At 49.4% G+C, this 111477-nt stretch carries 129 protein-coding genes, 4 tRNA genes, 11 pseudogenes and 1 riboswitch (2 of these 145 cut by a window edge); of the genes and pseudogenes, 55 read left to right on the forward strand and 89 right to left on the reverse strand.

The genetic code is table 11. The features are described from left to right. The 39 genes and pseudogenes from N7E69_RS22665 to N7E69_RS22860 all read right to left on the reverse strand — a co-directional run. On the reverse strand, positions 1–831 hold the 5' portion of the coding sequence (locus N7E69_RS22665) for a baseplate J/gp47 family protein (protein ID WP_000785580.1). It extends 249 nt beyond the left edge of the window; 831 of the gene's 1080 nt are visible here — the first part of the coding sequence; it begins with the start codon at positions 829–831; its stop codon lies beyond the left edge, outside the window. Beyond that, positions 824–1237 carry a phage GP46 family protein gene (locus tag N7E69_RS22670; protein WP_000605050.1) on the reverse strand — a complete coding sequence of 138 codons (414 nt, stop codon included), beginning with the start codon at positions 1235–1237 and terminating at the stop codon, positions 824–826. The genes N7E69_RS22665 and N7E69_RS22670 overlap by 8 nt, the downstream gene beginning before the upstream one ends. A 4-nt stretch (positions 1238–1241) precedes the next feature. Then, the gene (locus N7E69_RS22675; RefSeq protein WP_001273649.1) at positions 1242–1775 is read right to left on the reverse strand and encodes a phage baseplate assembly protein V; all 534 of its coding nucleotides are present in this window, start codon (positions 1773–1775) and stop codon (positions 1242–1244) included. Continuing rightward, positions 1775–2832, reverse strand: a pseudogene (locus N7E69_RS22680) (phage baseplate assembly protein). Before N7E69_RS22680 ends, N7E69_RS22675 begins: the two are co-directional and overlap by 1 nt. Then, positions 2829–4169, reverse strand: coding sequence for a DNA circularization protein (locus N7E69_RS22685; RefSeq protein ID WP_000863818.1), 1341 nt, complete (start codon positions 4167–4169; stop codon positions 2829–2831). Before N7E69_RS22685 ends, N7E69_RS22680 begins: the two are co-directional and overlap by 4 nt. A 33-nt stretch (positions 4170–4202) precedes the next feature. Next, positions 4203–6131, reverse strand: a complete 1929-nt coding sequence (locus tag N7E69_RS22690; protein ID WP_000785386.1) for a phage tail tape measure protein — start codon at positions 6129–6131, stop codon at positions 4203–4205. Positions 6132–6215: 84 nt separating this feature from the next. Then, positions 6216–6542 (reverse strand): phage tail assembly protein, encoded by a 327-nt coding sequence (locus tag N7E69_RS22695; RefSeq protein ID WP_000588852.1) that lies wholly within the window; start codon positions 6540–6542, stop codon positions 6216–6218. After that, positions 6539–6895 carry a phage tail tube protein gene (locus N7E69_RS22700; RefSeq protein ID WP_000515952.1) on the reverse strand — a complete coding sequence of 119 codons (357 nt, stop codon included), beginning with the start codon at positions 6893–6895 and terminating at the stop codon, positions 6539–6541. The genes N7E69_RS22695 and N7E69_RS22700 overlap by 4 nt, the downstream gene beginning before the upstream one ends. Beyond that, a complete protein-coding gene (locus N7E69_RS22705; RefSeq protein ID WP_001007995.1) occupies positions 6895–8391 on the reverse strand; it encodes a phage tail sheath subtilisin-like domain-containing protein in 1497 nt (498 codons plus the stop codon). Before N7E69_RS22705 ends, N7E69_RS22700 begins: the two co-directional genes overlap by 1 nt. Then, positions 8381–8545, reverse strand: coding sequence for a DUF2635 domain-containing protein (locus tag N7E69_RS22710; RefSeq protein WP_000497739.1), 165 nt, complete (start codon positions 8543–8545; stop codon positions 8381–8383). Before N7E69_RS22710 ends, N7E69_RS22705 begins: the two co-directional genes overlap by 11 nt. Positions 8546–8548: 3 nt before the next feature. Next, positions 8549–9109, reverse strand: coding sequence for a hypothetical protein (locus tag N7E69_RS22715; protein WP_000779217.1), 561 nt, complete (start codon positions 9107–9109; stop codon positions 8549–8551). Next, positions 9106–9618, reverse strand: coding sequence for a hypothetical protein (locus N7E69_RS22720; RefSeq protein ID WP_001135697.1), 513 nt, complete (start codon positions 9616–9618; stop codon positions 9106–9108). Before N7E69_RS22720 ends, N7E69_RS22715 begins: the two co-directional genes overlap by 4 nt. After that, positions 9590–9994 (reverse strand): phage head closure protein, encoded by a 405-nt coding sequence (locus N7E69_RS22725; protein WP_000702409.1) that lies wholly within the window; start codon positions 9992–9994, stop codon positions 9590–9592. The genes N7E69_RS22720 and N7E69_RS22725 overlap by 29 nt, the downstream gene beginning before the upstream one ends. Further along, complete coding sequence (locus N7E69_RS22730; RefSeq protein ID WP_000927378.1) at positions 9991–10314, reverse strand: head-tail connector protein; 324 nt, start codon at positions 10312–10314, stop codon at positions 9991–9993. Before N7E69_RS22730 ends, N7E69_RS22725 begins: the two co-directional genes overlap by 4 nt. Before the next feature lie 2 nt (positions 10315–10316). Then, a complete protein-coding gene (locus tag N7E69_RS22735; protein ID WP_000601353.1) occupies positions 10317–10517 on the reverse strand; it encodes a hypothetical protein in 201 nt (66 codons plus the stop codon). A 50-nt stretch (positions 10518–10567) separates the two neighbouring features. Continuing rightward, entirely contained in the window at positions 10568–11773 is a 1206-nt protein-coding gene (locus N7E69_RS22740; protein WP_000257528.1) for a phage major capsid protein, read from the reverse strand. A gap of 14 nt (positions 11774–11787) precedes the next feature. Continuing rightward, a pseudogene (locus N7E69_RS22745) lies at positions 11788–12438 on the reverse strand (HK97 family phage prohead protease). After that, positions 12416–13657 (reverse strand): phage portal protein, encoded by a 1242-nt coding sequence (locus N7E69_RS22750; RefSeq protein ID WP_000466260.1) that lies wholly within the window; start codon positions 13655–13657, stop codon positions 12416–12418. The pseudogene N7E69_RS22745 and the gene N7E69_RS22750 overlap by 23 nt, the downstream one beginning before the upstream one ends. Next, positions 13657–13839: a protein YmfR gene (gene ymfR / locus N7E69_RS22755; protein WP_000605609.1), complete on the reverse strand. Its 183-nt coding sequence runs from the start codon at positions 13837–13839 to the stop codon at positions 13657–13659. Before ymfR ends, N7E69_RS22750 begins: the two co-directional genes overlap by 1 nt. Before the next feature lie 11 nt (positions 13840–13850). Further along, on the reverse strand, positions 13851–15584 hold the full coding sequence (locus N7E69_RS22760) for a terminase large subunit (RefSeq protein WP_000088185.1): 1734 nt from the start codon (positions 15582–15584) through the stop codon (positions 13851–13853). Further along, the gene (locus N7E69_RS22765) at positions 15581–16075 is read right to left on the reverse strand and encodes a phage terminase small subunit P27 family (RefSeq protein ID WP_000929191.1); all 495 of its coding nucleotides are present in this window, start codon (positions 16073–16075) and stop codon (positions 15581–15583) included. The genes N7E69_RS22760 and N7E69_RS22765 overlap by 4 nt, the downstream gene beginning before the upstream one ends. 126 nt (positions 16076–16201) lie before the next feature. Then, a complete protein-coding gene (locus tag N7E69_RS22770) occupies positions 16202–16552 on the reverse strand; it encodes an HNH endonuclease (RefSeq protein ID WP_001135209.1) in 351 nt (116 codons plus the stop codon). Between the two features lie 127 nt (positions 16553–16679). After that, positions 16680–17114 carry a hypothetical protein gene (locus N7E69_RS22775; protein ID WP_033868734.1) on the reverse strand — a complete coding sequence of 145 codons (435 nt, stop codon included), beginning with the start codon at positions 17112–17114 and terminating at the stop codon, positions 16680–16682. A gap of 525 nt (positions 17115–17639) precedes the next feature. After that, positions 17640–18032 (reverse strand): DUF2570 domain-containing protein, encoded by a 393-nt coding sequence (locus tag N7E69_RS22785; RefSeq protein WP_001574547.1) that lies wholly within the window; start codon positions 18030–18032, stop codon positions 17640–17642. Next, on the reverse strand, positions 18016–18492 hold the full coding sequence (locus tag N7E69_RS22790) for a glycoside hydrolase family 104 protein (RefSeq protein WP_001148532.1): 477 nt from the start codon (positions 18490–18492) through the stop codon (positions 18016–18018). Before N7E69_RS22790 ends, N7E69_RS22785 begins: the two co-directional genes overlap by 17 nt. A 3-nt stretch (positions 18493–18495) precedes the next feature. After that, positions 18496–18843, reverse strand: a complete 348-nt coding sequence (locus N7E69_RS22795) for a phage holin, lambda family (protein WP_162273053.1) — start codon at positions 18841–18843, stop codon at positions 18496–18498. Positions 18844–18980: 137 nt separating this feature from the next. Continuing rightward, entirely contained in the window at positions 18981–19223 is a 243-nt protein-coding gene (locus N7E69_RS22800; protein ID WP_024132393.1) for a hypothetical protein, read from the reverse strand. Between the two features lie 288 nt (positions 19224–19511). Next, positions 19512–20264 carry an antitermination protein gene (locus N7E69_RS22805; protein ID WP_001047086.1) on the reverse strand — a complete coding sequence of 251 codons (753 nt, stop codon included), beginning with the start codon at positions 20262–20264 and terminating at the stop codon, positions 19512–19514. Between the two features lie 13 nt (positions 20265–20277). Further along, positions 20278–21267: a DUF968 domain-containing protein gene (locus tag N7E69_RS22810; RefSeq protein ID WP_024132394.1), complete on the reverse strand. Its 990-nt coding sequence runs from the start codon at positions 21265–21267 to the stop codon at positions 20278–20280. 7 nt (positions 21268–21274) lie between these two features. Further along, positions 21275–22135, reverse strand: a complete 861-nt coding sequence (locus N7E69_RS22815) for a KilA-N domain-containing protein (RefSeq protein ID WP_001061462.1) — start codon at positions 22133–22135, stop codon at positions 21275–21277. Positions 22136–22151: 16 nt separating this feature from the next. Next, positions 22152–22541 (reverse strand): RusA family crossover junction endodeoxyribonuclease, encoded by a 390-nt coding sequence (locus tag N7E69_RS22820; RefSeq protein WP_000779148.1) that lies wholly within the window; start codon positions 22539–22541, stop codon positions 22152–22154. A gap of 8 nt (positions 22542–22549) precedes the next feature. Beyond that, a complete protein-coding gene (locus N7E69_RS22825) occupies positions 22550–23431 on the reverse strand; it encodes a DNA adenine methylase (protein ID WP_000200163.1) in 882 nt (293 codons plus the stop codon). Continuing rightward, positions 23428–23901 (reverse strand): PerC family transcriptional regulator, encoded by a 474-nt coding sequence (locus tag N7E69_RS22830; RefSeq protein ID WP_000054229.1) that lies wholly within the window; start codon positions 23899–23901, stop codon positions 23428–23430. The genes N7E69_RS22825 and N7E69_RS22830 overlap by 4 nt, the downstream gene beginning before the upstream one ends. Further along, positions 23898–24872 (reverse strand): conserved phage C-terminal domain-containing protein, encoded by a 975-nt coding sequence (locus N7E69_RS22835; protein ID WP_000096530.1) that lies wholly within the window; start codon positions 24870–24872, stop codon positions 23898–23900. The genes N7E69_RS22830 and N7E69_RS22835 overlap by 4 nt, the downstream gene beginning before the upstream one ends. Continuing rightward, entirely contained in the window at positions 24869–25093 is a 225-nt protein-coding gene (locus N7E69_RS22840) for a hypothetical protein (RefSeq protein ID WP_000620702.1), read from the reverse strand. The genes N7E69_RS22835 and N7E69_RS22840 overlap by 4 nt, the downstream gene beginning before the upstream one ends. Then, positions 25090–26040 (reverse strand): Rha family phage regulatory protein, encoded by a 951-nt coding sequence (locus tag N7E69_RS22845; RefSeq protein ID WP_323178673.1) that lies wholly within the window; start codon positions 26038–26040, stop codon positions 25090–25092. The genes N7E69_RS22840 and N7E69_RS22845 overlap by 4 nt, the downstream gene beginning before the upstream one ends. Next, positions 25994–26089 (reverse strand): annotated as a pseudogene (locus N7E69_RS22850) (DUF4222 domain-containing protein); the annotation flags it as partial. The gene N7E69_RS22845 and the pseudogene N7E69_RS22850, both read right to left, overlap by 47 nt. A gap of 139 nt (positions 26090–26228) precedes the next feature. Continuing rightward, entirely contained in the window at positions 26229–26783 is a 555-nt protein-coding gene (locus tag N7E69_RS22855; RefSeq protein WP_000509727.1) for a YmfL family putative regulatory protein, read from the reverse strand. 28 nt (positions 26784–26811) lie between these two features. Then, on the reverse strand, positions 26812–27036 hold the full coding sequence (locus N7E69_RS22860; protein ID WP_001191666.1) for a helix-turn-helix domain-containing protein: 225 nt from the start codon (positions 27034–27036) through the stop codon (positions 26812–26814). Positions 27037–27133: 97 nt separating this feature from the next. Here N7E69_RS22860 and N7E69_RS22865 point away from each other — a divergent pair, with 97 nt between their 5' ends. The 13 genes from N7E69_RS22865 (at position 27134) to N7E69_RS22925 (ending at position 35165) form a co-directional block, all read left to right on the forward strand. Beyond that, positions 27134–27829, forward strand: coding sequence for an XRE family transcriptional regulator (locus N7E69_RS22865; RefSeq protein ID WP_001020640.1), 696 nt, complete (start codon positions 27134–27136; stop codon positions 27827–27829). A 204-nt stretch (positions 27830–28033) separates the two neighbouring features. Then, entirely contained in the window at positions 28034–28219 is a 186-nt protein-coding gene (locus N7E69_RS22870; protein ID WP_024132396.1) for a ClpX C4-type zinc finger protein, read from the forward strand. Then, positions 28147–28398 (forward strand): hypothetical protein, encoded by a 252-nt coding sequence (locus tag N7E69_RS22875; RefSeq protein ID WP_001574551.1) that lies wholly within the window; start codon positions 28147–28149, stop codon positions 28396–28398. Before N7E69_RS22870 ends, N7E69_RS22875 begins: the two co-directional genes overlap by 73 nt. Before the next feature lies 1 nt (position 28399). Further along, on the forward strand, positions 28400–28675 hold the full coding sequence (locus N7E69_RS22880) for a hypothetical protein (protein WP_001514782.1): 276 nt from the start codon (positions 28400–28402) through the stop codon (positions 28673–28675). Positions 28676–29374: 699 nt separating this feature from the next. Further along, a complete protein-coding gene (locus N7E69_RS22885; RefSeq protein ID WP_000997190.1) occupies positions 29375–29746 on the forward strand; it encodes a hypothetical protein in 372 nt (123 codons plus the stop codon). Between the two features lie 57 nt (positions 29747–29803). Further along, the gene (locus tag N7E69_RS22890; RefSeq protein WP_000080407.1) at positions 29804–30631 is read left to right on the forward strand and encodes a YfdQ family protein; all 828 of its coding nucleotides are present in this window, start codon (positions 29804–29806) and stop codon (positions 30629–30631) included. Between the two features lie 136 nt (positions 30632–30767). Further along, entirely contained in the window at positions 30768–31307 is a 540-nt protein-coding gene (locus N7E69_RS22895; protein ID WP_000008351.1) for a hypothetical protein, read from the forward strand. 70 nt (positions 31308–31377) lie between these two features. Then, complete coding sequence (locus tag N7E69_RS22900; protein WP_001017850.1) at positions 31378–32115, forward strand: ead/Ea22-like family protein; 738 nt, start codon at positions 31378–31380, stop codon at positions 32113–32115. Further along, positions 32115–32588, forward strand: a complete 474-nt coding sequence (locus tag N7E69_RS22905) for a class I SAM-dependent methyltransferase (protein ID WP_000082797.1) — start codon at positions 32115–32117, stop codon at positions 32586–32588. The genes N7E69_RS22900 and N7E69_RS22905 overlap by 1 nt, the downstream gene beginning before the upstream one ends. Before the next feature lie 3 nt (positions 32589–32591). Next, positions 32592–33341 carry a hypothetical protein gene (locus tag N7E69_RS22910; RefSeq protein WP_000208093.1) on the forward strand — a complete coding sequence of 250 codons (750 nt, stop codon included), beginning with the start codon at positions 32592–32594 and terminating at the stop codon, positions 33339–33341. After that, complete coding sequence (locus N7E69_RS22915) at positions 33338–33907, forward strand: 3'-5' exonuclease (protein WP_001061369.1); 570 nt, start codon at positions 33338–33340, stop codon at positions 33905–33907. The genes N7E69_RS22910 and N7E69_RS22915 overlap by 4 nt, the downstream gene beginning before the upstream one ends. A gap of 39 nt (positions 33908–33946) precedes the next feature. Beyond that, on the forward strand, positions 33947–34174 hold the full coding sequence (locus N7E69_RS22920) for a DUF4224 domain-containing protein (RefSeq protein WP_031617346.1): 228 nt from the start codon (positions 33947–33949) through the stop codon (positions 34172–34174). Between the two features lies 1 nt (position 34175). Further along, positions 34176–35165 carry a tyrosine-type recombinase/integrase gene (locus N7E69_RS22925; RefSeq protein ID WP_000532847.1) on the forward strand — a complete coding sequence of 330 codons (990 nt, stop codon included), beginning with the start codon at positions 34176–34178 and terminating at the stop codon, positions 35163–35165. A gap of 113 nt (positions 35166–35278) precedes the next feature. Here the strand turns inward: N7E69_RS22925 and N7E69_RS22930 are convergent. Beyond that, positions 35279–35368: transfer RNA gene (locus N7E69_RS22930), tRNA-Ser, on the reverse strand. An 88-nt stretch (positions 35369–35456) separates the two neighbouring features. Here N7E69_RS22930 and mtfA point away from each other — a divergent pair. The 3 genes from mtfA (at position 35457) to N7E69_RS22945 (ending at position 37884) form a co-directional block, all read left to right on the forward strand. After that, positions 35457–36254, forward strand: coding sequence for a DgsA anti-repressor MtfA (gene mtfA / locus N7E69_RS22935; RefSeq protein ID WP_000598920.1), 798 nt, complete (start codon positions 35457–35459; stop codon positions 36252–36254). Positions 36255–36354: 100 nt separating this feature from the next. Beyond that, positions 36355–36430, forward strand: a tRNA-Asn gene (locus N7E69_RS22940). 179 nt (positions 36431–36609) lie between these two features. After that, a complete protein-coding gene (locus N7E69_RS22945; RefSeq protein ID WP_001675745.1) occupies positions 36610–37884 on the forward strand; it encodes a tyrosine-type recombinase/integrase in 1275 nt (424 codons plus the stop codon). A gap of 71 nt (positions 37885–37955) precedes the next feature. Here the strand turns inward: N7E69_RS22945 and N7E69_RS22950 are convergent, their stop codons facing one another. Further along, positions 37956–38207, reverse strand: coding sequence for a hypothetical protein (locus tag N7E69_RS22950; RefSeq protein ID WP_000042271.1), 252 nt, complete (start codon positions 38205–38207; stop codon positions 37956–37958). A 263-nt stretch (positions 38208–38470) separates the two neighbouring features. On the opposite strand from N7E69_RS22950, the pseudogene N7E69_RS24625 reads away from it, so the two are divergent. Next, positions 38471–38662: pseudogene (locus N7E69_RS24625) on the forward strand (hypothetical protein); the annotation flags it as partial. Positions 38663–38685: 23 nt separating this feature from the next. On the opposite strand, the gene N7E69_RS22955 reads toward N7E69_RS24625, so the two are convergent. Further along, positions 38686–39183 carry a hypothetical protein gene (locus tag N7E69_RS22955; protein WP_001084817.1) on the reverse strand — a complete coding sequence of 166 codons (498 nt, stop codon included), beginning with the start codon at positions 39181–39183 and terminating at the stop codon, positions 38686–38688. Between the two features lie 361 nt (positions 39184–39544). After that, positions 39545–40108 (reverse strand): hypothetical protein, encoded by a 564-nt coding sequence (locus tag N7E69_RS22960; RefSeq protein WP_000072672.1) that lies wholly within the window; start codon positions 40106–40108, stop codon positions 39545–39547. Between the two features lie 410 nt (positions 40109–40518). Here N7E69_RS22960 and N7E69_RS22965 point away from each other — a divergent pair, with 410 nt between their 5' ends. Further along, positions 40519–41400 carry a toll/interleukin-1 receptor domain-containing protein gene (locus tag N7E69_RS22965; protein ID WP_000028416.1) on the forward strand — a complete coding sequence of 294 codons (882 nt, stop codon included), beginning with the start codon at positions 40519–40521 and terminating at the stop codon, positions 41398–41400. Positions 41401–41627: 227 nt separating this feature from the next. On the opposite strand, the pseudogene N7E69_RS22970 reads toward N7E69_RS22965, so the two are convergent. The 4 genes and pseudogenes from N7E69_RS22970 to N7E69_RS22985 all read right to left on the reverse strand — a co-directional run. Further along, positions 41628–41972, reverse strand: a pseudogene (locus N7E69_RS22970) (pilus assembly protein PilV); the annotation flags it as partial. A 1-nt stretch (position 41973) separates the two neighbouring features. After that, the gene (locus tag N7E69_RS22975; RefSeq protein ID WP_001127942.1) at positions 41974–43812 is read right to left on the reverse strand and encodes a tail fiber protein; all 1839 of its coding nucleotides are present in this window, start codon (positions 43810–43812) and stop codon (positions 41974–41976) included. 15 nt (positions 43813–43827) lie between these two features. Continuing rightward, positions 43828–44385 carry a type IV pilus major subunit protein BfpA gene (gene bfpA, locus N7E69_RS22980; protein WP_000243507.1) on the reverse strand — a complete coding sequence of 186 codons (558 nt, stop codon included), beginning with the start codon at positions 44383–44385 and terminating at the stop codon, positions 43828–43830. A 407-nt stretch (positions 44386–44792) separates the two neighbouring features. Next, on the reverse strand, positions 44793–45098 hold the full coding sequence (locus N7E69_RS22985; protein WP_000368357.1) for a conjugal transfer protein TraD: 306 nt from the start codon (positions 45096–45098) through the stop codon (positions 44793–44795). 636 nt (positions 45099–45734) lie between these two features. Here N7E69_RS22985 and mobQ point away from each other — a divergent pair. Further along, entirely contained in the window at positions 45735–47255 is a 1521-nt protein-coding gene (mobQ, locus tag N7E69_RS22990; protein ID WP_000964102.1) for a MobQ family relaxase, read from the forward strand. A 23-nt stretch (positions 47256–47278) separates the two neighbouring features. On the opposite strand, the gene N7E69_RS22995 is transcribed toward mobQ, so the two are convergent. The 3 genes from N7E69_RS22995 to N7E69_RS23005 all read right to left on the reverse strand — a co-directional run bounded on the left by N7E69_RS22995 (position 47279) and on the right by N7E69_RS23005 (position 49159). Next, entirely contained in the window at positions 47279–48169 is an 891-nt protein-coding gene (locus N7E69_RS22995) for a DUF2971 domain-containing protein (RefSeq protein WP_000972946.1), read from the reverse strand. A 185-nt stretch (positions 48170–48354) separates the two neighbouring features. After that, entirely contained in the window at positions 48355–48618 is a 264-nt protein-coding gene (locus N7E69_RS23000; protein WP_000430094.1) for a hypothetical protein, read from the reverse strand. A 10-nt stretch (positions 48619–48628) separates the two neighbouring features. Then, positions 48629–49159 carry a lipoprotein gene (locus N7E69_RS23005; protein WP_000722543.1) on the reverse strand — a complete coding sequence of 177 codons (531 nt, stop codon included), beginning with the start codon at positions 49157–49159 and terminating at the stop codon, positions 48629–48631. Positions 49160–49593: 434 nt separating this feature from the next. On the opposite strand from N7E69_RS23005, the gene N7E69_RS23010 reads away from it, so the two are divergent. Further along, positions 49594–50067 (forward strand): DUF4755 domain-containing protein, encoded by a 474-nt coding sequence (locus N7E69_RS23010; RefSeq protein WP_000388421.1) that lies wholly within the window; start codon positions 49594–49596, stop codon positions 50065–50067. Positions 50068–50099: 32 nt separating this feature from the next. Further along, positions 50100–50477, forward strand: a complete 378-nt coding sequence (locus tag N7E69_RS23015) for a hypothetical protein (RefSeq protein WP_000734572.1) — start codon at positions 50100–50102, stop codon at positions 50475–50477. Positions 50478–50554: 77 nt separating this feature from the next. On the opposite strand, the gene N7E69_RS23020 is transcribed toward N7E69_RS23015, so the two are convergent. The 4 genes from N7E69_RS23020 to N7E69_RS23035 form a co-directional block, all read right to left on the reverse strand. Beyond that, on the reverse strand, positions 50555–52165 hold the full coding sequence (locus tag N7E69_RS23020) for a class I SAM-dependent methyltransferase (RefSeq protein WP_108629065.1): 1611 nt from the start codon (positions 52163–52165) through the stop codon (positions 50555–50557). A gap of 51 nt (positions 52166–52216) precedes the next feature. After that, positions 52217–53179 (reverse strand): hypothetical protein, encoded by a 963-nt coding sequence (locus N7E69_RS23025; protein ID WP_000399004.1) that lies wholly within the window; start codon positions 53177–53179, stop codon positions 52217–52219. 55 nt (positions 53180–53234) lie between these two features. After that, positions 53235–53621 (reverse strand): hypothetical protein, encoded by a 387-nt coding sequence (locus tag N7E69_RS23030; protein ID WP_001226498.1) that lies wholly within the window; start codon positions 53619–53621, stop codon positions 53235–53237. Positions 53622–53705: 84 nt separating this feature from the next. Further along, positions 53706–53975: a hypothetical protein gene (locus N7E69_RS23035; RefSeq protein ID WP_001059614.1), complete on the reverse strand. Its 270-nt coding sequence runs from the start codon at positions 53973–53975 to the stop codon at positions 53706–53708. Positions 53976–55334: 1359 nt separating this feature from the next. Between N7E69_RS23035 and N7E69_RS23040 the strand changes: the two genes are divergently transcribed. The 5 genes and pseudogenes from N7E69_RS23040 to N7E69_RS23060 all read left to right on the forward strand — a co-directional run. After that, a complete protein-coding gene (locus N7E69_RS23040; RefSeq protein WP_001095779.1) occupies positions 55335–56069 on the forward strand; it encodes a replication/maintenance protein RepL in 735 nt (244 codons plus the stop codon). 30 nt (positions 56070–56099) lie between these two features. Further along, positions 56100–56891 carry a hypothetical protein gene (locus N7E69_RS23045; protein ID WP_000735923.1) on the forward strand — a complete coding sequence of 264 codons (792 nt, stop codon included), beginning with the start codon at positions 56100–56102 and terminating at the stop codon, positions 56889–56891. 85 nt (positions 56892–56976) lie between these two features. Beyond that, a complete protein-coding gene (locus N7E69_RS23050; RefSeq protein WP_001233371.1) occupies positions 56977–57456 on the forward strand; it encodes a DUF4756 family protein in 480 nt (159 codons plus the stop codon). Between the two features lie 160 nt (positions 57457–57616). Further along, positions 57617–58021 carry an H-NS family nucleoid-associated regulatory protein gene (locus N7E69_RS23055; protein WP_001287371.1) on the forward strand — a complete coding sequence of 135 codons (405 nt, stop codon included), beginning with the start codon at positions 57617–57619 and terminating at the stop codon, positions 58019–58021. A 47-nt stretch (positions 58022–58068) separates the two neighbouring features. Further along, positions 58069–58345: pseudogene (locus N7E69_RS23060) on the forward strand (IS481 family transposase); the annotation flags it as partial. Positions 58346–58436: 91 nt separating this feature from the next. Here the strand turns inward: N7E69_RS23060 and N7E69_RS23065 are convergent. From N7E69_RS23065 to N7E69_RS23090, 6 genes and pseudogenes are all read right to left on the reverse strand, one after another. Next, positions 58437–59003 (reverse strand): annotated as a pseudogene (locus N7E69_RS23065) (SLATT domain-containing protein). A 46-nt stretch (positions 59004–59049) separates the two neighbouring features. After that, positions 59050–60321, reverse strand: coding sequence for an SMODS domain-containing nucleotidyltransferase (locus N7E69_RS23070; RefSeq protein ID WP_000102010.1), 1272 nt, complete (start codon positions 60319–60321; stop codon positions 59050–59052). Positions 60322–60566: 245 nt separating this feature from the next. Further along, positions 60567–60863 carry a hypothetical protein gene (locus N7E69_RS23075; protein ID WP_001091329.1) on the reverse strand — a complete coding sequence of 99 codons (297 nt, stop codon included), beginning with the start codon at positions 60861–60863 and terminating at the stop codon, positions 60567–60569. 44 nt (positions 60864–60907) lie between these two features. Next, positions 60908–61198 (reverse strand): hypothetical protein, encoded by a 291-nt coding sequence (locus N7E69_RS23080; RefSeq protein ID WP_000687681.1) that lies wholly within the window; start codon positions 61196–61198, stop codon positions 60908–60910. A gap of 81 nt (positions 61199–61279) precedes the next feature. Next, on the reverse strand, positions 61280–61498 hold the full coding sequence (locus N7E69_RS23085) for a helix-turn-helix transcriptional regulator (protein ID WP_000240779.1): 219 nt from the start codon (positions 61496–61498) through the stop codon (positions 61280–61282). Between the two features lie 150 nt (positions 61499–61648). After that, positions 61649–62524: a DUF6387 family protein gene (locus N7E69_RS23090; RefSeq protein ID WP_000166862.1), complete on the reverse strand. Its 876-nt coding sequence runs from the start codon at positions 62522–62524 to the stop codon at positions 61649–61651. Positions 62525–63066: 542 nt separating this feature from the next. On the opposite strand from N7E69_RS23090, the gene N7E69_RS23095 reads away from it, so the two are divergent. The 5 genes and pseudogenes from N7E69_RS23095 to N7E69_RS23115 all read left to right on the forward strand — a co-directional run bounded on the left by N7E69_RS23095 (position 63067) and on the right by N7E69_RS23115 (position 69060). Then, positions 63067–63591, forward strand: coding sequence for a peptidase (locus N7E69_RS23095; RefSeq protein WP_001219023.1), 525 nt, complete (start codon positions 63067–63069; stop codon positions 63589–63591). Between the two features lie 474 nt (positions 63592–64065). Then, a pseudogene (locus tag N7E69_RS23100) lies at positions 64066–64531 on the forward strand (phage integrase N-terminal domain-containing protein); the annotation flags it as partial. Between the two features lie 85 nt (positions 64532–64616). Beyond that, positions 64617–64895, forward strand: a pseudogene (locus N7E69_RS23105) (transposase); the annotation flags it as partial. Positions 64896–65578: 683 nt separating this feature from the next. Continuing rightward, on the forward strand, positions 65579–67273 hold the full coding sequence (locus N7E69_RS23110) for an SEL1-like repeat protein (RefSeq protein WP_077904895.1): 1695 nt from the start codon (positions 65579–65581) through the stop codon (positions 67271–67273). Positions 67274–67329: 56 nt separating this feature from the next. Further along, complete coding sequence (locus tag N7E69_RS23115) at positions 67330–69060, forward strand: hypothetical protein (protein WP_000669120.1); 1731 nt, start codon at positions 67330–67332, stop codon at positions 69058–69060. Between the two features lie 57 nt (positions 69061–69117). Here the strand turns inward: N7E69_RS23115 and N7E69_RS23120 are convergent. Beyond that, a pseudogene (locus N7E69_RS23120) lies at positions 69118–69222 on the reverse strand (DUF520 family protein); the annotation flags it as partial. 47 nt (positions 69223–69269) lie between these two features. Between N7E69_RS23120 and N7E69_RS23125 the strand changes: the two are divergent. After that, entirely contained in the window at positions 69270–69443 is a 174-nt protein-coding gene (locus N7E69_RS23125; protein ID WP_000957535.1) for a hypothetical protein, read from the forward strand. A gap of 521 nt (positions 69444–69964) precedes the next feature. On the opposite strand, the gene N7E69_RS23135 is transcribed toward N7E69_RS23125, so the two are convergent. After that, positions 69965–71419, reverse strand: coding sequence for an AMP nucleosidase (locus N7E69_RS23135; RefSeq protein WP_000428189.1), 1455 nt, complete (start codon positions 71417–71419; stop codon positions 69965–69967). Positions 71420–71464: 45 nt separating this feature from the next. Between N7E69_RS23135 and N7E69_RS23140 the strand changes: the two genes are divergently transcribed. After that, the gene (locus tag N7E69_RS23140; protein ID WP_001536381.1) at positions 71465–71626 is read left to right on the forward strand and encodes a hypothetical protein; all 162 of its coding nucleotides are present in this window, start codon (positions 71465–71467) and stop codon (positions 71624–71626) included. On the opposite strand, the gene N7E69_RS23145 is transcribed toward N7E69_RS23140, so the two are convergent. From N7E69_RS23145 to N7E69_RS23160, 4 genes and pseudogenes are all read right to left on the reverse strand, one after another. Next, entirely contained in the window at positions 71615–71941 is a 327-nt protein-coding gene (locus N7E69_RS23145; protein WP_000228159.1) for a DUF1493 family protein, read from the reverse strand. The genes N7E69_RS23140 and N7E69_RS23145 overlap by 12 nt on opposite strands. After that, positions 71935–72398, reverse strand: a pseudogene (locus tag N7E69_RS23150) (STM2901 family protein). Before N7E69_RS23150 ends, N7E69_RS23145 begins: the two are co-directional and overlap by 7 nt. 419 nt (positions 72399–72817) lie before the next feature. Beyond that, positions 72818–72893, reverse strand: a tRNA-Asn gene (locus tag N7E69_RS23155). Positions 72894–73033: 140 nt separating this feature from the next. After that, the gene (locus N7E69_RS23160; RefSeq protein WP_001675746.1) at positions 73034–74491 is read right to left on the reverse strand and encodes an EmmdR/YeeO family multidrug/toxin efflux MATE transporter; all 1458 of its coding nucleotides are present in this window, start codon (positions 74489–74491) and stop codon (positions 73034–73036) included. Between the two features lie 159 nt (positions 74492–74650). Between N7E69_RS23160 and N7E69_RS23165 the strand changes: the two genes are divergently transcribed. Then, positions 74651–74726 (forward strand) — tRNA-Asn (locus tag N7E69_RS23165). A 225-nt stretch (positions 74727–74951) separates the two neighbouring features. Here N7E69_RS23165 and ldtA read toward each other — a convergent pair. The 23 genes from ldtA to pduF all read right to left on the reverse strand — a co-directional run bounded on the left by ldtA (position 74952) and on the right by pduF (position 94976). Beyond that, the gene (gene ldtA / locus N7E69_RS23170; RefSeq protein ID WP_001252816.1) at positions 74952–75881 is read right to left on the reverse strand and encodes a L,D-transpeptidase; all 930 of its coding nucleotides are present in this window, start codon (positions 75879–75881) and stop codon (positions 74952–74954) included. Between the two features lie 77 nt (positions 75882–75958). Next, positions 75959–77029 carry a nicotinate-nucleotide--dimethylbenzimidazole phosphoribosyltransferase gene (cobT, locus tag N7E69_RS23175; RefSeq protein ID WP_001193983.1) on the reverse strand — a complete coding sequence of 357 codons (1071 nt, stop codon included), beginning with the start codon at positions 77027–77029 and terminating at the stop codon, positions 75959–75961. Positions 77030–77055: 26 nt separating this feature from the next. Further along, the gene (gene cobS / locus N7E69_RS23180; protein ID WP_000039997.1) at positions 77056–77799 is read right to left on the reverse strand and encodes an adenosylcobinamide-GDP ribazoletransferase; all 744 of its coding nucleotides are present in this window, start codon (positions 77797–77799) and stop codon (positions 77056–77058) included. Next, positions 77796–78341, reverse strand: coding sequence for a bifunctional adenosylcobinamide kinase/adenosylcobinamide-phosphate guanylyltransferase (gene cobU, locus N7E69_RS23185; protein WP_000973148.1), 546 nt, complete (start codon positions 78339–78341; stop codon positions 77796–77798). The genes cobS and cobU overlap by 4 nt, the downstream gene beginning before the upstream one ends. Then, a complete protein-coding gene (locus tag N7E69_RS23190) occupies positions 78338–79858 on the reverse strand; it encodes a cobyric acid synthase (RefSeq protein WP_000189667.1) in 1521 nt (506 codons plus the stop codon). Before N7E69_RS23190 ends, cobU begins: the two co-directional genes overlap by 4 nt. Continuing rightward, a complete protein-coding gene (locus tag N7E69_RS23195) occupies positions 79855–80670 on the reverse strand; it encodes an energy-coupling factor ABC transporter ATP-binding protein (RefSeq protein ID WP_000881542.1) in 816 nt (271 codons plus the stop codon). The genes N7E69_RS23190 and N7E69_RS23195 overlap by 4 nt, the downstream gene beginning before the upstream one ends. Positions 80671–80678: 8 nt before the next feature. Next, positions 80679–81356 carry an energy-coupling factor ABC transporter transmembrane protein gene (locus tag N7E69_RS23200; RefSeq protein WP_000147122.1) on the reverse strand — a complete coding sequence of 226 codons (678 nt, stop codon included), beginning with the start codon at positions 81354–81356 and terminating at the stop codon, positions 80679–80681. Continuing rightward, a complete protein-coding gene (locus N7E69_RS23205) occupies positions 81343–81624 on the reverse strand; it encodes an energy-coupling factor ABC transporter substrate-binding protein (protein ID WP_000753212.1) in 282 nt (93 codons plus the stop codon). The genes N7E69_RS23200 and N7E69_RS23205 overlap by 14 nt, the downstream gene beginning before the upstream one ends. A 1-nt stretch (position 81625) precedes the next feature. Next, positions 81626–82363 carry a cobalt ECF transporter S component CbiM gene (cbiM, locus tag N7E69_RS23210; RefSeq protein ID WP_000764336.1) on the reverse strand — a complete coding sequence of 246 codons (738 nt, stop codon included), beginning with the start codon at positions 82361–82363 and terminating at the stop codon, positions 81626–81628. Then, positions 82360–83073 (reverse strand): cobalt-factor II C(20)-methyltransferase, encoded by a 714-nt coding sequence (locus N7E69_RS23215; protein WP_001013560.1) that lies wholly within the window; start codon positions 83071–83073, stop codon positions 82360–82362. Before N7E69_RS23215 ends, cbiM begins: the two co-directional genes overlap by 4 nt. Then, on the reverse strand, positions 83070–83846 hold the full coding sequence (gene cbiK, locus N7E69_RS23220) for a sirohydrochlorin cobaltochelatase (protein ID WP_237141762.1): 777 nt from the start codon (positions 83844–83846) through the stop codon (positions 83070–83072). Before cbiK ends, N7E69_RS23215 begins: the two co-directional genes overlap by 4 nt. Positions 83847–83865: 19 nt before the next feature. After that, complete coding sequence (locus tag N7E69_RS23225) at positions 83866–84657, reverse strand: cobalt-precorrin-6A reductase (RefSeq protein ID WP_001001987.1); 792 nt, start codon at positions 84655–84657, stop codon at positions 83866–83868. After that, positions 84654–85379: a precorrin-3B C(17)-methyltransferase gene (locus N7E69_RS23230; protein WP_000953647.1), complete on the reverse strand. Its 726-nt coding sequence runs from the start codon at positions 85377–85379 to the stop codon at positions 84654–84656. The genes N7E69_RS23225 and N7E69_RS23230 overlap by 4 nt, the downstream gene beginning before the upstream one ends. Continuing rightward, the gene (cbiG, locus tag N7E69_RS23235; protein ID WP_001098926.1) at positions 85379–86434 is read right to left on the reverse strand and encodes a cobalt-precorrin 5A hydrolase; all 1056 of its coding nucleotides are present in this window, start codon (positions 86432–86434) and stop codon (positions 85379–85381) included. The genes N7E69_RS23230 and cbiG overlap by 1 nt, the downstream gene beginning before the upstream one ends. Beyond that, positions 86415–87188: a cobalt-precorrin-4 methyltransferase gene (locus N7E69_RS23240; protein ID WP_000004861.1), complete on the reverse strand. Its 774-nt coding sequence runs from the start codon at positions 87186–87188 to the stop codon at positions 86415–86417. Before N7E69_RS23240 ends, cbiG begins: the two co-directional genes overlap by 20 nt. Beyond that, a complete protein-coding gene (locus N7E69_RS23245; protein ID WP_000650985.1) occupies positions 87172–87750 on the reverse strand; it encodes a decarboxylating cobalt-precorrin-6B (C(15))-methyltransferase in 579 nt (192 codons plus the stop codon). The genes N7E69_RS23240 and N7E69_RS23245 overlap by 17 nt, the downstream gene beginning before the upstream one ends. Beyond that, positions 87740–88345, reverse strand: coding sequence for a cobalt-precorrin-7 (C(5))-methyltransferase (locus tag N7E69_RS23250; RefSeq protein ID WP_000958840.1), 606 nt, complete (start codon positions 88343–88345; stop codon positions 87740–87742). The genes N7E69_RS23245 and N7E69_RS23250 overlap by 11 nt, the downstream gene beginning before the upstream one ends. Then, the gene (cbiD, locus tag N7E69_RS23255) at positions 88339–89478 is read right to left on the reverse strand and encodes a cobalt-precorrin-5B (C(1))-methyltransferase CbiD (RefSeq protein WP_001292910.1); all 1140 of its coding nucleotides are present in this window, start codon (positions 89476–89478) and stop codon (positions 88339–88341) included. The genes N7E69_RS23250 and cbiD overlap by 7 nt, the downstream gene beginning before the upstream one ends. Beyond that, positions 89478–90110 (reverse strand): cobalt-precorrin-8 methylmutase, encoded by a 633-nt coding sequence (locus N7E69_RS23260; protein WP_000558988.1) that lies wholly within the window; start codon positions 90108–90110, stop codon positions 89478–89480. Before N7E69_RS23260 ends, cbiD begins: the two co-directional genes overlap by 1 nt. A gap of 10 nt (positions 90111–90120) precedes the next feature. Further along, on the reverse strand, positions 90121–91080 hold the full coding sequence (cbiB, locus tag N7E69_RS23265) for an adenosylcobinamide-phosphate synthase CbiB (RefSeq protein WP_000153654.1): 960 nt from the start codon (positions 91078–91080) through the stop codon (positions 90121–90123). Next, a complete protein-coding gene (locus N7E69_RS23270) occupies positions 91077–92456 on the reverse strand; it encodes a cobyrinate a,c-diamide synthase (protein ID WP_000741244.1) in 1380 nt (459 codons plus the stop codon). The genes cbiB and N7E69_RS23270 overlap by 4 nt, the downstream gene beginning before the upstream one ends. A gap of 96 nt (positions 92457–92552) precedes the next feature. Further along, a riboswitch (cobalamin riboswitch) is annotated at positions 92553–92728 on the reverse strand. Positions 92729–93053: 325 nt separating this feature from the next. Beyond that, the gene (pocR, locus tag N7E69_RS23275; RefSeq protein ID WP_000622326.1) at positions 93054–93965 is read right to left on the reverse strand and encodes a transcriptional regulator PocR; all 912 of its coding nucleotides are present in this window, start codon (positions 93963–93965) and stop codon (positions 93054–93056) included. A 216-nt stretch (positions 93966–94181) separates the two neighbouring features. Continuing rightward, the gene (pduF, locus tag N7E69_RS23280; RefSeq protein WP_001000023.1) at positions 94182–94976 is read right to left on the reverse strand and encodes a propanediol diffusion facilitator PduF; all 795 of its coding nucleotides are present in this window, start codon (positions 94974–94976) and stop codon (positions 94182–94184) included. Between the two features lie 524 nt (positions 94977–95500). Between pduF and pduA the strand changes: the two genes are divergently transcribed. The 21 genes from pduA to pduX form a co-directional block, all read left to right on the forward strand. Further along, the gene (pduA, locus tag N7E69_RS23285) at positions 95501–95785 is read left to right on the forward strand and encodes a propanediol utilization microcompartment protein PduA (protein ID WP_001576180.1); all 285 of its coding nucleotides are present in this window, start codon (positions 95501–95503) and stop codon (positions 95783–95785) included. Further along, entirely contained in the window at positions 95782–96594 is an 813-nt protein-coding gene (gene pduB / locus N7E69_RS23290; protein ID WP_000097497.1) for a propanediol utilization microcompartment protein PduB, read from the forward strand. The genes pduA and pduB overlap by 4 nt, the downstream gene beginning before the upstream one ends. A gap of 18 nt (positions 96595–96612) precedes the next feature. After that, positions 96613–98277: a propanediol dehydratase large subunit PduC gene (pduC, locus tag N7E69_RS23295; RefSeq protein WP_001256896.1), complete on the forward strand. Its 1665-nt coding sequence runs from the start codon at positions 96613–96615 to the stop codon at positions 98275–98277. 10 nt (positions 98278–98287) lie between these two features. Next, positions 98288–98962, forward strand: coding sequence for a propanediol dehydratase medium subunit PduD (gene pduD, locus N7E69_RS23300; protein WP_000405052.1), 675 nt, complete (start codon positions 98288–98290; stop codon positions 98960–98962). Positions 98963–98976: 14 nt separating this feature from the next. Next, positions 98977–99498 (forward strand): propanediol dehydratase small subunit PduE, encoded by a 522-nt coding sequence (gene pduE, locus N7E69_RS23305; RefSeq protein WP_001090597.1) that lies wholly within the window; start codon positions 98977–98979, stop codon positions 99496–99498. Between the two features lie 9 nt (positions 99499–99507). Then, entirely contained in the window at positions 99508–101340 is a 1833-nt protein-coding gene (gene pduG, locus N7E69_RS23310) for a propanediol dehydratase reactivase alpha subunit PduG (protein ID WP_001268877.1), read from the forward strand. After that, positions 101330–101680 (forward strand): propanediol dehydratase reactivase beta subunit PduH, encoded by a 351-nt coding sequence (gene pduH / locus N7E69_RS23315; protein ID WP_000377975.1) that lies wholly within the window; start codon positions 101330–101332, stop codon positions 101678–101680. The genes pduG and pduH overlap by 11 nt, the downstream gene beginning before the upstream one ends. A gap of 18 nt (positions 101681–101698) precedes the next feature. After that, the gene (gene pduJ / locus N7E69_RS23320) at positions 101699–101974 is read left to right on the forward strand and encodes a propanediol utilization microcompartment protein PduJ (RefSeq protein ID WP_001057755.1); all 276 of its coding nucleotides are present in this window, start codon (positions 101699–101701) and stop codon (positions 101972–101974) included. Positions 101975–101977: 3 nt separating this feature from the next. Beyond that, positions 101978–102460, forward strand: coding sequence for a propanediol utilization microcompartment protein PduK (pduK, locus tag N7E69_RS23325; protein WP_001284393.1), 483 nt, complete (start codon positions 101978–101980; stop codon positions 102458–102460). Beyond that, the gene (locus N7E69_RS23330) at positions 102460–103092 is read left to right on the forward strand and encodes a phosphate propanoyltransferase (protein WP_000356719.1); all 633 of its coding nucleotides are present in this window, start codon (positions 102460–102462) and stop codon (positions 103090–103092) included. The genes pduK and N7E69_RS23330 overlap by 1 nt, the downstream gene beginning before the upstream one ends. Beyond that, on the forward strand, positions 103089–103580 hold the full coding sequence (pduM, locus tag N7E69_RS23335; RefSeq protein WP_001012973.1) for a microcompartment protein PduM: 492 nt from the start codon (positions 103089–103091) through the stop codon (positions 103578–103580). Before N7E69_RS23330 ends, pduM begins: the two co-directional genes overlap by 4 nt. Before the next feature lie 3 nt (positions 103581–103583). Continuing rightward, positions 103584–103859, forward strand: a complete 276-nt coding sequence (gene pduN / locus N7E69_RS23340) for a propanediol utilization microcompartment protein PduN (protein ID WP_000549825.1) — start codon at positions 103584–103586, stop codon at positions 103857–103859. 9 nt (positions 103860–103868) lie between these two features. Continuing rightward, positions 103869–104879 (forward strand): two-domain cob(I)yrinic acid a,c-diamide adenosyltransferase PduO, encoded by a 1011-nt coding sequence (gene pduO, locus N7E69_RS23345; RefSeq protein WP_001029486.1) that lies wholly within the window; start codon positions 103869–103871, stop codon positions 104877–104879. Then, positions 104876–106270, forward strand: a complete 1395-nt coding sequence (gene pduP / locus N7E69_RS23350; protein WP_001097677.1) for a CoA-acylating propionaldehyde dehydrogenase PduP — start codon at positions 104876–104878, stop codon at positions 106268–106270. Before pduO ends, pduP begins: the two co-directional genes overlap by 4 nt. An 11-nt stretch (positions 106271–106281) precedes the next feature. Continuing rightward, the gene (pduQ, locus tag N7E69_RS23355; protein WP_001091461.1) at positions 106282–107394 is read left to right on the forward strand and encodes a 1-propanol dehydrogenase PduQ; all 1113 of its coding nucleotides are present in this window, start codon (positions 106282–106284) and stop codon (positions 107392–107394) included. Then, positions 107391–108746, forward strand: coding sequence for a cobalamin reductase PduS (pduS, locus tag N7E69_RS23360; protein ID WP_001271294.1), 1356 nt, complete (start codon positions 107391–107393; stop codon positions 108744–108746). The genes pduQ and pduS overlap by 4 nt, the downstream gene beginning before the upstream one ends. A gap of 2 nt (positions 108747–108748) precedes the next feature. Further along, positions 108749–109303, forward strand: a complete 555-nt coding sequence (gene pduT / locus N7E69_RS23365; RefSeq protein ID WP_000075778.1) for a propanediol utilization microcompartment protein PduT — start codon at positions 108749–108751, stop codon at positions 109301–109303. After that, complete coding sequence (gene pduU / locus N7E69_RS23370) at positions 109303–109653, forward strand: propanediol utilization microcompartment protein PduU (RefSeq protein WP_000441103.1); 351 nt, start codon at positions 109303–109305, stop codon at positions 109651–109653. The genes pduT and pduU overlap by 1 nt, the downstream gene beginning before the upstream one ends. A 4-nt stretch (positions 109654–109657) precedes the next feature. After that, entirely contained in the window at positions 109658–110110 is a 453-nt protein-coding gene (pduV, locus tag N7E69_RS23375) for a propanediol utilization protein PduV (protein WP_000826277.1), read from the forward strand. Next, complete coding sequence (gene pduW / locus N7E69_RS23380) at positions 110095–111309, forward strand: propanediol utilization propionate kinase PduW (protein WP_000120649.1); 1215 nt, start codon at positions 110095–110097, stop codon at positions 111307–111309. The genes pduV and pduW overlap by 16 nt, the downstream gene beginning before the upstream one ends. A gap of 93 nt (positions 111310–111402) precedes the next feature. Further along, positions 111403–111477: the 5' end (the start) of an L-threonine kinase PduX gene (gene pduX, locus N7E69_RS23385; RefSeq protein ID WP_001808089.1), read on the forward strand. It continues 792 nt past the right edge of the window; only the first 75 of its 867 coding nucleotides appear in the window; its start codon is at positions 111403–111405; the stop codon falls past the right edge of the window.

Raw genomic sequence — 111477 nt, forward strand, 5'->3', positions numbered from 1 at the left:
TGTTACCGGAATGCTTTTTTCAGTGGCAGCGAAAACAAAGAGTCCGCCGCCAGCAACAGGTGCCAGCGGCAAAATATGGTCACGTACAGCCTTAACGAGATCGTCGCCAGGAGCCGGATTCACCGGGTTACTGGTAGCCACCATCACACCAACGGTGCCGGTCCCCTTATAATGGCGGAATGTCCACGCACGGGTTATTCCCGCGATTTCCTTTGCCCAGATGACGTAATCAGGATCAGCGCCCCCCTGTGGTATCCAGTAATAGCGTTCCATGACGCGCGCGCGCCACGTTTCAGGCTCCTCTGTATCAGCCCCCCCGGTCAGAGTGTCAGCGTAACCTGTAGAAGGAATACCAGTAATCGGCGTGCCAAGGCGTAACGCCGTACCATCGTCAGTATTACCGGCAGTTCCCGCCACATCAGCAATAACCGGCACACGTAACAGGCCGCCGGAAGCTTTCACCGTCTGCAGGGTCGTGAATGTAACCTGATCATCCCGCTGAATCTGTGTACCCGCGGGGATCTCCGGCGTTCCGGCAATACCATCCCAGCGTGCAAATCCCTTCGCAGATACGGCATTTTTCCTGGGACAACGCTTAATCCTCGCGTGACGGTAAAGCCAGTCCTCATCACACATATCAGGCAGCATATTCCGGGCCAGATAATCGATATAACCATACAGCGTATGTACGGCAGCAGCCTGTACCCGGCTGTAAACCTCGGCATCCATGCGACGTAACACAACATCCTGCTGAAAACGGGTCAGTAAATCGCTGCGAATGGTAGCAATCAACTGAGGAAGTTCAGGACGTGCAAATTGACTGTCAGCCATTAAGTTTGCTCCATATATCATCGAATGTAATATTGTGAATTACCCCGTCCCGCTGATATATCGTCACGCCAGCTGCCAGGGTATCTGTTCCTGTGCGTTCAGATGTCACATCAATACGTGCCGCCACGCCATCGTCTGTCATCCACGCCAGCGCCTGCTGCATGTATTCGCGGGCATCCTGCGGCGTTTTATTGGTGAGTTTGCGGCGTTTCAGCAGGTAGAGGCGGGAACCGATGCGGTCATTCTGAACAGCAGGCCAGGTGTCCCCCCACCAGCCGTATGGCTGTGGGGTCCTGTCATCCCGCTCCGCCCGGCGCCAGGTAAAAAGAGAAATCACCACTGCCCGCGTCAGAAAGTCGAGCGAAGCCGTGGCATCCTTACGGATTCCATTAACATAAAGGATCATGGTGTCAGCTCATGGGTTGGCCAGGCTTATCGGTTATACCGCCGCCATCGCCATTTTCTTTATGGGTATGACCGTTATAGGTCGTGCGCATTTCAGCCATCGTTTTTCCACTGCTGTCACAGTTGTCCCTGATATCGCCAGTGGATTCGATCGGCATTTCAAAACGTGCTTTAGTGGCATTCGTGAAAATAACTGGCTTTCCGCCGCCATTTACCACTATTCCGGCTCGGGTTAATGTGACCGACTGCCCCTGATCGTCATATAGCGCGACTTCCCCGCGCGCCAGCCCTTTCAGTCTGAAGCGGCGGTCAGCCACAACCACAGCCACTCCGTGCGAACGGTCACCGCCGGGAAACAATACCACCGCTTCTGCGCCATTCTGTGCTGCAGAGGTGAAACCGTAAGGTTCAAGATGCTCCACATTCTCTTTTTTTTCACCGGCAATAAGTTTCAGTCCGGCAGTCTGGCATTTTCTGACGGTATCAATCGCGGTAATGACTGCGCGCGTTATCATGTTCTGAAGAGGATGGTTAGCCATCAGAAATCTGCCTCCTCACTGACTTTTTTCTTCGCTTTCGGCCTGAATGGTTCAGGAAGATAGGCATCCGCAGGCCCACCCGGATTTCGGTCAGGGTGCCGTTATTGTCCTGGCTGTACGTCACTTCGGCGATCACCAGCGTTTCATTGTCAAAACCGTTCAGCGGGTCATACACCACCACGGCCTGATTCGGTTTCCACAATTCGCCATTCCCCTGTCTCCATCCCTGTACGGTATAGGTGGTTTCCAGCGTTTTCGCCGCACGCTGACGGGCTTCAAATTCACAGCGTGATTTGCAGCTGTCAGTTGTGGCAGTTCCTGACTGCTGAATGGTGTGGGGACGATACCGCGTGACGCCTGCATCACCAGTACTCTGCCGGATAGCAGCAATGGTTGCCTCGCCGAAATCGTCATCCGTACCAGGACGCTGCCCCGTAACCAGATAACTGGAGAAACGCTCACGAACACTACGCTCGGTATCACAGGAAAGAATATTTTCGCCAAGTACCAGTGCCGTGGCTGCTTTCATACTGCCCGGCCTGCCGAGAACCAGCCGTCCCCGTTCGTCGTCATATGCCAGCGCCTGAGCCTGTCCAAGCAGCCTGTTCAGACAGTCCACAACCGTTTCACCATGTTCCGGCTGAGCCTCAATAACGGCGGCTGCCGGCGCGCCTGCATCAACAACGTCCACACCGAATGGCCGGGCAAGTGCGCTGGCGATCAGGAATAAATTTTCCCCGTTATGCTGTGCAGGCGACGCAGAACAGTCGATAAGATCTGCCGTTTTGCTGCGCCCGACAATGCCCGTCATAATGGTCTGCGCATCATAACGTAGCGGTAACGCCTCAACCCAGCCGGTAATAACTAAATCATCGCCAATGAGTACCTCAACAGAGTCACCATTTTTTACTGGCGGTACGTCTTCTCCACCAGGCCACTGCCGGGTGATCGAGACATTAAAGTCCCGGGCAATACGGTCAATGCCCGCACTTATCCGTACTGACGTCCATCCTCCCCAGTCACGCCCGTTGACGCGTAAAAAAACCGTATTATTCATCGTACCGGAACCCTCAGCGGCTCAACCGGGATAAATCCTGGATGGGGAACGGGATTACGAGTGAGGATGTCAGATTCCCGCCCGGCGTCGTCATACCAGGCTGCAGCCAGTACCAGTGCAGGCAGAACATCATCAGGCGTTCGCAATGCAGTACGTTCAACCTGTGCCAGTCGTGCAGAAATATCGCGATTGAGATCCGTCCGCATAACGGAAATTTGCTGGAAAAGCACATCATCCCGGATACGCAACTGCTCCTGGTCAATCGCAGCATTGAGCGCGGTCCGGATAGCTTTCAGATCCTCATAATTCGGTGGAGAGCTGCCATTACTGACTGTCTGTACACCATCCAGCGCCGGGTGCATGACAGTGATAATGTCTGAGTCACGGCCTGTTCCTGCAGGCTGATTTACGCCCCGGACACCAGGTACATCACGCGGCTGCTTCAGTGTTGTCACGGCGTGGACGGCTGTGCTGATGGCTGTTGTCCTGATGGCGGCTGCGATCATATTGCGTTGCATTTTCTGTTTCGCAGCAGATCCGGAGTCAGTGGGCCAGGTGCCTCGAGGGGAAAGACCGGGATCAAGCGTGATACCTGACATCGTTTTTATCATCGTGACCAGATCCGATGTACTGCCCCTGAGCCTGTCACCTGAGCGCCAGGCTTTTTGCAGTGCGTTAACGAAATCACTTGCGGCGCCCGGTGGCATCAGAATGACAGACAAATCCCCCTGTAACAGCCGCATTGCGGCAGACACGCCGGAGTCAACCATCCTGAAAGCATCGGCAACATCGCCCAGCATGGAGGCTGCATCGGCAATGACATCGTTCTGGATAAAATCAGAAATACCTGACAACGAGAATGTGGAAAACATACTGTCAATCGCATCGTCGAAAAGCCCGCCTGACGTTTCCAGGCGCTTCGCCGTTGCCATTCCTGCCACCGGAAAAGAAAGTTCCCCACTTTCCACAAACTGAAAGGAGACACGACACATGCGCCCTTCTGTACTGCTGTGAGTGATCCTGACCTGTCCGTCAATGCTGCCCTGCATTTCGCCATACTGCGGATGGACCAGCGTACCAGGGCCTGCGGTTTCAATGGCACCAATAAGACGATCCCGCCTGTCTGCGTAATCATCACCGACAAGATAAGCATTTATCGTCAGGCGGCGCGTGGCGCGACCTAAATCCTCCGTCCAGGGCTTATCCCTGTTCGGATATTCATGTACCTGTACGCGGCGTCCAAAGGTGCTTTCATCATCTTCAACGGAGAAAGGCACTCCACGAAATGATGCATCACGCAGGCGCCCGCGCCAGCCAGTTGAGGAGAAAAAAGCCATATTTACCCCATAAGAAAACCTGCCGGAGCAGGTTTATCGTGATGTACGAAAGGGTGAGTAACCCACATCATGGCTGATGTTCATCAATTGATTACCGGATTTCGGTATATCAGTCACACGCATACCTTGTGGTGCATTCTCAAATGTCACTTTGAGTTCGCTGCGCTGCGTTGATGGCGGGACAGCTCGCTCGAGTACGCCAGAACGCCGGGTCAGTGGCACATAAGGTTGATAACGCCCCTGCGGAATCGGGGTGTCCATACCAAGAAGCTCTTTGAGTCTGGGAATAAAACCGTTATACCCGCGTTCACGCTCCTTCGTTTGCAGCTTCTGTACAGCGAATGCGCCAGCATCCATACCCGCATCCTTTGCCCCCTGCTCCAGATCCTTAAGCTCTTTAAAGAGTGACACCGCCACGCCAATTGTCAGCGTCATGGCCCCCATCCGGCCAATTTTACCCAGCAGACCGGAAAGCCGTCCGGCCAGCAGGACGGACTGCTGCAGGGCACCAATGGTCCTGACGGTAAAAGAACCAGCCATAACCAGACCAACCCCTTCAATCACCGTCTCCCATCCGCCCATCTCCTGCGCAACGTTATCGACCTCCTGCCATACCGCCTTAATCACCGGAGCAACATCGTCCCAGTTCTCAATGATCAGCATAGCGCCGGCCACCAGCGCCGCAATGGCGACTTTCGCCGGAGAGAGATTAATGACACTGTTCAGGATTTTGACAGCCCGGGACAGGCTGCCAATGGATACGCCAACAGCCAGCAGCGCCGCGCCGAACTTCGCCGCAGACTGAACCAGTTCAGGATTCGCGCGAACGAATGTCCGGAGCTGCTCCAGGTAAGGCATGACCGCTTCTGCAGCTTCGTTAATGGCGGGCAGGAAGGTATCGCCCAGCGTTACCGAAATCGCATTGACGCTGTTTTTCAGCAGAACCAGCTGGTTTTCTGTTGTGGCCGCGCGGGATGCGTATTCCTTCTGCATCGAGCCGCCATATTCCTGGGCATCAGCCACACGATCAAAATTGGTGCGTAACAAATCCAGGTTGGTCAGCAGCGGGGCAATCGCGCTAAGTGACTCCTTGCCAAACAGCGCATTCATGACGGCGGCCTGTTTAGCTTTTGGCACTTTCGCGAGCGAGTCCAGCACCTTCAGCATGGCCCCGCGCGAATCCTTTTGCATATCCTCAGCGAGTTTCCGGGGATTCAGCTTCAGGAAAGCCATAGCCTGTTTCTGGGCTTTGGTTGCCGAATTACCTGCGGTTAACGACAGCATGAAGTTTTTGATGCCGGTGGAGGCTATCTCCGATTCAACCCCCATCCCGGCAATGGTGGCGCCCATCGCGGCAATTTCGCCGGATGCCACTCCGGCAACACCGCCAAGCGGACCAATCCGCGTCACGATATCAGAAATTTTCTTCGCATTTGCCGGGCCGGTATTCCCCAGATAGTTGATTTTATCGGCCAGGACAACCACGTCTTCCTGCGTCAGTCTGAACGCTGTCCGCCACTGCGCCATCATCTGACCGGACTCTTCGGCAGTGGTATCAAACGCCACACCCATTTTCACTGCGTCGTTCGCAAACTGCATCAAATCGCCGCGGGCAATGCCTGCCTGCCCGCCCGCCGCCACGATCTCTGCAATTCCCTCCGCCGCCATCGGTAACTGTGTGGACAGCGTCAGGATATCGTCACTCATCTGCGCGAATGCTTTTTTATCATCCAGGCCGTCAACCACCTTCCGGATGTCAGCCATTTTTGACTCAAAGCCGATCGCAGCATTCACGGGCAGCGCCAGCGCCCCAAGAACAGCGGTCCCGGCAGCAGCAGCACCGATCGCCAGCCCGGCCATTTCTTTCTGAAATCCCTTCAGTTCCCGCTGCATCCCTTTCAGCGGACCCGATAACTGGTCAACGGCAGTGATAATGGCCTTTAACTGGAAACTGTCAGCCATGCTTCATTTCCTCATTGATACGGACAGCCTCCAACTCCAGCTCCAGAAAATCGGATATCGCCGCCCGCCGGAGCTCCAGGGGGTTTATTCGCCAGAAGTATGCGGTGTTGTAGACCCGCTTTCTGAGTCCTCCTCCGTCTCCGACCGGGTAAAAAAATTGAGGATCAACATACAGGCTTTGAAAATATCCAGTTTTGCCAGTTGCGCTGCCGAGGAGCGTGGAATACCTGCCAGCACAGGGATATATTTCAGCGCAACCGAACTGTCCAGCCGGACGCCGCCGTCACCGGAAACGGTGAACGGAAAACCAATGGCTTCGATTTCATCGTAGGACGGTTCGCGCAGCTCCAGCACATGAAGCTTTTCGTTATGCGCCATAATCGGCTTTTTGAGCACAAGTTCTTTTATCACTGGTAAAATCCCTCCTCACCGTGGAACTCAAGATCCACGGTGCCCTCTTCCGGGTTATGGTTGGCTTCGCCGTGCAGCCAGGCGTTTGAGAGAACATACACCTGACCATTTGCCAGCTCTGATGTGATGGTCATAACATCAGAAGACGTAATTTTATCGACCGGGAAGTTTTTCGGCACTTTGGCGGTCACCTTCGTATACGGTGCCCGGCTGGTTTCCTTGTAGTCAACGGAACCATCCAGGCCAATCACGTCGTCACGAACTTTGGTGTTCATGGGGACTTCAATCCCTCCGGTTACCGACAGTTGCTGTCCATCGATTTTGAAATACGTTGTTCCCGCAATTTTTCCCATTATGCAGCCTCCTCGCTGTACTGCAGACGGAACTGGTTAAGCACTGCAAACACACGTAACTGATTGACATAATCAGGCGGAAACAGCACATCCAGGCGGTTCGAATCGTTCGCGTTACGCTCCACTATCAGATGTTGCTGGAACAGATCGAAGTTTTCCACGATGCCTTCCCGCTCCATCTGGCGATATGTTGATCCCAGCTCACCACGGATAACGGCAGGCGTGACAATGGCCTGACCAGACCCGAAACGCGTACCATCATTAGCAAGTTTATGGCGCCCGTATTTACTGGTAATAACAGATTTCAGACGGCGCAACACATAAGCACTGGTATGCAGCGTCTCGCTGTCAAGGTAGCTGTTATCCGCCACACCATACGCATTTTTCCTGTACGTCGTGATATCCCGCTGAATACGCAGCACGCCGCTTTCCACATACGCCGTTGCCACACCGTGGGAAAGTAACGTCTGCTGTTCAGTCGTCGTGAAACGTTTGCCTTTCGGTGCCGGCAGCATGTCCACCAGTTCCCCGGTCTGGGTCGGGCGCGCCGGATCGTTACGGATAAAAACCGCAGCACGGGCAGTACGGCTTGCAGCCAGTTCATCAGCAGGCGTCTGGGTGTCTTTCTCATAGCCCGCCAGGGTGATGTGCTGCAGGTTAAACTGGTCACCCGCGGCCACAAGCTCCGACAGAGTCCCCGTCTTCGCCGTATAAACGTGACCATACAACTGCCGGACATAACTCCAGCGACCGCTGGAATCATTCATTTCAGTTGCCATCGTGTTCACCGATGCCGTGTCGTTAAACGGAAGGCCGATATAATCGAACGGCTCATCTCCCATCGCTGCCACCGCGTCGTTAAGAGCTGGCGCACCAGCCCCCTTCACGCCGCTGGCAACCGTAATATTCACACCCGCCGGTAACACCTCCCCACCGCCAAAGCCGTAATAATTGAGAGTGACCGGAATTTCATTTCCATATAACCCCTTGTGGCGCGCAGTCAGTGTCACCACCCCCGCTTCTGATGTTGCCGTAAAGGGAAGATCAGGGTTTGCATTGACCGCATCCTTAATGCTCACAGCCACCGCCGCAGCGTCATCACCGCTGGTCACGGGAGCCTGAACGCGGGTTCGGCCGGTATAGACATTCACCGTTCCGGTTTCCGTCGCTTCGCCAGTTACCGTCAAAGCGACGGTTGCTGCCGCGCCTGTGGATTCAGGTACGGCAATGACATACAGTTCGCCAAATGGATCGGTCTTACGGTACGCCCCGACCATACGGGCCAGCTGGCTTCCGGCACCGCAAATCTGACGGGCATAATCAACCGATGACACCAGAACAAGACTGTTGACGGCAATTGACGCATCATTGCTGGCGTGACCAATCAGCAGTGATGCCCCGCTGTCCCGGGCGGTATTTGCCGCCGAGTTATCCATCTCGGCATAAAACAGCGGAACCCGTGTATCTGACGGGATGGAATTAAAACTAATCGCCATTTGTTTTCACCTTTTTATTCGTGCGCCGGACATCACCAGCGGCCTCGCGGCGCAGCCAGTAGTTATTCTCATCAACATTTCGACCTCCTTCAGGTAAAAGGTCGCCACGGGCCGGATCGGGAACCGATCGCCCTTTTGCGGGTTTCACAAACATGGTTTATTCCTGAAATGTAATTTCGGTGTGGTGCTCGATGTCGCCATCTGGCCCGGTACCGGGTTCGATAAAATCAACATCAATACTGAGCGTTTTAAGATCGGGCAGGCCGTCCAGATCATCCTGCTGGCGGGTGTCTGTTTCGGTAATTTCATACTTCACCGTGAAGTCGAACTGGTAATACAGTTCGTGGCGGTTCAGATCGAGAAGCATCCCACCCGCATACTGAATTTCATGCGCCTGCGAATCTGGCTCCCACCCCAGCAGCGCCTTCCAGATTTCCTGCCTGACGTCGTGAACTGCGTCGTAAGAAGCCCACTGCCCTTTTTCATCCCGTTCGTTGCTGAGTACCACGATGACGGAAAAACCCTCCGTCAAATCCTGCCAGTAGTCGGTCTGCGATTTCTGCTCACCCGTGACGTCTTCGGCTGGCACAACATACGCGGCTGGTAGTCTGAGCTTTCCGGCCTCCGGTATCGCTTTAAACTGCGCTGCGCCACCCACACGGTTTTCAAACCGAGGGCAACGGCTGCGAAGTGCCGCAATAATCGGGGTTAATTTCATTTTTTCTTCCTTCGCTGAGGACGGAGTGATTTTCGCAATTCGCGGGAGAGCACATAACGTGTCCAGCTGCGGCGTTTATCCAGAACCTCAGTCATGTAGTTGTTACGTGGTTCCACACGCCAGCCGCTGCCGCCTGATGCGCCGCGATGATGGCCTTTCTTACGTTTCGCCCCACGGCGAACACCGTAGAACAGAAAGGCGGGGTAAAAGGCACCGTTGATATGCCGGTTGCCCTCGCCGTTTTTCTGGTTAGGCGCGATCTTCACCATGAGCCCCGGACGTTTTTTTGACGCACGGGGTACGTAGTAGCCGATAGAACGCGCCAGCTGGCCGGTGCGGTACGAGGGGTTTTCGCCTGGCTTCGAGCGGCCACGTTTCATGACCAGTCGCCGCGCATCACGCATGTGCACCTGACCAATTTTGACGAACGCCCGTCGCATTCTCGCCCGGTTAAACACCAGTTCTTCCGGCTGTACGAAATCAACGTGTAAATATGCTTTCTGCGGCATAGTCACTCCCGTTATCGGTACCCAGCGCTTCGCACTCGATCAACAGAAAGCGGCGTTTACTGTTCAGATCACGGACCCGTTTAACCCGATAAGAAATATCGTCGTGGAGCACTTCATGATCGGCGGTGATACCGCGGCGAAAACGGATGGTGAAATAGTGCGTCACCCTGTTTTCTATCTGCACAGACCCCTGATAAGCTGCCGCACCGGGTTGCGCTTTTTTGGCCCACGTCCGGATCTGCTCCGGGTACGTCGGCGTTACGCCAAAGTCATCAGCCGGAACATCGACACGCCGCCGGATAACAATGCGCTGGTCAAGTTCGCCCGGGTCGGGCAAAAGGTATGTGGCGCTGGTCTGCGCCTGACGAATTTTCATTGTGGAAAGTACCTGTATGGACCGACAAGCCAGCCAAAGCTCTGTGGCATGTCGAGTTTTTCCACTTCCGTGACGGAAGATCGGTTTTCGTAGAAATGACTGATAAGCATCAACATCCCCAGACGGATATCATCCTGCAGGAGCAGTCCGTCAGGATCGCTGTCCGGAATGGTTTCATCCGGCGCATAGAGCTTCCGGTTCAGATACGTCTCCGTCCGCTTTTGTACCGCTCTGGCCAGCAGTTGCAGGTAACGCTCATCGGCTTCAAAATCCTCATCCAGCCGGAGTTGAGCTTTAATTTCTTCCACGCTCAGAAGCATACTCAGCCCTCTTGACTGGTCGTGGATTTTTTCTCTTTCACCGCTTTATTGCTTTTTGCACTGGTTTCGCACTCTGCTAACCCGGTCTGAAGCGCAATCTCCTGCACCCGGGCCGGGAGTATCCTGTCGTCGTGTTCACCGGCACGAATGATTTCAACACGCAGACCGTCTGGCGACCATTTGAGATCTTGTTTCAGGATCATGATTCCCTCACCTGTCAGAACAGGGGCGCCGTTCAGCGCCCCACCAGTGATTACGCCGCAGCGATTTTCAGCAGCTTGATAGCCTGTGAATCGACCAGCATACCCCCGGTGCGCTTGGTGGTATAAAAACCGACAAACGGTTTGTTGGTGTACGGGTCGCGCAGGATGCGGGTGCCGATACGGTCAACGATGGTGTAACCCCGTTTGAAGTTACCAAACGCAATGGCTTTCGCATCGGCGGCGATATCCGGCATCTGTTCGTTTTCAGCGATACCGTAACCCGCCAGTGAGGATGGCTGTCCCAGTTCCAGCCCCGGACGCCACAGATAGTTACCCTCGGTATCTTTCAGCAGACGGATGGCAAACAGGCTGTTGTTGTTCATCATGAACTTCGCGCCGGTACGATGCGCCTTACGCAGCGTGTAAATCAGCTTAATGATGGCATCAGCGGTCACCGCGGTCGCTTCACCGGATACGATGTGCTGAAGTTTACCGAACGCACGAGCCTTATCGGACTCTTCGGTGGATTCATAGGCCAGGAACCCTTTCGGCTTCTTGGTGCCGTCACCAGTGGTAAAGGCAATTTCCTCCTGTTCGGCAAATTCGGTCGCCAGTTCACTGTTGATCCAGGCTTCCACGTTGAAGAAGGCATCATCCAGCATTTTCTGGGTGGCCTGCGGGTTGCCGTAGATTTCCCCCATGAAAGGCTCAATCAGTCCCAGCCTGGAAGTAGCGGTCTGGGAACGCGTGTCAGTTTCGCCGACCCATCCGGAAGCCGTACCACCCAGATTCACCAGTTTTTTATAGTCGGAACCGCCCACGGTGATCACCGTGGCCTCCTGGCGCATCACCACCTCATCTTTCAGCAGGCTGAGAATGCTGCGATCCAGCTCTTCCGGCACGGCATAACCACCATCTTCATCAGTGCCCACCTGCAACGCCTTACGCTCCAGATCGCGCAGACCGTCTTCGCGGCCTTTACGCAGAAAGCCGACGAAAGCGTCTTTATGTTCTGCAGCCACCTTGTTTTGCGCTCCACGTGCCGGACGTTTCAGCTCAAGCAGCTCTTTTTCAAGGTCGCTTTTGAGATTTTCCAGCTCGCTGAGTTTCCCGTTCAGGGTTTCCACCTGCCCGGCAAGCTTGCCCTTTTCCTGCTCAATCGCCTCAACGCGCTTGTCGTTCTTTGCTTTGAAGTCGTCAAACTTCTGTTGCAGTTCCTGCGCGACCTGTTCCACATCTTTAATATCAACCGCCATCGTATTTCTCCTGATTAGAAGTTCAGATTTTTCAGTACATTCAGTGCAGAGCCCACATCCTCAGCGTCGCGCAGGGACAGTGCGCCATAGCCCCCGGCCATGAATGCTTTGGCCTGGGTACGGGAGAGTCCGACATCACGCAGGACTCTTTCGATTTTTTTCTGTTCGGGGATTTCCCCGCGGGCCAGCGCGTTCTTGACGTCGCTGATCCGTGCCTCATCGTTTGACGGGAACGTCACCAGACTGACTTCCCAGAGGTCGATTTCTTTCAGCAGAAAGGCTTCTTTGCTCCGGTCGTATTCCTAGTCTTTCAGTACGTACCCAATAGAAAGGCCGGTTAACGAACCGGCCTTCATGTGTGCATGTGCACGTTTTGCCAGGGGATCATCATCAATGAGCAATCGCCCCTTAACGTAAAGCCCGACATCGTCTTCCTTCATTTCGGTGTAAACACCGATGGGCTCATCCATGCGGTGCTGCCAGAGCAGCGCAGGTAACGCTTTTCTGTCACTCCACTCCCGCAGGGAAGCAGCAAATGCCCCGGACATCACCACATCATCGTGGCTGTCCTTTACACCAAAGACGGAGCCATACCCTTCAAACTCACCGGAGTCACTTACAGATTTAAGACTCAGCGGTACATCAAGACGTTGTTTCGTCTGCATTGGCGTTATCCTTCTGCTTACCGGCTTTACTGCCATCGGAGGGTTTCGTGGTCATGTTCATCGGTGTGAGATAGACATCACCACCGGGACGCGGATTCATATCTTCCAGGTCGCGGCAGTCATTGGGAGAGTAAATCCCCCAGTTGATCCCGGTGGCATAGGCTTCAAAACGGGACTTCATATCCCCACGCAGTAACGCCCCCGCGTTAAATTTGGCGTAAAAAACGCCCTGCTTACTTTTTCGTACCAGTCCGGTGTTGATCCGCTGTTCGATGCGGGTCAGATACGGCACCAGTGAATAGTTGATAAATCCCAGCCCCAGCTCTTCAATATTGTTGAAGGTGGCGCGATCGGTGTTCTGCACCATGTGCAATGGCACCCGGAACAGACGACAGATTTCTTCAAGCTGAAACTTGCGGGTTTCCAGGAACTGGCTGTCCTCGGCGTTCAGCGCCATCGACTTCCAGTCCAGCCCCATCTCAAGGATCATCGGGCGGTGAGCATTACCAAGCCCGGTGTGACGCTCCTCAAAATCTTTCTTCAGGCGCTCATAAGCCTGATCCGACAGCGTCTGCTCTGTACGCAACACACCCGACGTCACCGCGCCATTGCTGAACAGTCTGGACCCGTGCTCTTCGGTCGCTGCCGCCAGCGATATTGCCTCGCGGGCATAGGCGATGGGATTCAGCCCCACCAGTCCGTCCAGCGTCAGCGTGCGCACATGCCAGATATCCTCCTGGCTCAGTACATCCGTGGAGCCATCCGGGAATGTGACCTGATAGACCGGCTCCCAGCTACTGTTAAGCTTCGGCACCACGCAACCGGGATCGACGGGCAGCAGTTCAGCCACTTCGCCAAATGCTTTCACTTTGTAGGCATAAAAGTTGCCCCGCAGGCACAGACAGGTGACCACCAGCTCCCAGAACTCCTGCGGCGTCATATAGCTATTGGGATGCGTGGAGATCAGCTTATGCAGACGTTCGCCAGTGGCTCTCTGTTTCAGGCTGCCGTTCAGGTGATACAGGTTGCAGGGCAACATCCCGACCGACTCTGCCAGCACTCTGACGCAGGAAAAAACCGCCGTCAGTCGCATGGCCCGCTGACTGCTGATCTGCTTTCCGGTATAGGTGTCGTATGACAGCCCGATAGCATCCGCCAGCTCTGCTGGCGTGGTCACCGGCGCGTCACTTTTTCGTTGAAATAATCCCGAAAAGAACACTATTTACCTCCGCCGACAGACTGCTGTGTACGGTCGAGATATCGCGCCACCAGCCACGACCAGAACATGCACAGCGCCCCGGCAACAACAAAACCCGCCGGGGGATAAATCAGCCAGGCACCATACGCCAGCAAAAGCGCACCCAGCACGCCCACCAGAGGCGCGAGAATCAGCATGATCATAATTACCTCAGTTAAAGCGAGCGGATCCCGTAGGACTCAATGTGGTCAGACAGCGTGTCTTCTTTCTCGTACAGCATGGCTCTGCCAACCGCCATAATCAGTGCAACTGCACCATCGATTTTATTTTCCGCCTGCTCCTTAATAGGCTTCACCACGTCATCGTTACCCGGAATGGTTTTGCCGACCACGTTGCCGATACACCAGGTCATGATGGGATTGCCGTCATGATGAAAGCGACCCGATTCAATCGCCGCTTCCAGTTCTTTCATCGGATCGGACATGTTGGTGTAATTCTGGATGATAGTGACGGGATTCAGGTTTTCATCAGCTAGATCATGTGAAAGCCCGGTGGCACCAAATGGATCAATGGGGGATTCGCTGACCGGGTTCAGTTTGTTCGCAGCTTTGGCCTCTTCAAGGATGTAGCGGTAATCCACCTCCGCACCATCAGTTACTGTCAAAAAGCCCATTTCAACCCATTTCTGAAAACGTTCCGCAGTACGGCGATCCTCATTTTTCTCAACACTGTAGACCGTGTCATACGGCACCCAGAAACGTGGCGCCACGCTGTAAAAATGCGTTTTCCCGTCTATTTCACGGGTAAATAACCTCGCCATGCTGTTCATGTCCAGCTTACGAGCCAGATCGAACGCCAGTACGCAGGGTTGACCCTCAAACAGTTCCAGCGTCAGCGTCTTATCCTCACAGTTTTGCCAGGAAACCAGATTAAAGAATGCTGTGCGGGCGGCAACCCATACATTGAGATGCTTCGTTTTGAACACACCCGCATGGCGGGCATTGTTAATAGCACGCTGTTGCTGACTGAGAAGGAAGTCACGGTATACTGACACCCCAATGTTCGGGTTTGCTTTCTCCAGCACTTTTGGATCTGTCCAGTCATCCCCTTCATCAACCGTGTAAATCACGCCAAAAAGTTCGTTGTTCGGCACCGATCCGTTCAGCATCTCAATCACTTCGCGTCGCTTGTCGTAACACGGCCCCTCGATGTTGTAGCCCGCCGTGGTTATTGCCCACATCAGCGGCTGTCGGCGCGCGCCCATACCTGTAAGCATTGTTGTGTAGAGCGCATCCGTAGGGTGTTCGTGGTATTCGTCAACTATTGCGCAGTGCGGTGATGCCCCGTCCCCGGGGTTGCCGATCAACGGCTCGAAGCGGGCACCATCCTCCGGACGGTTCAGGTTTGAGGCATTCACCTCTATACCGAATGCCTCCACCAGTAGTGGTGTGCGCTTACACATCAGACGCGCGGGACGAAATACCTCCCACGCCTGTTTTTCAGTCGTGGCGCCGGAGTATACTTCCGCACCGAATTCGTTATCACAGGTGAAACAGTAGAGAGCTACACCAGCTGAAATAGCCGATTTCCCGTTCTTACGTGGTATCTCTGTGTAGACCTCACGAAAACGACGAAGCTTTGTTCCCTTCTGTACCCAGCCAAAGGCACAGCACACGATGAAAAGTTGCCACGGTTCCAGGGTAATCGGCATACGTTTGAACGCCCATTCACCTTTTGTATGTGGAAGTAACTGAATAAACTTTGCAGCTTTCTCAGCCATGTCTTTATCAAAGCGGTACCGAAACCTTTTACTCTTCTCCGCCGCCATATCATCAATGTGACGCTGGCAGGCCTGAATGACATACTGACATGCCGTGATTTTTCCCCGCACAACGTTGCGGGCATACTGATTAGCGGCGTTAACGTTGGGATATGATTTCCGGCTCATGAGTTGATCATCTTCAGGAATGGGTTAGATGTTTTCTTCTGTCCGGCCAGACCAATAAGGCGCTGTCGACTACTGGGGTCAAGGCCCAGCATAGAACCAGTAGAACTCATCTCCGATTCCTGTTCTTTCTTGGCAGTAAGTTCAGGGTTCTTTATTTTCCCCCCCATAGCGCCAGTTATGGTGTTACCTTCTTTTGCGATATTTTTTACTGCTCTCCGCCAGAACTCGTAGGCGACACACCAGCGCTCCAGTACAGCCAAATCCGTAACACACAGCAGTCCCTGACCACACAATTCTTTGGTGGTCAGTTCCCACATAACTGATGCCAGAGGCATATCTTCTTCGTTAAACCAGTCCGGAGGAGAAACCCCATTTATTGGTGTGAATACTGGTTCTTCTTTATTCAGGGCTCGCTTTCCGGGGTTCCCGGCCAGCTCCTTGCGCGCCGTAGGCTTGGGGCGACGCCCGGAACGCCCCGCCGTTCCAGCCATATGCGGCACTCCTGGTTAAATTTCATTTTTCGCGGGTATAAAAATTCGAGGGGGCGGGCAGTCCGGAAGACGTCAGGTCACAGGGATTTGACCCGCCCCTCCCTCACAGACAGTTGAGAATTATTATCACTTTAACCGTTCACGGGCCGTCTTCGCCTTATGGCAGGGCCAGCACAGACTCTGCAGATTACTGTCGGCATCAGTGCCGCCATGCGCTTTAGGGATGATGTGGTCAACGGTTTTCGCCTCACGCACCACACCGGCACGCAGGCACAACTGGCACAGGCCTTTGTCACGCTTCAGCACACGCGCGCGGATAACGTCCCACTTCGAACCATAACCGCGCTGGTATCGGGACTGGCCTGGCTTGTATTGCTTCCAGCCTTCGCTTTTGTGGCTTTCGCAATAGCCTGACGGGTCAGTCGTGGTATGGCGGCAGCCGCGAACGCGACAGGCTTTTGGGGTTCGTGGAGGCATCTATTATCCCTGTAGTTTTCGTTAAATATCTAACCATAACTGCAATCAGAAACCGCTTTAACACGGTTTGTTAAATAGACTTTTCAATCCAATGAATAAACGGCAAGTAAATACCAATCGTTCATTTTCATTTGAATACAAACTGTTCTGAAAGAATATTATGACAAATATATTTCGCCTGAATACTATTATCTCTCATTCTAATATATTCTTTGTGGGCAACAGATAAAGAACGACAACCGCTGTTTACACGTGGGTATTTTTCCAACATATGTTCGCATATCAAAAAAGCATTATTAACAGCATTTAATTTATGATTTAACTCTCGTAGCTCGGCCCTTTTTTCAATACGAACATTACGACTAAGAGATAAAGGTAGTTGTGATAATGCATTTGAATAATCAGCCACTGCCATTTTCAGAGCCATTTTGGCCTTCAGAGCCTCCTGTCGCCGCCAAACATTCATTGCCCAAAAACCTAATGTAACAGTTACAATTGAACCTAAAGCCGATACAGCTGACCACACAGTTCCCCAAGGCCAGTTAAGTAATGTATGCCACATAATAACCTCCACTGAATGAAAAGGTTAGTTTATCGTAAGTGAACATCACTGGCACTATCTAAAGATTAGCTGCTCTACTAGTTGTACTCTCGATAATCTACACAAAATGATACGTAATAAACCTGTTCATGACTAGCTCTACTAGACACATGTTTAATCATCGACAAACGATTTGTATAAACTTCCACTTTCATATTGGTCCAAAAGGTTGGCCTAATAGTTAATCACGATGCATATTTTATGTAAGCTGCTACATTACGCTATAAAAACGCTAGCATCTGAACTTAAACCCATAGGTTTTATAAAATTACCATAATACACAGCTTTATTATGAGCATTCGCAACGATAATGAAAAATATAACTCGAGCTATTTGTCTTTCGAATGCAAAATAGCGCGCCGTGATTCAATATTTCTGATTCCAGTTTTATCAAAATTACATTGTCCCAAGGCTGACAATAGAGCAACATTCAACTCCAGACTGGTACCATACGTCAGCGGATTGGGTATAAACGGTACTGGAGTATCAGAAGTCAGGCTGGCTGGCAGCGGTGCCACCGGATCGCTCACGTAAACCGTCCGCGTACTTCCGCAACCGGTCAGCAGCGGCAGCAGGCACAGGACGTGAAGCACAATCATCATCCGCAACAGCCACTTTGATATCTTCCTGGGTTCTCTGTGACTCCAGTGCGATCTGCTGTTTTGCATGCTGGTTAGCCTCTATAACTGTATTGATGATTTGCAGTGATTGCAGAACGTTACGGGTAATGGCAGTTGCTGATTCAGCATTTCGTACAGCCTCATCAGCACGCTCCTTTTCGTGCTGATATTTGCTGTAGTAATGCCCGGTAGACCAGATGAAGGAACCAATGACGGTAACAAAGAAGGCAACAATAACCAGCTTATATCTCAGCTTCATTTACTTCCCCACCAGCCTCTTTAAATCGGGCAATCAGGTCGCCGATTTTATGTTCATACTGACCGTAACCTGCACCAGGTAACGACGCCCAGATATTGCTGCAACGGTCGATTGCCTGACGAATATTGCCGCAGTCAATCATCGGTAAAGCGCCACGCTCTTTAATCTGCTGCAGAGCTACAGCGTCCTGGCTTTCTGGAGAAAAATCTTTCAGGCCAAGCTGTTTACGGTAAGCATCCCACCAGCGTGAAAGAAGCTGGTAACGTCCGGCGGCTGTTGATTTGAGTTTGGGCTTTAGCGTGACAAGTTTGCGAGGGTGATCGGAGTAATCAGTGAACAGTTCGCCACCAACAATAACATCATAACCGTGGTTACGTGTCGGTTGTCGCCCGTTATCCGTTCCTTCTGACCATGCCACCATATCAAGGAAAGCTTTACGCTGGGAATTTAGTGCCTGCATAAATTACTCCTTCGAGCTACCAAATTTGTTACCGATTACTCGCATTGCAGCCCCACGAATAGCATCGACCCCGATCAGCCCAACGCCGCCACCAATGGCAACAGAAAGAGATTTAGGCCATCCGACATACTCAAGAGCGGATGCAAAAGTCAGAGTCAGAGTCAGAGTCAGAGCGCCACAGAGCAAAATCTCGAGCGTTTTTCGCTTCCAGCCACCACCACCGCCAAAATAGGCAATGCGCAAGCCAGCCATAACGATCGACATAATTACTGCGCCCAGCGGTGTGTCTCCACGCCACCAGCTCTGTAACAATTCAAGTAAGTCAGACCAGGAATGAGGATCGTTATGCATTTTCATAATTCCCACCTCCGGTTATCGGAAGTGCAACGAGTGAAGGGGAAGAAGCTGGTTATAGCGCTGAGTCGCAAAAGATGCGTAGTGCACAAAAAAGGCCGCCCACAGGCAGCCTCTTTTTATAATTCATTGAGTTAACAACATTTAAATGCTGGTGGTATAAAAGGTTTTTCACCAGAACGGCAAGCCGGACACCATGACTGAACGATATGTCTGCCGTCTCCCATATCCCTATAACCAAAGTCTATTGTTTTATAAAAAACGTGCACTCCGGCATCAGCAGAACATTTTGGGCAAGATTTATATTCAACGCCATCTTGTTCAACTTCTCGTGAATGACTTAATGACTGCTCACAAACAGAACAACGCTCCACCATATATGCTCTCCTGTTTTTGATAGAGATTTATGGGTAGCAATTCCATTCAAAAGAAACATTGAAGGGTGTCACTTTTTCAAAATGAGCGTAGCTGGCTGCCAGTTTTTTGTACAACACACTTTAAGGAAGGAGAGCCTTAAAAACACAATTGACATCAATAAAAAACCGCTCGGTGGCGGGTTCTTGAAGATTATCAACGGTAGACACACAAAGCCCATCGTTAGGGGAATCCTAACCATATTTTTTGAAAAGTGCAAGTATCATGTCGCCATCTTCGGCGAAAATCATTTATCTCGTGACTTTTCTTAATTGCGCCTCAGCATATGCTTCTTCCTGCCAGCACTTTGTCACCAGTTTATCAATGACATCTGCATATCCTTTGTACCACTGATAATCAGTCAGGTCTGGTACCAGCTTCTGGACATGATGCCGCGCCAGTGTGGTTGGTAAACGGCTAAACCGGTTTCCATTGCAACGCCCACAAATCTTATAAACAGGCGCGCCATGAAGCCGAGTTCTTTTTTCATCCAAGACAATACCTTTACCCTTACACCCTCTGCACACCGTGCTGACTTCTCCCTTACCATGACAATGCTGACATAGTTCCTTCTCCCACTCCTCTTTGATGACGGGTTCACCATTTCTGGAGTGTTTCACCACTTCACGTAATACATGATGAAATCCCGTACCAGCACAATGCTCACAGCGAGCCTTGCTTGCAGCAGATCTGGAATAATCAGCAAATGCAAAATTCACGAGGTAAGGAACAATCTGTAACCCAGTTTCTTCACTCAACTTATTCAGTGTCGGGTTATCCAGTGCCACCGCGTAATGAATCAGCCCTTCAATCGCGAAGTCAGGATTCTGAATACCAACTTTTGCCAGGAATAAGGCAAAACCCAGTGGTGCTTTCGACTGCACCATCCCCTGCGCCGCCATTACATCCGTAATCGTCAAAGATTCGGAGGCTGTCGCCGGAGCGTCATCGCTCAATTTTGGAGATTTTGGTGAGTAATATTTTGGTAAGGCTTCAAGGTTCATGCGTGTTCTCCATTTACGCCAGCACGCCAATTGCCAGCGCGCGATCGATAAAACGAAATATCAACTCCAGTTGAGAGCCGTATTTCTCTTCGAATGCCACGGTGTCCGCATGTAATTCATTGTGATGCGTTCTGCACAACGGCAGCACAAAGAGGTCATGCGCCTTTGTTCCCATCCCTACCTGACCGTAGCCTATCAGGTGGTGCGGATCATCCGCCTGCTTCCCGCAGCAGGCGCACGGCTGGGATTTAACCCAGCGGGTATATCTCTCATTGACCCATCGACGGCGTTTCGGACGTAACATGAAGCTTTCCGGCGATTCCGGATCAACCCTGAGCGCCAGTACCTTTTTCGCCTTATCCTGTACAATGCTGGTGGCCAGCACCGAGGGAACAATTTCACTTTCACGGGTAGCTGACTGGACAATTGCCTTCGGCATCCTTAATGCTTTTCTCGCAGCGCTCTCCGGTAAGACTTCTGCCAGGTCATTGCGTACCATCCACCAGCACAGTTCCGGGAGAGTAACTGCGTGCATATCGTCAAAACCCAGATCACGACAAACAACCGATAAAACCCATTTTGTCGTGTTCTCCACAGCTATTGATTTCAGCCGTTCCGTAAACTGTTCGCGCAGCAGGTTATCGCAGTGCCAGCACAGTCGAATTGCCCCCGGGGCGTGGCGCATGGTTGTCATCTGTTCGCTGTGCCAGTCTGAATGCGGCCACTGACAGCCATTCCCCCGGAGTAGCCAGCTTTCCAGACTAGCCAGACCACCAGCACGATAGATAACCGACTCATTACGGAACACATCACGAACAGCAGGATCATCCGCCAGCGGCTGTGATACCGCCGGGACCGCGCCGCAGGCGAAAGATGAATATTGCTCCGGCTCTGGTTCAAGCAGAACACGCCCCTGCATAAACAGGGGCATCAGTTCCGATCCCGGCCTGAACAATACAACGCCCATACGAGGAGCAATTTCAGGGGTCAGTAACGCTCTCACGATCACCTCAATGAACGGTATCGAGCAGCTTCAGCAGCTCAGGAAATTTGGACTCGAAGAAATGCGGCTGCGTCTCGCGAGGGTTTGCCGGGCTGGTGATGTTTTTGCCAAACATGCAGCCTTTCGCCGTCAGCGACCAGAATTTTTTAATGCCGTTAATCGCGGAGCGACTGTAACGCTCACGATGTTCAACAACACCCAGCTTTGCTAACTGCTGATACGCCTGATTAGCCGTCATCCGGATACCATGCTGTTTTAACAGCGCGCTCAGTGCCAGCGTCGGGCGGCTTGAACCATCCAGCGCGCCAGCCGGAGCATCAATGGCATATTGTGGCGCCAGGTTAGGTAGTCCCACTGCCTCCTGGAGTTTCTGGCACGCGCCCAGTACCGATGAATTGGACAGGTTTAACTCTTTACGCATAAAACCCAGCAAAATCACCCCCGCCTGCATCTTATCGGCAGCCATACCAGAAGATGTTTGTGGCGCACTGGTAATCCGATCGAACGTGCGGATCACCTTGAGATGGAAAGACGGACTGATCCACATTGCATAAGCAAATACCAGTTCTTTGCATACGTATGTACCTTGTTCAGCACCACCGCGAACAGTATTTACTGGAGCGATACCCAAATTTTGGGTATCTCTACCGCCCTGAAAAAAGCTAACTGATTGATTTTGTTTCGAGGATGGAATTCCGCCCTCGGTGAAAAGTTGCTCAATCAGTTCACGGGTTTGCTTATTATCAAGCCAGTACTTCGGACGGTATTTCTGCTCTCCACCCGCAGCCCGGTGCAAATCGTTAAGACAATAGCGCCCATGAACGTCGCGGCGAACTTCGATACCATCAATGACCATTAAATTATTCATGCTTCTTTCTCCATTTTCAGGCGGCTGCACCCGCCCCTGTTTCAAATTTCGTGATCGTGATTTCTACCTTCCCCTTCGGGAAAACTGGTCCCCACTCCACCAGCATTCTCTTTACCTGGCTGTCGTCCTCCCAGACTCCTGCGTGAGTCAGTGCGTCGAACAGCGCTTTGTTGTAGTTGTCCAGATCTCTGATCCGCTTGTCTGGCGGATACAGGATAATTTCTACCGCTGCCGGGGCTGTTGAAGGTTTTGGCAGACGGCGTAACTGCTCAATCACTGCCGCGCACGCCTCGCTCTGATACTTCCGGCCGCTGGCGCTGACCATGTGACGACCTTTAAGCGGTCCCTTATTCGGAGCCCGCCAGTAGGTGTTAACGCTGGGTGGAAATGGCAATGTCAGTTTCATGCCGCCCCCTACAGAATCGCCACGAGATCTTTCGCTGTCTCGCGGGTACTGCCCTTACTCGATATTGAGCGGCGGGCGCTGATATAGCGGATTTCGAAGCCGTGCTGTGAGTACAGGTCGATAACGCGCGGCGCGGTGGAATTGCCGATCACAACCCTGGCGCCGCGCTGATGAGCGGTAACGCAACATTCCGCCAGCGCGATATGATCATCCCAGGTAAATCCACCAGCGGCGTAATGAGTAAAACCAGCCGTGCCGGGCATCGGTTCGTAGGGTGGATCGCAGTACACAACATCACCCTCCCCCGCCAGCGCCAGCGTCCGGCGAAATCCCGCCGCCATGAATACGCAGTTGTGCGCCATTCTGGTAAATGCCCTGATTTCTTCTTCCGGGAAATAAGGCGACGGGTATTTGCCCCAACCGACGTTGAACTGGTTGTTGCGGTTGTACCGGATCAGGCCATTGAAGCAGTGACGGTTAAGGAAAAGGAAAGCGGCGGCGCGTTCCGGTCCGTCCATCACCTGAGCATTGAACTCTTCCCGTAGCGCCATATAGCTTTCGGCGTCATTGAGGCGGTCAAACATTACCCTGGCGTGCCTTATCACCGTATCCGGTACAACAGCCAACATCTGGTACAGGTTGATAAGGTCGGTATTCACATCGGCCAGCAGGAAGCAGGCATGTTTGTCTGAGTTGAGAAACACCGAGCCACCACCGACAAACGGTTCAATCAGGCGCATCCCTGCCGGAATGATCTGGTACAGATCGGGTAACATGGAGTATTTACCGCCAGCCCATTTCAGGAACGGGCGGCGCCAGGAGCGCGAAGCGGATTCATCAACAGATATCGTTACATCACTGCTTTCAATACAAACGGATTCACTGGTCATTCCACATTCCCCACAAATCGCCCTGCCAGATAAACCTGCTCTACGGGTCTGATTCTCTTTTTGATGCGGTTCAGACACTTCTGACGGCGGCGTAAAAATTCCTCGCGTTCGTAGATAAACTGGCTTTCGCTAAATGCCTCCAGCCACACTATCGATGCACGATTAAATAACCCTCTGGATTCCAGTTCTTCAGCGCGGCTTACCAGCTTTGCAATCACCATCGGATCACCCGAACCTGTATGACCTGACCTTTTCTGTCGTAACGTCAAAATCACTGCCTCGTCTTTACCCGCGTAATAGCGAAATACATCTCCATCCATGCGGCGGTTAACACGCTTACACCGATACAACTTGCTCGCTGAACGCTGCACATCAAAGCGTGCGTATTCAGGAAAAGCATCGGCAATCTCATTTGATGTCAGCCCCGGATTAAGCTCGATAAACGCCTGCACTTTTGCTAACAGACTCATCCTCTGAATCCCTCCGGAATCGTTGTATCAACCGGACCAAAAGCCATCACATCGCGCTTCTTCGCACCCCAGTCAGCGCGTTTAGGCCGTCCCTTCTGATCCCAGCGGGTAGCGCTTTGCAGATAGCTCTCGAATTTCTTCGGACCGAACAGCGTTTCCGGGCGCATGTACTGGTACTGCTCGTCGTTCTCGTGCCAGTGCTCATGCTTCAGGTCGATAACCAGTTGCAGATCAGCAACGCTGTACCCCTCACGCAGTCGGGCACGGATGTTTTCCAGGGAGGTTTTTGACTTCTGATACCGGGAGCCACTTACCTGGTTCAGGTGGGTTAAAACCTCAATCGCCTGATCGGTGAGCGTCACTTCGGGGTCGGGTTGCTCAGCAACCGGACAAAAAGGGGTTTTACTCTCCTGTGTAATCTCCTGAGTAGTCTCTGTGTAATCTCCTGTAGGAAAGATTGTGGGATCGCCACATGCTTGTTCGTTGGGTTGCCCCGTACTTGTTTGCGGTGTTTCCACATTCTTGTTTGCGGCATTACCGCAATCTGGTTTGCGGGGTTGCACCAATCCAGATTGCGGGGTTTCCACATTCTGGAAGTCCCGCAATCTGGTTTTCTCCTGAGCGCCCTTTTTCACTAGCTTCGCCGTTTCCAGCAACAGCGCTTCAAGCCGTTCGGTGTTGATGCGGTAGTGCATGGTGGCAGGTACACCGCGACGGGCTTCTTCCAGTACACCAAGTGCTACCAGACGTTTACGTGCTGTTTCCTGTTCGTCGCGGGTTAGCGCCGTTTCACTGGCAATATCAGCCTGTGTTTTGTACATCCAGCCGCCATCCATCCGGTTATGCCAGTAAACAAGCTGGGACAGGAATACTGCCGCAACCGGGCCAGCTTTTACCTTCCCGGCTTTCAGTTTTGCAAAAGCAGGGTTGTAGGCGATGGGGCGATCGAGTAATTGAATAAGGGAACTCATGCAGCACCTCCGAGATGCTTCATGTTTTTGCCGGAACGAAAGGCAATAAGCGGCATGTTGACGCGGTAATTACGCCCAAGAGGCTCACAGACAACCTTCTGACATTCGCGATCGACCAGGCTAATACGCAGAACGTACCCTTCTGGTGTGCTGTACCACTGTCCTGGACGAGGGCAATGAAAACGTTGGCTGGTGAACCGTTTAAAAATATTCCGGATCATTTGCGCCCCCTTACCTCTGAACGGTTCAGTGTCATATTGATAAGGCTCGCAAGCGCCGCAGCGTCATTGATGCGGTCGTACAGGCTTACGGCCAGCGGAGATTCCACTTTTTCCAGCATGGGATAAAGCTGCTGTAACCAGACCTGATGAATGGATGAAATGTAGGAATAGAGAACGCTGGCATTATGTGCTGCATCGCTCAGCACCGACGGCTTTGAAAGCTGTTTCTCCATCTGGTTAAAGGCATTGATGTATGCCTCTTTGAATTGGGCGGCGCGTTTGCCCGTAAAGCCCATAGCAAGGAAAGCAAAGCCGTCGCGGGTTATTTGATAGCAAGGTAGTTTGCGGCCTGATGCGTCGATGTACTCACTGAGCTGAAAATTCAGCTCAGTAAATTCGGCAGAGCATTCAAGAGACGCAATTTTTTGAATGACATTTTTGTGTTGTTTGCCGAAATAACTAGCAACAGCCAGAGAAGAAGTAACAACTTTGCCTGCAATAATGCAAAGTTCAGGTTGTACTAAGGCAGGGATCGTAGCCATGATGGCAGCCTCCGTATGCAATGGATAACTTCCACCACCGGAAACGCCAATTTCGCTGGTGGTGAACTGAGCAGGGTTGGCGTAACCGGCGCATACGGAAACCGGCGCACCTTTCGGTGCCCCCACCCAGCCCACCATAATTTGGGTATAGCTGAGCTGTAGCAACAAAAAAGACGCTAACGCGCCCATTGTCGCCGTATGCAATTCCAGGACGCCAATCCCGGCACCCGCTTTATGAGGTGCCTGAACAGTGTAACGTCCCGGAATTGCAGAATCAATGTGTTCCTGGCGCTTCACACTCAACAAAATCACGCCTGAATTTCCACAAAGGGCTAAAACACTCATGCGGGTAGCCCTTGCGCAGATAGATAACGCGCTCAGTTTCTGGTTCCCAGCGAATAACATGGACATAAAGTCCCCTTCCATCCCGAAACCAGCGGTTAAGTTCCTGCACGATTCATCCCCCACGGCCAGGCTGTGTTCCCTGTGGTTACGCACGACCAGGCTATTTGGTAATCTGCATTCATGACGCAACGGCCGGTACTCATACATCCCCGGTTGTTGCGACAAACGGTTATTTACCGTTAAACTATTCATGCGTTGGTTTTCTCCATAAAATTTGACGCCACGGCGCCCGGAGCTGCACACTCGCGGGCGTCACCCTTTTCTGGCGCGCAAAAAACTCTGTATACCAGTGTCGAATGCTGTTGCAGCTTTGCGATCGCCTGATACAACTCCTCATCAATCACGGCTTTTTCATGTGGCTCAATAACGCCATCTTCGATAGCTACCCTGATTTGCTGGGAATAACTGGTGATCTGCTCAATCGCTTCCAGCAGGCGCTGATTAATATCTGCGTTATCCACTTCTTCCATATCTGCCAGCGGAACAAAAACGCCACCTGATGCCCTGGCTACTGAATGTGCCAGGTGACAGGTTCCTCCGGCACGTTGCAGTACCAGCGCCCACCCAATCGGGAAGATCTGATCACCACCAGTACGCAGGCGGTTAAACAGAGCATCTTTGGTGACATCCAGCCATTCCGCAGCTTCTTCATAACCGCCATGCAGACTGGAAATCGTCTTTTTAATCGCAGCCACCAACCAGCGGGGCTGCTTTTCAACTTTCCATTCAGGTTCATGTCCCACGGATCTACTCCTTCTGCTGTGGTGGCGGTCAAATCGCCGAATCACTAAGCTGATATCTGTTTGGATACAAAATTTGCATCTCGCTAATTTCTCCGGCGTAAAATTGAGCCAGGCGCTCAGCAAGCTCTGTTGAAGGAGCCTGCTCGCATCTTTCAACCCGGCTTAATGTTGCAGGATCAACCTGAACCCCTTTAGCGACGTGCTGTAACGTATAACCATGCGATTTCCGCAATTTTCTCAATGGTGATTGCATAAAACCTCCTTCTTTTGCGCATGTCGCATGTTATTTCATACAGCAAACTTGCGCAAGTTGATTTGCACAATGCGCAAAAAATTAATGTAATGAACGCATGAATATAGGAAACCGTGTCAGACAACTTCGCCGCGCGAAGAACATGAAAATTGCTGAGCTAGCAGAAGCCATCGGCGTGGATGCCGCAAACATCTCTCGTCTGGAGACTGGCAAGCAAAAGCAATTTACCGAACAAACACTTTCTAGGCTGGCTGACTGCTTAGGTGTTGATATAGCAGAACTCTTTACCTCAGACTCAAAAGGTAATACTGTATGTAAACACAGTGATATGAGGAAGGATTCAGCTAACGTGAAGGATTTGTTCCGTATCGAGATACTGGATGTCAGTGCAAGCGCCGGTAATGGACTCATTCAGGGCGGTGATGTTATCGATGTAATCCATGCTATCGAATATAACAAGGACAAAGCACTAGCTATGTTCGGCGGGCGTCCTGCCGCTGAGCTTAAAGTGATTAACGTGCGCGGTGACAGCATGGCGCCAACAATTGAACCGGGAGATCTTATTTTTGTCGATATAAGCATCAACCAGTTCGATGGTGATGGCATCTATGTCTTTGGCTTTGATGATAAAATATACGTAAAAAGGCTGCAGATGATCCCCGATAAATTACTGGTGATATCTGATAACACTAACTACAGGGAATGGAGTATTACCAAAGACAACGAGTGCAGGTTCGGTGTTTTTGGCAAGGTTCTGATAAGCCAGACGCAGTCACTCAAACGACACAATTAATAGAAAGCGTCGACAAGGCCACCATTATGGTGGCTTTTTTTTAACTCAAAATTGCACATATCGCAATTTTATACTTGCGCAATGTGCAATTTAAATGTAATTTGCATTCATAGAGCAGCGAACAGGCAGGACGCCCACGAAGTAGCCGCCGGTGGCATACGAATGACCGGATGATTCGCAATGATGCATTACACAGGAGTTCAGATGAATAACTACTACACATGCTCCTTCTGCGGGGTCAGTGAGCTGGATGCAAAAAAGCTCATCGCTAAAGGAAGTAAGGACGAGCCAGCTATCTGTTCCGAGTGCGTTGTTTCATGCGTAAACATTCTTATCAACTACGCAGCCGTGATAAAGCCAGTAAAAATGAACGTCACGAAGGGGGAATGATGCTGGTTAATGCAAAGAAAAGCGCCATCACCCATCGGCGCTTTAAGGGAAATGAAGTAGTTCAGGTGTTCCTTATTAGTGCTTGCCTTCTTGTGGGCTGTGAACGTCGGAATTTCGCAAATCCTGAATATGCCTTTGCAAGTCTGAAGCCAGGCACTCATGTTAAAGCAGGTGTATGAAATGAAAGTCCAGATTTTAAACAATAGTGGTGAAGTCGTTTGGTCATACGACATAGCCGCTCCTGTAGATCAGAGCGGCGATAGCTGGACCAATGGGAAACATCAGATTATGGCTGGAGTTGTGTTCTCTTTACGCCGTGCTTTGGAACAGGCTGAAGTATTTCCATCAGACCCTGAATGGAAATGGCCTTTTTCTATTTGTCCAAATTCGGAGAGCACATTTCAGAAAATTGGTCAGAAAGTCGCACTCGAAGAGCATCAGCCAACTGTTTCCTGATTTTTTCAGGTAACTCGTCGGCATCGCAGAAACAACAACGCTCGATCATGTTGAAAGCCGATTCGTAGAACTGTTTCTGCTGAGTGTCGCTGAGACAGGAAAAGAGCGACGTTACGATGATTTTATTAATTGCATTATCAAGTTCTTTTTCATCAAAAGTCATTTGATTTTCCTTTTATGTATATGGGCTTAAAAGGATACCACCGAGCCTGATGTGGTGAAAAGACAGGCACACAACGATGAGGGCATTGACGAGCAAGGCATAAGTGCTGGTTCGATTCCAGACAGTCCTGTTTAGTCAGGAGGGTTGGGCAGAGAAAAGGTCCGTTCAATTCGGACACCGGCAGTGCTCTCTTCGTTGTGGTAATCCGCGAAATGGCGCGGCGGTAAGTATGGCGGGTTTTTCTCCATTTGTACCCAGTAGGACACCGGGTTGTCAGGTTGACCATGCGCCTGAGTGACAGCCCCACCACAACGTTATTGCTGTGTGAAGTCTTGTCGGCGTCCGGCTCTTCCAACAACAGGAGGAAGGCGACAGTGTTCTGCCGTGACGCCGACCTTTTTACACAACAGAAAAGAGCATCTCCGCGCGACGGGCTCATTACCCAATCCACCCGGAAAGCTGTTACAGCAGGTGCTCTTTTCTGTTTTGTGGAGAAACCAACTGGCGGTGGCAACCGCCATCTTGAGGGGTTAACGATGAATGATGACCGCATGACCGTAGTGCCCGACTTTCTGGGCGAACTGGATGCCGGCGTGTTCATGAACAAAATCGCGGCAGCGCTGAATACTGTCGGATTAGGCGTTCTGAATAACGGCAATAAAGGCAAGGTAGTCCTCACCTTTGATTTTGAGCGCATGGGAAATTCAGTCGAAGAGAAGCGCGTCAAAATTAAACACAAGCTGCAGTACAGCACTCCGACGCCGCGCGGTAAAGCGTCAGAAGAGGACACAACAGAAACCCCAATGTGGGTTAACAAGGGCGGAAAGCTCACCATACTGCAGGAAGATCAGGGTCAACTGTTCAGTATTAAAGGCACTACTGACGGAAAGCTTAAAGCGGCTCAGTGAACCGCAGCTAACCAATTCACTGCCACCACTTCGATCATTAGTTAATAAGGAATTTTTATGTCTCAGTTAGACAGCGGCACTTTTCAGCAGGTAAAAGACCTGGTTCTTTCTGGCTATCACCTGAACGATATTCAGGGGCTGGCTTGCCCGACAGCATTATTGCCTGCCGGGACAGGTGTTGAAAGCCTCGAACGCTTTGCTCTGGAGCGTTTCCGCTTCCGCGGCGCCATGACTACCACCAGCATTGAAGACTTTGTCCGTTATTCAAAGGGCTATGCCAGTGCAACCGAAAAAGCACGCTGCTTTATTGATGCTGACCATATGACAGCTCGCTCAGTTTTCAATATTGGTACGCTGGATAATCCCGGTCATGCAGACAACGTTGCTTCTATCACGCTGAAACAGACAGCACCATTCCGCGCCCTGCTCCAGATCAACGGGGAACGCCTGAAACAAAAACAGATCGCCGAATGGATTGAAGACTGGAGCGATTATCTCCTGGCGTTCGATGCTGACGGTAACACAATGCAGATTTCACAGGCTGCCCAGGCTGTTCGCCGCATTACGATCCAACAGGCAACCCAGCAGGATCATGACGATGGCGATTTCAGCGGTAAGAAATCCCTTATGCAAAGCATTGAGGCCAGCAGCAAAGACGTTATGCCGGTGGCTTTTGAGTTCAAATGTGTTCCATATGAGGGTCTCGGTGAACGTGCGTTCAGCCTCCGCAACAGCCTGCTGACCGGTGATGAACCTCGCTTTGTTCTGCGTATCGTACAACTGGAAGCGCAGGAAGAAGCGATCGCCAATGAATTCCGCGACCTGCTGATCAGCAAATTCGACGGTGAATCAGTAGAAACGTTCATCGGTAACTTTAAAGCGTAATTGCTCTGCATTAAATCCCCGGCGCCGCGGGGATTTATTGAAGCGTAATTCTGTTAATTATCGCCACTCGGCGAGGGATTCGCACAACCAAAATTCACGCGGTGCAGAGCGAAATAAATTATAAGGAGAACCAACGATGAGTTTTATTCAAACACTTTCAGGTAAACAATTTGATTATCTCAGCGCAACTATTGACGACATTGATATTGAAGATATCGCCGTGGCGCTTTCCAATATTTGCCGCTTCTCCGGACATCTCCCTGAATTTTATAGCGTGGCGCAGCATTCCGTACTGTGCAGCCAGCTTGTATCACCGGAGTTTGCCTTTGAAGCCCTGATGCACGACGCAGCCGAAGCGTATTGCCAGGATATCCCTGCCCCATTAAAAGCGTTACTGCCTGATTATCGCGAGATTGAAAAACGTACCGATCAACTGATCCGCTTTAAGTTTGGCTTGCCACTGGAAGAAGCCAGCGTAGTGAAGTATGCAGATCTTACCATGCTGGCAACTGAACGCCGCGATCTGGATATTGATGACAGTATTCCCTGGGTAATACTGGAAGGTATCCCCCCGACAGATTTATTCGAAATCTACCCCCTTCGCCCCGGTCAGGCTTTCGGCCTGTTTATGGCCCGCTTTAATGAACTGATGGAGCTACGGCAATGTGCTGCATGAAAGATAAAGAGTCTGTAGTGAAGGCAATCAGATCAAGACGTTTGTGGGAGCGCGTTGAAGGCGGTGCAGCATGAACATCGACAAACAGGCGCTGCGTGAAGTGGCAACAGTAGCCACTCAGGGTGGATGGTACATTGATTACGATTTTGATGTATGCCACGAAAGCGGCGCGTTTCTAGCGGAGACGCACGGCGATAATCTGGCGCAAAACGCAAAATTCATCGCCGCCGCCAACCCCGCCACCATACTGGCGCTGCTGGATGAGCTGAAAGCTGAAACAAGATATCGCGAAGGTGCTTTTATCGCCTGTAATCGTTGGCACGATAAATTCAGAGAGGCAGATGACAAACTGGAAGCCGCAGAACGCCGTATAGCCGAAACAGATCAGCGCAACACTGAACTGACAGCGAGGATTGAGCCAATGGACCGCCGCATAGCAGAACTCGAACACAGCGAGACGCAGCTTATCAATGAGCGTGATAGTGCTGAATCTGCACTGGCCGATATGTACCAGGCCGCAACAGGAGAGCGTCCAGAATGGAGCAATATGTTTGGTTTCGCTGACGCCGTTGATGTGGTGGAAGAACGACTGGCGACGCTGGAGGCCAACCAAAGCCAAACCACGCCAACGGGAATTCAGCTCATCACAGAAGCCATAGGTGCGCACGGCTATATCGTTGGCTGCCTGTTGCAAGGTCGCCCTGATTTGGCGCTGGAAGAATCGAGAAAGTGGGTATCCGCTTTCGGTCAGGCGGCGGAAATAGTTAGTGCACAAGACGCCGATGACATCAAGGTTAAGGGGGAGTGATGTCACAGCAAACAATTTTGGACGTGTGTTGCGGCTCCCGTATGTTCTGGTTCAACAAACTCGATACCCGCGCAGTGTTCGCAGATATTCGGGCAGAAGAGCACACATTGTGTGACGGTCGCCGTCTGGTTATCAGTCCTGACCTCATTGCTGATTTTCGTGCGCTACCGTTCGCTGATGCCTCGTTTCCGGTCGTGGTGTTTGATCCGCCTCACCTGGAACGTATCGGCCAAACGGCCTGGATGGGCAAGAAGTACGGGAGACTCAACAAAAAAACATGGCGTTCTGACCTCCGTGCCGGGTTCAAAGAGGCGTTTCGGGTACTGCGGCCACACGGCGTACTCATATTTAAATGGAACGAAACGCAAATCCCTGTGAGCCAGATTCTGGCGCTGACGGACGCAAAACCAATTATTGGCCAGCGAACCGGGAAGAACGACAAAACCCACTGGATTATTTTTGTGAAGGGCTAACCCATGACCACTATCACCAATAACGAACTAACAGACGACGTTTTGGAATATGTCCTGGCGGTTGTTGAGGATCGCTACGAGAACCGAAAATCTAATGCAGGAGAAGACGACAGGATTATTTTGGCCCTGCGCGAACTACAGAAACGCCGCAAGGCTTCCAAAGAGCCTGTGCGATACCTGAATAAATTTTCCGGTGTGTGCGTGACGTTAGAGCAACAGCCAAACGCTTCTGATGATGTTGCCGTGTATATGCCGTTATATGCTGCCCCGCCAGTGCCGGTACAGGTAGATATTGAAATACTGGCGTCTGCGCTCAAGAACGCTCCGTTAGCACCGTCGGATAATCAGGGCAGACCGAGAGCGCCTGTGGTGCCGCCCGCCATTGATCCAGATTACAAGGTCATTAAAAGTATTCTGCCCACGACCAATCCTGATGAATATGCGTGCTGCATTGCTGATGACATGTGGAACGCCTGTCGTGCTGCCATACTTCAGGGTGGCCAACCTGTAAGTAATCGTGATGAGTTGAGCTCCCCAGTAATTCCGGATGGCTATGCGCTGGTGCCGATCGTTCCAACCGAGGACATGGTGATTAACGGCTTCGAGTCTGAGCCAGATCCACATTTCAGCGACGAAAAAGTGTGGGCGGAATACGAAGCGTTAAGCGGGTGTCGACGGGCTGCACGACGGGCTGAGTTGTGCTGGGCGGCGATGATTAAAGCAGCACCAAAACCGGAGATAAATAACGAATGAACAACTTAATGGTCGACCTTGAGACTATGGGCAAAAAGCCTAACGCGCCGATCGTATCAATTGGGGGAGTATTCTTCGATCCTAAAAAAGGAGATCTGGGGCCGGAGTTCCATAAGACGATTAACCTTGAAAGCGCAATGGAACAGGGTGCCGTTCCTGATGGCGATACCATTCTGTGGTGGCTGAGGCAAAGTCCGGAGGCACGAGCGGCTATTTGCGCTGATGCAGCATCTGTCACGACCGCGCTTATTGAGTTCAATGACTTTATTACCTGTCACGCCGACGATTTGAAATACCTGAAGGTATGGGGTAACGGTGCCAATTTCGATAACGTTATCCTGCGTGGCGCTTTCGAACGTTCCAGCCTCCCCTGCCTGTGGAATTACTGGAACGATCACGACGTCCGCACGATGGTTACTTTGGGTCGCGCTGTCGGCTTCGATCCCAAACGTGACATGCCGTTCGAAGGCGATATGCACAACGCGCTGGCTGATGCCAGGCATCAGGCGAAATACGTTTCAGCTATCTGGCAGAAACTGCTCCCGCCCACCAGCAACAATATCTGATTTAAACCGGGTGCAGCCGGTTAGATGGAGAAGCAACTCATGAGCGATCGCTTCCTGACTGAGGAGGAACTGGAAGATGCTACAGGAGCAAGCCAGAAGCCACTCCAGAAAGAAGTATTAACGCTGAACGGTATTTATTTTATAGAACGCCGGGACGGTTCAATCAGAACAACCTGGTATCATATAAATCACCCAGTTTCGCGCCTTCTTCCACCAGCAGGGTATCAGCCTGTACCAGGCATGAATTTTGACGCTATAGAGAGTTAACATGGGTCGCAAACGTGCGCCCGGTAATGAGTGGATGCCAAAGGGTGTATTCTTTCGCCCTTCTGGTTACTACTGGAAACCGGGAGGATCAACAGAAAATATAGCTCCAGCTGATGCAACTAAAGCTGAGGTCTGGGTGGCTTACGAAAAAAAAGTTGAGGGTAGAAAAAACAGAATTACATTCACACAATTATGGCGAAAATTTCTTGCCAGTGCCGATTATGCTGATCTGGCCCCAAGAACGCAGAAAGATTATCTGGCACATGAGAAATATATACTTGCCGTATTTGGTGATGCCGAAGCTAAAGCAATAAAGCCAGAACATATCCGGCGTTATATGGATGCCCGTGGGCAAAAAAGCCGTGTCCAGGCGAATCATGAACACAGCTCTATGTCGCGCGTATTTCGTTGGAGTTATCAACGTGGTTATGTTCCTGGTAATCCTTGCGTTGGTGTGGATAAGTTTCCTAAGCCTCAACGCGATCGATATATTACCGATGAAGAGTACAGAGCGATATATAATAACGCAACGCCAGCCGTCAGGGCTGCAATGGAAATAGCTTATTTATGTGCTGCCAGAGTTTCTGATGTATTGAAAATGAACTGGAATCAAATACTGGAGAAAGGAATTTTTATTCAGCAAGGAAAAACCGGAGTTAAACAAATTAAATCCTGGACAGATCGCTTACGTGATGCCGTTGAAATATGTCGTGAATGGGGAGAGGAAGGCCCTGTTATCAGGACTATGTATGGCGAGCGTTATTCTTATAAAGGATTTAACGAGGCGTGGAGAAAGGCGCGAAAGGCTGCGGGGGATGATCTGGGACGTCCTCTTGACTGCACTTTCCACGATCTAAAGGCAAAGGGGATTTCAGACTATGAGGGAACGGCGAAAGACAAGCAGAAGTACAGTGGCCACAAAACCGAATCCCAGGTTCTGGTTTACGATCGCAAGGTGAAAATGAGCCCAACCCTGGACAGGAAGCGTTGAGCTTTTCGATGTGCGCCAGTTAAAATTCTGGCGTTTTTTTCTCACCGAATTTTCTCATTTTTTCTCAACGTGATTTTCATCACTATAAGAAAATCACGTAAGTGCTTGAATAGTGGCGGAGAGAGAGGGATTCGAACCCTCGGCGGAGTTACCCCCGCAACGGTTTTCGAGACCGGTCCGTTCAGCCGCTCCGGCATCTCTCCGTATATTGCAATGATGCCAGGTAATTTGGCATTTTAACAGACCCTATTCGGGTAATTTTGTTCAAGTGACGAGTTTACGAGCAAAACGATGATTAAGTGGCCCTGGAAAGCACAAGAAATAACCCAGAACGAAGACTGGCCGTGGGATGATGCGCTGGCTATACCTCTTCTGGTAAACCTCACCGCGCAAGAACAGGCTCGGCTTATTGCGCTAGCCGAACGTTTTTTGCAGCAGAAAAGACTGGTAGCGCTACAGGGATTTGAGCTCGACTCGTTAAAAAGTGCACGTATTGCGTTAATTTTTTGCTTACCGATCCTGGAGCTCGGTATTGAGTGGCTTGATGGTTTTCATGAAGTGCTCATTTATCCCGCGCCCTTTGTGGTAGATGATGAATGGGAAGATGACATAGGTCTGGTGCATAGCCAGCGTGTCGTACAGTCGGGGCAAAGCTGGCAACAAGGGCCCATCATTCTGAACTGGCTGGATATCCAGGACTCGTTCGATGCTTCGGGTTTCAACCTCATTATTCATGAAGTCGCGCACAAACTGGATATGCGTAATGGCGATCGCGCCAGCGGCATCCCTTTCATCCCGTTACGCGATGTGGCTGGCTGGGAACACGATCTCCACGCGGCAATGAATAATATTCAGGATGAAATCGATCTTGTTGGCGAAAGCGCTGCCAGTATAGATGCCTATGCCGCCACCGACCCTGCAGAATGTTTTGCCGTGTTGTCAGAGTATTTTTTCAGCGCGCCAGAACTGTTTGCTCCACGTTTCCCGGCACTATGGCAGCGTTTTTGCCAGTTCTATCGCCAGGATCCTTCTCAGCGCTTACGGGTAAGCGCTGCCGAAGGCGACTACGGCGAGGAATCCGAACATTAATTCCTCACTTTGTGGGTTAATTAACCAATTGAATTGGCGCGTTAATTTTACTGTTGACACGTTATAGCCGGCCCAGTATTATGCGCCTCGTTGAAACAATTCCTCTGTAGTTCAGTCGGTAGAACGGCGGACTGTTAATCCGTATGTCACTGGTTCGAGTCCAGTCAGAGGAGCCAAATTTAGGGAAGCAGACGTTCAGTGACGTCTGCTTTCTGCATTTATATCAACTGGTTATGCCCTTCTTCAGGTTCACCCTCGTTCACTAAAAACCACTCGAAGCCATACCCTTTTGCTGGTAAAAATGCTGGTAAAGCTGGTTCGATTTGTGTTTTACCAGCACGCGGAGGGAACCGTCATGTCACTTACTGATACCAAAGTAAAAAATACCAGACCATCGGAAAAGGCCGTCAAGCTCACTGACGGGTTTGGCCTCTATCTGCTGGTGCATCCTAACGGTTCAAAATACTGGCAGTTAGGCTATCGCTTTGATGGCAAACAGAAGGTGTTTTCCATTGGGGTTTACCCTGCGGTTTCACTTGCCGATGCCAGACAACGCCGGGACGAGGCCAAAAGGCTGCTGGCTCAGGGGATTGACCCGAACGCTAAAAAACAGGCTGATGAAAAAGTCCTTCAGGAGAAGCGGGATAAAACCCGCTCGTTCCGTGTCGTCGCCAAAAGCTGGTTTGCCACCAAAACAAAATGGTCAGAAGATTACGCCGATACTGTCTGGAAGCGCCTTGAAACCTATGTCTTCCCGGATATAGGCGACAGAAACGTTTCAGAACTGGATACGGGTGATCTGCTTGTCCCGGTCAAAAAAGCGGAAACACTCGGCTACCTTGAAATTGCCATGCGGATTAAGCAATACATCACCGCGATCCTACGTCATGCCGTCCAGCAAAAGCTTATGCGTCATAATCCGGCCTATGATATGGAAGGCGCTGTCCAGAAACCAGAGACGGAACACCGCCCTGCACTGGAGCTGGAAGAGATCCCGCTACTGCTTGAACGTATTGATGCCTACAAAGGTCGTGGACTGACTACGCTAGCGATTAAACTCAATCTGCTGATCTTCATTCGTTCCAGCGAACTTCGTTTCGCCCGGTGGTCGGAAATCGACTTCAAAAGTAAGTTATGGGTGATCCCCGAACAGCGGGAAGCGATTGAAAACGTCAAGCACTCGACTCGTGGGGCTAAAATGAAACGTCAGCACTTCGTTCCCCTTTGCAGGCAGGCTCTCAAGATACTGAAAGAGATCCGCCAGCTTACCTATGAAGAAGGTAACGAAGCAGAATTAATTTTCACTGGCTGTTATGATTCATTCAAACCCATGAGTGAAAACACTATTAACAAGGCGCTACGTAAGATGGGCTATGACACCACACAGGACATCTGCGGTCATGGTTTCCGCACACTGGCGTGTAGTGCCTTAATTGAGTCTGGTCTATGGTCAGAAGATGCTGTAGAGCTTCAAATGAGCCATAAGGAAAGTAACAGCGTTCGCGCAGCCTATCCCCATAAGGCCAAGCATCTTGACCAACGCCGCCTGATGCTCCAGTGGTGGGCTGATTTTCTTGATGAGAATCGGTATGAGATGGTCAGGCCGTTTGAGTTTGCTCAGAAACAATAATCACCTTCCTACAAGCAAACAATCGCATTAAATCAAAAAATACAGGGAGGTTTTACTCTCCCTGTTACTTATCACTTACGCCCTTTGTTTGATTGTGCCAATACCGAAGCAGCAAGCTGCTTCGTTAATTCGCTAGAGCGTGGGTTATCAAGGGCCGATGATGCCTTATGTTCCATTTTGCCACTGGTCTGGTTTGACGTCCCACGTTGAGAAAGCGCGGAACCCGCAAGGCTTTTCTGGATGGCTGAGGCATTAGGATCAGTCAGCGTTTTTGCAGCAGTAGAAGCCACATTTTCAGAAGTCTGTTTTACATTTTTACTCATTAAACGCATCCCCAAAAGTCATGAACATCACTTATGTAGTGTCTTCATCAAAAAAATCACTATATGCAGTTATAACCATATTCTTTATAAGCTTTAATTCCACTAAAGACAACATCATTGCTGTATAAAATCACAGTATACGTGTAGTTAATTGATTTTATTTATAAAAATATTTTGTCTAACAGGAACAAGATACGCTAAAAGCTCATTGTCATCCTGAAATTGTTGCCTTCTGAAAATCAGTGGGGAGGCCGTGCTCATAATACGCGAGGAATATCATTGAACATGCGTTAGCTCACCAGTTAGAAGATAAGGCCAAAGCAGAGTATCAACATGGGACGCTATGGGCTAAGCATGTGGCATTGATGGATGATTGGACGGGGTATCGCACAAGTGGTATCCAATCTGTTTATCAATACAGTATTATATATTTACAACATGATTATCATGCTTAGGTAATTATTTTAAATAACGTGTCTTAATCGGCATTTATTGCATTATAGTCGTTATTTTCCAGTTCATCCATTGAAAATGTTTTTCTTTCGGAGTCTCGGAGACGTTTTAAACTATTTTCAAGAACACCGACTTTTTCTAGATATTTCTCTATGTCTTTAAATTTTGATTCCTTTATTATCTCATATATAGGGGATAATATCATGTTTTTCCTTACAACATCATCTTCTTTCATAGACCGATTATAAGCATTATTTACTCTCAATACAGTTTCCCTAAGATCATCTACAAAAATGAATATATTATTGAGATCATCATCTAATTTTTTTCGCTCTTCTAATAGTTCATTATTTCGCGCTTCTTGGTTTTTGACAATTATATCAAGCCGTTCAAGTTTTTCTTTTAACTCGCTCGTATTGTATTGAGATTCAGATTTTATTCTTTCAAGTTCTGCTTTATGTTTTGCTTCACCTTCAATCATATCTATTTCATGTTGACGTTCAATCACTCTAATAGAGTTCATACTTTTTACCCTACGAGAGTCCCTTTTGGAGGAAAGAGTACAGATAATATCTGTCCGACTTAAGATGGAAAAATTCTATCGCTCTTGATAAAAAAGGCATTATTATGGTTATGATTATACCGTAAACAATAGGTTGCCAAAAGTTAATGCCCTGCATTTGAACTATCGACGTCCTATACTCAATGTTCCCTTTTCCAAACATAATAAATAATATCTTATCCCAATTATCAATACAGAAGGCTGAAATAACATATACATATAATGGTGTCGTGAAACGCTCGATCAAGGAACTTTTTATGTTATTGAAAAATGATTCCTCTGATGTTTTCTCATTGCTCATATCAATCTTCTTATAGAAAAATTAGTTTAAAAAGGGACGAACGAAATACTCGTCAACTCTAAATTTATTATCTGTGAATGTATGAATGGCATCAATACCTTCATGACATTTCCCTATTAATTCTCTAAGTATATTTTGCCTTTCAGTTTCTGTGCTTTGACTTACTTCATCCACTACATTAATCAATGGAAAACTTAATTTATTCCTATAGATATTTTTAATTATTTCAAAAGACTCTGTAAAATCATCTCTGATCTTCCATCTATGGCGTTCAATAATATTGGAACTGATAGTTACAATTTCAATTTGTGTATTAGACAGTCTATTGGTAATTTTCTCCAACCGAGTTTCCAATATATCATTTGGAATTCTATTAGATGTCATTGATAACAAAACGATAACCAATTTATGCAAATCAATTCTATATTGAGGATACAGTTCAAATATCAATTTTTTTGCATCATTATATGCTTCCTCATCATTTTTACTTTTGAAATAGCTCTTAGCCTTAAAAGCGCCATAAATCGCAGAACCGGCGATCATCACATTAGATATAGTATTAATCCAATCTGTAGTATTACTCATTTCCCACCATATCGTATACATAAAACAATAATCGATTATACACATTTCTATACCTAATAATAAATATCAAATGACATTCATTTTAATGATATTAATGCAAATTTCATAATGAAGGGGAATGTATCCATTAAGAATATTGGAGCAAAAATGACCAACTAAACGCGTAAATTTATTGTCCACGCGCCAAGCAACAGTGGTCATTCCGGGCACGCCAAAAGACTAAGCACCTTTACCAGCGGAGCTAAATACTTCAATGATGGAGATCATGTTCAGGTGTTGAAGTATAGAGTTAGAACGGCCTGATAAGAAAGTCCTCTTTTATCGATATATTATTAGGTAAAATCAATCGCCTACAAGTACATAGATAGTGTAGTATACACCATATGTAAATATCTCAGGGAGTTAATCTGATGTCTATAAGCACCACAATGTCAAATATCAACAGAATACAAAAAGACATTGCTAGTCTACAAAAACAACTTTCTGATGAGCAGCGTAAAGAGGCCCAACTTTCAGGAAAAATCAATCAAATAAAGCGTAGCGTCACTAAGTCAACGTCTTTAAGCACATTGAATTCCAAAATGTCAGAGATCTCTCGTCATAAAAATGATATTTCAAGATGTAACTCTAAAAAAGCAGATATTAATAAAAAAATAACAGCAAAAACTGGAGACTTACACCGTTATCAATTACAACTCATTAAAGAGCAAGAGAATGACCAGAAAAAAAGAATTGCTGCACAGAAGAAACTTGAAAAAGAACAATTAGATTACCAGAAGAAAATCACACGAGAATTGAAATCGCAGAAAAGGGCAATATCTCCAAGCCATAAATTCAATCGTCCAGTCATCAACAAATCTGATGAGACAGAAGATATTACAGAGAGTTATGATGTTTTTATCTCTCATGCAACAGAAGATAAAGATAGTTTTGTCCGTCCCCTTGCTGAGTTGTTAAGAGCAAAAGGGATAAATGTATGGTATGACGAATTCTCTTTAGGCTGGGGTAAAAGTCTACGTAAGACAATCGATTATGGATTAGCAAATTCTCGGTTTGGAGTTGTTGTTTTATCTAAATCCTTTATCAAAAAGGACTGGACAGAGTATGAATTAAATGGTTTGACTGCTAGAGAGATGAGCGGTGAAAACCAAGTAATACTGCCTATCTGGCACGAAGTATCTAAATCTGATATTTTAAAATTCAGCCCTACACTAGTAGATAAAATGGCATTAAATACATCGATAAATACCATTGATGAAATTGCTGAACAGCTTGAATCATTATTGAAATGAAATAAATATTTAAGCGAAAGGGAACTCTCCATTGGAGAGAATACATATCACTTGGGAAAACTGAATCAACTCATTGAGCTGTAAACTACTCCCTATATATTAGACAATCAGATATATTATAAAAGTGAATATCTTTAAAAGACACTTATTAAATAATATGTTATTTATTAAAAGTTAAATTTTATTATAATGTTTAAACACAAACATTAATTCCTCAACAGTTAACATTATTGGCATGCATATAATCTTCTGTAATTACTATAAAAGTGATCATTCTTTCCACCACCACAACGTTGATCATCATATTGAGCAATTAACGTTCCTGATAAATAGCTGTATTTTGAGCTATATGCCGATCCCGGACAAGAACATCCCCTTGTATCGCTGTTTGGTATTACACACTTATAGCCCGATACTTGGTCTGTGATCGTGATATAAATACCTTTTAATCTATCACCACTTACTGTTTGCCACTTACCACTGACGCAGGATAAAACCTTACCCATACTGTCTCGGCCCACCAGACCATTAGGCGTACATTTCGCATTTAAAGTCGCCTGATCATTAAAATAGTCATTGTGCCTGAACGATATAATTCATGGCAACATTCTTAGGTCTTGTTTCATTACCTGCCCGAACGACTCTCGAAGCATCAAACGTATATTTCCTTACTTCATTGCTTTTATGACCTTCATCACCTTCACCTAACGCACCACTATCCGCGAAAGCGCCACTCACATATTTACCGATGTTTCCACTCTGTGATACATCAGCCGCCATATGACCTGTAATATTTTGAATCTGATCATCCTGATAAGAATTAATAACTCTTCCTGAGTCAAGTCCTCTTCCCGAATCCAGCCCTCGAATAAATACTCCTCTTAAATCAGGAAGTCTTCCTCTTGGATAGGCTTTTGCTAACTGAGGATATAGGGCAGTATTAAAAGATTGTCCCCTGCATATTAACCAACCTACAGGCGCTGTATTTGAAGGCCAAGGAACAGGTGAACCAACTGGCAGGTTACTGACAACAGACCATTTTCCATTAACGCAGGATAATATATTTCCCATGTTGTCTTTAGATATCAGGCCTATACTTGGACATGTCCCACCAGTTGTATTCGTCGATGTAGGTTGTAGAGTATGTCCCTGAATATTTCCAGATGCTGCAATACTACCAGTGCTTCCTGTCCCCGGAGTAATAGCAAAATCACCTTGGTTGGTTTGTTTCCCAAAAACCTGAAGCCTTGTTTCAGTACTGGTACCACCATTTCGCCAGATGGTTAGCGGCTTAACAGTATCTAATCTGAACTCATAATCGTTAGCATCTCCACCACCAATACTGAAACTATCACCACCACCGTTATGACCATTAAATTGTCCACCGGATGTGATACTTTTACCTGTATCTAATGTTCCACTAATCGTTCCATTACCAATCGTAGACAGTCCTCCACTAATTTTCAGCGTAGTGAGATCTGTTCGATTGCTTGCCATATGAATAGATAAGGTCTTATCCTTAGACATGGTTATTTCATAGTCGTTATTAACAGCATCGCCGCCAAAATGTATGGCATCACCATAACCATTATGCGCTATTATTTCTTGTGCTGCGATTATTTTCCCTGCGGAAGAAACATCCCCACCAAAGATCCCCGTTCCCGATGCGGTAATGTTCTTGGCATTATTAATATCGTTAGTGCCCATATTGAGATTTCCAGTCATAGGCAATGTTCCATCGCGACGCAAGTAAACAGAATACATAGAACTATCATAGCCCACACGGTAAACCAGTAATCCTGCTTTATTAATTGCCGGGTAATCAGTAGACTTTTCTGTCCACACTCCATTATATCCTGATGCCTGAGCAGGCGATTTCGTCATACCGCTATCAATACCTGCTGATTGCATCGATTTTCCTAACAGGTCGTATCGCGTTTTTCCACCTTCGACCCAAGGTATCGTCGTAGCAATCAAACCATTGATAACATAGTTTGGTGATACGCCTGATCGTTTTAACAGGATTTTATAAGAAGACTTTTGGGCATTAACTCCCGCATATGTAGAGGGCAAGAGACTTTCATTCACCAGCGTCTGGTAAGTGATTTCACAGCCATTAGCCGTACAGGTTCTTGGTCCCGGATCGCTACTTTGACTGCGTGAAGATGACAGTGTGGAAAGCTTATTATAGCGAATGCTAATATAACGGTTAACTGCTTCGCCAACCTGTTTCATTTGAAAGCCTACCGCCTGTGCCATTACTGCTTCCTGTTCTTTCCTCATGTCCTGAAACTTCATAAAACCAATAAGAGAACCTATACCTAAAACGATGGTGATCTCTAATAGAGTAAATCCTCTTTTCTTTATCATAATTATATCTCCCATCTGAAAATATGATCCAAAAAGGGGCATAAAGTGCCCCTTTAATTAAATAGACGTGAATACTAATGTATTACTTGTAGCGTTATTACATGCTGCGGCGGTAGCTGCTACATCAAGGGTACCATCTGCAGCTTTTACTACTTTAGAACCCACTTTAGCAGTGTAAAAATTGCCTGCCGCCGCTGTGGTTATTTTCACACATTCTGCTGCTGGCACGTTGTCATATGTGATAGTGAAAGAAGAACCTGCCGCAGATGACGGACCTGTAGCTGCCGCAGCCAGCGTCACGTTCCCTTTGAATGCGTTAATTGGTTTAGCTGCATTGCCTGTTCCACTTAACATATTATCAGGGAAGAATTTTGCCTGAACAGCTACGGTATTCGTTAGCCCAGTAAAGCTGGATGCTGATGTATAGAGTGCTTTGACACCTGCCTGTATGGTGGCAATATTATTACTTTCCGCTTGCGCTCTTTGTGAAGCCTGAACCTTGGGATACACAATAAAAGCCGCTACTACTAATGCGGCAATAATCCCCAGAACAAGTAATAATTCGAGTAATGAGAAACCTTTTTTGCTTTTTCTTTTACTATTTAATAAAACCATTATTATCTCCTTTATTTATTTTAATGATATCTCCTGTTATAACGCTTCTCTCATTTCTGGCAATAGATGGCGTAAGATATATTTAACTCTATCTGATAGACGGATGAATTGAAAAAGGCAAAGATCGCTCTTTGCCTTTTGGGAGATTTAAATACAACATTTATTATCACAGCGTTTGTCATTATCACCTTCCCATGAGATATATAATCATATCCGATGAAAAAGTAATAATGACGTTTACTACATAAAGATAAAAATTAACAGATTACTGGTCGAACAGAACGCATGATTGATTGAAAAGGAAAAAATATGTATTAATAAAGTATTATCCTGCGCTCTGTTCTTTTATATAGATAACAGATATTAATTAGATATCAACCCCTGTCATGAAATTTATTTAATATTTTTTATTTTTGTCTGCCATCCATTTGAGCAAGAAACCATCTCCCTGCTTTTATATATTTGACTCTTTCAATATCATTCAACTCAGATGCTGAAAGTAAAATCCCCATAACAAGTTCCTTATCCACCTGTTCGATACCACAATTCATAGCCTTGGCTACTTCTGCCCCAAGAATAATCTTAAGCCTTGTTTCAACTTTCTTTTGTTCTGATTTCTCCATTGACTTTAAACGGTTAAGTTCAAGTTGAGCAAATGCCACCTTTTGTTTTAATGTTTTTTCTGTTCTTGATCTTTTAGTTTCATTATCCATGATTATTACCTCTTATTGTTTATACGTATTTAATTATCACAAAGGTAAATAACGTCAAATTTACACCGTTTTGTCAGAAGGAATAGTTCTGGAGCATCCATAAATAAAATAGTGCAATACATGCGATAGTAATCACTAACACAAAACATCTGGCACTCTCCGCGTTACTTATTTTTGTACTTTTGTTATTTTATTTTCACCTATCAGCTTTAAACTCTATTTTTCAACCTCAACCTGTGAATTGTGCAACACATAACACTCTCCGTTTTATTAGCTTTTTTCTTCAATTTTAGCTATCCCGCCTTTCGGCGGGAACAATTAATACTTCTTTTGCCATTACGGGCCTTTTCTTTATTTTTTCCCTTCGGACGTGAAACCTACACCTTTAATCCAGTTCGTGTCGTTTAATTTAACGCATCATTTTACAACTATCAGTATATTTCGTATTAATTAACTAAGGGGGAGTTTTTACATTGGCTTATTTTTTAAAGACAATGCCCACCTATACACTGCTACGCAGTGTGTGGGGTCTACCGACGGTTGCCTGCCGCAGGCTAAAAGCAAAACCAACGTCAACCCCGAAGTTTTTCTTACGTAAAACTAACGGCAGCATTTATATTTGAGGTTAATTTATTAATGGCGATTTTTCATCTGGATTTTAAAATTGTGAAACGAAGCGAAGGCATGACTTCCGTTGCGAAGGCTGCCTACCATACCCGTACACGTATTACAGATGATCGCATCGGTGAAACATACGATTTCAGCCACAGAACAGATCTACATGGTCATATTATATTGGCACCTGTTTCCGCACCTGCTCATATTGTTGAAAGCTCCTCAGCATTGTGGAATGAAGTTGAAAGAGTGGAACGCCAGAACAACGGACAAACAGCGCGTTATTTTGATGTCGCTATCCCCGTAGAACTCAGCAATGATGACAAGAAAAAATTAGTTGCCGAATACTGCCAGAAAAACTTTGTCGATAAGGGGATGATTGCTGATATCGCATTTCATGATCTGGACAGTAAAAACCCACATGCTCACGTCATGTTAACCCTGAAAACCATTGGTCCAGAAGGCTTCGGCAAAAAAGACAGAAGCTGGAATGATAAGAAGATGGTTGTTCAGTGGCGTGAGTCGTGGGCCACGATGTCAAACAGCTACCTTGAGACCGCAGGCCGTGAAGAACGTATCGATCACCGTTCTCTCAGAACTCAATGTGCTGATGCCCTTGCCCAAGCAGAAGAAGCATTCAGCGCTGAAGAAAAAGCCTTCTGGCTTGCCAAAGCAACCGAAACAAACCGTCCAGCAATGCAACGAGTTCATCGTGCCAAGTGGAATAACACCGAGTCACAGGAACAGCGAGCTACAGAACAAGCTTTACGTGATCAGCAAATAGAGGAAGCGAAGAAGGTCTACAACACATTCAGTGAGCTACCACTGGAGATCGTGGTTGATGTCAGAAGCTTTACGATTACACATCTTGCTGAACCCGAAGAAATCGTTATCCCTGACTTCCCGGCTACAACTAAACAGCAACCTGTTATGACGACACACGCCACAAGCAGAAGACCAGCAACAAAATCTTACCGTAATCCCAATAAGGTCAGTAAAGTAAATGTATCAGGGAAGAAATCTCCCGTTCTGATTGTTCCTGAACCAACTGCATCCACTAAATTGAAAACCCCATCTATTCAAAACACCAGAGCGAAGAACCGCGCTCCGATGAGGAGTAGGAAACAGACCAAGCCCCGCCAGAATGGTTTGTTTAAACGTTTCACGCTACTGATAGTAGGATATATAAGAGAGAAATTTATATGGGCCAGAAGGAAACCCGATACCACTGATGCTGACCATGATAAGCGTATCGCAGAGAACTATGTCTATGATGAAGTGCTGGGTATCAATGTTCCACGCTCGGAGTTTGAAAAACGCGCTAAATTTAACAATGACCAGACATCACCAGAAGCAAGCATCTATGGCAATGAATCAGACCATGACAAAACCGTTCGTTTTCCAAGTCGTCCGAAAGATGTACAAACAGAGATTGATAAATACATAGATCTCATACCATCAAGCCCCTCAGAGTATTCAGGAAAGTCCCATGTTTCAAAGTTGAGACCACTGGCATATCGTAATAATAATTATAATGAATAGCAAAATAGAAAATACATTTTTATTTAAGCTCCATAACTGGCCTTTGATTTCAATATTTTTATGCTGTGTTCAAAACCATTATACTGCAAAAAGTTAACAATATCGCTTTCTTTAAATTTATTGTTTGGACCTAATATCAATTCTGAAACGGCATCTTTTGGGAAACCTAATTCGTAATATGATATAATTTGATTATTGGATATTCTATATTTCAGATCTTTAATTGATGATGATTCTGGGTATTCATATCTTCCTGTATCAAGAGTTTGATAAACTAATCGTACTTCTTTTTCCTCCTTAAATGCTGGGTTTTTAGTCGTGGTATTTAAGTGAATAATATTGGAAATTAATTCAAGGATGCATTTGTCGTAGCGGTTAAATTTTGATGTCGATATAATTTCATTCATATAGTATTTTTTTATGAATGAATATCTTGATAATATCCTTTCAGCTAAGCATTCAATTACGTTAATATCCATATAAGATATATCGCTAAGAGTTAGTCGGTGTTTAGGATCAAGGTTATTACCTATAATCCCATCATAGACATCGAGCTTTTCTCTGTCGAATCCGATGGATACACCAAAGCCATCTTTTGCATACGCACGCCATTGACTTAAAATATCCCCAGATTTAGATAGACAACAAGCAAATGGTGTTCCAATAGATATATTGTCATCCAAATGTGCTATAAACTGGTCAACGCAGTTAGCATCTAAGTTTTTATATAAATATTTTTTAAGTGTAGAGTAAAACCACTTTTTCTCCATGTAATCGTTCATATGATCCATAGAGCTTAGCCATAATCGCTGATTCTGAATAATACTGAAGAAAGATTCAGGGCTGCAATAATGATAGATTGTATTCATCTTATTCAAAGTCCTTTTATAAGAGACAATTTCTAAAATCATCATACCACACAATTTCATTACCAGCACATCTGTTTCTAATATCAGGGAGCAATTTGTCAGGTAAGATGCGAACCTGATTTATTAAGGTCTCAGCTCAAGGTCGATTAAGGGCACTCTATCCAATCCTCTTATATAGATATAAACCATACTCCTATAAATCAAGAATATGGTTTTTGTTTTATGCTTAATTACATTCTTCGCCTAAACACTACATTATCAGCAAAAATAACTTTGCCAGCAACAAACCCTACGATAGCAATTATCGGAAGGCTGATAGTAGCTCCTGCCATACCGATCAACGTCGATAAACCAAAAGTCAACAACAAAACAACAGCAGCATACCAGCCGGGATAAGTGCCACATAACACAGTCGCTAAGCAACCTGTGCAAACGTGAACCCCACGCTGGCTCTCTTTGAAACAGAACGGGCATTTGATGGTATTGTTTTCCATATTGGTTTCCTTAATTGGCTTTCCAGCCATTGCTGGTCTTAAAGAGATTCATTGCACCATCAGCAGGTTTATTCATTCCTTTAACACTGGCGAATGCCTTTTTGTCAATCCAGTTCGGAACGTCAACCAGCTTCCACGTATAAGACACACGAACTACTTTCTGATTACCGTTTCCCGGCTCAGTCCATTCCTTAATCTCGTCAACAGCACGACGACCAACACAGGCACCGTCTGTTGTGCTCCAGACTTTGGCTTTTTTGCCTTCCTCTGTTATCCCTAATACGTTCGAGTCATAGCCCTGTTCAAAAACCATCAGGCCCTGCTCAATAAAACCGTCGAGGATCACTGAATTCGTCCCTGTGCCAGTCGAATCAAGCCGTGGCTTGGCAAGACGGATCGGGAAGCTGGTGTTATTGTTATCCAGCGAGAAGCAGTATTTGTCCTGCCCAATCTTGGCATTGATCGCTTTCTCAAACTCACCTTTCTCACCACATCCCGCCAGCGCCAGAGCCGCGCCAGCAACGAGTAAAATCTTCTTCATCTGCTTATCCATCCTGATAATCAAAATTGCGTATATTTTTTGACCTAATCCGGTCAGGGCTAGAGTTGTTGCGGGATCCGGCTGATATCACATGGCAAAACCACCGCTTAACCAATTGATAGGATTCAATTCTTTTAGCGTCTCGTCATATCGTTTAAAACGATCAAAAACAATCTTATGATAGTTTTTAACTATCATAAATAGATATTCGATCGATAATAACAATTAATAACCGATCGATATCACACTTTCAATCGTTATAATCTATCAATAACTAATTATCGATCTTTTATATCGATCATAATTTCAAGTTCTGATAGCCTTGCAACGCCGAGACCGACGCCATGAGTTTGGTGCTGTAGGACGTATAAAACGAAGCAAAGCTCTGTGAGCGGGTTCAGTCTCTTTAACTCATTTACATGGAGGAAGTAAGAGTGGAAGCAACAGGTATCGTATTTTTAGTGGTGCTCTTCGTCATTATCATGACCGCAGCAGATATACAGAAGAAAAAGCACTACAACAGCTTTACGGAAGTTCTGGACGGCGACATTCTTTCGTATGAATGCCAGCAGACAGGTATTGTTATTGATACTCAAAAACATACTGTCCGTATTTTCAATAAAGATAAAGACAGCACATATACTTTTGATGAAATCCGGGAAATAAATTATACGCTTTCAGAGGGTGGTAAGTTTTACGGCAATGGAACATTACGAGGTATGAATAATGCGGCTATTGCTAACTGGAGAGAACAACTTTCAGCTAATAAACGGTCTGGTCTAAATATTTTAACCGATGATATTAAAAATCCCATGTGGAAAGTTAATGTTCCCCTGAAAAATAAAAGCACCTCAAATCACGAACTTTGCGAGCGGTGGATGCTGGTATTTAAAAAGTATGTTTTCTAACCTGTTACCTTTCATCTATTTATAGAACAAAAATGAAAAAATTATTATTTGCTATTTTTATCATACTTCCGCTTGGTGGCTGTACCGTTCATGGTAATAAATCTCTAACTGATGAAAATCATCAGACGGTTAAATTAAAAATCGTCAAGGGTAAAACTACCCAACGAGAAATTCTTGCTGCCTTTGGAGAACCTCAGACACGCGCTACGAATGATGGACAGGAGATGTGGAACTACTCAAGTATGACGGGAGAAAGCCAATTATCTAACTACATACCCGGCCTTGCTCTATTGACCAATAGCAGCACGGCACACATTAAATCACTGGATATCTGGTTTAAAGGTGATGTTGTGGAACGTTATAATTTTAGTCAGACAGCCAGTAAAGTTACACGAGGTATGATTGATTAGTGGTTTCATTTTATTTTTATGAAAACTAACTTCATGAGTAAGATCATTTCCCAAGGAAGTGATCTTACTCTATATGATTAGATTATATTCTTTCTAACACTCAATACTTTTTCAACATAATCAGTTTCGAATTTACTAACAGATGCAGTCCCATAAAAGAATTCATTATTATAAACCATTCGATGCTTAGCTACAGCATCAAGAATAAACCTAAAACTAAATTGCCTCTCGATATCCATCATCCCACTATAAAACATATCAAGTGAAGGCATCCAATCGTATAGGTAACGACATTCATCAAGCACCAACATATCCATATACATATTGGTGTCTTTTGCTTTGTATTTCCATCTCAGTGTTTTTTCCATATTTACATGATAAGGTACGGATAACTGTCTGAATAAAACCTCTTTAATTTGATGAAACAAAAAAAGATCACAAAATGGATAAACTTTTTGATACCAATTTATTTTATTGAGATTTCGCAGAGAATCACTATAGAAATTATTCTCTGTACGCCCTTCATTTAATAGAAAGTGCATATTAGAAATGTTTTTTATTAAATCATGAGCATTACCATTAGCACTCATTTGCGATAAAAAAGACTGAGCATAATCGTTAAAATCATCATCGCAATAAATATCTTGATAGTAATTCTTATCTTTATTATTGTATTTTTTATCTATTGATGCAATTGTCCAAAGGATTGGAAATAGCCCTGAATCAACTATAATATCCCCACCATTCCCATTACTATCAAAATGAAATAAATCATTTGCGCTTTTAGTTAGATCGTTGTAATTAGAAATTTTAAACATATTTTTATATAAAGAATGCGATGAGGTGAAATTATCATATGGAGAGATCACCGAAATCAGATCAACTAATAATCTCGTTATATACTGCCCATAGAAATCTTCAATTTCACATTCAACTTTTTTATGCCACTCATCAAGGCTATAACCTTCAGAAATTGCACCATCAGTACAGTTCCATTCAGGATTATTACTCTCCAGTGTTGATTTTGGATAGAGATAACTCGCAACTAAATTTACGATATTTTTATGTTCATTCGCGTTTTGTTCTTTTGACAGTAGACTTACATTTGTTATCATAACACCAAGAGGTGAAAGCGCATGATATTTTAATATTGATGTTATTGCCTTTAATGTTTTCTGACCAGCTTTCTTACTCGGCAATGGCCCACAGAAATCAAGATATATAAGATCAAATTTCTGCGGTGACACCTCAAAAAAATCCCCAACATTAGCTTTAATTAATTTTATAAACGGAAATTTTGAAGAAAGTGCTGAAATTACAGCCTCATTATATATTTTAGCATCACTTTCAAATGCCCAAATATTTTCTGGCAAAAGCCCCATATCAGTCATTTCAGTTAAATCATTTTCAGGGTTAGGCCCAGATAAATATGCGACTTTAATACTACGTGCAGTCCTATCCTGAATCACTGAATCATAGAATTCCTCCCACCGAATTATTGTTTCCTCCGATAACTCATCAACAATAAACGCACGTGGATCACTCTCGTCTTTCCTATAAAACGCTTTAACTTTTCGAATATAGTCTTTAGGAGCTAAAGTCGAGTCTTTTCTACACAAAGTAAGCGCCTCAATCGCAGCTTTTAAAACACTTTTACGAGCTATATTTTTATTTTCTTCTTTATACATTATTAAATTCCACTCTATGATTTAGCATTCACATTTTAGTAAAAATATCAACTAAGGTATAATCTGAATAGACTCAGACATTTTAATGTTGCCAATGCGTATGGGCAGCCCACCTTCTTGCTGGCATAACTTCTTAATGGATTGCCACTCCGCTTTTTCAGACTCCATGTGAGCAGCGAGCGAATCAAATGCACCTTCGGCTACAACGATGGTAGGTTCTTCATCTGTTTCATTGCCAGTCGACTCCGCATTTGGATTTTCAGCGCGTTCTTCTTCCAGTTCAGCCAGACTCGCTTTCAGCTCATCAAGACTGCTGGCGGCGTCTTTTGGTGCATAGAAGAACAGCCCGCTAATGAAGATGGCTTCCATAACCTCACTGAAAGAAAACGAGGTATCGCCATAAATGAAGCAACTGTGCTTCGAACTCTTCACACCCGATATGTTTTTCTTCAACAAACCGTCTTTCGGTGAAGTCATCAATGTCTGTTTGCTATAGAGGATTACAGGCAGATTCTTTATCTCGTGAACATCACCACTGATGCTCCATCGTTCTTTATCACCTTTAATGAAGCCAGAAGCCTCACAGCCACTTTCAATCTCAAATTCATCTGTCAGAACGCGTTCCCGGTTTAAATAGTCAGAAAAATCCTCTCCATCCTGCATCTCCTGACGTTTATAAGCGCGGTAAACCATGCTACGGCGATCAATCCCAATCCATTCAATATCCCATGTCGTTGGCCCGGACGGTTTTCTTACCTCATCTATATAAGCACCAACATCTCTGTCCAGATAAGCCGCTAACAAAGCCTTCCACGGTTCTATTGCCAGAAAGATACTTGCCAGCGTTGTTCCTTCTTCAATCAGAACGGTATGGTGGAAGAAACGGAGAAGAAAGAACGGATCGGTATCGGCTATGACGTTCTGGATGGATAGCAATGGAACGGCAGCGGTTTCATCGTAATCGGACTGAAACCGTAGTATTGAATCGGAACAAAAAATTAACTGACCTTCCATCGCTCATCCTCCTCCTGTAGTTATCAGATTAAATATTTTACCAGATCATAGGTTGTTATAGCATTTTACTTTTTGCTGCTTCATATTCATTAATATGGTCCTTAAAAGTGCTTATCGCTTTTGGCAATGACCTGTTAAGTAAACCATTAACTTCCTGTGATGCTTTTCCGTTTCTGATTACCACGATATATCCAAGAGTTAGATCTTGTCTTATCATTGGATTTAATGGTTCTATGCCTATGCTAATCCCCGTGTTTTTATATTTAGCAACCGGATACCCAACTGAACTGTGGATAACAATATTGCCGCTATCTGCAAGCCTTGATAATATTCTGTCGCTGTATATTGTTTTTCTTAAATCCTCTAAAACAGGGATATAGTGTCTACCCATGTTTCCTGTTAAAGTTGTAGGTATATAGATCTTTGTTTTTATTTTCCGCATGACATTTTTCCTGTTATTGTTTTTATTTAATACCATGCAACCAGTCGTAATATCAAAAATATTTATGATATTTTGATAAATATTTTATAACATCTGTGATTTTATAGTTTCTTCACTCATCTGTGTGAGTTCTGAAACCAAGCGAATATAAATATTTTTCAACCTGTCTTTATCACAACGACTTACAGAATCTGATAAAAGATAATGACTATAATTATTGACACAAATGTTGTTGCCGTTTTCAAGGGTTAATTTCAATCCGTGTTCTGTATCTTCTACTTTGCTTACAATACAGATCATAAATGGTGTTTTGTCATGTGGATGGAAGAGTGTGATCATTTTGATATTGTTCATTGTATTTTCCTTTTATTATTTTATTACTGTTTAATACTCTATCGTAAGCGTAAAAATCAAATATATTTTTATTTAATTTATGATTTTACTACTGATTATTAAACTTCTTTTTGAAAAGATCTTTATCTCTGTGCTTACGCACGGCTACGCCCTAAAACTGACATTTTGTATTTTACTACTATGAAGTAATAAGCGAATGTATTCGATCATAGTCAGTTCTATTTTCCTTTTAAATTTTAATTCGGATCCTATGTTTAAACATAGCATTCCCCCTCTGACATATAGCATTTGCTCTTAAATGTATAGGAAAACTATATCTTTAGTAGCAGCACTTCGTGATTGTTGCCAACAATCACTTTGCTGGACAGGGCTTGCCCCTGTTAAAGATGTTTTTTCAATTAATAATTTTTTCCATATAAAATTAGTGCCTGTAATCAGTTATAAGAGCTTTAAGTGTGAAGATGGTTATATGTGTTATATTTCTGTTCCCAAGGTCTTACCAAGCTTCCTGTGCGGTTTATTAACAGTTTATAGAACACTCTTACTTATGCTTATTGATATTTATTTTTACCTGATACATTCAATTATTATTTTTTGAAAATACATCCATTGTGCTGGCGCACGGCTACGCCCCTGATACTGGTATAAAACTATTTTTCTTGTTCACTTATAAGTTATTAATATTTTATCAATGGAAAATAAAGCGATCAGTATAAAGATCATTCCCTCCACCGAGTTAGAACTCAGATCTTATGCTTGAATATACCATCTTCCCTCTGACATATAGCATTTGCTCTTAAACACATAGGAAAACTATATCCTTGGTAGCAGCACTTCGTGATTGTTGGCAACAATCACTTTGCTGGACAGGGCTTGCCCCTGTTAATGATGGATTTATCCAAAAAAAGATCGCGGCGTAGACGCTAATAAAACAAAAGAAATCTTAATTAAGCTCTCACAATAAAAGCAGCGGTTCGTGATTGTTCGAAACAATCACTTCGCTGATAGCAGTTATTAAGGAATACAATACCCTCTGTAAAACCACTAAAACATAACGCAAAAGTAAAACTGGACTCTCTTAACTTCTTACTAATTATTTAATTATAAGCATAGTCCCGGACCAGTAAAATCGCGGCTTCACAACTTTTTTCCTATGTTCGAACATAGCAAACTCCTATGTTCAAACATAGATCCGTCCTATGTTCGAACATAGCAAGATCTATGTTCGAACATAGTTTTTTTAACATATAACATTGTCATAAAAATATACTTTCTATTTTATTTATAGTTCTACTATTGACTTTCACTTTTTTGCATAGTATTAAAACAGATATAACAAAAATAATAAGAGGGAATAATATGAATACACCAGATGCTGATCTATTACACTTATTTGAATCATTAACTACCGAGCAAAAGATTGATATCGCAAGACGCTTACTACAAAACAAAGAAATAAAATCAACAACAGTTATTTCTTCTGAGGAAGATAAAGCTATTTCGTTTTCACAACCTTATGTATTTGCTTTTACTTCCAACTTTCGTGTTTTCTCTGATCTTGATATATCCAAGAATGAATTCCGTGTATTAACCTATATCTTGGAGTATATGGAGTTTGGAAATCTGATCAATCTTTCACAATCATCGCTGTGCAAAGCATTGAATATCGCTTCCGGTAATATGTCTAACATTTTTAAAAAACTCAGACAGAAAGGAATACTCGTCGAGCATCATGGTCATCTCTATATCAACTCTAACATTTTCGCTAAAGGAATGAGTCATCAACTGGATCAGAAACGTAAAGAACAGTTGAGCAACGCTCGCAATCTTTGCGCAGAAATAGAACAGTATCCAGAAAGTTATTCAGCTATGTCAAAAAGTGAAAGAAGAACCCTATTCTTAGAAACTGAAACAAAAGAAATCTATACTGACGCATTTGTTTTCAGTAAGAAGAAAAAGAATAACGCTGTTCCTAATCCCAATAACAGCATACATGTTGATAAACCACGAAAAGTATATAAAAGAACAAAGGAAAATGAGGAAGCAAGAAGAAACGCTGTTGACGCAGACTCTCATATGCAGAAAGTATCCTGATAAAATAACAACAACAACAAGGAAATAACAATGAAAAAACTACCCGGTTCTCTTAAGATTAAGCTCCACGAAAAACTATCCAAGAGTGATATACTAAATATATTAGCTGAGCAGATGACCATGCTTGAGGAAACATTTGGCATTCAGGAGTTTAAGATTTTCTCTTATCTTGAATGCTATATTGGAGATAAGAAAAAAGCATTATATTACAGAAGTCGCAACAGTGCCGTAGCCACATTCAAATTAAAGGGTCTTGAATCCCCTGTGAACACGGCTAAACTCATATCAAAAGAAAACGGACAACGTATTGTTTCCTTTGATAAAGATCTGGATATAAACAGAATATCTGCTACAGTCCGAAACATACAAAACAATAATCCTTATCGTGGGTGGTCTGAAGGTATCAGTGTTGTTCCTGCCTCAATCATTAGTAAAATAATTGAAGTGGATATAATACGCGCGCAGGAAGAACAAGGCAGACTTTACCGTATTGAAGAACAGCGCAAGAAAGAAGAACAAATACGCAAAGCTAAAGAAAGAGAGGAGTATGAACGACCTTTAAAGGCTTTTATTTCTTCAAAAATAAAAGAAAGTGATTTATCTGAGAAGGATTTCAAAAAGCAGGTTTGTTCAAGCTGCGACTATCTGAAAGATCGCTCCACAAAATCAAGATATTTTACTGAACGACCAGACCTGTTAGACAAATATCATAATGAAAGATTAATTCGTTTCTCGATAAAAGGCACTGATGGGAAAGTAGGAAAAATAGAAATTTATACAGATACAGGCGAGCTTATTTTTGAACGGTATAAAACCAAGTAATGTTTTTATGCCTATGCCAATTTGACACCTGAACCATATCTCGTAATATAAATATATCCACTATTTTATTTCCGAGGTATTGTTTATGAGAAAAGTAAAAACAGACAACAGTGATTTAATCGAATACGTAAATACAGTCAAAGAACTAAAAAATCATATTTCGATAGATGAATACAGGAATGAATATCGTAGGCTACGCTCTGATGACATTCCATTGGTTAAGTCTCAAAAATTTAAGTCTGCACATACTGAGCTTCGCAGACTTGAAAAGAAGAGAGAATCTCTTATTGAATACTTTATTGACGAGTTAAATCCTATTAGCAGTTCAAAAGCTAACACATCAGCGAGATCAACTGGTAATCTCGATTTATTTAACGAACGCGTGTTATACCGTAAAGCACTTTCAGAAAAAAGCGATGAAGAAATAATTGCCTTAGTCATAAAACAGCGTACAGAAGCCGCTGTTGAGTTCAAGCGTTCCATAGAACAAAGCCTGAATCAACTCTCTCACATCTCGTCAGAGTTCGACCCATCAAGCCAGAAGCGCAGGAAAATGTCTCTTTAAAGAAATGCCCTATGTTATCCGTGTTAAATAGGATGTTTTAAGATTGCTTAATCAATAATATTTACTATATTATTTACTGGTTGGTATTTTTTGACTGTTCAACAGCATTATATACATTAACCTTATTAATCACCTATTTTAAAACACCGGACAACATACTATGAGTGAAGCTCTCAAGGCACTGAACAATATTCGTACACTTCGCGCACATGCTCGTGAAACAGATCTGGCAACTCTGGAAGAGATGCTGGAAAAACTCTCCGCTGTCGTTGAAGATCGTCGTGAGGAAGAAAGTGCCGTCCGTAAGGAACAAGAAGAACGTCAGGCTAAGCTGGAAGCTTTCCGTCAGAAACTGTTAGAAGATGGTATTGACCCGGCAGAACTCCTTGCTGCTGTTGGCTCATCCCAACCTAAAACCAAATCGACCCGCGCTCCACGCCCTGCCAAATACAAATATACAGATGAAAACGGCAACGAGCAGACTTGGACAGGTCAGGGTCGCACTCCTAAAGCGATCGCTGCTGCTATCGAAGCAGGTAAAAAACTGGAAGACTTCGCACTCTGATCACAATAAAACCGTCAATCTAATTTGGCGGTTTTACTTTCGTTCGCTGTAAGCTCTACGTAATCAAAACGTTGATTACGGCGGCCGATTTACTGAAAAGTGGTGTATTGCCATTTTATTAGTCTCAGGACACTGCCAGTACTGAAGATAGAGACTGCCAAAGGAAGAGAAGGCTCTCTTGGATTATTACAAACAGATCTTGATGAATTGCTGGTTAACTATAATAATGAATAAATTCATCAGGGGAAAATGGGCTGTGGCCGGACACCAATGAAAATATTACCTGATGGAAAACGCATTCGGGCTAAAAAGAATTTAAGCTAAATAGAATCTGACAGATATCTGTATAAATAACTGATAACTGTCAGATCTGATTTGAGCCAATGCGAATTATCTAATCTATGAATAAATAAATTCATTTCCGTTTCAATTCAGTGGGAAGAAATTTATCAATTTCCTCATCAGAGAAAGTCATATCCTCAAGTTCCTTCAGTGCCTTTTGAGCCATTGAATATGCCTTGTAATTCGTGGATGGTGCTCCGATATAAATTGCAGAAAGTTCAATCATCAAGGCGTCTCTTTCTTTAAGAATTTCCTCGATACTTTTAGTTTACATTTTCAAGTCTGTGAGAAGAGATAAATATCTTTCCCTGATTAACCACATATCCCCAGCAGCTTGTCTGTGTTTTTGAGCTATAGAGCCTAAATCATAATCCTTTAAATATGAGTTTAAAAATAGGAGGATAGCGGAAAGTACTGACCCAATTATAGCACCTGTTTTAGCATCTCCCACCACTGTAGTTATAAAACTACCGGTAGTTATTGCTAAAAGAACTAACTGTAAATTTTTCATGCAGCCTAGTTTTTTTTGAAGGATATCTGCACATTTCTCGTGAGTTTTATGTGTGTAAACGACCCTTCCATAGCATTCTCTTAATTGCCCTTCTAATATATTATTATCCATCCGACTCACCATTATCATATGTTAGGTTAATGTTAGTTTAACACTAACCTAACATAAAGTGGGACTAATTATGTATAGGTACGTCGATTCTATCTCTTGCTACAACTTGATTACCATAAATAACATAACATTCAACAAAATGAGGTCCTGAGAAATCTGCGGTCTCGAAACGCTCAGAACCGCCTTCATCGTCTAAAATTTCACCTCTAACATTTCCTCGGCGCTCAGCTTCATCACCTACATTTTTTATTTTCCATTTAATCTTATATGGGTGAGATATATTATTTATCTCATCAACATAGAATCTTAACTTGCGATTCGTGCTAATATCATGCCCTTCGCCAAGAAGATTTGAAAGAAGAGCTTCCAGTAAATTATTCTTTCTAATCTCACATTCTATCGAAACATGACCATATAAATTCATCTCATATTGATCTTCAATAAACTGTTCAGATACATTGACATTACTGAGTGCTTTTGTCGTATAATTTGGAAAAGGCCTGCCAAAAACTTTTTTCCAAGCTAAGTTTCTTGAGTTTTCACTTGTAGCAGATAAAGCTTCTTCACAATATTCTTTTGTTAATTTTGCTACTTTATTAAATGATTTTTTTACGCTCACTTTTGAGCGACTACCGGGAGCATAATAAAATACTCGGTCACCTTCATTCTCTAAGAAAGTGAAAAAATCAAGCGAAAGTTGATCATAACTTTTGAAACTCTTATCATCATATTCAGTTAGATTAGAGAAAAAATTATAACACAGTGTATCAATTAAGAATCCACTTATCTCAACTTCATGACGAGCTTTCCATGCTCGAATCATTTTAGATAGACGTCTCAGATGTCCCTTCCTATCATCATTCAGTGCCCTAAAAGACGACATTTCGGCCCTAGGGTTACATACCTTCCACGATCCACCATCATGTGTATCCGGGTATGTAAAAGTGCCATCTTCATTACTGAATACAGGAACTACCTCAACCTCTTGATTCTTAAATTTAACAACAACAACTTGCCCATCACCGCGAATATCTGTATTTTTGAAAGTTTTCTTGATTTCTGTTTTCACAACCTGTAATAAATACGATTGTCGATCTCGGAATCTTGGCCATGCAGTTGCAGGTAGAAAGTAAAGCATATCAAGATCAGAGATCCCTCGAATCCCTGTGAAGCGCCCATAGGAACCAACCTGTAGTGAATTGGCTGTCTTAGAATCTAAGTTATAAAAGTATTGGTTCAAAGCCTTAGTTATACGACCATACCTTTTACTAATCTGGCCTGCATTATCTATTTTTATATTGTCGAGGAGTGTCTTAAAGTCAGTTGCGGTGCTCATGTAATTTCCTTGTTAAGGTCATCAATTACATATGCTTCCATAAAAGAGATTATCAATGTGTAATACGCTAATTTTCTATTAAAAAATGATCTCAATCAAATTTATAGTTATAAATAGAGTGCCCTGACCAGTTGTCAGACATTAGTCCAACCTTCGAACAGCAGCAAAACAAGTCTCGCCGCAGAACAGCACCTTAATTGTCCGGTTATCAGCCCCATGAAGGGGCCGGTATACGTCAGAACACATCAACATATTGACTCTGCCAGAACGGTGTAGTGCATTTTGGCTAATGCCTGCTTAACCCCTTTAAAATCCACCTCTGACAGTTTTTCAGCAGCGTTTTTTTTCCATGCTTTTTTCAGAAGATGCTTCTCAGCATTCCTCATTGCCAGATCGATTAGCCTACAGACAAACTCATGATCCATTACATGCGTCATAATCATATTACTGGTTGTTTTATCCTTTGAGTTAAAAAGCTCCGCATAGATATGCAAGGACACAACATAAAAGATTTCAGTAGTTTTATTTTTAAATGTATTCATTGGCTTTTCCTTTTGGTTAATATTAAAAATGAAATGCTGTAGTATTAGCGGTATACACACTTATAGATAATCCAAAGCTGACGAAGATGTTGCTTTACCTTACAGTGACTTACTTCTCCATAAATCCGATTCCTTTTGCCTTCTTCGGTGTCATCATAAAAATAATATCTCGTTTTTTTAATGATACTTTCCATAATGTCATTCATATTGTATTTATTGTTGAGAAAATAATAAAAATCATCTGGTGCATTCCTCCGCAATCCGTCCATATAGTTCCTGAAATAACATTCGGCTTGTTCAATAAACTGTTTTGTTGTAATAAGTTCTATCTTCATGTTTTTCTCCATTATTGTTTAGGGTAATAAGATGCCCTGTACGAACAGATATCTGTTCGACACGAGATCCTATTTCTGTTTTTATGCTGCGTTCTGGCGTGAGTTTCGAATAGTCGCTTCAATCCATTCATCAATCTCACTTTCAATGAATGCCACTGCTCTTATCCCTGTTTTCACCTGAGATGGAAAACGCCCGGCCTTAATCAGTTCGTAAATCCACGTTTTACCAAATCCGGTGCGTTTTATTACTTCTGGCAAACGGATAAACGTTGTCTTTGCTTTTATTTCTCTTTTAACCATATTTATCTCCTGTGTTATTCGATGGAGATAATTGTATGGAGATCGCTTGTAAAAAACTAGGTTGGTTCACCAGTCCTGAACCGGAGGGATGTTCAGGACCAGTGAGTTTAGGGGATGTTTATATAATATGAATACAGGGGAAGTTCAGGGTTAGTGGATGTCCCTTGTTTTCTTTTTTGTTTCTGGTTTGTCATTCATTGCGATGACATCAAGAATAGGTGAGTTTTTCACCAGATTGTTTTTTATGAAAAAATCACTCAGTGACTTGAAATAATTGTCATTGTTTAAAAAACCGTGGGCAAGCGGATAATCAGTGTCTTTGATTTGCTCGCTACCTCTGGCATAACGCATATCAGGGTGCAGGATACCAGCCAATACAGGGTATTTGATTTTCTGATTGTTGAGCTGTTCCCAAGCTATGAGGTCCATCAGAGGGATAATCTTGTAATCGAGTATCTTCTGGAATGTTTTATGACCAAAACGAAAATCTTTTTCCGGTGGTTTAGGCACTTTCAGGTGCTTCTGCCATTGATTGATAAGCACTTTCAGGTGTTCAGCCAGATCGTCGCTACTGGCTTCTTCCAAATCAATTTCAATCAGCATCTTGTTAGCAGGGTTCAGCCCTCCCTGTTTCAGGTATTCAGATATGTAATCCGAACTCACTGAAACATTTTCTTCTGGAGGTGTATTCTCCAGTCGATACATTGCCCGTCCATAGTTAAACAGTGAATCCCTTGTCATTGGCCTGACGGCATAGCTATGAGCCAGCATGTGGCTATCAGAGATCCATTTATCCTCCAGCAAGACCCTGCCAGAGTGGATCATCGCATCATGGTGAATAACGGCATTACGATGCTTATCATCCAGTGTTTCCCATTGTTGTCTGGCTTTGTAGGCAAACATGCGCCTTTCCAGTTCCGCATAAATTTGTTCCAGAGTGAGGTTTTTCAGCGCATCATAGCGGCTAACATCAAACCATTTGCTTAATGCTTCCACTATCTCCGCGACAGGCAATCTTTTTGTCATTCTTTTCCCTAAAAATGTTGATGTTCATTACATTGACGTTAACGCATCCAGCAGCATAGAGAAAGGGAATAAAGATGGCTGGCTATCTCAGCATTGGTCATAACGTATTCTTCTGCCCTTACTTATCTTTCCGGGAGGAAACATATCGGGCAATAGCGGTAATCTGTTGAATAAACGAGATAAAATTTATAGCAGCACAGGAAGATCGTTCAGTAAGGTTCAGTGAAGTGTATTGTCATAACTAATTGATAGTAATTGACTTTATGGTAATACAGCATTAAAAATGCTGGTAAATATGATGGTAAAAACAGACGCCATTTTTTGAAAGCCACTAACAGCAGGAGCTACAGATGAAGTTCGAGTCCAGTCAGAGGAGCCAGATTTTAGTTTCGGGACATCCTGGCGAGTCCGGAGACGTTTAAAAAACAAGAAATTATCTTTACCCGGTTGATCTGATAAGGTTTGCCGGGTTTTTTGACATCCATAGTTTTTGGGGCTTAATCGGGGCCTCACGGTTCGTTGAGTAAATAGAGCCCCCTCCTATGGCATTAACCGATACCGCTGGCGGCACGCAGACCGATCCGGGTACAGGAAAACCGTCAGAAAATCCACCCGCCGATCCACCGTCAGATGGTCCCGCTTCTGAAAAACCACACGACCCACCCGCCGATCCCAATAAGCCCACTCCACCGAAAGAAGAAACGCCGCCCGGCGCGCCGGAGAAATACGCGTTCACCGCCCCTGAAGGTCAGGAACTCGATACCAGCGCGCTGGCGCAGTTCGAACCAGTGGCGCGTGAACTGAACCTGACGCAGGAGCAGGCGCAGAAGCTGGTGGACGTCTATCCGAAAGTGCTGGCGGGAGTGCAACAACAGCAAGCGGAGTCATGGCAGAAGCAAACAGAAGACTGGGCTGCGGCAGTTAAAGCCGATAAAGACATTGGCGGTGACAAGCTGGCGTCTAATCTTGGCGCAGCTCAGCGGGCTATCGACACGTTCGGTACCAAAGAACTGAAAGAGTATCTCGATGGTACCTGCGCCAGATCTCTGGTCAATGCTGCACCGTGACGGAAGCGATTCCACCCGGCACCTGTTACCACATCAGCGCCTTTTACTTTACGGGCTGCGGCCTGCAAAGACGTCCGGCTTTGCTGCCGCGTGACCGTCAATCTGCGCCAGAATCCGCGATCTTTCGCGCCCGGCACTCAACCGGTGCGTCACTTTCGTCGCGCAAAGCGACAAAGTGACGCACAACCACTACACCGCGCCATGCCCCTGTTTTCGGGGTTCCGGCGTTCATTCCCGAATCTGACACGCCTTTTTGGGGCCGCTGTCAGCAAGAAAGAAGAGAAAAAGATCGATACCGAGGGGGGGGCTAATGCCCCGGAGAATTTCTGCTCACGCAGGCAGCCTGTACCGCGTACAGTCTGAAACTCCCTATACCTCAACAAACTGCCACTCCGGCGTAAAGGTATCGTTCTGGCGCAGCCAAAGAGCATACGCCGGAGACTGTTTGTGTTCTCAAAATCATAGGAGAAGTGTATGGGCAAGTTAGGTGGTGAAATGAAGGCACTGGCAAAGCACTGTGGCGGTAGCCATAAAACGGTGAACGATTGCATTCATATCGTGCAGCGTTTCGATCATCACTTACGGGCTTTGAACGTCCATATCCAGCGGGTTGCGCAGATTAAGGTGCGCCACATTGAAAGCTATATTCGAAAGGTTGGCGCAGGGGATCGGCAAACGCACGCTGCAAAATGAAATGGCCTCGCTGCGCGCTGTTCTGCAACAGGCCGGGCGTAAACAGGTGGCAGAGCATGAGTGGCTGACTAATAAATCGCTGGGTCTGGCTGGTGCATCGCGCAGCGGGACGCGACAGGCGATCACGCCGGAACATTATCATCATGTGCTGGAGACGGCCCGCATGAAAGATCCGGGACTGGCGGCGGCGCTGGAACTGGCGAGGCTGATGGGCTTACGTTCACAGGAAGCGGTGCAGAGTGTGCAATGGATCTGGGGCATGGGGACGGGCGTGGGCGGTATGTGGCGCAGGTGTATGGGCAAATTTGACAGCTGGCTAAGAGCGAGCAGCGGATGGAGCAGGTTACCACCGTTCACAGTTAGTGAAAGACTGGGCGGAGGTGGTAAATATCAGGCTGCATTACCTTCCCCCTTACAGTCCAAACCTGAATCCGATAGAACGAATGTGGAAATTAATGAACGAACATGCCCGGAATAATCGCTACTTCAGCAGTACGCGAGAGTTCAGGGACGCAATATCTGTCTTTTTTAACCAGAGGCTGCCGGATATAGCGGACTCACTGACATCCCGAATTAAAGATCACTTTCAGGTGCTCACTCCCGCATCTTGAGGTTTATTGGGTATATAATCGTTAATAATCATCAGCGCGTTATTATCAAATTAAAAACAACGCGCTCGTAATACTTAAATTATTCTTACTGGTAACTGAAGAAAACTCTCTCCTGCCAGAATATGCTCCTCGCATCCTTTACATTAACTCTTTGTTTCTATAGCATGAAATAAGTTTCAGGGAGTTATTATTCATACAAGGAGAACATCTTGAAGAAAATATTCATAACAATTATAGTTTCATTATATTGCGCGAATATATGTGCAAAACAATCCCCCAGTACAGAATCCAAACCCGTTAATTTCATCGCCCAAATTGAAAATATCGATTTTAATAAAACCGCCATTAGCAGTGACCTGAAACTTTTACTCGCCGACCGTTATTATTTTAAAGATAAAACACCCTGTAATACTAATACCCTTTCTGCGCGCGCAGAATCAATGGGACTGACGACAGAAGAATATATTAATAAAATACGCAGTTTAAGACCGGCTATTCTCGATGACCGTTATTTTTACCTGACGGTCGATCAGTGCGATGCTGGCGGCACGCCCATGCTGACTGGAATCGAGCTATGTACCGAAGCGCTGTGCGGTGCCGAATACATGAAAAGATCGTCTGACTTGTGGCTGGATGATGAACTGCAACCGACGGTTAAACGTCAGGCAACAACAGTAGTCCATATGCCCCTCCCCTATGACAAAGAGAAAAAATTATGGAAAGTCACCGGCTGGTATCTGGAATCCTCAGAAGAAACAGGGGAGGTGATGCAGAGTAAACAGATAGCCTTTGAAGGCTATACCAACGAAGAAAACTTCGCTAACCGACAACGTGTTTCTGTATTTAAATCTTTCTATGAAAGCGGCAATCTCAAAAATATTTATCATTATAATGCGCAAAATAAGCGTGACGGAAAAGCTGAAACTTACTTTGATGAAAAAGACAAAATAGCGGAAACGCTGACGTTTAAAGATGGTCAACCCGAAGGGGAATACATCGTATACCATGAAAACGGAGCCGTTGAAAGTAAACGTTACTTTGCCCAAGGTAAAATTAAAGATGGCGAATGCCCACATTTTTATGATAACGGCGTTTTAAAACAAAAACACAGCTATTTAAATCAGAAACTGGAAGGCCCGGCATTTGAATATTTCCCTGATGGGAAAATAAAGGGGAAATATTCATACAGAAAAGGCACCATTGTCGGCACCAGTACGGAATATTATTCTACCGGTAAAATTCGTGGTGTTTACCACAGAAATAACCAAGGTGAAAACGACGGAACGTTCGAACAATACAGTGAAGAGGGCAAACTCCTTTCTAAAGCGACTTATAAAAATGGCAAACAGCTTTCTGCTCAGAGCTGGTATGGAAATGGGCATCCCAAAGAAGAATCCTCTTTTGATAGTGAAGGCCGTAAACATGGTGCGGTCAAAGAATGGTTCAGCAACGGAAAGCCTGCCTCATCCAAAATGTATAAACATGATGTGTTAGACGGGGATTCCGAAAAGTGGTACGAAAATGGTCACCGCGAATCAGTCTATCCCTATAAAAACGGTATGCTAAATGGGGATGCTAAGCACTGGAATGAACAGGGCAAACTCACCTATACCACCGAATATAAAGACGATAAAAAGCAGGGAGCCGATCGCCGCTGGAGCGAGCGTACCGGTAAACTTGTTGAAGAGGTTATGTTTGCTAATGATGAAAGAAACGGCCTGAAAAGAGAGTTTAACGATCGTACGGGTAAGGTCTTAAGTGCGCTGCCCTATGTCGATGGCGACAAGGAAGGTACAGAAGAAGCCTATGATGAAGACGGCATAAAATACATCCGTTGTTACCACAACGATGAAGAGCTTTCAGAGCTATATGCGCCGACTGACGTCACCAATAAGGCAAAGCAGGGTGATAGCACTGCGCAATATCATTTAGGTAAGTATGAGTTTGAATGCACAAACTACGATGCGGCGATGAAATGGTTAACTCAGTCCGCAGAGCAAAATCATCCCGGCGCGCTTCTCTTTTTGGCCTATGCGTACAACGACGGTGATGGCGTAACGCAAGACAGCAAAAAATATCTCTCCTATTTATTCAAAGCGGCAGAGCTTGGCGAAAGTGATGCGCAGTTAGAAGTGGGATATTTAAATCTTATCGGCGAAGGAATGCCGAAAAACCTGCCGGAAGCCTATAAGTGGATTAAAAAATCCGCTGACCAGGGAAATGCTCAGGCGCACTATAACCTTGGACTCATGTACAGGAATGGTGATGGCGTTGAGAAAGACCTCAACAAAGCCAAACTTCATCTTACAGCGGCGGTAAAAGGCGGCGTCAAACCTGCACTGGCAGCCTTAAAGGAATTAACGCCTCAAACTAAGTAAATATGACTTTGCTGTAAAGAGGCTATTCAAACGGAACTGAAAGGATACACGTTGCTATGAAATTTAAATTCGCCACATTACTCACAGCCGCCACGGTTTTTTACTCTTATCAGAGCGTTGCACAAAGTCAGCAATCGCCTGATGTCTGGTCAGTTGTCGAACAGAAACTGCAAAATGCCGTCCCTTTAAATGAAAACACCACTTTTAAATCGCAGGCAGCCTGGTTTGAATTACACAGGGAACTGTTTATGTACGGCCCGATGAGCCGTGCGGATGCATTACTGAAAAAGCTGGACACACAATCGAATGATGCGAAGTTTTCGCTAAACCATGAGGCCTCGTGGATCGCTGAAAATAATAGCCCGGATGCCGCGATGGTTTTCCTGTCCAAAATTGGTCTCGATAAACCGTCGAGCATTACCGCCTACGAGAGCTACGTTGATGGCTGGGTTAATCGCAAACAGCCTGAAAAAGCCTTAGCCCTTCTTAGCAAAAATGCCGACGCGAGGAATTTTTATTTAGCCACGGTTTTAAAATCCTGGCACTCAGATCCTGATAAAACCGCCGCTATTTATAATGAAAATTACGCTGATAAAATTGTTGTTCCTTATACTCAGCTAAAAATGCTGCTTATTATTGCGAAGCAGTACCATGCCAAGGGCGACACCGCAAAGGCGTTGGTTTACGCTGATAGCGCGCTGAAAATGTTTGATACGGCTATTGCTCAACAACCGAGTGCTGAAGCCTACCGTTATCAGGAGTATCTCGACCTGATGGAGATCTATTACGCCACGGGTAATAAAGAGAAGGCGATGGCGTTGTCTGCGAGATTGCGCAAAGCAACCGGCAATAAAGGAAGCTATTTCCAGTATTCATTACCGGGATTGCTCTCTTTTTATAAGAAAAACGAGCTGACACAGAATTATCAGGAGACGCTTTCAACCTATGTGACGCAGGTCGATAAAATATTCAATTTTGCCCCTTCGCCGCGCATTGAAATGGAGCTGATTGATTTATTAAGCAAGCTTGATGATGTTGCGCTGATGAATAAGCGTATCGATTTGCTGATGAGCGCGCCGGAATATACCTGCTACGACGACAGGTATTGCTACGAGTACAAAATCAAAGCGCTGAAGAATCTCTTTCAGCATAAGCAGAATGCTGTGGCGGAAAAGCATATCGCAACCCTCTCCGCCGAGGCGCAAACCCTGACGTTCGCCGAATGGGAAGATGCAACAAATGAAATAGGTGAAGTACTCAAAGAAATTGGCCATCCTGAGGCAGCGCAAAAATTAGCCGTCAGCGCCGAGGCGATTTACCTCAGCCAAGCAAAAGCCTGGCCTGATGAAGATATGTCGCGTTCCTTTCAAAGACTTGCAGAGCTTTACGGCTATGGCAACGACACGGTGAATGCCAAACGGGTGTTACACCAGCACGTTCCCTCTCTCGAAGAGGAGGCGATGATCGACCACTACATGAATGCAAAACAGTGGAGTCAGGCAAGGGAATTGATGATTAACGCAGATAGGGTCGATAATAAAAACCTGATGCTGTTACGCCAGATTTGTTCTGAAAACACGCCCGAGTGTCAGGAACATATTACCTTTACGCTGAAAAAATTAACCACGCAGGCGTCGATTACCCGCCAGGACGACACCGGTAATCAGCAGCTTTATCAGATTGGGAATATTTTTCACAGATTGGGTAACATACCGGGAGCGGAACAGCAGGCGCTGATTCAGGCGTTGTATAACAAGGCCGCAGAGCCTAAAAAAGCCACGCCTTAATCGATTTACCCGCCCGGCCACCTTTCTCACATGCGGGAAGGCGGCGGGCGGGAAAAATCAATCGCGGAAGTTTTTGAACTGGAACGGCTGGCCCAGATTGCCGCCGCGCATCAGCACCATCGCTGCCTGCAGATCGTCGCGGGATTTACCGGTCACACGCACTAACGTAAATTCGAATCCAAACCCACAGAGATTACCGCAAGATATTAATGTTGACCCAACACCGCCTGCCGGAAGACCCGCGCTGGAACGCCCTGCACGAGGAGTTCAGCTTTGACGACGACGACAACCTGCTGGGCATGAACATGCCGCCCGAAGGTGGCGAGCATCAGGCGAAAGTCAAAGGCGACCGCCTGCTGCTACAGGGCAGACCACCACTATGAGTACGACGAGTTCGGCAATCCCATCGCTGACCGCTGGGGCAAGGCGCAGTGCCGGGAGCACCGATTTGAATGGAACGGCGAGCACCGGCTGGTGCGCTTTACCGACGTGCGCCACTATGATGATGAAGGCTTTCCGCGCCACTCGTGGCGCTATGAGTTCGATAATGGCGTGACCACCCTATATCCCTGTCCGACGCGAAAATCCTCAGTATCAAGCCTTCTGATAACCCCTTTAAGCTGATCGATTCTCACGGTCGGTATCTGCTTGTTAATCCGGGCTTGTGGGTCAGGCGCTCAAGGAGCGTGAAGTGTGGCGCAATGTTTTCGCCTTCCGGCGCGTTTCCTGGCATAGACGCGGTTATCGGCGACAGGTATCCGGCGATGGTGATGAAGCTCGCGGCACAATAAGGCCTTAGCGGGATGCAGAATCGCCTCCCGCTAAGGCTTCATTCAGCCGCTTTCCATATCACATAAATACGCCTCTTCCACTCCTGTCCAGCAGCAGGCGACAGCTCATTTCGTTAGCGAAACGGTGGCTCATTAAACGTGCGTAATTTACGTGAGTGCAAACGATCACCTTCTGCGCGTAGTAAATCAATAGCACGAATACCAATTTGCAAATGTTCTGAAATAGCCCCCTCATAAAACCGGTTTGCCTGCCCGGGCAGTTTAATTTCACCGTGTAAAGGTTTGTCAGAAACACAAAGCAGCGTGCCGTAAGGCACGCGGAAGCGATAGCCCTGGGCTGCAATCGTCGCGCTCTCCATATCAATCGCGACCGCGCGGCTAAGGTTGAATCGCAGCGCCGATGCGGAATAACGAAGCTCCCAGTTACGATCATCCGTGGTGACGACCGTTCCCGTGCGCAGTCGCTGTTTCACCTCTTCACCGGGCATTCCGCTAACCGCTTTGGCAGCGTCGTACAGCGCACGCTGTACTTCCGCAATGCTTGGAATAGGAATATCAGGCGGCAGAACGGCATCCAGCACATGATCATCGCGTAAGTAGGCATGGGCCAGCACATAATCACCAATCGCCTGACTTTCTCGTAACCCTCCACAGTGCCCAATCATAAGCCAGACGTCAGGCCGCAACACGGCCAAATGGTCGCAAATCGTTTTAGCATTTGAAGGGCCGACACCGATATTTACCAGCGTAATCCCCTGCCCATCTGCCGTTACCAGGTGCCAGGCGGGCATCTGATGCTTCTTCCAGGCCAGATCGGAAATAGCCTCTTCCGGCGCTTCCGTTTCTGCCGTGATCCAAATTCCGCCGGCACAGGAAAGCGCGATATAGGGACTGTCAGGATCAAGAATTTGGCTGCATCCCCAGCGCACAAACTCATCGACATAGCGGGTGTAGTTGGTAAACAAAACGAAGGGCTGAAAATGTTCAACCGGCGTACCGGTATAGTGCCGTAACCGGGCCAACGAGAAGTCAACACGACGCGCGTCGAAGTGCGATAGCGGATAGAATTCGCCGGGGTGGAACAGACCGTCTGCCGTCTCATCGCCAATCTGCGCCAGTTCTGTGGTAGGAAAATGGCGCGTTAGCCCGGCGCTCATAGAACGATCCAGCGTCAGAGCCGAGCCATCGATCACATAAGGATACGGGATCTCATGGTGCGAGGCCTCTACCGCAATATGCGCGCCATAATCATGGTAAACGAGGTTAAGCTGTTCCAGAAGATAAGCGCGAAATAGCGCAGGCCGCGTAACGGTAGTGGTATAACAGCCGGGATGAGTAAAGCGTCCAAAAGCGCGTGTTTTAGGCGGGTTCGGTGTCGCGCCATCCCAGCTTACAGACAGCGAAGGATAAACAAACAGTCCGTTAAGCCTGGCGTGGGGATCGGGCAGCGTACCGTTATCAACATAGTCAGCGATGGCTTCACGGAGCGCGTTAACCGACTGCTCGTATAGCTCCTCCAGGCGATCCAGCGCCTGCTCGGGCGTTAGGTTTGTGCCTTTATTTTCCATATTATTCTCCTTAGCGTTCACAGGTGAGGCACGTCATTCGATAGTATGACAGCAAAGGAGGAAACTAAAGGGGTTAGCGTAGGGGTGGCGACAGTAAACATGAACCCTTTAAAAAGAAAAGAGAACTATCTTAGCGCCACCATCATCGCTCAAAAAGAAGGGTACTGGTATAGCCATTTGTTAAGTTCATTACAATTAGTCATATAACCATTTCCCGGCTTTTGCTGACTCGATCAGCATGCTGATAGTGAAATCTGGGACGGGTACAGGTTCCGTTTTCTTGAACGGATGCCATGAAAAAGGGTGATTAGGAAAATAGGTTTCTATTCTGAAGTTACCTCGCTCGACATTGAGTTTCTCGAAGAATTTATTCATGAGATCTTCGGCTTCAAGTTCATCAATGCTCAGATCAGTATCAAGGTCAATCTCTGGTGTTAATTCCACTTGCTTAATGTTGAACAGATATGTGCCAGCATAAGGCCGTACAAGCTCGTAAACTTGCTGTTCAATATTGTCTACCATAACTTATCATTGCCCCGAGCAATGGTATTGTAGTCGCGTATAGTGCGATATGTTATTTGTGACACATCTGCGGCAAGGATAATTTCCCCGATCAAAGGAATGAAACGTCCAACAAACGGCGCAATGTTACGAACCATAACACGTCTGGCTGTCCACGGGGTGTAACCGCCTAACCATGTCGGAAGGGATATTCCAAAGGGAAATTTTGACTTTTTAAACACTGCACGTGCAGTCCTGGACGCGTATGATGTGCCTTTAGTCGCTCCAGCGGGTTTCGCCCTTGTCCAAAGATTATTACGACCTGATGCCAAAGCAACAACAGCCCCGAAATCTGCAACACCAATCCCAAACTGGCTTGCGGTATTCTCACAGAAAATCATAACAGAAGTTCGGCAGCAGTCAGATTGGATTTTCCTGCATAGAAGTATGTTCCATTTAGTTCTTCTACTGTATCCATTAGAAACTCTATAGTTACTATTTTGGTTTACTTATTGTACATCCTTGTTTCGAATGAAAGAAATCAATCTTTTGGGAAAGAACGGATCAAGATCACGGGAAATATCTGAAATCAGATGAAAGAGACAGTCGCGATTCCCACCAGGGGCATCACCTGGCAAGCTTGTGTGATCGCTCCGTTTGAACCGAACACATCTATATGTCAGCATACTGATACGGGTTTGATCTTGCGGATAGCGGTATCGGTTAATGCCATAGGTGGGGGCTCCATTTTCTCAGCGAACCGCGAGGCCCCGATTAAGCCCCTAAAAACTATGGATGTCAAAAAACCCGGTAAACCTTCTCAGGTCAACCGGGTAAAGATAATTTATTGTTTTTTAAACGTCTCCGGACTCACCAGGATGTCCCGAAACTAAAATCTGGCTCCTCTGACTGGACTCGAACCAGTGACATACGGATTAACAGTCCGCCGTTCTACCGACTGAACTACAGAGGAATCGTGTGAACGGGGCGAATATTAACGAGGTGCCCCTGGCTTGTCAAAGCCTGTTTTCACAAAAAAAGTTCGTTTGCTGCTTTATTCCACACTTCGGTTAAAATTCACCGTTTCCTGATGATTTTCACAGCAAAAAGCGCTTACTCCCTCTTTACGCGCGGGTATCTCCACAGCCAGCGCCCGCTTACCAGACGCCAGTAAAACAGCGCGCCGCGCACGGCCCAGTCAAGAAACATCCCCAGCCAAACCCCTACAACCCCCATACCCAGCACAATACCAAGCGTATACCCTGCCACAACGCGACAGCCCCACATCCCCAGCATCGATACCCACATCGCAAATCGCACATCGCGCGCGCCTTTAAAACCCGACGGCAACACCCACGCGGCCGCCCAAATTGGCATAAAGACAGCATTAAGCCAGAGCAGAACTTTCACTACCTCTTTTACGTCCTGCTCCTGGGTATAAAATGAGGCAAACAGACCCGCGAACGGCGCTGTCCCCCAGGCGATTGCCGTAAGTACGATAGTCGACATCCAGAATACATGGCGCAATTGACGCTCTGCCTGACCAATTTGTCCGGTACCAAGACGCTTACCGGTGATAATAGTCGACGCCGAACCAAGGGCGTTACCCGGCAGGTTGATAAGCGCCGCCACGGAAAAGGCAATAAAGTTACCCGCAATAACGTTAGTGCCCATTCCGGCGACAAACATTTGCGTCAGTAGCTTGCCACCGTTGAACAGCACTGATTCAATGCTCGCCGGAATACCGATACCCATCACTTCCCAGATAATGCCGAAATTCAGCGGCTTCAGATAGCTTTTCAGCGGAATGCGCAGCGCCGGATTAAAACCAATCATCAGCACCCAAATAATCGCTACTGCGCCGATGTAGCGCGAAATGGTTAATCCCAGCCCCGCGCCGGCAAAACCCAGCCCTTGCCAGGAGAAAGCCCCGTAAATCAGGATGCTGCTGATGATAATATTGAGAATGTTCATCCCGCCGTTAATCATCAACGGGATTTTCGTATTCCCTGCCCCACGCAGCGCGCCGCTACCGATTAGCGCAATTGCCGCAGCCGGATAACTCAGCACTGTCAGTTCAAGGTACGTTAACGCCAGCCCCTTTACTTCTGACGTCGCCTCGCCTGCGACAATATTAATAATTTCACTGCCGAAATAATGAATGACCACTGCCAGCACAACGGCAAATAGCGTCATAATCACCAGCGACTGGCGCGCCGCCGCCCTTGCCCGTCGCCTGTCGCGCTTGCCCAGGCTAAAGGCAACCACCACCGTAGTACCAAGATCGATAGCCGCAAAAAAAGCCATAATTACCATATTAAAACTGTCGGCAAGCCCCACGCCCGCCATTGCTTCCTTGCCCAGCCAACTGACGAGAAAAGTACTGAGCACGCCCATTAGCAAAACACAGGTATTTTCCAGAAAAATAGGGATAGCAAGTGGGGTGATTTCACGCCAGAACAACACTTTGTAGCTCTTGCGTTTGGCATACCAGGGCGTACGGACGACAGCCTGGCGTAAGGCAGTGGAGACGTTCAAAATGGACCTTAAAGAAGAGAGTTGAAACCACATTTCAATAATGAGCGAGAAATCGTAAGGCTGCAAAGCTTTTTGCAGAAAAAATGTCTGCAAATGCAACAAAGTGATGAGATAACCCGCAATCGAATCTGTAAGAGGTTAAATGGGGTTTGACAAAAATTTTTCCGCCGCTAATATACGACCCCACACGATTCCTCTGTAGTTCAGTCGGTAGAACGGCGGACTGTTAATCCGTATGTCACTGGTTCGAGTCCAGTCAGAGGAGCCAGATTTTAGTTTCGGGACATCCTGGTGAGTCCGGAGACGTTTAAAAAACAAGAACTTATCTTTACCCGGTTGACCTGATAAGGTTTGCCGGGTTTTTTGACGCCCATAGTTTTTGGGGACTTAATCGGAGGGCTAGCGGTTCGTTGAGAAAATGAAGCCCCTGCCATGACACTCACTACTAATACAGATACTCCAGCCCATGAAAACCAGCAATGCGACAGGATATTTAAAGGCCAGGCCTGCCCGCGCTAATGTTGACCGGCATTCCGGAACGGCGCTCCAGCACCTCATTAACCCGCGAAGTATCAACGTCATCCCCTTTGATAAACGTGCGCAGCACTGGCGTAACGGGCAATGGAACTTTTTTGTCTGACTCAAATTCAGCACGGTTGCGAGAAAGCGGTTCGTGTACCTCCAGCCAACGACTGCCATCCGGCTCTACCGAAAATTTAACGGGCCTGTCGATAATCTGAACGCGGGTTCCTACAGGAACATGGTCGAATAAATATTTAATATCGTCATTGCGTAAACGGATACAGCCCTGACTGACGCGAAGGCCAATGCCAAAGTTAGCGTTAGTGCCATGGATGGCATATAACCTGCCGATATATATTGCGTATAGCCCCATAGGGTTATCCGGCCCCGCAGGCACCATCGCGGGCAGCGTTTTTCCCTCTTTAGCATATTCCCGACGCGTATTAGCCGTTGGCACCCAAACCGGGCCATCTTGTTTGCGTTCAACCGCAGTTACCCAGTTGCGCGGCGTTTCACGGCCAGCCTGACCAATACCAATAGGTAGCACCTCAACCGTATTCGTGCCTGCGGGATAATAATAAAGGCGCATCTCGGCGACGTTTACCACAATACCTTCACGAACGGTGTCAGGCAGAATCAACTGCTGCGGCACCACCAGTGTGGAACCAGACTGAGGTAAAAACACATCCACGCCGGGATTCGCTTCAAGCATATTACTCAGCCCCTGACCGTAGCGGGCGGCAAATGACTCTAAGGGCTGAGTATTGTTCTGCGGTACGGCGATTGTGACAGGCTGTCCTACCAGACGACTGCCTTCGGGCGGCAACGGATAGCTTATAGCCAGCGAGAAATGGCTTACCAACAAGACGAAAAACGGAAAAAAAGGTGTGATACGACGCATTATATCCCTTCCTTTGTCGCGGCAGGTGTGCGTTAAGTATAGCTTTTTTCTCACATGGCTGGTGTTGTGCGCCCGGGTTATGTTGCGTTTGCGTTCCCCTCCGGCAGGACAATATTACTGGCCGCCAACTCCCCCATGTTGTGGAACATGGCGCACGCGGCTTCCACGATCGGCATCGCCAGCGCCGCGCCGCTTCCTTCACCTAACCGCATCGCCATATGCAAATAGGGTTCCATAGACAAATGCGCGAGCGCGATGCGGGCGCCCTTTTCCGCCGAAAAGTGCGACGGGATCAGATAAGGTCTCACCGCAGGCGCAATCTGACAGGCCGCCAGCGCTGCCGAGTAGGAAAGAAAGCCATCCAGCAATACGGGTAAGCCACACCTTGCCGCGCCAAGCATCACGCCGGTCATCCCGACCAGATCAAAACCACCCACCTTCGACAACACATCAATGCCGTCGCGCGGATTGGGCTGATTAATCGCAATCGCCCGCCGCACGACGTCCACTTTATTATCGATGCGGGAAGGCGGAAGATTCGCGCCAATCCCCACCACCTCTTTTGCATCACTTCCTGTAAAAACGCTGACCATCGCGGCGGCTGGCGTAGTGTTCGCCATTCCCAGCTCCCCTACGCCAAATAAGGTCACGCCGCGTTGCGCCAGGTCGCAGGTGTAGCGGGAAACCTCCAGCAAAAGCGCCTCAGCCTGCAAGCGACTCATCGCCGGGCCAACGGCAATATTTCCGCAGCCGCGCGCGACGCGCATATTAACTACGCCAGGAATAGGTTCGGCATCAATACCGACATCAATGACATGCACCTTCGCACCGGCCTGAGCGGCAAGCACGCATACGCCGGTTGTTCCCCGCGTCATATTCGCCGCCTGAATCGCCGTCACGATTTTGGGCGAAACCGCTACGCCTTCATCCCAGACGCCATGGTCGGCGCACATCACCAGCACCGCCTTTTCACCTACCTGCGGCGTACCGTTAAGACCCGGCATACCCGCGAGCTGAACGGCTAAGGTTTCCAGTCTGCCCAGGCTGCCCGGCGGTTTGAGCAGGCCGTCAATATGTTGCTGCGCACGCGCCATCGCCTCGGCGTCCGGCGCAGGAATGTCACGGAGTAAAGCGTGTAGTGTCTGCATAAGATGTCTCGTCCGTAATAATCGGCTCATAACAGAGCCAGCAGAAAGATCAATTCACCAAGTTCGATCGCCGCGCCCAGCGTATCGCCGGTTTGACCGCCAAGCGTACGTTTAAGCAACTGGCCAAGGATGAAAATCGCCGCGCATGTGACCACCATTGCGGCCAACCCTTGCATACCAGGCAGTAATACCGTGGCGACGATTACCGCCAATCCCAGAGTAATGCAGGTTTGCCGTCCGCTGACTTTACCGATAAATACATTGCCAAGCCCCTCTTCACGGGCGTAGCGATGACGGTACATCAATAAAACGGCGCTGCCGCGTCCGGCCGCACAGGCCGCCGCCAACGCCGCCAACATTGGCGTTCCACGTAACGCCAGTTCGCTGACCACCAGAATTTTTGCCAGTAGCACAAAAATAAGCGCCAGCCCGCCATGGGTTCCCAGACGACTATCACGCATAATCTCCAGCATTCGCTCACGGCGGCGCGCGGAAAAAATACCATCGCAGGTATCGGCCAACCCATCCAGGTGAAAACCACCGGTCAGCAACGCCAGCGCCAGAATACAGAACAACGCCGCTAGCGGAATACCGCACCAGGGTTGCAGGAGGATGAAAATCAGGCCGCTTACCCCTCCCAGAATCAACCCGATAAAGGGAAACATCACGATCCCACGCGAATACTGCTCGAAATCCAGTCCCTGCGACCAGCGTGACGGCACGGGCAAGCGGCTAATAAAAGCGAGCATGGCCCAAAACAGCTTACTCATTTAATTTTGACTCCAATACCTGAGACCACCAGCCAGACCTCATCCGCCGCTGCCGACAGTCGTTGGTTGACCCGACCGGCAATATCACGAAAATGGCGCGCCAGACGGTTTTCCGGGACGATCCCCATTCCCACCTCATTTGTCACCAGTACCACTTTCGCCGAGCAGCGCTGGCAGGCTGCAATTAAAATCTGAATTTCATCGTCAATGGCGCGCTCCATCGCCGCGTAATCCCACTGTTCGGGATCGTTTTCGCCTCCCAGCGCAAACAGCAGATTCGTCACCATGGTGGTAATACATTCCAGCAAAATCGCGTCGTCAGGGGCAAGATCCGCGGTAATCAACGTATCAAGATGCCGCCAGCATTCTGCGGTCCGCCAGTGTGCCGGCCTGCCATCTTTATGATGCTGAATTCTCGCCGCCATCTCGTCATCAAGAATCTGCGAGGTGGCGATATACAGTACCTGCGGCGCATCGCCAATTAAGGCTTCAGCATGACGGCTTTTACCACTACGCGCCCCGCCCGTCACCAGAATCATCATACCGGCTCCTGATGCTGTTGCATGATGGTATAAATTTTATCAATATCAATATGTTGCCGCATCGCTTCCGCCAGCAGATCAAATTGCCGCGCTTTATGCTCCGCATAACAAAAAGTCGTTTCCCACGGCGCAAGCCCTTTTCGTGCCCGTAACCCATTGACCACCGCACGGGTAAACGCATCGCTGTCAAACAGGCCGTGAAGGTAAGTGCCAAACGCCAGTCCGTCGGCGGTGACCGCGCCATCCGCCACAGAGCATCCATTTTTCTGTAACGTCATGGCCGTACAGCATCCTTCCTGCAGCACCGTTTCCCCCATGTGGATTTCATAACCGCGTACCGGTAGCCCCGCCGCGGCAGCCAGCCAGCTGGGCAGCTCGCCTGACATTGTCGCGTTAACCTGCGTCGTGATTTTATCCTGTGCAAAGCGAGTGATCGTATTAAGCAGCCCCAGGCCCGGCTGCGTACCCAGCCCCGACTCCACCTCATCCACAATAGTGTCGCCCAGCATCTGGTAGCCACCGCAAATTCCCATCACCGGCACGCCCTGCCGATGTGTCTGCAATAGCGCATCCGCCATCCCGCTTTCGCGCAGCCAGGCGAGGTCGCTCAGCGTATTCTTACTGCCCGGCAGGATCACCAGATCAGCGTCAGTCAACGCTTCCGGGCGGCGAATATAGCGTATGCGCACATCCGGCTGCGCCGCCAGAGCGTTAAAATCCGTAAAGTTAGAAATATGTGGCAGTTGCACAATGGCAATAGTGATATCACGGGGGGCGTTACCGCGATATTTATCGTTTTGCAGCGCGACGCCATCTTCATCTTCCAGATCCACATCCAGCCACGGCATCACTCCCAGGACCGGGACGCCGGTAAGCGATTCGATTTGTTCGATACCGGAATAGAGTAGCGCCACGTCGCCGCGGAATTTGTTGATAATGACGCCCTTTACTCTGTCACGCTCCTGTTTATGCAGCAGCGCCAGCGTGCCATAAATAGCGGCGAATACGCCGCCTCGGTCGATATCCGCCACCAGAATAACCGGACACTGGGCCATTTCCGCCATTCCCATATTGACGATATCGCGATCGCGCAGATTGATTTCCGCCGGGCTTCCGGCGCCTTCCAGCACAATAACGTCATATTCCTGCGCCAGGCTGTTATAGACCGCAAGGATTTGCTCACGCAAACGCGGTTTATAGTCATGGTAACTCACCGCATCCATATTGGTCGCCACTTTCCCCATCAGCACGACCTGCGCCTGGCGATCGCTGGTCGGTTTGAGCAGCACCGGGTTCATACGCACATCTGGCGTGATCCCCGCGGCTTCCGCCTGAAAAATCTGCGCCCGCCCCATCTCTTTACCATCCGACGTAATACCAGAATTAAGCGCCATATTTTGCGATTTAAACGGCGCGGTACGCAGACCATCCTGATAAAAAATGCGGCATAAACCCGCCGCCAGCACACTTTTGCCGACGTCGGATGCCGTCCCCTGCAACATAACTGCCTGCGTCATGACGCCTCCCTGAATGCGCACTTTTGCATTCGATGAAAAAACTCCGTTTCTGTTTTACACAGCGGCAGTCCCAGTTGAGTATGAAGTTTGACCAGCCAGGGCTGGGTTAGCCCCGCTTGTTCCATCGCTTCCGTACACGCGAAAACCTCGCCAGGCGCGCCATGCGTCAGGATCTGGCCCTGGCGTAACACGTATACGGCATCGCTAATTTCATAAATAAGATCGATATCATGGCTGGAGATAATGACATGATTGCCCTGCGCCACAATCCGCCTGATGATAGCAAGCATCTGAGTGCGCCCTGCGGGATCGAGACCAGCAGTGGGTTCATCCAGCAATAGATAGCGCGCCTGTAGCACCAGCGCTCCGGCGATAGCCACACGTTTTTTTTGCCCATGACTCAAACACTGAATGGGCTGATGGCGAAAATGTTGGGCGTCAACCAGCGTTAGCGCCTCGTCGACGCGGCGCGTGATTTCCGCCTCCGGCACCCCCAAATTACGTAAACTAAACGCAATGTCGCTATCGATATCAGTATAAAAAATCTGCTGTTCAGGGTCCTGAAAAACCGTCGCAACTTGCTGGCGCAGCGCCAGTAGTCCGCGCTTGCTGTAATCCAGCGGTTTTCCCTGCCACAACACGGCCCCTTTTTGCGGACGCAACAGGCCGCTCAGGTTCATAAAAAGCGTAGACTTCCCACAGCCGTTCGCGCCCACCAAACCGGTAACAGGCGAGAGCGAAAAATCCAGATTTAACCCTTTAAGTACCGGCTCATCCTGATATCGGAACCACAGGTCTGAAGTGGCAAGCATAATAGTCCTTACAGGTGAAAATCACCCTGATACAGTTTGATATCCAGCGTGGTAGTCATTTGCTGATAACGCATTAACACCCGCGTAAACAGGAGTCCAGTCAGCATTGCCAGAGATCGATAGCCGTTCGGCAGGCTGCAATAACCAAAACGCAGCGTTTGCGAGCGACGAATTGCCGCCGCCTCATCCAGAAGAATAAAGAGAAAGCGCCACGTTAACAGGATTTGCTCGGTAAGCAGGCGTGGAATATGCGCGCGCTTAAGCAAGCTAATTAACTGCGGAAACGGTAGGTTCATCACCAGCCACAACGTCGCGGACAGCGCCGTCAGGCTACGCCAGAACGTTTCATTCGCCGTAACCACGCCCGCACGGGTAATCCCGATCCAGTACGGCCCAACAGATATGCCAGCCAGCAGCATTTGCGGCTCGCGGCTGATGCTGAAGATAATCGTTATCACGCCGACCAACAAAAATCCAAAAGGTATCGCCATCCATCGACACCAGCGCCAGAGGGATATGCGCAATAGCCAACAGCTCAATCCGGCAATGATCAGCAGCTCAATGCCCTGCCCTACAGGCGGCAGAACAAACGCCAGTATTATCATCGCCAGCCACAGCAAAAACTTGCGCTGCGGCGCAACGTGTGCCCAGCGGCTTTGATAGCTGAGTCGATCAAGCCCGGTCATCACGGCGTTGTTTACCTTTGCAATACCCCAGGATATAAAAAATCACCGCCGCGCCAAGAGAGCCCTGAAGGGTAAACAGCAGGCTTTCAATTTCACCGCTGGCAGGTTCATATAACGGCTGAAACCAGGGTTTATACTGCGGCGCAATAGCCTGAATCTGGCTTTCCGCTTCGCCGTCTGAACCGCCATATTCACCGCCATGGTTAATAAAAAACGGCAGAATCACCAACGCCACCACCATCGCTAACAACATCAACGTTTTTTTCATTTTAATGTCCTTGTACGGTAATCACTTGCCGTTTGGTTAACTGGTCATAAATCATGACGGTTAATAAACCTTCAGCAATAGCGACAGGAATCTGTGTGAGGCAGAAAATCCCCATAAACTTCACAACAGACCCTGTCGCTCCGGCATGGGGATCTGGAAACGCAACGCCAAGCTGGACTGAAGTCACAAAATAGGTCGCCAAATCCGCCAGCATCGCGCACAGAAAAACGGCGACATCGCGGCGCAGTCCGGCACGGCAGGCCATTTTCCACACCAGATAACCGACAACCGGGCCAATCACCGCCATCGACATTCCATTTGCGCCAAGCGTCGTCAGGCCGCCATGCGCCAGCAATAGCGCCTGAAACAACAGCACAACCGCGCCGAGAATCGCCACCACCCCAGGCCCGAACAAGATAACCGCCAGACCAACGCCGGTCGGATGTGAACAACTCCCCGTTACCGACGGAATTTTGAGCGCGGACAGGACAAAAATAAACGCGCCGCACAGCGCCAGCAGTACCTTCTGATGATTATCCTCCTGCACAATACGCCGTAAGCGTACCAGCCCATACCACAAGCAGGGTAAAAACAGTAACCACCAGGCCAGCGCCCACACTGGCGGTAAAAAGCCCTCCATGATATGCATCGCAAACGCCTGTTGCGGGACAACCATCAGCAATAGCGCTGCAGCCAGTCCACTGAAAGACAACTGTCTAAGCTGCTGTTCAAGTTTCATTCTGCATACTCCCACTGTTTATTGACCAGAATGGTCGAAAAATAGGGCAACGCTCGATCATCGTTGACCTCGTGGAGGTGGCGCCAGCACTGCTCGCCGAGCAGCGTGGCCTCGGACATCATTAAGGCGCATTCCAGCAGGCCAGCCTGCGCCAGCAACGCTTTAATACGGGCGAATCGGCCATACACTTTCATCAACACCAGGCTATCATGCTGTTGTAGCGCCTGGGCTATTTCCGCCTCCGGCGCGGTACAAGAAATAACCGCCAGCGATTGCCGTTCTATGGCGAGCGGCATTTTCGCGCGGGCGGCTATCGCGGCGAAGGACGTGACGCCGGGGACAATCTCCAGCCACTCCGGGCAGCCGATTCTCTGGAGTAAAAAAATCCAGGTACTGAATAGCATCGCATCGCCCAGGGTAATAAAACCGACCTGTTTACCCGCTTCCACCTCTGTGGTAAGCGCGGCGGCAACCTCGTTCCAGACCGCTTCTTTCTCGGCGCCGTCAGCGCTCATAGGGAAATGGCAACAACGTACTTCCGTCTGCTCGCCGAGATAGTCGCGCACAATCGACAGCGCCAGGCTATCGCCCCCCTTACGACCGGCGGGCGCATACAGAATGTCCAGCGAGCCAAGAATCCGCGCTGCGCGGACGGTTATCAGGTCGGGCGCGCCTGGCCCGGTACTTAATGCGTATAATTTACCGTTCATGCCGCCTCCTCTACCGTCATGTTCAGCGCCTGGCGCAAATGCGCGACAAACATCGCCCGGATAGCCGGGTTTTCTCCCAGCCCGCTCAGCCACGGCGTCGCCGGAATGCCCGCCGCGTTAAAGCGCATTTTCCATGAGTCGCCGTCGTCTGAAGCCATATCATTAATGGCGTGATCGCCCGCCACCAGCATTAATGGCATCAAATGTACGCCGGTGACGCCTTCGTCACGCAGGCTGTCGATCAGGATGTCGACCTCCGGGTAGCTTTCTACGGCGCCGACGCGCGCCGGAAAGCGCTGCGCGGTCATCATATGATCGAGACAGGCATAAGCTGCGAATGCGTGATGGCTGGCGCCGTGGCCCATAAAAACGACTTTCTCCGTTTGTCTGAGCGATGGCATCTGTTGTCGCAACGCCTGCATTAGCTGCACATAATCGTTATGGCTGCTCAGCAACGGCACGCCCAGCGTCAGGCGAGTGAATAACGGACGCAAGAGTTGTACTTCACGGCCAATTTTTTCATATTCGTCGCCGTTAATAATGTGCAACGACTGAATCGCCACGTCCTGATATCCCTGTGCGGCAAGCTTTTGCAAAGCCTGTAATGGCGTATCGATGTCGATACCGTCACGCTGGCGAAGCTTGCGAATGATCATTCCGGAAGTGAAGGCGCGAAACAGGTCGCGATCGGGACAAGACGCCGCCAGATCACGTTCGCACGCCACAATGTTTTTTTCACAGGTGTCGTGATAGCTGGTGCCAAAACTGACCACCAGAAGCGCTTTTTCATTTTTACTCCTTAGCTGCGGCCAGCCAGCGCGATAAACGCTGCGCAAAGGCGGCCTGGCTTTCCAGTAACTCATCACCCGTCACAAGCGGCGTCGGGCGCGCAATAACGATGCAGGGAATGCCCGCATCCAGACAGGGCTGAACTTTTTCCTGATATCCCCCCTCCGCGCCGGATGCTTTGGTAATGACTACGTCGGCCCGGCACTGGTGGTAAAACGCGGCGTTAAAATCAGCGCTGAACGGCCCACACAGTGCGAAAATTTCTCCAACGCCGAACCCCAGTTCGCTGCAGCGTTGAATCACCTCCGCCACGGGCAGTACGCGCGCCAGCAACGTTTTTTCCGCCAGCCCGGCACGCCAGACGGCCAGATCTTTACTGCCGGTCGTCAGTAACACGCGCGGACCAAAACGCCTCGCTATCTCGCAGGCATCGGCAATACTGCGCTCCGTATAGAGAAGCGGATGCGTCAGATTGCTAAGCTGCTCCGGACGCTGATAACGACTTAACAACACGCCCGCCGTTTCACAGGCGCGAAGGAGGTTATGGCTGACCATTTCTGCATAAGGATGCGATGCATCTATTACCCAGCGAGTACGGTTTTCTTTTAGCCAGGCGACCATCTGCCCGTACTCCAGACGACCACAGCGCACCTGTCCTTTAATGTCGCCAGCCAGCGCTTTTCCGGCTGGCGTCGCCACGGATAAGGTGTACGCGACGTTCGCCGCATCCAGTTGTCGGCATAACGCGCGCGCATCGCTGGTGCCGCCCACCACCAGCACCTCCCCCTCATTCACAACGTGTAACCTCGCGGCGTTATCATCAGCCCATCCTGAACATAGGTCGTTTTATTACCAACGATGACCAGACTGGTCATATCTACCGGTTCAAAATCCATATCGCCGAGCGTAGTCAGCCATTTTTCCTCTTTCTTACGTCCGGCGGATTTCACCACGCCAACCGGCGTTTGCGCGCTTTTACTGGCGGCAAGCAGGTCAAACGCGCGCGCCAGATGCCCTTCGCGCCCGCGGCTGCGCGGGTTGTAAAAACAGATAACAAAGTCTGCCTCTCCGGCGGCAACAATACGTTTTTCAATAACCGGCCACGGGGTCAGCAGGTCGCTGAGGCTGATATGACAGAAGTCATGCATCAACGGCGCGCCCAGTAAAGAGGCGGCGGCGATGCTGGCGGTCATGCCAGGAATGAGCCGCACCTCGACGTCCAGTTTTTGCTTGCCGACCAGTTCCAGCACCAGACCCGCCATGCCGTAAATTCCCGCATCCCCGCTGCTGATGAGCGCTACGTTATGCCCAGCCTGCGCCAGTTCAATAGCCGCCTGGCAGCGTTCAATTTCCTTACACATGCCGGTCTTGATCACCTGCTTATCGCCGGTGAATGCTTTAACCAGATGGGTATAGGTTTTGTAGCCCACGACGATTTCCGCCGCCTGTAACGCCTCAATCGCTTCCATGGTCATCATTGACTGTGAGCCAGGGCCAATTCCGATTACGCTTAACATCAGTGTGAAATTCCCAAAGTAATAGTGACGCCCTGTTCTCGCAGGGTCTCGCCTAACAATTGTCCCTGGCTTAATAACCACGCTGCCGGGCCGGATACGCTGCCAACGCCCACCGTTTTTCTGACGAAGCCAGAACCGGGAAAATGGTGTTCGAATTCACGCAACGCTTCGGCGGTAAAGGTTTTAAAAGGCACGCGGCAGCAGGAGGCGAGCTGAATAAGCCCCGGCTCCCCTTTTTTGAGCGTGACGCTGCCAATCGCTTTTAACGCCAGCGGATCGAGTTTCTGCGCTTCAAGCTGACGCGCCAGTAATGTCGCTAACAGGGGAAATGGCGTATCGCGGCGACAGCCAATTCCCGCCACCACACGCTGGGGCACCAGTTTCCAGTGCAGTACGGGAAGCTCAGGGAGGTCATTACGCAAAGAGACGCAGATAAGCGCATCCAGCTCAGGCAACCGCTGCAAATCATCAACAGGGATAAAACCGCGAATATCGCACTGGCCGATCTCTTCCGTTAGTTCGGCATCCCACCATAACCCCACACGTTGATGACTGACCAACATCTGGTTAACGGTTTTTACCGCCGTGCGAAGATCGGACATGCGGGCGTTAAGCTGGAAAGCTAAGGTGTCCAACGCGGACATCTCATTGACATCCGTTGCCGTGGTAATCACCGGATCGGCGCCTAACATTCCTGCCAGGTAGCGCGTCAAGGCATTGGCCCCGCCCGCATGACCGGAAAGCAGGCTAATGACATGCTGACCTCGTTCATCAATGACGACCACCGCCGGATCGCTGAACTTGTCGTTCACTAACGGCGCCAGGACACGAACGGCAATGCCGGTCGCGCCGATAAAAATAAGCGCGGTATAAGTGGTAAAAGCCTGCCGGGCGGTATTAGCGAATCCGCCATCGAAGGGAATAAATCCCTCTTCCCGCAGTTTTTCACTGGTAAAGCAGGTTAACGGCAGCATCGCGGAGAGTCTCTTTGCCAGCGCCACGCCGCCGGGCGTCAGGCAAAACAACGCAATGGATTCAGGCTTTACGGTATTCATGGCTAAAGTCCGCTGCATAAAGTCTTGAGTAGTGATACTCCTTACCCAGAAAATTCCCGACCAGAATCAGCGCCGTCTTACGGATGCCAGCATCACGTACTTTGTCGCTAATATCCGCTAACGTGCCGCGAACGGTCTGGCTTTCCGGCCAGGTAGCCTTATAGATGACCGCGACAGGCGTAGCTGCCGGATAACCGCCGGCAATGAGACGTTCCGCCACTCGGTGAATACGCTGAACGGAGAGATAAATCGCCATCGACGTCTGGTGACTGGCGAACGCCTCCAGTTGCTCGCGCGCCGGTACTGGCGTACGCCCTTCCAGACGGGTAATAATGAGACTCTGCGATACCTCCGGTACGGTATATTCCACACCCAGCTCCACCGCAGCGCCGAGAAACGCGCTGACGCCAGGCACTACCTGCCAGTCGATACCACGGCGGGTTAACTCTTCGCCTTGCTCACGTACGGAGCCGTACAGCGAGACATCGCCCGCTTGCAAACGCACCACCGTTTTTCCCGCTTTCACGCCCGCCGCCATCAGCTCGATAATCTGCTCAAGATGCAGTTCGGCGCTGTCGTAGCGTTCTGCCTGCGCGGGGCAGTAATCCAGCAATTCGGTATTGATCAGCGAACCGGCATAGATAACTACCTGCGCCTGTTGCAGCAGGCGGTAGCCTTTAAGCGTGATCAGCTCGCGATCGCCCGGCCCGGCGCCGACGAACCATACACAGCGTGGATCAAATGTCTCTGACATGGTTTTCTTCCTTCTGACAGGCGATAACAAAAACAGGATTGTTCGGTTTGAAATAGTGCCCCGCCCCCAGCGGCGTTAACGATGAAAGCTGAAGCTGTACACAGTCCATTCGACATGCGCCGATGTGCGCAAGATGCGCCAGCGCGCTATGAAGGTTTTCCTGCAAGATAAAGGTCATCACCAGACGGCCACCGGGATGCAGATGGCCCATCGCCCAGTCAATCAGCGCCGTCAGATGTCCGCCGCTGCCGCCCATAAACACCGCATCGGCTTTCCCGGTTATGGTCATTGGCGCTTCGCCGGGGAGAATATCGATATTGCCGCAGGCAAAGCGCTGACGATTCTCATCAAGCAGCCGTAGCGCGGCAGGATTACGCTCGATAGCCGTCACCTGCAACGAAGGAAATTGCAGCGCCGCTTCAATTGAGACGCTTCCCGTTCCCGCCCCGACGTCAATCAGGTGACTGGCGCGGTGGAGCTCAAGTTTCGACAGCGCCAGCGCCCGTACCGCCTCTTTGGTCATTGGCACGTTCTCGCCGCGCAGAAAAAGCTCATCTTTCATCCAGGATCACCACTGTATTCATTTCATAGTCGGCGTTGACCGCACTGACGGGTAGCCAGTGGATCCGCTCATTTTCCATCGCCAGATTTTCACCAATCACCATTAAGCGATGCCCTTTGCCCCGCGCGACCAGTTCCCGCGCGATTTCTCGCGGCCCGCAGCGGGCATCCGTGACCATCGCCACTTTGCGATGGCTCGCCAACTGATCGAAGCTGACGCAACGACCGTGGCTACTGGTCAACCACATGTCATTCATATCAATTCCAGCCTGCGCGCACAGATACTGTACGGCGCTGATGCCAGGGATAATGCGAACCTGTTCGATACCAAAATGCGCCACCAGGCGTGTACCGATGCCATAAAACAGCGGATCGCCGGAGGCCAGCACCACGATCCCTTTATCCCAGCGGGCGGCAATCCAGGACAACAACGCGCCAATATCCGCGCCCAGCGTAAATCGTTCGCCGCCAAACGCCGGAAACTGCGCCAAATGCCGTTTACCGCCTGCCAGCGCATCGGCGTGGTCTATCGCTTCCAGCGCCGCAGGGGTCATCAAATGCCGTCCGGCGGGCCCCATTCCCACGACCGTTAGCATTGTAGCTCCTTAGCAATCTCGTCGACGGGACGATTACTGCCGAGAATATGGTTATCAAAAGAAAACAGGATGGCGTCGCAGACAGGCGGCGTTTTGGTAAAACGCAGCATCTGCATGACTCGCAAACAAATACGCCTGGCAAGATGGTTATAGATATGCCCGAAGCCATATGCTTCAATGTGCTCCATTGCCGCTTCAGTGGTATCGCAATCGCCGACCAGGGTGAGTAACTCCAGCGGCGCGCCCAGTAAAGCTAAATGCGCGACCAGCGTTTCCATGCGCGCATCGGCAATATGGCTATGGGTATGAAAGATCCCGGCGGCGATTTTGATCAGTTTTCCAGGATGCCCCACCAGCACTATCTGGCAAAATCCCAGCCGTACCGCCTCTTCAATCATGTAGCCGACAAAATTGCTCATGGTGACGACTGCCTGTGTGTCGACGCCCATTTGTTCGCGAACAAACCGTTCGCCGTGGTTGCCCGGCACGAGTATCACCCGCGTTAATCCTGACGCCCGTTTGATCTCCAGTTCCAGCGATAGTGAGCGTTTCCAGCTTTCTTCCGACATCGGCGTCACAATGCCGGTAGTGCCAATAATGGAAATGCCGCCAAGGATGCCAAGCCGCGAGTTATACGTTTTTTGCGCCCGCACTTCGCCTTCCGGGGCAAAAATCTCCACATCGGCCCCACGCGCCGGGCCTATCGCTTCGCGCACCGCTGACTCAATGGTATGGCGCGGCGTACGATTGATGGCGGCGCTCCCGAGCGGCAGTCCAATCCCTTTACGCGTTACCGTACCAATACCTTCGCCGCCAGTGAGCGTAATCTCACCGCTGTCGTTGAGCGTAACGCGGGCAAAAATCAGCATTCCGTGCGTGGCATCCACGTCATCGCCGCCATCTTTACGAATTGCGGCTATCGCCTGCTGGCCTTCAATGTGCGGCGACTCCACGTTCAGGCATAGCGTGACGCCCGACGGCGTGACGATGGAGACCTGATGAATCAGATGTTGACGTAATACCATCAGCGCGGCGACTTTTGCCGCCGCCGTCGCGCAGGAACCGGTGGTATATCCTTTACGTAACGCTTTACCGTGGTGCCAGACCGGCGCGTCAAAAGAAAGCTCGCTCATCAGGCCTCCCGGAGATGATAGAGCAGCGCATTGACGATAGCGGCAGCCACGTTACTGCCGCCTTTACGCCCTAACGCGGCAACCGCGGGGAAATGGCTATGGGTGAGTGCCTCTTTGGACTCCGCCGCGCCGACAAAGCCTACCGGTACGCCCACCACGCCGCTCACCGTCACGTTATGTTCAAGCAAACGGAACAGGGCCGTCGGCGCATTACCGAAAACAAAGAGCTTGTTTTTCTCCTCCTCGGCGATAGCGATATCGACGGCGGCCATTGAACGGGTAATCCCCTGCGTTTGTGCGGCGCGCACCACGCGCGGATCGCTGATATAACAGCGACACTCGCCGCCAAACGTCGCCAGTAATCTTTTATTAATGCCGGACAGCGCCATCGTGGTATCGGTATAAATAATGCACGGATGGCGTAACGCATCACAAAGCTGCTCCAGCGCATCGGCAGAGAACCACAAAATGTCCAGCCAGTCGAAATCGGCGGTGGTATGAATAACCCGCTTGATAATGGCCTCATGGAGCGGACTGGCGAAACGGTAATCAGGACGCGTTTCGCGAATAATGTCGCTAATAATGGTGAAACTGTTGGCCTCAATGGTTTGGGGCTGCTGGATATAATGCATACTGTCGTCCTCAGGCCACGCCAGATAACCCGCACCGCGCCGCAATAAACAGCGCCAGCGCCAGGGTTGAAGCGACCCACATCAATCGAATCGTTCGGGAAATATCGTCTACGGAAATATCGCGCTGCGCGTCGCCGATCCAGGGCTTGTCCACACGCTCGCCAAAGTAGTTATTTGGGCCGCCGAGCTGGATACCTAAGGCGCCGGCCACACACGCTTCCGACCAGGCGCAATTTGGGCTACTGTGGTTATAACGGTCACGCCAGCCAATACGCAGCGCCCGCCAACCACTCAGGCGACACAGTCCTGCCGCAATGCCCAGCAACAGCCAGCTCAGTCGGGCGGGAAGATAGTTCGCTACGTCGTCCATACGGGCGCTGACCATACCAATCGCCCGGTATTTTTCATGTTTGTAGCCCACCATTGAATCCAGGGTATTGACGGCTTTGTAGGCCATCGCCAGCGGCGCGCCGCCGAGAAAGAGGAAAAAGAGCGGCGCGATAATGCCGTCAACGGTGTTTTCTGCAACCGTTTCCACCACAGCGCGATTGATCTGCGCTGGCTGAAGTTGCGACGTATCGCGCCCGACGATCCAGGAGAGTTTTATTCGGCTTTCCGCAAGGTCGTTCTCCCGCAACGGTCGTTCAACCTCCTGTGCGGCGCGGGCCAGAGAGCGTCCGGCCAGCGTGGTAAAGATCATCCAGACTTCGACGCTCCAGCCAAACCAGGGGTGAATCCGCTGCGCCAGCGCCAGTACGCCCCATGCCACGCCCCAGGTCGCCCCGACAACCACAACCCACATTACGCCGCCGCCAATCCGCAGCGCTTTATCGCCGGGACAATAGCGACGCACAATACGCTGCACAAACGTGATTAAACGGCCTATCCAGCGTACCGGATGGGGCCAGTGTTGAGGGTCGCCGATGATAAAATCCAGCACCCAGGCGATACACCAGGCAAGGATCGTCATAATACGCGCCTCGCCGCCGCCAGCCAGTGCTGCAACATTTCCAGACGCTGGGCGAAATGGACGTGCAGATAGCTGGCAAACGTGTTGCCTGTCTGCCAGCCGCCAGCCCATTCCTGTAACACGCGGCCATCGCGAACCTTACGACAGGCCATAACGGCGGGTGTTTCGGGGATAAAATCTGAGTAGTGAAATTCATGGCCGCGCACTATCTCGCCAGGCACCGCCAATAGCGTTGGCTGCATAGCCTGCGCCTCACAATAACCAAAGCGGGTAAGTCGCTTACCCATTTTGCTGTGACCGGGGATAATATTCGCCATCTGATGAATTTCCCCACCGCTATCCTCCAGAGTGCTCCCCAGATACATCAGACCGCCACACTCCGCGTAAATCGCCACGCCGCGCTGATGCGCCGCCCGCAAATGTTTTAACATCGCCGTATTTGCCGCCAGATCCGCGGCGTATAATTCAGGATATCCACCGCCCAGCCAGATCATCTGACAATCAGGCAATGCGCGGTCATGCAGTGGGCTAAAACGCACAATGTTAACGCCGGCACGCTCCAGAAAATCGATGTTATCGGGATAATAAAAGTTAAAGGCCTCATCATCCGCCAGAGCAAGCGTCAGCCCTGCCCCCGCTGTGTTATCGGGGCGCTCAGGCCACATTCCCGTCGGAAGCGCTGATAACACGCTCAGCGAGAGTAGCGCATCCACATCCACTGTTTGTTCCAGCGAGGCGGCAAAATCATGCCATGATTGCTGATTGACGAGGGATTCTCTGGCGGTAATCAACCCCAGGTGGCGTTCAGGTAATGCGACGCCGTCGCAAGGAGGGACATACCCCAGTACCGGCAGTGAGCAATAATGTTCAATGGCATTTTTGAGGAGCTGATAGTGGGCGTCGCTAGTGACGCGATTCACAATCACGCCCGCGAGGTTGAGGGTCAGGTCGAAGTGCTGAAATCCCATAACGGTAGCCGCAAGCGACGTTGAAACAGCCTTGCCGTCCACCAGTAGGATGACCGGGCAACCAAGCTGTTTGGCCATCGCGGCTGTGCTGCAGTAATTGGGGTCGACGCCATAGCCGTCATACAGCCCCATGACGCCTTCAATGACAGCGATATCCGCCTGCCGCATTTGTTCGCAAAATAAGGCGTTGAGAACAGGAGGAGGAAGAATGAAACTGTCAAGATTACGGGACGCCACGCCACAGATAGCGGTATGCCAGCCGGTATCAAGGTAATCTGGCCCAACTTTAAACGGCTGTACGCGCAGCGCGCGTTTTTGCAGCAGCCTCAACAAACCAAGCGTCACCGTGGTTTTGCCGCAACCGCTTCCTGTGCCTGCAAGAATAAATGCGTGATGCCTTGCCGCCATTACCCTGATCCTGTTCAGGGTGGTAGGGGTATACAGGTACGCGCATGTTCAGTCTTTCGACTGTACGCGTCTTCGCAACCCACTTCCCACCGAAGTTGTTGGTTATCACCGACAGGCAGGTCTTCTGGCTTAGCGTCCTCCTCGCCCGTCCTTCCCAATCTTGCGATCAGTGGTCTTTACGGGGTCGTCAGCATCACAGCAGCGGGGGCTGCGGGGGATTTTCACCCCCTTCCCTACCACAAATGTGGCAAACCTGTTGGTTTACGTTATGGCTGTACGGCACACCCATAACGACAATTAATAATGTGCTACGTTTTACATTTCTGTGAGCAATAGCCTGAGCGGTTGCTCGTCTGACGTTAATCTACTCATCCTTACCGGTATATTGACGATAAAACGTATCGACAAAGCGTAATAAAACTTATCTTTCCTGACACTGTACTTCATCACAAAAATAAAAACTGGTGCAGTTTATGCCCTAAATTTTATTATTTTGTTGCGCTATGACAATTTATTGTTACACCAGATAAATTTTCTTTCTGAAATGATTAAGATACAAAAGACTATCAAAAATCGGCAATAGCAAAATATTGCTATTCATAACGATGGAGGATGAGAATTCTCATTTATCTGCTGGCGATAAGCCTGCGGCGTAACCTGATAGGTCTGGCGGAAGACTTTGCAAAAATAGCTGGTTTGCGAAAAGCCTAAATTACGCGCAATACTGGCAATACTCCAGTCACTATGGCAAAGCAATTCTCTGGCGCTAACCATTCTCTGGCGGTTTACCCACGCATTAAATCCGATTCCCTGATATTTCTTGAATAGCTTACTGAAGTAATAGGGGCTGAGATAGACATGTGAGGCGACATCCTCAAGACGAAGATCGTCGGACAAATGCGCATCAATATAGCGAAGCGCTTTTTTCATTTTACTGTCATGCGGAGTGGGACCACGAGTGGTTTTATTTGCCTCCGATTGCTGCGGATTGTCTTTGATAACCACGAAATTGAGCTGTTTTTTCAGGCAATTCTCAACAATCAGTTTAAGAAGATCGGCGGAAGCGATAACGCGTGAATAGTCCATCTCTGGCACATTCCGAAATTCATTCAAGAGCTCAGGGTCAGCCTGCCAGCGATCGTCAACATTAAGAATGTTTACCAGCTCCACGTCATTACTTAAACGAACCTGCCCGCATAAAACAAAGCCAACTAAATGCCCTGCGATTACCAGCGGAATAGAAAAATCCGTTAGACCGGCATGACAACGATAAATACAGGGTTGATCGGACTTCGATGCCTCCAGTCCCCCGCAGCGATCGCTCATACGACAACGTGTACTATGCTGGGGATGCTGCCGCATCAACTGACAAAACGGCGTGAAATTGAATAGCTCAGATATTTCATCACCATGAATATTGACAACCACAACCGCCAGACCGGTGGCTTGTGCAAAATCCTGTGCGATTTTATTAATGAGTTCTGAGTTCAGAGCGCTCGCAGAAATCATGATAAAACCCCTCAGTTAATTTATTGTTATAAACAAAACACATTATTTACATTCACTTTTTATTAGCATTATCCTGGCCCTGATAAAAAGTACAATGACAATATCAAAAGTCTCCCATTGCTGGGAGACGTTTTGATCAGTTCGTGAAAGCAGATCACGAAATTATCTCACCTGTTTTTACGATACATCATTGCTGTGAATCTGGTTCGCATTTCCTTACAGTTCACAGCGGTTACAAGGTAAATTCTTACCAATAAAATAGCGATATATGGCTGCTCCGGCACAGGCGCCGATAACAGGCGCGACAATCGGCACGATAAAATAAGGGATCTCTCGCCCACCGCTCATCGCCATGTTCCCCCACCCCGCTAACCATGTGAACAGTTTGGGACCGAAATCACGCGCCGGGTTCATTGCAAAACCGGTAAGGGGTCCAGTAGACGCGCCGATAACGGCAACCAATATCCCAATAAGCAAAGGCGCAAGCGGCCCTTTAGGAATGCCATTGCCATCATCCGTCAATGCCATGATCATGCCCATCAGAATCGACGTAATGACCACTTCCACCAACGCAGCCTGCCATACATTTAGCGCTGCGGCCGGATAGGTACTGAAAATGCTGGCTAATTGCAAACTTTCGACGCTACCGCGCACCATATGATGCGCAGTCTCAAATTCAGTAAAAAGGCTACTATAAAGCACATACGCCAGCAGAGCGCCGCCAAAAGCGCCGGCAAACTGGGCAATAATATAAGGCAATACTTTCTGTTTGGGAAAGCAGGCAAACAGCCACAGCGCAATCGTCACCGCAGGGTTAAGATGTCCGCCGGAGATTCCGGCAGTAAGGTAAACGGCCAGTGAAATTCCAAGCCCCCAAATAATGCAAATCTCCCATAATCCGAGGCTGGCGCCTGCGACTTTGAGCGCGCTCAAACAACCGATACCAAAAAACAAAAAGAGTCCGGTGCCTAAAAATTCCGCACCACATTGCGCCTTTAGAGAATCATTCATGTGACACCTTCTGAGCAAAGTTCGTGTCCTGGCCAGCGCAAGTTTCGGCTGGCGGTAGAGTACAGCTAACCTCACTATAAAAAGTGCCGCCTGTAAATTGTTGGCAACCTGCGGGCCTGCCTTCCGGAAAAATCGTGTTGCGATAGCAAAATTTTGCTTTTCCGATATTTTTATCAGCCCATCACACGGGAAATTTGAGCTATAAAATACGCCTGTTGAAATAATAAAATATTGCACAAGCCAACTTATCAATTTCGAATAAACATCACATTTTGCGTCTTTCGCCATATCAAATAAAAATACTCTCGTCACTAACAAAAATGTAAAAATGAAATAATAAAAACAAAATAATCATATAGACAATAATAAATTAAATATTGATTATCAATGAGTTATAAAAATAAAAGGCAATTTAGTCATATTGCTTTCTCATTATTTTCTGATGCTCAACAGCAAGTCAGCCATTCTTTTTCCTCGCATCTTCTTATAGTCCCAACTATCGGAACACTCCATGCGAGGTCTTTATGCAACAAGAAGCACCAGGAATGGTAGAAACCAAAGGCTTAACCGCAGCCATAGAGGCCGCTGATGCAATGGTTAAGTCAGCCAATGTGATGTTAGTGGGCTATGAAAAGATTGGCTCCGGGCTGGTAACCGTCATCGTGCGCGGCGATGTTGGCGCGGTCAAAGCGGCCACCGATGCAGGTGCCGCAGCCGCACGCAACGTGGGTGAAGTGAAAGCCGTACACGTCATCCCACGCCCTCACACCGATGTAGAAAAAATCTTACCGAAGGGAATTAGCCAATGAGCAGCAATGAGCTGGTGGAACAGATCATGGCGCAGGTGATTGCCCGTGTGGCAACGCCGGAACAACAGGCCATCCCTGGTCAACCCCAACCTATACGAGAGACGGCTATGGCAGAAAAAAGCTGCAGTTTAACGGAATTTGTCGGGACCGCCATTGGCGATACCCTGGGCCTGGTTATCGCCAACGTCGATACCGCCCTGCTGGACGCGATGAAGCTTGAGAAGCGCTATCGTTCCATCGGTATTCTCGGCGCCCGAACCGGCGCAGGCCCGCACATTATGGCGGCGGACGAAGCGGTGAAAGCCACCAACACCGAAGTGGTCAGCATTGAGCTGCCGCGCGATACCAAAGGCGGAGCGGGCCACGGTTCGCTGATTATTTTAGGCGGTAACGATGTATCCGACGTCAAGCGCGGTATCGAAGTCGCGCTGAAAGAGCTGGACCGCACCTTCGGTGATGTTTACGGCAACGAAGCCGGACATATCGAGCTGCAGTACACCGCTCGCGCCAGCTATGCGCTGGAAAAAGCGTTCGGCGCGCCGATTGGCCGCGCCTGCGGCATTATCGTCGGCGCTCCGGCTTCCGTCGGCGTACTGATGGCCGATACCGCGCTGAAGTCAGCCAACGTTGAAGTCGTGGCGTACAGCTCTCCGGCGCACGGCACCAGCTTTAGTAACGAAGCTATTCTGGTGATTTCCGGCGACTCCGGCGCGGTCCGTCAGGCGGTGACCTCCGCCCGCGAAATCGGCAAAACCGTCCTTGCGACCCTCGGTTCTGAACCGAAAAACGATCGCCCGTCCTACATCTGATACCCACGAGGCTGATTCATGAGATCGAAAAGATTTGAAGCACTGGCGAAACGCCCTGTGAATCAGGACGGCTTTGTTAAGGAGTGGATCGAAGAAGGCTTTATCGCGATGGAAAGCCCGAACGACCCAAAACCGTCGATAAAAATCGTTAACGGCGCGGTAACCGAGCTGGACGGAAAACCGGTTAGCGAATTCGACCTGATCGACCACTTTATCGCCCGCTACGGCATCAACCTGAACCGCGCCGAAGAAGTGATGGCGATGGATTCGGTCAAGCTGGCTAACATGCTGTGCGATCCGAACGTCAAGCGCAGCGAAATCGTTCCGCTAACCACCGCGATGACCCCAGCGAAAATTGTCGAAGTGGTTTCGCATATGAACGTGGTTGAGATGATGATGGCGATGCAGAAAATGCGCGCCCGCCGTACTCCATCTCAACAGGCGCACGTCACCAACGTTAAAGACAACCCGGTGCAAATTGCCGCCGATGCCGCCGAAGGCGCATGGCGCGGGTTTGACGAACAAGAGACGACGGTTGCGGTAGCGCGCTATGCGCCGTTCAACGCCATCGCGCTGCTGGTTGGTTCTCAGGTAGGTCGTCCGGGGGTACTGACTCAATGCTCGCTGGAAGAAGCCACCGAGCTGAAGCTCGGCATGCTGGGCCACACCTGCTACGCCGAAACCATCTCCGTTTACGGCACCGAGCCGGTCTTCACCGACGGTGACGATACCCCATGGTCGAAGGGCTTCTTAGCCTCTTCCTACGCCTCTCGCGGCCTGAAAATGCGCTTCACCTCCGGCTCCGGCTCCGAAGTGCAGATGGGCTACGCCGAAGGCAAATCCATGCTGTATCTGGAAGCGCGCTGCATCTATATCACCAAAGCCGCGGGCGTTCAGGGGCTGCAAAACGGCTCCGTAAGCTGCATCGGCGTACCGTCTGCCGTGCCGTCAGGCATTCGTGCCGTGCTGGCGGAAAACCTGATCTGCTCTTCGCTGGATCTGGAATGCGCCTCCAGTAACGACCAGACCTTCACCCACTCCGATATGCGTCGTACCGCGCGCCTGCTGATGCAGTTCCTGCCGGGTACCGACTTTATCTCCTCTGGTTATTCCGCGGTGCCGAACTACGACAACATGTTCGCCGGTTCCAACGAAGATGCGGAAGACTTTGACGACTACAACGTTATCCAGCGTGACCTGAAAGTGGACGGCGGTCTGCGCCCGGTTCGCGAAGAGGACGTTATCGCCATCCGTAACAAAGCCGCCCGCGCGCTGCAGGCCGTGTTTGCCGGAATGGGACTGCCGCCGATTACCGATGAAGAAGTTGAAGCTGCGACCTATGCCCACGGTTCGAAAGATATGCCGGAGCGTAACATCGTCGAAGACATCAAGTTCGCCCAAGAAATCATCAATAAAAACCGCAACGGTCTGGAAGTCGTTAAAGCGCTGGCGCAGGGCGGGTTTACCGACGTGGCCCAGGACATGCTCAACATCCAGAAAGCCAAGCTAACCGGCGACTATTTGCACACCTCCGCCATTATCGTCGGCGACGGACAAGTGCTCTCTGCGGTTAATGACGTCAATGACTATGCCGGTCCGGCAACAGGTTATCGCCTGCAGGGAGAACGCTGGGAAGAGATTAAAAACATCCCTGGCGCTCTTGATCCCAACGAGATTGATTAAGGGGTGAGAAATGGAAATTAATGAAAAATTGCTGCGCCAGATAATTGAAGACGTGCTTCGCGATATGAAGGGCAGCGATAAACCCGTCTCGTTTAATGCGCCTGCGGTATCCACAGCACCACAGACCGCTGCGCCTGCGGGCGACGGCTTTCTGACCGAAGTGGGCGAAGCGCGCCAGGGCACTCAGCAGGACGAAGTCATTATCGCCGTCGGCCCGGCATTTGGCCTGGCGCAAACCGTCAATATCGTCGGCTTACCGCATAAGAGCATTTTGCGCGAAGTCATTGCCGGTATTGAAGAAGAAGGTATCAGGGCGCGCGTGATTCGCTGCTTTAAATCTTCCGACGTGGCGTTCGTCGCCGTGGAAGGTAACCGCCTGAGCGGCTCCGGCATCTCCATCGGCATCCAGTCGAAAGGCACTACGGTTATCCACCAGCAGGGGCTACCGCCGCTCTCCAACCTGGAGCTGTTCCCACAGGCGCCGCTGCTGACGCTGGAAACCTACCGTCAGATTGGTAAAAACGCCGCCCGTTATGCGAAACGCGAATCACCACAGCCGGTCCCTACGCTCAATGACCAGATGGCACGCCCGAAGTACCAGGCAAAGTCGGCCATTTTGCACATTAAAGAGACCAAGTACGTCGTGACGGGCAAAAACCCGCAGGAACTGCGCGTGGCGCTTTGATAAAGGATAACTCCATGAATACCGACGCAATTGAATCGATGGTTCGGGACGTATTGAGCCGCATGAACAGCCTGCAGGGCGATGCGCCAGCAGCGGCTCCTGCGGCAGGCGGCACGTCCCGCAGCGCAAAGGTCAGCGACTACCCGCTGGCGAACAAACACCCGGAATGGGTGAAAACCGCCACCAATAAAACGCTGGACGACTTTACGCTGGAAAACGTGCTGAGCAATAAAGTCACCGCTCAGGATATGCGCATTACCCCGGAAACCCTGCGCTTACAGGCGTCTATCGCCAAAGATGCGGGCCGCGACCGGCTGGCGATGAACTTCGAACGCGCCGCCGAACTGACCGCGGTACCGGACGATCGCATTCTTGAAATCTACAACGCCCTTCGTCCGTATCGTTCAACGAAAGAAGAGCTGCTCGCTATCGCCGACGATCTCGAAAACCGTTATCAGGCAAAGATTTGCGCAGCTTTCGTTCGTGAAGCGGCAGGGCTGTACGTTGAGCGTAAAAAACTCAAAGGCGACGATTAAGGATTTCGTATGCGATATATAGCTGGCATTGACATCGGTAACTCATCAACGGAAGTCGCACTGGCGCGGCAAGATGAGACTGGCGCACTGACGATTACGCACAGCGCGCTGGCGGAAACCACCGGGATCAAAGGCACGTTGCGTAACGTGTTCGGCATTCAGGAAGCGCTCGCCCTCGTCGCAAAGCGCGCGGGGATCAATGTCAGCGATATTTCGCTCATCCGCATTAACGAAGCCACGCCGGTGATTGGCGATGTGGCGATGGAAACCATTACCGAAACCATCATCACCGAATCGACAATGATCGGCCATAACCCAAAAACGCCGGGCGGAGCAGGCCTTGGTGTGGGTATCACGATTAGGCCGGAGGAGCTGTTAACCCGCCCTGCGGACTCGTCCTATATTCTGGTGGTATCGTCAGCATTCGATTTTGCCGACATCGCCAATGTTATCAACGCCTCAATGCGCGCCGGATACCAGATTACCGGCGTCATTTTGCAGCGCGACGATGGCGTGCTGGTCAGCAACCGGCTGGAAAAATCGCTGCCGATCGTTGACGAAGTGCTCTACATCGACCGCATTCCGCTGGGGATGCTGGCGGCGATTGAAGTCGCCGTGCCGGGGAAGGTTATCGAGACCCTCTCCAACCCTTACGGCATCGCCACCGTATTCAACCTCAACGCCGATGAGACGAAAAACATCGTCCCGATGGCGCGCGCGCTGATTGGCAACCGTTCCGCCGTGGTGGTTAAAACGCCATCCGGCGACGTCAAAGCGCGCGCAATACCCGCCGGTAACCTGGAGCTGCAGGCTCAGGGTCGTACCGTGCGCGTGGATGTTGCCGCCGGTGCCGAAGCTATCATGAAAGCGGTGGACGGCTGCGGCAAGCTCGACAACGTCACCGGCGAGGCCGGGACCAATATCGGCGGCATGCTGGAGCACGTACGCCAGACCATGGCCGAGCTAACCAATAAGCCCAGCAGCGAGATTTTCATTCAGGATCTTCTGGCCGTTGACACCTCGGTTCCGGTGAGCGTCACCGGCGGTCTGGCCGGGGAGTTCTCACTGGAGCAGGCCGTCGGCATCGCCTCGATGGTGAAATCAGACCGTCTGCAGATGGCGATGATTGCCCGTGAAATTGAGCAGAAGCTTAATATCGACGTGCAGATCGGCGGCGCTGAGGCTGAAGCCGCCATTCTGGGCGCGCTGACCACGCCGGGTACCACCCGACCGCTGGCGATCCTTGACCTCGGCGCGGGCTCCACCGATGCCTCCATCATCAACCCTAAAGGCGAAATCATCGCCACTCACCTCGCCGGTGCAGGCGACATGGTGACGATGATTATTGCCCGCGAGCTGGGGCTGGAAGACCGCTATCTGGCGGAAGAGATCAAAAAATACCCGCTGGCGAAGGTCGAAAGCCTGTTCCACTTACGCCACGAGGACGGCAGCGTCCAGTTCTTCCCGACGCCGCTGCCTCCCGCCGTGTTCGCCCGCGTCTGCGTGGTGAAACCGGACGAACTGGTGCCGCTTCCCGGCGACTTAGCGCTGGAAAAAGTGCGCGCCATTCGCCGCAGCGCTAAAGAACGCGTCTTTGTCACCAACGCCCTGCGCGCGCTGCGCCAGGTCAGTCCAACCGGCAACATTCGCGATATTCCGTTCATGGTGCTGGTCGGCGGCTCGTCGCTGGATTTCGAAGTTCCGCAGCTGGTCACCGATGCGCTGGCGCACTACCGCCTGGTCGCCGGGCGAGGAAATATTCGCGGCAGCGAAGGCCCAAGAAACGCGGTGGCCACCGGCCTGATTCTCTCCTGGCACAAGGAGTTTGCACATGGACAGTAATCACAGCGCCCCGGCCATCGTCATTACCGTTATCAACGACTGCGCCAGCCTCTGGCACGAAGTGCTGCTGGGTATCGAAGAGGAAGGCATCCCTTTCCTGCTTCAGCATCACCCGGCTGGAGATGTCGTTGACAGCGCCTGGCAGGCGGCGCGCAGCTCGCCGCTGCTGGTCGGCATTGCCTGCGATCGACATACGCTGGTCGTACATTACAAGAATTTACCCGTATCGGCGCCGCTTTTTACGCTGATGCATCATCAGGACAGTCAGGCCCAACGCAACACCGGTAATAACGCGGCACGGCTGGTCAAAGGGATCCCCTTTCGGGATCTCCATGCTTAATCACAGGAGAACGGCAGTATGAATAACGCACTGGGACTGGTTGAAACAAAAGGGCTGGTCGGCGCCATTGAAGCCGCCGATGCAATGGTTAAATCCGCCAACGTACAGCTGGTGGGCTACGAAAAAATTGGTTCTGGCCTGGTTACCGTCATGGTTCGCGGCGATGTCGGCGCGGTTAAAGCAGCCGTAGATGCCGGCAGCGCGGCGGCAAGCGTCGTGGGTGAAGTGAAATCCTGCCACGTTATCCCGCGTCCGCACAGTGATGTTGAGGCCATTTTACCGAAATCAGCCTAATCGATGGCGAATAAGGAGCACCGCGTGAAGCAATCACTGGGATTACTTGAAGTTTGTGGTCTGGCACTGGCTATCAGCTGCGCCGATATCATGGCGAAATCCGCTTCTATCACGCTGCTCGCCCTCGAAAAGACCAATGGTTCAGGCTGGATGGTGATTAAAATTACCGGTGATGTGGCCTCCGTGCAGGCGGCCATCACCACCGGTGCGCAATTTGCCGAACAGCGGAATGGTCTGGTGGCCCACAAGGTTATCGCCAGGCCCGGAGAAGGGATCCTGCTCGCAGAGACACCCTCCCCCTCCGTCATTGAACCTGAGCCTGAAGCGTCAGAGATAGCTGATGTCGTTTCTGAAGCGCCAGCCGAAGAGGCCCCGCAGGAATCAGAACTGGTCAGCTGCAATCTGTGTCTGGATCCAAAATGTCCGCGCCAGAAGGGCGAACCTCGTACGCTTTGCATTCATTCCGGCAAGCGAGGTGAAGCGTAATGGATAAAGAGCTTTTGCAATCAACGGTCCGTAAAGTTCTCGACGAGATGCGCCAGCGGCCTATTCCGCTGGGCGTCTCAAACCGTCATATCCACCTGTCCGCGCAGGATTATGAGCGGCTGTTTCCCGGCCATCCCATCAGCGAAAAAAAAGCGCTACTGCAGCCGGGACAATATGCTGCGGAGCAAACCGTCACCCTGGTAGGGCCGAAAGGACAGCTCAACAATGTGCGCCTGCTCGGCCCGCTGCGCTCGGTAAGCCAGGTGGAAATTTCGCGTACCGATGCGAGAACGCTGGGGATTGCCGCGCCGCTGAGAATGTCCGGCAACCTGAAGGGCACACCTGGCATCCGCCTGGTCAGCCCCTTTGGCGAACTGGAGCTACCTTCCGGGGTTATCGTCGCGCAGCGGCATATTCATATGTCGCCGCTTGATGCGCTGATCCTGAAGGTCTCCCACAGCGATAGGGTTTCGGTAGCGATTGAAGGCGACGAGCGCGGGCTGATTTTCAACAATGTGGCGATTCGCGTTTCACCGGACATGCGCCTCGAAATGCACATTGATACCGATGAAGCCAACGCCGCTGGTGCCGATAACCCGCAGGCCTTTGCCCGGCTGGTAGGCCCGCGATGAACGGCGAAACTCTGCAGCGCATTGTCGAGGAGATTGTCTCCCGACTGCAGCGCCGTGCCCAGAGCACGGTGACGCTGAGCGTTGCGCAGCTTCGCGATGCCGACTGCCCAGCGCTGTTCTGTCAGCACGCGTCGCTGCGCATCCTGCTCGTCGACCTGCCGCTGCTGGGTCAGCTTGCGGATGCAGAAACCGACGATACCGCCGCCCGGAAAATTCACGACGCGCTGGCGTTTGGCATCCGCGTACAGCTCAGCCTGCACAGCCAGCTGCTGCCGGTTATCCCGGTAAAAAAACTGGCTCGTCTGCCGGTGGTATTCACCGATGAGCGCGGACTGCCGCTGGTTCTGCATGCGGGTTCGGTGCTGAGCTATCGCGATGTCGCGCTGCTAAACCGGGGGCGTCTGGTTATCCACCGCAAATGCATCGTGACCGCCCTGGCGCGCGAAGCAGCTAATGCGCGGAATATTCAATTAATTAAGCAGGAGTAAATCATGCATCTGGCACGAGTCACGGGCGCGGTTGTCTCCACGCAAAAATCACCTTCTTTGATTGGGAAAAAGCTGCTGCTGGTGCGTCGGGTCAGCGCCGATGGCGAACTCCCCGCCTCGCCCACCTCCGGCGATGAAGTGGCCGTGGACTCCGTCGGCGCTGGCGTCGGCGAACTGGTTTTGCTCAGCGGCGGCTCCAGCGCCAGGCACGTTTTTTCCGGGCCAAATGAGGCCATCGACCTCGCCGTTGTCGGCATTGTAGATACGCTTTCGCGTTAAGGGGCGGTTATGGCGATTTATACCCGAACAGGTGACGCTGGCACCACATCACTGTTTACCGGCCAGCGGGTGAGCAAAACCCACCCGCGGGTTGAAGCCTACGGCACGCTGGATGAGCTGAACGCCGCGCTGAGCCTGTGCGCCTGCGCCGCTGCGGATGAAAATCACCGCACCTTACTCGAGGCCATCCAGCAGCAACTTTTTTGGTTTAGCGCAGAGCTGGCCAGCGACAGCGAGCAGCCGTCGCCCAAACAGCGCTACATCAGCAGCGAAGAGATTTCGGCTCTGGAAGCCGCTATCGATCGGGCAATGGCCCGCGTCGAACCGCTGCACAGCTTTATTTTACCCGGACGCTGCGAAGCCGCGAGCCGCTTACATTTTGCCCGCACGCTGGCGCGCCGCGCCGAACGCCGTCTGGTTGAACTGGCAACTGAAGTCAACGTACGCCAGGTGCTGATGCGCTACATCAACCGCTTATCGGACTGCCTGTACGCCCTGGCCCGCGCGGAAGATAGCGATGCGCACCAGGCCAACATCATCCGTGAAGTTAGCAAGCGCTATCTGGCTGCCAGCCAGCCGACCCGCAGCAAGGAGACAACGCCCGTGGCCCTCTCATTCCACGATCTGCACCAGCTCACCCGCGCCGCCGTTGAACGCGCGCAGCAACTGCAGGTTCCGGTAGTCGTCAGCATCGTTGACGCGCACGGCACGGAAACTGTGACCTGGCGGATGCCGGACGCCCTGCTGGTCAGCAGCGAACTGGCGCCGAAAAAGGCCTGGACCGCAGTGGCAATGAAAACGGCGACCCATGAGCTGAGCGATGTTGTTCAGCCAGGCGCGGCGCTTTATGGCCTGGAAAGTCATTTACAGGGAAAAGTGGTCACCTTTGGCGGCGGTTACGCCCTGTGGCGCGACGGCATATTAATTGGGGGTCTTGGCATCAGCGGCGGCAGCGTTGAGCAGGACATGGACATAGCACAGACAGCCATCGCGGCTATTAACGTGGGAACTCATCAATGAATACTTCTGAACTCGAAACCCTGATTCGCACCATTCTTAGCGAGCAATTAACCACGCCGGCGCAAACGCCGGCCCAGCCTCAGGGCAAAGGGATTTTCCAGTCCGTGAGCGAGGCCATCGACGCCGCGCACCAGGCGTTCTTACGTTATCAGCAGTGCCCGCTAAAAACCCGCAGCGCCATTATCAGCGCGATGCGTCAGGAGCTGACGCCGCTACTGGCAACCCTGGCGGAAGAGAGCGCCAATGAAACGGGGATGGGCAACAAAGAAGATAAATTCCTCAAGAACAAGGCTGCGCTGGACAACACGCCGGGCGTAGAAGATCTCACCACCACCGCGCTGACCGGTGACGGCGGCATGGTGCTGTTTGAATACTCACCGTTTGGCGTCATCGGTTCGGTCGCCCCAAGCACCAACCCGACGGAAACCATCATCAATAACAGCATCAGCATGTTGGCGGCGGGCAACAGCGTCTACTTTAGCCCGCATCCGGGGGCGAAAAAGGTCTCTCTGAAGCTCATCAGCCTGATTGAAGAGATTGCCTTCCGCTGCTGCGGCATCCGCAATCTGGTGGTGACTGTAGCTGAACCCACCTTCGAAGCGACCCAGCAGATGATGGCCCACCCGCGAATCGCAGTACTGGCCATTACCGGCGGCCCGGGCATTGTGGCAATGGGCATGAAGAGCGGTAAGAAGGTGATTGGCGCTGGCGCGGGTAACCCGCCCTGCATCGTTGATGAAACGGCGGACCTGGTGAAAGCGGCGGAAGATATCATCAACGGCGCGTCATTCGATTACAACCTGCCCTGCATTGCCGAGAAGAGCCTGATCGTAGTGGAGAGTGTCGCCGAACGTCTGGTGCAGCAAATGCAAACCTTCGGCGCGCTGCTGTTAAGCCCTGCCGATACCGACAAACTCCGCGCCGTCTGCCTGCCTGAAGGCCAGGCGAATAAAAAACTGGTCGGCAAGAGCCCATCGGCCATGCTGGAAGCCGCCGGGATCGCTGTCCCTGCAAAAGCGCCGCGTCTGCTGATTGCGCTGGTTAACGCTGACGATCCGTGGGTCACCAGCGAACAGTTGATGCCGATGCTGCCAGTGGTAAAAGTCAGCGATTTCGATAGCGCGCTGGCGCTGGCCCTGAAGGTTGAAGAGGGGCTGCATCATACCGCCATTATGCACTCGCAGAACGTGTCACGCCTGAACCTCGCGGCCCGCACGCTGCAAACCTCGATATTCGTCAAAAACGGCCCCTCTTATGCCGGGATCGGCGTCGGCGGCGAAGGCTTTACCACCTTCACTATCGCCACACCAACCGGTGAAGGGACCACGTCAGCGCGTACTTTTGCCCGTTCCCGGCGCTGCGTACTGACCAACGGCTTTTCTATTCGCTAACCGAGGTCGCGATGAATACCTTCTCACTACAAACGCGGTTGTACAGCGGTCAGGGCAGCCTGGCGGTGCTCAAGCGCTTTACCAATAAGCACATCTGGATAATCTGCGATGGCTTTCTGGCTCGCTCGCCGCTGCTGGATACCCTGCGTAACGCGCTGCCCGCAGATAACCGCATCAGCGTCTTTAGCGAGATAACGCCGGACCCCACCATCCACACAGTGGTTCAGGGCATTGCGCAAATGCAGGCTCTGCAACCGCAGGTGGTGATCGGTTTTGGCGGCGGCTCGGCAATGGACGCGGCGAAAGCGATTGTCTGGTTTAGCCAGCAAAGCGGCATCAATATCGAAACCTGCGTGGCGATCCCGACCACCAGCGGCACCGGTTCGGAAGTCACCAGCGCCTGCGTAATTAGCGACCCGGATAAAGGCATTAAGTATCCGCTGTTCAACAATGCGCTGTATCCGGATATGGCGATCCTTGACCCGGAGCTGGTGGTCAGCGTTCCGCCGCAGATTACCGCCAACACCGGTATGGACGTGCTGACCCACGCCCTGGAGGCCTGGGTGTCACCGCACGCCAGCGACTTTACCGACGCGCTGGCGGAAAAAGCCGCCAAACTGGTGCTCCAGTATCTGCCCACGGCGGTGGAAAAAGGCGACTGCGTGGCGACGCGCGGGAAAATGCACAATGCCTCAACGCTCGCCGGGATGGCCTTCAGCCAGGCGGGGCTGGGGCTTAACCACGCGATAGCCCACCAGCTCGGCGGACAGTTCCATCTGCCGCACGGGCTGGCCAATGCGCTGCTGCTCACGACGGTGATCCGCTTTAACGCGGGTGACCCGCGCGCCGCCAAACGCTACGCGCGGCTGGCCAAAGCCTGCGGTTTTTGCCCGGCAGAAGCCAATGACGTTGCGGCGATCAATGCGCTGATTCAGCAAATCGAACTGCTTAAGCAACGCTGTGCCCTTCCCTCACTGGCCGTTGCGCTTAAAGAAGGAAGATCCGACTTTTCCGCACGTATTCCGGCGATGGTGCAGGCCGCGCTGGCGGATATCACGCTGCGCACCAACCCGCGCCCGGCCAGCGCCGAGGAAATTCGCGAGCTGCTGGAGGAACTGCTATGAGCGCCGCCATCAATAGCGTTGAAATGTCCCATAGCGCCGATGAAATTCGCGAGCGCGTCCGCGCAGCGGGCGTTGTCGGCGCGGGCGGCGCAGGTTTTCCCGCTCACGTCAAACTACAGGCGCAGGTAGAGATTTTTCTGGTGAACGCCGCCGAATGTGAACCGATGCTCAAAGTTGACCAGCAACTGATGTGGCAGCAGGCCGCGCGTCTTGTTCGCGGCGTGCAGTACGCGATGACGGCAACCGGCGCGCGCGAAGGGGTGATAGCCCTGAAAGAAAAATACCGCCGGGCCATCGACGCCCTCACTCCACTGCTGCCAGACGGTATCCGCCTGCATATCCTGCCGGATGTATATCCCGCGGGCGATGAGGTGCTGACTATCTGGATGGCAACCGGTCGTCGGGTCGCCCCGGCTGCGCTGCCTGCCAGCGTCGGCGTGGTCGTCAATAACGTGCAAACGGTACTCAATATTGCCCGGGCGGTCGAGCAGCAGTTTCCGGTCACTCGTCGCACGTTGACCGTGAACGGCGCGGTCGTCAGACCGTTGACCGTTACCGTTCCTGTCGGCATGTCACTGCATGAAGTGCTGGCGCTGGCGGGCGGCGCAACGGTCGACGACCCTGGTTTTATTAACGGCGGCCCGATGATGGGTGGCCTGATTACCTCTCTTGATAACCCGGTGACGAAAACTACCGGCGGCCTGCTGGTGCTCCCAAAAAGCCATCCGCTTATCCAGCGGAGAATGCAGGACGAGCGCACGGTGCTTTCCGTCGCGCGCACAGTCTGCGAACAGTGCCGACTGTGTACCGATCTCTGCCCGCGACACCTGATCGGCCACGAACTCTCTCCGCACTTGCTGGTGCGGGCGGTGAACTTTCACCAGGCTGCCACGCCACAGCTGCTGCTGAGCGCCCTTACCTGCTCGGAATGCAACGTTTGCGAAAGCGTGGCCTGTCCGGTGGGGATCTCGCCGATGCGCATCAACCGCATGTTAAAACGCGAGCTGCGGGCGCAAAACCAGCGCTACAAAGGGCCGCTGAATCCGTCCGACGAAATGGCGAAATATCGCCTGGTGCCGGTGAAGCGGCTGATCGCCAAACTGGGACTAAGCCCCTGGTACCAGGAAGCGCCGCTGGTTGAAGACGAACCGGCTGTAGGAACAGTGACTTTGCAACTGCGCCAGCATATTGGTGCCAGCGCGGTAGCGAACGTTGCGGTGGGAGAACGCGTGACGCGCGGGCAATGCGTTGCTGATGTCCCGCCTGGCGCGCTCGGCGCACCCATTCACGCCAGCATCGACGGCGTTGTATCGGCCATCAGCGAACAGGCCATCACGGTTGTAAGAGGTTAACCATGTCTCAGGCTATAGGAATTTTAGAACTCACCAGCATCGCCAAAGGGATGGAACTCGGCGATGCGATGCTGAAAAGCGCCAACGTTAATCTGCTGGTCAGCAAGACCATCTGCCCGGGGAAGTTTTTACTGATGCTTGGCGGCGATATTGGCGCTGTCCAGCAGGCTATTGAAACCGGTACGTCGCAGGCCGGCGAGATGCTCGTCGACAGCCTGGTGCTGGCCAATATTCATCCCAGCGTACTTCCGGCCATCAGCGGCCTGAACAGCGTCGATAAGCGCCAGGCGGTAGGTATCGTCGAAACCTGGAGCGTAGCGGCCTGCATTAGCGCCGCAGACCGGGCGGTAAAAGGCTCAAACGTCACCCTGGTGCGGGTGCATATGGCCTTCGGCATCGGCGGTAAATGCTACATGGTGGTGGCGGGCGACGTTTCTGACGTCAATAACGCCGTGACGGTTGCCAGCGAAAGCGCGGGCGAGAAAGGGTTGCTGGTTTACCGCTCGGTGATCCCGCGCCCGCATGAAGCCATGTGGCGACAGATGGTGGAGGGATAATGGAAAGACAACCGACAACGGATCGCATGATTCAGGAATACGTTCCTGGAAAACAGGTCACCCTCGCGCACCTGATTGCTAATCCGGGAAAAGATTTATTTAAGAAGCTGGGCCTGCAGGATGCGGTGTCCGCCATTGGCATCCTTACCATTACGCCCAGCGAGGCGTCGATTATCGCCTGCGATATCGCCACTAAATCCGGCGCGGTGGAAATTGGTTTTCTCGATCGCTTTACCGGTGCCGTGGTGCTGACCGGCGACGTTTCCGCCGTCGAGTATGCCCTCAAGCAGGTAACGCGCACGCTGGGCGAAATGATGCAGTTCACCACCTGTTCGATCACCCGGACGTAACGTCATGAAGCGTTTGATGTTTATCGGCCCCAGCCAGTGCGGAAAAACCTCGCTGACCCAAAGCCTGCGCGGCGAAGCGCTCCATTATAAGAAAACCCAGGCCATTGAATGGTCGCCGATGGCCATCGACACGCCGGGCGAATACCTGGAGAACCGCTGCCTGTACAGCGCCCTGCTAACCAGCGCCTGCGAGGCCGACGTCATCGCCCTGGTGCTGAATGCCGACGCCCAGTGGTCGCCCTTTTCTCCGGGTTTTACCGCCCCGATGAACCGCCCGACGATTGGCCTGGTCACCAAGGCCGATCTCGCCGAGCCGCAGCGTATTTCGCTGGTTGCGGAGTGGCTTACGCAGGCTGGCGCACAGCAGATTTTTATTACCAGCGCGCTGAATAACTCGGGTCTCGACGCCGTGCTGGATTTTCTGAATTCGAAGGAACCTTTATGTCTTACAAAATAATGGCCATTAACGCCGGCAGCTCATCGTTAAAATTCCAGCTGCTGGAGATGCCGCAGGGCGACATGCTCTGTCAGGGGCTGATTGAACGTATCGGTATGGCGGATGCGCAGGTGACAATTAAGACGCACAGCCAAAAATGGCAGGAAACCGTCCCCGTTGCCGATCATCGCGATGCGGTAACGCTGCTTCTGGAAAAGCTGCTGGGTTATCAAATCATTAACAGTCTGCGGGACATTGACGGGGTGGGCCATCGTGTGGCGCACGGCGGTGAGTTTTTTAAAGACTCGACGCTGGTCACGGATGAAACGTTAGCGCAAATCGAACGTCTTGCTGAACTGGCCCCGCTTCACAACCCGGTAAACGCGTTGGGTATTCACGTTTTTCGTCAACTGTTGCCTGATGCCCCTTCCGTAGCCGTGTTTGATACGGCATTTCACCAGACGCTGGATGAACCCGCCTATATTTACCCGCTTCCCTGGCATTATTACGCGGAACTGGGGATTCGCCGTTATGGCTTTCATGGCACCAGCCATAAGTATGTCAGCGGCGTTCTGGCGGAAAAACTGGGTGTACCACTCAGCGCATTACGGGTGATTTGTTGTCATCTTGGAAACGGTAGCAGCATCTGCGCCATCAAGAACGGGCGTTCGGTCAATACGTCGATGGGCTTTACGCCGCAGTCAGGCGTGATGATGGGCACCCGTAGCGGAGATATTGATCCCTCTATTCTGCCGTGGATAGCCCAGCGCGAAAGCAAAACGCCGCAACAGTTGAATCAGTTATTAAATAATGAGTCAGGCTTGCTGGGCGTTTCTGGCGTGTCGTCTGATTACCGCGATGTCGAACAGGCAGCCAATACCGGTAACCGGCAGGCTAAACTCGCTCTCACTCTGTTTGCCGAACGCATTCGCGCCACCATTGGCAGCTATATTATGCAAATGGGAGGACTGGATGCGCTGGTATTCACTGGGGGCATTGGCGAGAACTCAGCGCGCACCAGATCGGCGGTGTGCCATAATTTGCAATTTTTGGGCTTAGCCGTTGATGAAGAGAAAAATCAGCGTAATGCGACATTTATCCAGACGGAGAACGCCCTGGTGAAAGTCGCCGTCATCAACACCAACGAAGAGTTAATGATCGCACAAGACGTTATGCGCATTGCGCTACCGGCCACGGAAGGGCTTTGTGTACCAGCCTGAGAGGGTTATACGACGCATTGCGGCAAGTCATGGTAATAACGCTTTTACCATGACACTATGCGCGCACACTATTCGTACCTGAAAGGTGATAACGTGGCTGTTGCGCAATGCCCCGCCTCATGCGGGGAACTTATCCAGGGATGGATTCTGGGCAGTGAGAAACTGGTC

Source organism: Salmonella sp. 3C (assembly GCF_025426275.1).
GTDB lineage: Bacteria > Pseudomonadota > Gammaproteobacteria > Enterobacterales > Enterobacteriaceae > Salmonella > Salmonella enterica.

Bases quoted from the DNA above. Each gene is read 5' to 3' on its own strand.
- N7E69_RS22670 (WP_000605050.1), bottom strand. From the start codon at position 1,237: ATGATCCTTTATGTTAATGGAATCCGTAAGGATGCCACGGCTTCGCTC.
- N7E69_RS22675 (WP_001273649.1), bottom strand. From the start codon at position 1,775: ATGGCTAACCATCCTCTTCAGAACATGATAACGCGCGCAGTCATTACC.
- N7E69_RS22685 (WP_000863818.1), bottom strand. From the start codon at position 4,169: ATGGCTTTTTTCTCCTCAACTGGCTGGCGCGGGCGCCTGCGTGATGCA.
- N7E69_RS22690 (WP_000785386.1), bottom strand. From the start codon at position 6,131: ATGGCTGACAGTTTCCAGTTAAAGGCCATTATCACTGCCGTTGACCAG.
- N7E69_RS22700 (WP_000515952.1), bottom strand. From the start codon at position 6,895: ATGGGAAAAATTGCGGGAACAACGTATTTCAAAATCGATGGACAGCAA.
- N7E69_RS22705 (WP_001007995.1), bottom strand. From the start codon at position 8,391: ATGGCGATTAGTTTTAATTCCATCCCGTCAGATACACGGGTTCCGCTG.
- N7E69_RS22710 (WP_000497739.1), bottom strand. From the start codon at position 8,545: ATGTTTGTGAAACCCGCAAAAGGGCGATCGGTTCCCGATCCGGCCCGT.
- N7E69_RS22715 (WP_000779217.1), bottom strand. From the start codon at position 9,109: ATGAAATTAACCCCGATTATTGCGGCACTTCGCAGCCGTTGCCCTCGG.
- N7E69_RS22720 (WP_001135697.1), bottom strand. From the start codon at position 9,618: ATGCCGCAGAAAGCATATTTACACGTTGATTTCGTACAGCCGGAAGAA.
- N7E69_RS22725 (WP_000702409.1), bottom strand. From the start codon at position 9,994: ATGAAAATTCGTCAGGCGCAGACCAGCGCCACATACCTTTTGCCCGAC.
- N7E69_RS22730 (WP_000927378.1), bottom strand. From the start codon at position 10,314: ATGCTTCTGAGCGTGGAAGAAATTAAAGCTCAACTCCGGCTGGATGAG.
- N7E69_RS22735 (WP_000601353.1), bottom strand. From the start codon at position 10,517: ATGATCCTGAAACAAGATCTCAAATGGTCGCCAGACGGTCTGCGTGTT.
- N7E69_RS22740 (WP_000257528.1), bottom strand. From the start codon at position 11,773: ATGGCGGTTGATATTAAAGATGTGGAACAGGTCGCGCAGGAACTGCAA.
- ymfR (WP_000605609.1), bottom strand. From the start codon at position 13,839: ATGATCATGCTGATTCTCGCGCCTCTGGTGGGCGTGCTGGGTGCGCTT.
- N7E69_RS22760 (WP_000088185.1), bottom strand. From the start codon at position 15,584: ATGAGCCGGAAATCATATCCCAACGTTAACGCCGCTAATCAGTATGCC.
- N7E69_RS22765 (WP_000929191.1), bottom strand. From the start codon at position 16,075: ATGGCTGGAACGGCGGGGCGTTCCGGGCGTCGCCCCAAGCCTACGGCG.
- N7E69_RS22770 (WP_001135209.1), bottom strand. From the start codon at position 16,552: ATGCCTCCACGAACCCCAAAAGCCTGTCGCGTTCGCGGCTGCCGCCAT.
- N7E69_RS22775 (WP_033868734.1), bottom strand. From the start codon at position 17,114: ATGTGGCATACATTACTTAACTGGCCTTGGGGAACTGTGTGGTCAGCT.
- N7E69_RS22785 (WP_001574547.1), bottom strand. From the start codon at position 18,032: ATGAAGCTGAGATATAAGCTGGTTATTGTTGCCTTCTTTGTTACCGTC.
- N7E69_RS22790 (WP_001148532.1), bottom strand. From the start codon at position 18,492: ATGCAGGCACTAAATTCCCAGCGTAAAGCTTTCCTTGATATGGTGGCA.
- N7E69_RS22795 (WP_162273053.1), bottom strand. From the start codon at position 18,843: ATGCATAACGATCCTCATTCCTGGTCTGACTTACTTGAATTGTTACAG.
- N7E69_RS22800 (WP_024132393.1), bottom strand. From the start codon at position 19,223: ATGGTGGAGCGTTGTTCTGTTTGTGAGCAGTCATTAAGTCATTCACGA.
- N7E69_RS22805 (WP_001047086.1), bottom strand. From the start codon at position 20,264: ATGAACCTTGAAGCCTTACCAAAATATTACTCACCAAAATCTCCAAAA.
- N7E69_RS22815 (WP_001061462.1), bottom strand. From the start codon at position 22,135: ATGAATAATTTAATGGTCATTGATGGTATCGAAGTTCGCCGCGACGTT.
- N7E69_RS22820 (WP_000779148.1), bottom strand. From the start codon at position 22,541: ATGAAACTGACATTGCCATTTCCACCCAGCGTTAACACCTACTGGCGG.
- N7E69_RS22825 (WP_000200163.1), bottom strand. From the start codon at position 23,431: ATGACCAGTGAATCCGTTTGTATTGAAAGCAGTGATGTAACGATATCT.
- N7E69_RS22830 (WP_000054229.1), bottom strand. From the start codon at position 23,901: ATGAGTCTGTTAGCAAAAGTGCAGGCGTTTATCGAGCTTAATCCGGGG.
- N7E69_RS22835 (WP_000096530.1), bottom strand. From the start codon at position 24,872: ATGAGTTCCCTTATTCAATTACTCGATCGCCCCATCGCCTACAACCCT.
- N7E69_RS22840 (WP_000620702.1), bottom strand. From the start codon at position 25,093: ATGATCCGGAATATTTTTAAACGGTTCACCAGCCAACGTTTTCATTGC.
- N7E69_RS22845 (WP_323178673.1), bottom strand. From the start codon at position 26,040: ATGTTATTCGCTGGGAACCAGAAACTGAGCGCGTTATCTATCTGCGCA.
- N7E69_RS22860 (WP_001191666.1), bottom strand. From the start codon at position 27,036: ATGCAATCACCATTGAGAAAATTGCGGAAATCGCATGGTTATACGTTA.
- N7E69_RS22865 (WP_001020640.1), top strand. From the start codon at position 27,134: ATGAATATAGGAAACCGTGTCAGACAACTTCGCCGCGCGAAGAACATG.
- N7E69_RS22870 (WP_024132396.1), top strand. From the start codon at position 28,034: ATGAATAACTACTACACATGCTCCTTCTGCGGGGTCAGTGAGCTGGAT.
- N7E69_RS22875 (WP_001574551.1), top strand. From the start codon at position 28,147: ATGCGTAAACATTCTTATCAACTACGCAGCCGTGATAAAGCCAGTAAA.
- N7E69_RS22880 (WP_001514782.1), top strand. From the start codon at position 28,400: ATGAAAGTCCAGATTTTAAACAATAGTGGTGAAGTCGTTTGGTCATAC.
- N7E69_RS22885 (WP_000997190.1), top strand. From the start codon at position 29,375: ATGAATGATGACCGCATGACCGTAGTGCCCGACTTTCTGGGCGAACTG.
- N7E69_RS22890 (WP_000080407.1), top strand. From the start codon at position 29,804: ATGTCTCAGTTAGACAGCGGCACTTTTCAGCAGGTAAAAGACCTGGTT.
- N7E69_RS22895 (WP_000008351.1), top strand. From the start codon at position 30,768: ATGAGTTTTATTCAAACACTTTCAGGTAAACAATTTGATTATCTCAGC.
- N7E69_RS22900 (WP_001017850.1), top strand. From the start codon at position 31,378: ATGAACATCGACAAACAGGCGCTGCGTGAAGTGGCAACAGTAGCCACT.
- N7E69_RS22905 (WP_000082797.1), top strand. From the start codon at position 32,115: ATGTCACAGCAAACAATTTTGGACGTGTGTTGCGGCTCCCGTATGTTC.
- N7E69_RS22910 (WP_000208093.1), top strand. From the start codon at position 32,592: ATGACCACTATCACCAATAACGAACTAACAGACGACGTTTTGGAATAT.
- N7E69_RS22915 (WP_001061369.1), top strand. From the start codon at position 33,338: ATGAACAACTTAATGGTCGACCTTGAGACTATGGGCAAAAAGCCTAAC.
- N7E69_RS22920 (WP_031617346.1), top strand. From the start codon at position 33,947: ATGAGCGATCGCTTCCTGACTGAGGAGGAACTGGAAGATGCTACAGGA.
- N7E69_RS22925 (WP_000532847.1), top strand. From the start codon at position 34,176: ATGGGTCGCAAACGTGCGCCCGGTAATGAGTGGATGCCAAAGGGTGTA.
- mtfA (WP_000598920.1), top strand. From the start codon at position 35,457: ATGATTAAGTGGCCCTGGAAAGCACAAGAAATAACCCAGAACGAAGAC.
- N7E69_RS22945 (WP_001675745.1), top strand. From the start codon at position 36,610: ATGTCACTTACTGATACCAAAGTAAAAAATACCAGACCATCGGAAAAG.
- N7E69_RS22950 (WP_000042271.1), bottom strand. From the start codon at position 38,207: ATGAGTAAAAATGTAAAACAGACTTCTGAAAATGTGGCTTCTACTGCT.
- N7E69_RS22955 (WP_001084817.1), bottom strand. From the start codon at position 39,183: ATGAACTCTATTAGAGTGATTGAACGTCAACATGAAATAGATATGATT.
- N7E69_RS22960 (WP_000072672.1), bottom strand. From the start codon at position 40,108: ATGAGTAATACTACAGATTGGATTAATACTATATCTAATGTGATGATC.
- N7E69_RS22965 (WP_000028416.1), top strand. From the start codon at position 40,519: ATGTCTATAAGCACCACAATGTCAAATATCAACAGAATACAAAAAGAC.
- N7E69_RS22975 (WP_001127942.1), bottom strand. From the start codon at position 43,812: ATGCCCCTTTTTGGATCATATTTTCAGATGGGAGATATAATTATGATA.
- bfpA (WP_000243507.1), bottom strand. From the start codon at position 44,385: ATGGTTTTATTAAATAGTAAAAGAAAAAGCAAAAAAGGTTTCTCATTA.
- N7E69_RS22985 (WP_000368357.1), bottom strand. From the start codon at position 45,098: ATGGATAATGAAACTAAAAGATCAAGAACAGAAAAAACATTAAAACAA.
- mobQ (WP_000964102.1), top strand. From the start codon at position 45,735: ATGGCGATTTTTCATCTGGATTTTAAAATTGTGAAACGAAGCGAAGGC.
- N7E69_RS22995 (WP_000972946.1), bottom strand. From the start codon at position 48,169: ATGATGATTTTAGAAATTGTCTCTTATAAAAGGACTTTGAATAAGATG.
- N7E69_RS23000 (WP_000430094.1), bottom strand. From the start codon at position 48,618: ATGGAAAACAATACCATCAAATGCCCGTTCTGTTTCAAAGAGAGCCAG.
- N7E69_RS23005 (WP_000722543.1), bottom strand. From the start codon at position 49,159: ATGAAGAAGATTTTACTCGTTGCTGGCGCGGCTCTGGCGCTGGCGGGA.
- N7E69_RS23015 (WP_000734572.1), top strand. From the start codon at position 50,100: ATGAAAAAATTATTATTTGCTATTTTTATCATACTTCCGCTTGGTGGC.
- N7E69_RS23020 (WP_108629065.1), bottom strand. From the start codon at position 52,165: ATGTATAAAGAAGAAAATAAAAATATAGCTCGTAAAAGTGTTTTAAAA.
- N7E69_RS23025 (WP_000399004.1), bottom strand. From the start codon at position 53,179: ATGGAAGGTCAGTTAATTTTTTGTTCCGATTCAATACTACGGTTTCAG.
- N7E69_RS23030 (WP_001226498.1), bottom strand. From the start codon at position 53,621: ATGCGGAAAATAAAAACAAAGATCTATATACCTACAACTTTAACAGGA.
- N7E69_RS23035 (WP_001059614.1), bottom strand. From the start codon at position 53,975: ATGAACAATATCAAAATGATCACACTCTTCCATCCACATGACAAAACA.
- N7E69_RS23040 (WP_001095779.1), top strand. From the start codon at position 55,335: ATGAATACACCAGATGCTGATCTATTACACTTATTTGAATCATTAACT.
- N7E69_RS23045 (WP_000735923.1), top strand. From the start codon at position 56,100: ATGAAAAAACTACCCGGTTCTCTTAAGATTAAGCTCCACGAAAAACTA.
- N7E69_RS23050 (WP_001233371.1), top strand. From the start codon at position 56,977: ATGAGAAAAGTAAAAACAGACAACAGTGATTTAATCGAATACGTAAAT.
- N7E69_RS23055 (WP_001287371.1), top strand. From the start codon at position 57,617: ATGAGTGAAGCTCTCAAGGCACTGAACAATATTCGTACACTTCGCGCA.
- N7E69_RS23070 (WP_000102010.1), bottom strand. From the start codon at position 60,321: ATGAGCACCGCAACTGACTTTAAGACACTCCTCGACAATATAAAAATA.
- N7E69_RS23075 (WP_001091329.1), bottom strand. From the start codon at position 60,863: ATGAATACATTTAAAAATAAAACTACTGAAATCTTTTATGTTGTGTCC.
- N7E69_RS23080 (WP_000687681.1), bottom strand. From the start codon at position 61,198: ATGAAGATAGAACTTATTACAACAAAACAGTTTATTGAACAAGCCGAA.
- N7E69_RS23085 (WP_000240779.1), bottom strand. From the start codon at position 61,498: ATGGTTAAAAGAGAAATAAAAGCAAAGACAACGTTTATCCGTTTGCCA.
- N7E69_RS23090 (WP_000166862.1), bottom strand. From the start codon at position 62,524: ATGACAAAAAGATTGCCTGTCGCGGAGATAGTGGAAGCATTAAGCAAA.
- N7E69_RS23095 (WP_001219023.1), top strand. From the start codon at position 63,067: ATGGCATTAACCGATACCGCTGGCGGCACGCAGACCGATCCGGGTACA.
- N7E69_RS23110 (WP_077904895.1), top strand. From the start codon at position 65,579: ATGCCCCTCCCCTATGACAAAGAGAAAAAATTATGGAAAGTCACCGGC.
- N7E69_RS23115 (WP_000669120.1), top strand. From the start codon at position 67,330: ATGAAATTTAAATTCGCCACATTACTCACAGCCGCCACGGTTTTTTAC.
- N7E69_RS23125 (WP_000957535.1), top strand. From the start codon at position 69,270: ATGTTGACCCAACACCGCCTGCCGGAAGACCCGCGCTGGAACGCCCTG.
- N7E69_RS23135 (WP_000428189.1), bottom strand. From the start codon at position 71,419: ATGGAAAATAAAGGCACAAACCTAACGCCCGAGCAGGCGCTGGATCGC.
- N7E69_RS23140 (WP_001536381.1), top strand. From the start codon at position 71,465: ATGACAGCAAAGGAGGAAACTAAAGGGGTTAGCGTAGGGGTGGCGACA.
- N7E69_RS23145 (WP_000228159.1), bottom strand. From the start codon at position 71,941: ATGGTAGACAATATTGAACAGCAAGTTTACGAGCTTGTACGGCCTTAT.
- N7E69_RS23160 (WP_001675746.1), bottom strand. From the start codon at position 74,491: ATGTGGTTTCAACTCTCTTCTTTAAGGTCCATTTTGAACGTCTCCACT.
- ldtA (WP_001252816.1), bottom strand. From the start codon at position 75,881: ATGCGTCGTATCACACCTTTTTTTCCGTTTTTCGTCTTGTTGGTAAGC.
- cobT (WP_001193983.1), bottom strand. From the start codon at position 77,029: ATGCAGACACTACACGCTTTACTCCGTGACATTCCTGCGCCGGACGCC.
- cobS (WP_000039997.1), bottom strand. From the start codon at position 77,799: ATGAGTAAGCTGTTTTGGGCCATGCTCGCTTTTATTAGCCGCTTGCCC.
- cobU (WP_000973148.1), bottom strand. From the start codon at position 78,341: ATGATGATTCTGGTGACGGGCGGGGCGCGTAGTGGTAAAAGCCGTCAT.
- N7E69_RS23190 (WP_000189667.1), bottom strand. From the start codon at position 79,858: ATGACGCAGGCAGTTATGTTGCAGGGGACGGCATCCGACGTCGGCAAA.
- N7E69_RS23195 (WP_000881542.1), bottom strand. From the start codon at position 80,670: ATGCTTGCCACTTCAGACCTGTGGTTCCGATATCAGGATGAGCCGGTA.
- N7E69_RS23200 (WP_000147122.1), bottom strand. From the start codon at position 81,356: ATGACCGGGCTTGATCGACTCAGCTATCAAAGCCGCTGGGCACACGTT.
- N7E69_RS23205 (WP_000753212.1), bottom strand. From the start codon at position 81,624: ATGAAAAAAACGTTGATGTTGTTAGCGATGGTGGTGGCGTTGGTGATT.
- cbiM (WP_000764336.1), bottom strand. From the start codon at position 82,363: ATGAAACTTGAACAGCAGCTTAGACAGTTGTCTTTCAGTGGACTGGCT.
- N7E69_RS23215 (WP_001013560.1), bottom strand. From the start codon at position 83,073: ATGAACGGTAAATTATACGCATTAAGTACCGGGCCAGGCGCGCCCGAC.
- N7E69_RS23230 (WP_000953647.1), bottom strand. From the start codon at position 85,379: ATGTTAAGCGTAATCGGAATTGGCCCTGGCTCACAGTCAATGATGACC.
- cbiG (WP_001098926.1), bottom strand. From the start codon at position 86,434: ATGAATACCGTAAAGCCTGAATCCATTGCGTTGTTTTGCCTGACGCCC.
- N7E69_RS23240 (WP_000004861.1), bottom strand. From the start codon at position 87,188: ATGTCAGAGACATTTGATCCACGCTGTGTATGGTTCGTCGGCGCCGGG.
- N7E69_RS23245 (WP_000650985.1), bottom strand. From the start codon at position 87,750: ATGAAAGATGAGCTTTTTCTGCGCGGCGAGAACGTGCCAATGACCAAA.
- N7E69_RS23250 (WP_000958840.1), bottom strand. From the start codon at position 88,345: ATGCTAACGGTCGTGGGAATGGGGCCCGCCGGACGGCATTTGATGACC.
- cbiD (WP_001292910.1), bottom strand. From the start codon at position 89,478: ATGAGCGAGCTTTCTTTTGACGCGCCGGTCTGGCACCACGGTAAAGCG.
- N7E69_RS23260 (WP_000558988.1), bottom strand. From the start codon at position 90,110: ATGCATTATATCCAGCAGCCCCAAACCATTGAGGCCAACAGTTTCACC.
- cbiB (WP_000153654.1), bottom strand. From the start codon at position 91,080: ATGACGATCCTTGCCTGGTGTATCGCCTGGGTGCTGGATTTTATCATC.
- N7E69_RS23270 (WP_000741244.1), bottom strand. From the start codon at position 92,456: ATGGCGGCAAGGCATCACGCATTTATTCTTGCAGGCACAGGAAGCGGT.
- pocR (WP_000622326.1), bottom strand. From the start codon at position 93,965: ATGATTTCTGCGAGCGCTCTGAACTCAGAACTCATTAATAAAATCGCA.
- pduF (WP_001000023.1), bottom strand. From the start codon at position 94,976: ATGAATGATTCTCTAAAGGCGCAATGTGGTGCGGAATTTTTAGGCACC.
- pduA (WP_001576180.1), top strand. From the start codon at position 95,501: ATGCAACAAGAAGCACCAGGAATGGTAGAAACCAAAGGCTTAACCGCA.
- pduB (WP_000097497.1), top strand. From the start codon at position 95,782: ATGAGCAGCAATGAGCTGGTGGAACAGATCATGGCGCAGGTGATTGCC.
- pduC (WP_001256896.1), top strand. From the start codon at position 96,613: ATGAGATCGAAAAGATTTGAAGCACTGGCGAAACGCCCTGTGAATCAG.
- pduD (WP_000405052.1), top strand. From the start codon at position 98,288: ATGGAAATTAATGAAAAATTGCTGCGCCAGATAATTGAAGACGTGCTT.
- pduE (WP_001090597.1), top strand. From the start codon at position 98,977: ATGAATACCGACGCAATTGAATCGATGGTTCGGGACGTATTGAGCCGC.
- pduG (WP_001268877.1), top strand. From the start codon at position 99,508: ATGCGATATATAGCTGGCATTGACATCGGTAACTCATCAACGGAAGTC.
- pduH (WP_000377975.1), top strand. From the start codon at position 101,330: ATGGACAGTAATCACAGCGCCCCGGCCATCGTCATTACCGTTATCAAC.
- pduJ (WP_001057755.1), top strand. From the start codon at position 101,699: ATGAATAACGCACTGGGACTGGTTGAAACAAAAGGGCTGGTCGGCGCC.
- pduK (WP_001284393.1), top strand. From the start codon at position 101,978: ATGGCGAATAAGGAGCACCGCGTGAAGCAATCACTGGGATTACTTGAA.
- N7E69_RS23330 (WP_000356719.1), top strand. From the start codon at position 102,460: ATGGATAAAGAGCTTTTGCAATCAACGGTCCGTAAAGTTCTCGACGAG.
- pduM (WP_001012973.1), top strand. From the start codon at position 103,089: ATGAACGGCGAAACTCTGCAGCGCATTGTCGAGGAGATTGTCTCCCGA.
- pduN (WP_000549825.1), top strand. From the start codon at position 103,584: ATGCATCTGGCACGAGTCACGGGCGCGGTTGTCTCCACGCAAAAATCA.
- pduO (WP_001029486.1), top strand. From the start codon at position 103,869: ATGGCGATTTATACCCGAACAGGTGACGCTGGCACCACATCACTGTTT.
- pduP (WP_001097677.1), top strand. From the start codon at position 104,876: ATGAATACTTCTGAACTCGAAACCCTGATTCGCACCATTCTTAGCGAG.
- pduQ (WP_001091461.1), top strand. From the start codon at position 106,282: ATGAATACCTTCTCACTACAAACGCGGTTGTACAGCGGTCAGGGCAGC.
- pduS (WP_001271294.1), top strand. From the start codon at position 107,391: ATGAGCGCCGCCATCAATAGCGTTGAAATGTCCCATAGCGCCGATGAA.
- pduT (WP_000075778.1), top strand. From the start codon at position 108,749: ATGTCTCAGGCTATAGGAATTTTAGAACTCACCAGCATCGCCAAAGGG.
- pduU (WP_000441103.1), top strand. From the start codon at position 109,303: ATGGAAAGACAACCGACAACGGATCGCATGATTCAGGAATACGTTCCT.
- pduV (WP_000826277.1), top strand. From the start codon at position 109,658: ATGAAGCGTTTGATGTTTATCGGCCCCAGCCAGTGCGGAAAAACCTCG.
- pduW (WP_000120649.1), top strand. From the start codon at position 110,095: ATGTCTTACAAAATAATGGCCATTAACGCCGGCAGCTCATCGTTAAAA.